General features: G+C 67.9%; 77 protein-coding genes, 1 tRNA gene and 2 pseudogenes (1 of these 80 only partly in view). 34 read left to right on the top strand and 46 right to left on the bottom strand.

The window, feature by feature from the left end; all coding sequences use genetic code 11:
* Both ACWDTS_RS01530 and ACWDTS_RS01535 read right to left on the bottom strand, forming a co-directional pair.
* On the bottom strand, nucleotides 1–582 hold the 5' portion of the coding sequence (locus ACWDTS_RS01530) for a glycosyltransferase family 2 protein (RefSeq protein WP_450117416.1). Its footprint begins 300 nt before the window's first position; only the first 582 of its 882 coding nucleotides appear in the window; it begins with the start codon at nucleotides 580–582; its stop codon lies off the left edge, out of view.
* 17 nt (nucleotides 583–599) lie between these two features.
* Nucleotides 600–2,048 (bottom strand): hypothetical protein, encoded by a 1,449-nt coding sequence (locus tag ACWDTS_RS01535; RefSeq protein ID WP_450117417.1) that lies wholly within the window; start codon nucleotides 2,046–2,048, stop codon nucleotides 600–602.
* 22 nt (nucleotides 2,049–2,070) lie between these two features.
* On the opposite strand from ACWDTS_RS01535, the gene ACWDTS_RS01540 reads away from it, so the two are divergent.
* The 6 genes from ACWDTS_RS01540 to ACWDTS_RS01565 are packed head-to-tail and all read left to right on the top strand — an operon-like array spanning nucleotide 2,071 to nucleotide 7,466.
* Nucleotides 2,071–2,481, top strand: coding sequence for a DapH/DapD/GlmU-related protein (locus ACWDTS_RS01540; protein ID WP_450117418.1), 411 nt, complete (start codon nucleotides 2,071–2,073; stop codon nucleotides 2,479–2,481).
* 6 nt (nucleotides 2,482–2,487) lie between these two features.
* Nucleotides 2,488–3,603 carry a glycosyltransferase gene (locus ACWDTS_RS01545; RefSeq protein ID WP_450117419.1) on the top strand — a complete coding sequence of 372 codons (1,116 nt, stop codon included), beginning with the start codon at nucleotides 2,488–2,490 and terminating at the stop codon, nucleotides 3,601–3,603.
* The gene (locus ACWDTS_RS01550; RefSeq protein WP_450117420.1) at nucleotides 3,600–4,262 is read left to right on the top strand and encodes an SGNH/GDSL hydrolase family protein; all 663 of its coding nucleotides are present in this window, start codon (nucleotides 3,600–3,602) and stop codon (nucleotides 4,260–4,262) included. Before ACWDTS_RS01545 ends, ACWDTS_RS01550 begins: the two co-directional genes overlap by 4 nt.
* A gap of 29 nt (nucleotides 4,263–4,291) precedes the next feature.
* Entirely contained in the window at nucleotides 4,292–5,011 is a 720-nt protein-coding gene (locus tag ACWDTS_RS01555; protein WP_450117421.1) for an SGNH/GDSL hydrolase family protein, read from the top strand.
* Nucleotides 5,008–6,150, top strand: coding sequence for a Wzz/FepE/Etk N-terminal domain-containing protein (locus ACWDTS_RS01560; protein WP_450117422.1), 1,143 nt, complete (start codon nucleotides 5,008–5,010; stop codon nucleotides 6,148–6,150). Before ACWDTS_RS01555 ends, ACWDTS_RS01560 begins: the two co-directional genes overlap by 4 nt.
* A complete protein-coding gene (locus ACWDTS_RS01565) occupies nucleotides 6,147–7,466 on the top strand; it encodes a hypothetical protein (RefSeq protein WP_450117423.1) in 1,320 nt (439 codons plus the stop codon). The genes ACWDTS_RS01560 and ACWDTS_RS01565 overlap by 4 nt, the downstream gene beginning before the upstream one ends.
* 27 nt (nucleotides 7,467–7,493) lie before the next feature.
* Here the strand turns inward: ACWDTS_RS01565 and ACWDTS_RS01570 are convergent, their stop codons facing one another.
* Genes ACWDTS_RS01570 through ACWDTS_RS01585 form a run of 4 tightly spaced genes read right to left on the bottom strand, consistent with a single transcriptional unit; the run spans nucleotide 7,494 to nucleotide 10,979 of the window.
* Nucleotides 7,494–8,462 (bottom strand): glycoside hydrolase family 16 protein, encoded by a 969-nt coding sequence (locus ACWDTS_RS01570; RefSeq protein ID WP_450117424.1) that lies wholly within the window; start codon nucleotides 8,460–8,462, stop codon nucleotides 7,494–7,496.
* A gap of 1 nt (nucleotide 8,463) precedes the next feature.
* Nucleotides 8,464–9,132, bottom strand: a complete 669-nt coding sequence (locus tag ACWDTS_RS01575) for a polysaccharide deacetylase family protein (protein WP_450117425.1) — start codon at nucleotides 9,130–9,132, stop codon at nucleotides 8,464–8,466.
* Nucleotides 9,125–9,997 (bottom strand): glycosyltransferase, encoded by an 873-nt coding sequence (locus ACWDTS_RS01580; protein WP_450117426.1) that lies wholly within the window; start codon nucleotides 9,995–9,997, stop codon nucleotides 9,125–9,127. The genes ACWDTS_RS01575 and ACWDTS_RS01580 overlap by 8 nt, the downstream gene beginning before the upstream one ends.
* A 40-nt stretch (nucleotides 9,998–10,037) precedes the next feature.
* Nucleotides 10,038–10,979 (bottom strand): glycosyltransferase, encoded by a 942-nt coding sequence (locus ACWDTS_RS01585; protein ID WP_450117427.1) that lies wholly within the window; start codon nucleotides 10,977–10,979, stop codon nucleotides 10,038–10,040.
* A gap of 197 nt (nucleotides 10,980–11,176) precedes the next feature.
* Between ACWDTS_RS01585 and ACWDTS_RS01590 the strand changes: the two genes are divergently transcribed.
* From ACWDTS_RS01590 to ACWDTS_RS01605, 4 genes are all read left to right on the top strand, one after another.
* Nucleotides 11,177–12,457, top strand: a complete 1,281-nt coding sequence (locus ACWDTS_RS01590; protein ID WP_450117428.1) for a glycosyltransferase family 4 protein — start codon at nucleotides 11,177–11,179, stop codon at nucleotides 12,455–12,457.
* Between the two features lie 110 nt (nucleotides 12,458–12,567).
* Nucleotides 12,568–13,929, top strand: coding sequence for a nucleotide sugar dehydrogenase (locus ACWDTS_RS01595; protein ID WP_450117429.1), 1,362 nt, complete (start codon nucleotides 12,568–12,570; stop codon nucleotides 13,927–13,929).
* A gap of 43 nt (nucleotides 13,930–13,972) precedes the next feature.
* A complete protein-coding gene (locus ACWDTS_RS01600) occupies nucleotides 13,973–15,091 on the top strand; it encodes a GNAT family N-acetyltransferase (protein WP_450117430.1) in 1,119 nt (372 codons plus the stop codon).
* A complete protein-coding gene (locus ACWDTS_RS01605) occupies nucleotides 15,070–15,984 on the top strand; it encodes a DUF6492 family protein (protein WP_450117431.1) in 915 nt (304 codons plus the stop codon). Before ACWDTS_RS01600 ends, ACWDTS_RS01605 begins: the two co-directional genes overlap by 22 nt.
* Before the next feature lie 8 nt (nucleotides 15,985–15,992).
* Here ACWDTS_RS01605 and ACWDTS_RS01610 read toward each other — a convergent pair whose 3' ends face one another.
* Both ACWDTS_RS01610 and ACWDTS_RS01615 read right to left on the bottom strand, forming a co-directional pair.
* Nucleotides 15,993–17,333, bottom strand: coding sequence for an O-antigen ligase family protein (locus ACWDTS_RS01610; RefSeq protein ID WP_450117432.1), 1,341 nt, complete (start codon nucleotides 17,331–17,333; stop codon nucleotides 15,993–15,995).
* Nucleotides 17,330–18,088, bottom strand: a complete 759-nt coding sequence (locus ACWDTS_RS01615) for a hypothetical protein (protein WP_450117433.1) — start codon at nucleotides 18,086–18,088, stop codon at nucleotides 17,330–17,332. The genes ACWDTS_RS01610 and ACWDTS_RS01615 overlap by 4 nt, the downstream gene beginning before the upstream one ends.
* A 288-nt stretch (nucleotides 18,089–18,376) precedes the next feature.
* Here ACWDTS_RS01615 and ACWDTS_RS01620 point away from each other — a divergent pair, with 288 nt between their 5' ends.
* Complete coding sequence (locus ACWDTS_RS01620; protein WP_450117434.1) at nucleotides 18,377–19,333, top strand: GDP-L-fucose synthase family protein; 957 nt, start codon at nucleotides 18,377–18,379, stop codon at nucleotides 19,331–19,333.
* On the opposite strand, the gene gmd is transcribed toward ACWDTS_RS01620, so the two are convergent.
* The 6 genes from gmd to ACWDTS_RS01650 form a co-directional block, all read right to left on the bottom strand.
* Nucleotides 19,321–20,364, bottom strand: coding sequence for a GDP-mannose 4,6-dehydratase (gene gmd / locus ACWDTS_RS01625; protein WP_450117435.1), 1,044 nt, complete (start codon nucleotides 20,362–20,364; stop codon nucleotides 19,321–19,323). The two genes, ACWDTS_RS01620 and gmd, sit on opposite strands and share 13 nt — an antisense overlap.
* On the bottom strand, nucleotides 20,361–21,611 hold the full coding sequence (locus tag ACWDTS_RS01630) for a glycosyltransferase (RefSeq protein ID WP_450117436.1): 1,251 nt from the start codon (nucleotides 21,609–21,611) through the stop codon (nucleotides 20,361–20,363). Before ACWDTS_RS01630 ends, gmd begins: the two co-directional genes overlap by 4 nt.
* A gap of 94 nt (nucleotides 21,612–21,705) precedes the next feature.
* On the bottom strand, nucleotides 21,706–22,212 hold the full coding sequence (locus ACWDTS_RS01635) for a YdcF family protein (RefSeq protein ID WP_450117437.1): 507 nt from the start codon (nucleotides 22,210–22,212) through the stop codon (nucleotides 21,706–21,708).
* Nucleotides 22,213–22,375: 163 nt separating this feature from the next.
* A complete protein-coding gene (locus ACWDTS_RS01640; protein ID WP_450117438.1) occupies nucleotides 22,376–23,272 on the bottom strand; it encodes a glycosyltransferase family 2 protein in 897 nt (298 codons plus the stop codon).
* Nucleotides 23,272–24,774, bottom strand: coding sequence for an oligosaccharide flippase family protein (locus ACWDTS_RS01645; protein ID WP_450117439.1), 1,503 nt, complete (start codon nucleotides 24,772–24,774; stop codon nucleotides 23,272–23,274). Before ACWDTS_RS01645 ends, ACWDTS_RS01640 begins: the two co-directional genes overlap by 1 nt.
* A gap of 2 nt (nucleotides 24,775–24,776) precedes the next feature.
* Nucleotides 24,777–25,826: a hypothetical protein gene (locus tag ACWDTS_RS01650; RefSeq protein ID WP_450117440.1), complete on the bottom strand. Its 1,050-nt coding sequence runs from the start codon at nucleotides 25,824–25,826 to the stop codon at nucleotides 24,777–24,779.
* A 332-nt stretch (nucleotides 25,827–26,158) separates the two neighbouring features.
* On the opposite strand from ACWDTS_RS01650, the gene ACWDTS_RS01655 reads away from it, so the two are divergent.
* Nucleotides 26,159–27,073, top strand: a complete 915-nt coding sequence (locus ACWDTS_RS01655; RefSeq protein WP_450117441.1) for an NAD-dependent epimerase/dehydratase family protein — start codon at nucleotides 26,159–26,161, stop codon at nucleotides 27,071–27,073.
* A 50-nt stretch (nucleotides 27,074–27,123) separates the two neighbouring features.
* On the opposite strand, the gene ACWDTS_RS01660 is transcribed toward ACWDTS_RS01655, so the two are convergent.
* The 8 genes from ACWDTS_RS01660 to ACWDTS_RS01695 all read right to left on the bottom strand — a co-directional run bounded on the left by ACWDTS_RS01660 (nucleotide 27,124) and on the right by ACWDTS_RS01695 (nucleotide 36,826).
* Nucleotides 27,124–28,008: a MazG family protein gene (locus tag ACWDTS_RS01660; RefSeq protein WP_450117442.1), complete on the bottom strand. Its 885-nt coding sequence runs from the start codon at nucleotides 28,006–28,008 to the stop codon at nucleotides 27,124–27,126.
* Nucleotides 28,005–31,655 carry a transcription-repair coupling factor gene (mfd, locus tag ACWDTS_RS01665; protein ID WP_450117443.1) on the bottom strand — a complete coding sequence of 1,217 codons (3,651 nt, stop codon included), beginning with the start codon at nucleotides 31,653–31,655 and terminating at the stop codon, nucleotides 28,005–28,007. Before mfd ends, ACWDTS_RS01660 begins: the two co-directional genes overlap by 4 nt.
* A gap of 64 nt (nucleotides 31,656–31,719) precedes the next feature.
* The gene (locus tag ACWDTS_RS01670; protein ID WP_450108270.1) at nucleotides 31,720–32,283 is read right to left on the bottom strand and encodes a PIN domain-containing protein; all 564 of its coding nucleotides are present in this window, start codon (nucleotides 32,281–32,283) and stop codon (nucleotides 31,720–31,722) included.
* 18 nt (nucleotides 32,284–32,301) lie between these two features.
* Complete coding sequence (locus ACWDTS_RS01675) at nucleotides 32,302–32,631, bottom strand: helix-turn-helix domain-containing protein (RefSeq protein ID WP_197253030.1); 330 nt, start codon at nucleotides 32,629–32,631, stop codon at nucleotides 32,302–32,304.
* 49 nt (nucleotides 32,632–32,680) lie between these two features.
* Complete coding sequence (locus tag ACWDTS_RS01680) at nucleotides 32,681–33,931, bottom strand: Tat pathway signal protein (RefSeq protein ID WP_450117444.1); 1,251 nt, start codon at nucleotides 33,929–33,931, stop codon at nucleotides 32,681–32,683.
* A complete protein-coding gene (locus ACWDTS_RS01685; RefSeq protein ID WP_450117445.1) occupies nucleotides 33,928–35,265 on the bottom strand; it encodes a lipase family protein in 1,338 nt (445 codons plus the stop codon). The genes ACWDTS_RS01680 and ACWDTS_RS01685 overlap by 4 nt, the downstream gene beginning before the upstream one ends.
* A 160-nt stretch (nucleotides 35,266–35,425) precedes the next feature.
* Nucleotides 35,426–36,061 carry a ScbR family autoregulator-binding transcription factor gene (locus ACWDTS_RS01690; protein WP_450117446.1) on the bottom strand — a complete coding sequence of 212 codons (636 nt, stop codon included), beginning with the start codon at nucleotides 36,059–36,061 and terminating at the stop codon, nucleotides 35,426–35,428.
* Between the two features lie 171 nt (nucleotides 36,062–36,232).
* A complete protein-coding gene (locus tag ACWDTS_RS01695; protein WP_197253033.1) occupies nucleotides 36,233–36,826 on the bottom strand; it encodes a TetR/AcrR family transcriptional regulator in 594 nt (197 codons plus the stop codon).
* A 218-nt stretch (nucleotides 36,827–37,044) separates the two neighbouring features.
* Here ACWDTS_RS01695 and ACWDTS_RS01700 point away from each other — a divergent pair.
* The 7 genes from ACWDTS_RS01700 (at nucleotide 37,045) to ACWDTS_RS01730 (ending at nucleotide 43,798) form a co-directional block, all read left to right on the top strand.
* Nucleotides 37,045–37,116, top strand: a tRNA-Gln gene (locus ACWDTS_RS01700).
* Nucleotides 37,117–37,187: 71 nt separating this feature from the next.
* On the top strand, nucleotides 37,188–38,666 hold the full coding sequence (glmU, locus tag ACWDTS_RS01705) for a bifunctional UDP-N-acetylglucosamine diphosphorylase/glucosamine-1-phosphate N-acetyltransferase GlmU (RefSeq protein WP_248674944.1): 1,479 nt from the start codon (nucleotides 37,188–37,190) through the stop codon (nucleotides 38,664–38,666).
* Nucleotides 38,663–39,640, top strand: coding sequence for a ribose-phosphate diphosphokinase (locus ACWDTS_RS01710; protein WP_197253035.1), 978 nt, complete (start codon nucleotides 38,663–38,665; stop codon nucleotides 39,638–39,640). The genes glmU and ACWDTS_RS01710 overlap by 4 nt, the downstream gene beginning before the upstream one ends.
* A gap of 28 nt (nucleotides 39,641–39,668) precedes the next feature.
* Nucleotides 39,669–40,298: a DUF2461 domain-containing protein gene (locus ACWDTS_RS01715; RefSeq protein ID WP_450117447.1), complete on the top strand. Its 630-nt coding sequence runs from the start codon at nucleotides 39,669–39,671 to the stop codon at nucleotides 40,296–40,298.
* Between the two features lie 170 nt (nucleotides 40,299–40,468).
* Complete coding sequence (locus ACWDTS_RS01720; RefSeq protein WP_450117448.1) at nucleotides 40,469–41,137, top strand: hypothetical protein; 669 nt, start codon at nucleotides 40,469–40,471, stop codon at nucleotides 41,135–41,137.
* Nucleotides 41,138–41,285: 148 nt separating this feature from the next.
* A complete protein-coding gene (locus ACWDTS_RS01725) occupies nucleotides 41,286–43,619 on the top strand; it encodes a carbon starvation CstA family protein (protein ID WP_450117449.1) in 2,334 nt (777 codons plus the stop codon).
* Nucleotides 43,616–43,798, top strand: coding sequence for a YbdD/YjiX family protein (locus tag ACWDTS_RS01730; protein ID WP_197253038.1), 183 nt, complete (start codon nucleotides 43,616–43,618; stop codon nucleotides 43,796–43,798). The genes ACWDTS_RS01725 and ACWDTS_RS01730 overlap by 4 nt, the downstream gene beginning before the upstream one ends.
* A 21-nt stretch (nucleotides 43,799–43,819) precedes the next feature.
* Here ACWDTS_RS01730 and ACWDTS_RS01735 read toward each other — a convergent pair whose 3' ends face one another.
* Nucleotides 43,820–44,512, bottom strand: a complete 693-nt coding sequence (locus tag ACWDTS_RS01735) for a ZIP family metal transporter (RefSeq protein ID WP_450117450.1) — start codon at nucleotides 44,510–44,512, stop codon at nucleotides 43,820–43,822.
* Nucleotides 44,513–44,552: 40 nt separating this feature from the next.
* Complete coding sequence (locus ACWDTS_RS01740) at nucleotides 44,553–45,653, bottom strand: LLM class flavin-dependent oxidoreductase (RefSeq protein ID WP_197253040.1); 1,101 nt, start codon at nucleotides 45,651–45,653, stop codon at nucleotides 44,553–44,555.
* Between the two features lie 283 nt (nucleotides 45,654–45,936).
* On the opposite strand from ACWDTS_RS01740, the gene ACWDTS_RS01745 reads away from it, so the two are divergent.
* Both ACWDTS_RS01745 and ACWDTS_RS01750 read left to right on the top strand, forming a co-directional pair.
* The gene (locus ACWDTS_RS01745) at nucleotides 45,937–48,516 is read left to right on the top strand and encodes a LuxR C-terminal-related transcriptional regulator (protein ID WP_197253041.1); all 2,580 of its coding nucleotides are present in this window, start codon (nucleotides 45,937–45,939) and stop codon (nucleotides 48,514–48,516) included.
* A 51-nt stretch (nucleotides 48,517–48,567) separates the two neighbouring features.
* Entirely contained in the window at nucleotides 48,568–49,674 is a 1,107-nt protein-coding gene (locus ACWDTS_RS01750) for an NAD-dependent epimerase/dehydratase family protein (RefSeq protein ID WP_450117451.1), read from the top strand.
* Nucleotides 49,675–49,683: 9 nt separating this feature from the next.
* Here ACWDTS_RS01750 and ACWDTS_RS01755 read toward each other — a convergent pair whose 3' ends face one another.
* A complete protein-coding gene (locus tag ACWDTS_RS01755; RefSeq protein WP_450117452.1) occupies nucleotides 49,684–50,907 on the bottom strand; it encodes an MFS transporter in 1,224 nt (407 codons plus the stop codon).
* Nucleotides 50,908–50,958: 51 nt separating this feature from the next.
* A complete protein-coding gene (locus tag ACWDTS_RS01760) occupies nucleotides 50,959–52,377 on the bottom strand; it encodes an aminotransferase-like domain-containing protein (RefSeq protein ID WP_450117453.1) in 1,419 nt (472 codons plus the stop codon).
* Between ACWDTS_RS01760 and ACWDTS_RS01765 the strand changes: the two are divergent.
* A pseudogene (locus ACWDTS_RS01765) lies at nucleotides 52,376–53,287 on the top strand (DMT family transporter); the annotation flags it as partial. The gene ACWDTS_RS01760 and the pseudogene ACWDTS_RS01765 sit on opposite strands and share 2 nt — an antisense overlap.
* Here ACWDTS_RS01765 and egtD read toward each other — a convergent pair.
* Genes egtD through egtA form a run of 4 tightly spaced genes read right to left on the bottom strand, consistent with a single transcriptional unit; the run spans nucleotide 53,288 to nucleotide 57,519 of the window.
* The gene (egtD, locus tag ACWDTS_RS01770) at nucleotides 53,288–54,244 is read right to left on the bottom strand and encodes an L-histidine N(alpha)-methyltransferase (protein ID WP_450117454.1); all 957 of its coding nucleotides are present in this window, start codon (nucleotides 54,242–54,244) and stop codon (nucleotides 53,288–53,290) included.
* A complete protein-coding gene (gene egtC / locus ACWDTS_RS01775; protein ID WP_197253045.1) occupies nucleotides 54,241–54,990 on the bottom strand; it encodes an ergothioneine biosynthesis protein EgtC in 750 nt (249 codons plus the stop codon). Before egtC ends, egtD begins: the two co-directional genes overlap by 4 nt.
* On the bottom strand, nucleotides 54,983–56,272 hold the full coding sequence (gene egtB, locus ACWDTS_RS01780; RefSeq protein WP_197253053.1) for an ergothioneine biosynthesis protein EgtB: 1,290 nt from the start codon (nucleotides 56,270–56,272) through the stop codon (nucleotides 54,983–54,985). The genes egtC and egtB overlap by 8 nt, the downstream gene beginning before the upstream one ends.
* 20 nt (nucleotides 56,273–56,292) lie before the next feature.
* Nucleotides 56,293–57,519 (bottom strand): ergothioneine biosynthesis glutamate--cysteine ligase EgtA, encoded by a 1,227-nt coding sequence (gene egtA, locus ACWDTS_RS01785; RefSeq protein ID WP_197253046.1) that lies wholly within the window; start codon nucleotides 57,517–57,519, stop codon nucleotides 56,293–56,295.
* A gap of 155 nt (nucleotides 57,520–57,674) precedes the next feature.
* Here egtA and ACWDTS_RS01790 point away from each other — a divergent pair, with 155 nt between their 5' ends.
* The 3 genes from ACWDTS_RS01790 (at nucleotide 57,675) to pth (ending at nucleotide 60,355) form a co-directional block, all read left to right on the top strand.
* A complete protein-coding gene (locus ACWDTS_RS01790) occupies nucleotides 57,675–58,844 on the top strand; it encodes an aminotransferase class V-fold PLP-dependent enzyme (RefSeq protein WP_248674935.1) in 1,170 nt (389 codons plus the stop codon).
* A gap of 212 nt (nucleotides 58,845–59,056) precedes the next feature.
* Nucleotides 59,057–59,668, top strand: a complete 612-nt coding sequence (locus ACWDTS_RS01795) for a 50S ribosomal protein L25/general stress protein Ctc (protein WP_197253047.1) — start codon at nucleotides 59,057–59,059, stop codon at nucleotides 59,666–59,668.
* Nucleotides 59,669–59,782: 114 nt separating this feature from the next.
* Nucleotides 59,783–60,355 carry an aminoacyl-tRNA hydrolase gene (pth, locus tag ACWDTS_RS01800; protein ID WP_420750809.1) on the top strand — a complete coding sequence of 191 codons (573 nt, stop codon included), beginning with the start codon at nucleotides 59,783–59,785 and terminating at the stop codon, nucleotides 60,353–60,355.
* Between the two features lie 55 nt (nucleotides 60,356–60,410).
* On the opposite strand, the gene ACWDTS_RS01805 is transcribed toward pth, so the two are convergent.
* The gene (locus ACWDTS_RS01805; protein WP_450117455.1) at nucleotides 60,411–62,045 is read right to left on the bottom strand and encodes a fatty acyl-AMP ligase; all 1,635 of its coding nucleotides are present in this window, start codon (nucleotides 62,043–62,045) and stop codon (nucleotides 60,411–60,413) included.
* Between the two features lie 224 nt (nucleotides 62,046–62,269).
* On the opposite strand from ACWDTS_RS01805, the gene ACWDTS_RS01810 reads away from it, so the two are divergent.
* Complete coding sequence (locus ACWDTS_RS01810) at nucleotides 62,270–63,919, top strand: peptide chain release factor 3 (protein WP_450117466.1); 1,650 nt, start codon at nucleotides 62,270–62,272, stop codon at nucleotides 63,917–63,919.
* Nucleotides 63,920–64,011: 92 nt separating this feature from the next.
* On the top strand, nucleotides 64,012–64,608 hold the full coding sequence (locus ACWDTS_RS01815; protein WP_248674931.1) for a hypothetical protein: 597 nt from the start codon (nucleotides 64,012–64,014) through the stop codon (nucleotides 64,606–64,608).
* Nucleotides 64,609–64,676: 68 nt separating this feature from the next.
* Here ACWDTS_RS01815 and ACWDTS_RS01820 read toward each other — a convergent pair whose 3' ends face one another.
* The 4 genes and pseudogenes from ACWDTS_RS01820 to ACWDTS_RS01835 form a co-directional block, all read right to left on the bottom strand.
* Nucleotides 64,677–65,717: an enoyl-CoA hydratase/isomerase family protein gene (locus ACWDTS_RS01820; protein WP_450117456.1), complete on the bottom strand. Its 1,041-nt coding sequence runs from the start codon at nucleotides 65,715–65,717 to the stop codon at nucleotides 64,677–64,679.
* Nucleotides 65,718–65,772: 55 nt separating this feature from the next.
* Nucleotides 65,773–66,204: pseudogene (locus ACWDTS_RS01825) on the bottom strand (VOC family protein).
* On the bottom strand, nucleotides 66,201–66,683 hold the full coding sequence (locus ACWDTS_RS01830; protein WP_197250956.1) for a nuclear transport factor 2 family protein: 483 nt from the start codon (nucleotides 66,681–66,683) through the stop codon (nucleotides 66,201–66,203). Before ACWDTS_RS01830 ends, ACWDTS_RS01825 begins: the two are co-directional and overlap by 4 nt.
* A gap of 166 nt (nucleotides 66,684–66,849) precedes the next feature.
* The gene (locus ACWDTS_RS01835) at nucleotides 66,850–67,464 is read right to left on the bottom strand and encodes a TetR/AcrR family transcriptional regulator (RefSeq protein WP_197250955.1); all 615 of its coding nucleotides are present in this window, start codon (nucleotides 67,462–67,464) and stop codon (nucleotides 66,850–66,852) included.
* 96 nt (nucleotides 67,465–67,560) lie between these two features.
* Between ACWDTS_RS01835 and ACWDTS_RS01840 the strand changes: the two genes are divergently transcribed.
* The 3 genes from ACWDTS_RS01840 to ACWDTS_RS01850 are packed head-to-tail and all read left to right on the top strand — an operon-like array spanning nucleotide 67,561 to nucleotide 71,032.
* Nucleotides 67,561–69,084 carry an acetyl-CoA acetyltransferase gene (locus ACWDTS_RS01840; protein WP_450117457.1) on the top strand — a complete coding sequence of 508 codons (1,524 nt, stop codon included), beginning with the start codon at nucleotides 67,561–67,563 and terminating at the stop codon, nucleotides 69,082–69,084.
* Nucleotides 69,081–69,875: an enoyl-CoA hydratase-related protein gene (locus ACWDTS_RS01845; RefSeq protein WP_450117458.1), complete on the top strand. Its 795-nt coding sequence runs from the start codon at nucleotides 69,081–69,083 to the stop codon at nucleotides 69,873–69,875. The genes ACWDTS_RS01840 and ACWDTS_RS01845 overlap by 4 nt, the downstream gene beginning before the upstream one ends.
* Nucleotides 69,872–71,032 carry an acyl-CoA dehydrogenase family protein gene (locus ACWDTS_RS01850; RefSeq protein ID WP_450117459.1) on the top strand — a complete coding sequence of 387 codons (1,161 nt, stop codon included), beginning with the start codon at nucleotides 69,872–69,874 and terminating at the stop codon, nucleotides 71,030–71,032. Before ACWDTS_RS01845 ends, ACWDTS_RS01850 begins: the two co-directional genes overlap by 4 nt.
* A 61-nt stretch (nucleotides 71,033–71,093) precedes the next feature.
* Here the strand turns inward: ACWDTS_RS01850 and ACWDTS_RS01855 are convergent, their stop codons facing one another.
* The 3 genes from ACWDTS_RS01855 to ACWDTS_RS01865 form a co-directional block, all read right to left on the bottom strand.
* Nucleotides 71,094–71,522, bottom strand: a complete 429-nt coding sequence (locus ACWDTS_RS01855; protein WP_450117460.1) for a DUF6069 family protein — start codon at nucleotides 71,520–71,522, stop codon at nucleotides 71,094–71,096.
* A 133-nt stretch (nucleotides 71,523–71,655) separates the two neighbouring features.
* Nucleotides 71,656–73,452, bottom strand: a complete 1,797-nt coding sequence (locus tag ACWDTS_RS01860) for an ABC-F family ATP-binding cassette domain-containing protein (protein WP_197250951.1) — start codon at nucleotides 73,450–73,452, stop codon at nucleotides 71,656–71,658.
* A gap of 38 nt (nucleotides 73,453–73,490) precedes the next feature.
* Nucleotides 73,491–74,417: a 4-(cytidine 5'-diphospho)-2-C-methyl-D-erythritol kinase gene (locus ACWDTS_RS01865; RefSeq protein WP_197250950.1), complete on the bottom strand. Its 927-nt coding sequence runs from the start codon at nucleotides 74,415–74,417 to the stop codon at nucleotides 73,491–73,493.
* A 96-nt stretch (nucleotides 74,418–74,513) separates the two neighbouring features.
* Here ACWDTS_RS01865 and ACWDTS_RS01870 point away from each other — a divergent pair, with 96 nt between their 5' ends.
* Entirely contained in the window at nucleotides 74,514–75,482 is a 969-nt protein-coding gene (locus ACWDTS_RS01870; RefSeq protein ID WP_450108313.1) for a helix-turn-helix transcriptional regulator, read from the top strand.
* Between the two features lie 86 nt (nucleotides 75,483–75,568).
* Here the strand turns inward: ACWDTS_RS01870 and ACWDTS_RS01875 are convergent, their stop codons facing one another.
* From ACWDTS_RS01875 to ACWDTS_RS01895, 5 genes are all read right to left on the bottom strand, one after another.
* Entirely contained in the window at nucleotides 75,569–75,775 is a 207-nt protein-coding gene (locus ACWDTS_RS01875; protein ID WP_068155724.1) for a cold-shock protein, read from the bottom strand.
* 243 nt (nucleotides 75,776–76,018) lie between these two features.
* Nucleotides 76,019–76,894 (bottom strand): 16S rRNA (adenine(1518)-N(6)/adenine(1519)-N(6))-dimethyltransferase RsmA, encoded by an 876-nt coding sequence (rsmA, locus tag ACWDTS_RS01880; RefSeq protein WP_248674926.1) that lies wholly within the window; start codon nucleotides 76,892–76,894, stop codon nucleotides 76,019–76,021.
* 9 nt (nucleotides 76,895–76,903) lie between these two features.
* Nucleotides 76,904–78,031, bottom strand: coding sequence for a transglycosylase family protein (locus ACWDTS_RS01885; RefSeq protein ID WP_450117461.1), 1,128 nt, complete (start codon nucleotides 78,029–78,031; stop codon nucleotides 76,904–76,906).
* A gap of 12 nt (nucleotides 78,032–78,043) precedes the next feature.
* On the bottom strand, nucleotides 78,044–79,171 hold the full coding sequence (locus ACWDTS_RS01890; RefSeq protein ID WP_197250947.1) for a transglycosylase family protein: 1,128 nt from the start codon (nucleotides 79,169–79,171) through the stop codon (nucleotides 78,044–78,046).
* Nucleotides 79,172–79,507: 336 nt separating this feature from the next.
* Complete coding sequence (locus tag ACWDTS_RS01895) at nucleotides 79,508–79,936, bottom strand: DoxX family protein (RefSeq protein WP_450117462.1); 429 nt, start codon at nucleotides 79,934–79,936, stop codon at nucleotides 79,508–79,510.
* A 152-nt stretch (nucleotides 79,937–80,088) separates the two neighbouring features.
* On the opposite strand from ACWDTS_RS01895, the gene ACWDTS_RS01900 reads away from it, so the two are divergent.
* On the top strand, nucleotides 80,089–80,595 hold the full coding sequence (locus tag ACWDTS_RS01900) for a VOC family protein (protein WP_197250945.1): 507 nt from the start codon (nucleotides 80,089–80,091) through the stop codon (nucleotides 80,593–80,595).
* A 3-nt stretch (nucleotides 80,596–80,598) separates the two neighbouring features.
* On the opposite strand, the gene ACWDTS_RS01905 is transcribed toward ACWDTS_RS01900, so the two are convergent.
* The gene (locus tag ACWDTS_RS01905; protein WP_450111725.1) at nucleotides 80,599–81,657 is read right to left on the bottom strand and encodes a maleylacetate reductase; all 1,059 of its coding nucleotides are present in this window, start codon (nucleotides 81,655–81,657) and stop codon (nucleotides 80,599–80,601) included.
* Nucleotides 81,658–81,704: 47 nt separating this feature from the next.
* Nucleotides 81,705–82,541 (bottom strand): TatD family hydrolase, encoded by an 837-nt coding sequence (locus ACWDTS_RS01910; protein ID WP_450111726.1) that lies wholly within the window; start codon nucleotides 82,539–82,541, stop codon nucleotides 81,705–81,707.
* Nucleotides 82,542–82,562: 21 nt separating this feature from the next.
* On the opposite strand from ACWDTS_RS01910, the gene metG reads away from it, so the two are divergent.
* Together metG and ACWDTS_RS01920 are read left to right on the top strand one after the other, a co-directional pair.
* Nucleotides 82,563–84,122: a methionine--tRNA ligase gene (metG, locus tag ACWDTS_RS01915; protein ID WP_450111727.1), complete on the top strand. Its 1,560-nt coding sequence runs from the start codon at nucleotides 82,563–82,565 to the stop codon at nucleotides 84,120–84,122.
* 45 nt (nucleotides 84,123–84,167) lie between these two features.
* On the top strand, nucleotides 84,168–85,322 hold the full coding sequence (locus ACWDTS_RS01920) for a DUF2786 domain-containing protein (RefSeq protein ID WP_450117463.1): 1,155 nt from the start codon (nucleotides 84,168–84,170) through the stop codon (nucleotides 85,320–85,322).
* 11 nt (nucleotides 85,323–85,333) lie between these two features.
* Here ACWDTS_RS01920 and ACWDTS_RS01925 read toward each other — a convergent pair.
* A partial coding sequence (locus ACWDTS_RS01925; RefSeq protein ID WP_450117464.1) for an Hsp70 family protein occupies nucleotides 85,334–86,994 on the bottom strand: 1,661 nt, incomplete at its 5' end.

Raw genomic sequence — 86,994 nt, forward strand, 5'->3', positions numbered from 1 at the left:
CGCAAGTTGAATCACCTCCACACGCGGAATCGCACGTTGGACACGGATCAACCAGTCCGGTTCCTCGTGTGGGGCGTCGCCATCGGCACACCACGGAACCGCACGCACGAGCTCGGCCGGAAAACAGAGTGTCGAGGTCTGCAGAACCGCGCCACCGGAAGTGAATCCGGTGAATCGGAACAAGTAGTCGGCAATCGACTCTCCGGGTTCGACGAGCCGACGCGGCCATGTTCGTCGTCGGGTACCCGGACCTATCACCGCCATGCGCGAAGAGGCGATCCAGCAATTCCCGGCCTCGACTCCGACGGCCGCCAATTGCCGCTGCAGCTTCGTCGGGTACCACTCGTCGTCGTCGTCCAGCAAAGCGATCACGGTGCCGTGTGCAGCCTCGATTCCTCGTTGCCTTCGGCGCGCAGGACCGAGGTCGACCTCCGCCCGGAGTACCAGAATTCGATCATCGACCGGAAGCGGCACGGGCACGTCCGGTGGAGCGATCACGATGATCTCCTCGACTCGGAACGTCTGGCCCAGAACGGACATTACGGCGCGACGCAGCGTCGGCCGGACGAGAGTGGGAATCACTACGCTGACACTCGGCATCATGGCGAATCGACCGCCTGCGTCCGGAAGTGCATCGCGCAGTACAGCAGGGCGATACATGCGAACTGAGGAATGCTGTTGTATGTCCACGCATCGTAGAGCAGATCCCAGATCCCTTGCAGAGAAGCTGTGACCGCTATCGGTGCCCACATTCCGTACCGCGTGAAGTTCCAGATCACGCCGAGGCACGCGACCAGCAGCCACAAGGGAAGAAGCATGGCAAGTAACCCACCCTCGGCCCACGATCCAAGCAGGATGGAGTGCATCGCCGAGAAGTCGCTCGGCGGAAGCCGCCAGTAGAGCTCGAACGGGAAGGTCGGATCGAAGCCCATCCGAATCGCCAGATGCTCCGCCTGGGTATATACATGTGCCGTCAGGTTCTCGGCGCTGCCCCAACCGAGAATCGGATGCTCGAGGATCGCTGTGATGGTCATCGGCGGTTCCGTGCGACCGGCCAACAGCAGTGGCAGTCCGGTCGCGTCCTGCTCGATCGTCTTCCTCTGGAGCGCCGGTCCGAACAGGCCCGCACGCGCCGCGATCGGCATCACGAACGCAAACACCAGCCCTGAACAGATCACGATCGAGAACTGCCATCCTCGGCCGATCCGTACACCCAGGCGCCGGGTTGCCAAGATCGCGGCAGCCACCAGACAGACGAGGGCATGCGAGCGAAAGTTGAGTCCCAGGCTTGCAAGTCCGAATATTGCAAGAACCAACGGGAAGACGGACCCTGGCACACGCATCTTCGTCAAGGCGAACAGCACCAGGATCGTCACGGAGAAGGCGATTCCGTACTTCCACAAGTCGAGGAAGTTACCGGTATGGGTCAGTTCGATGCCCTCGATGGCGTAGAAGCCGACAGTACCGGCGGCAATGCCTGCGATGATCGTGCCGATCCGTTCCACCGCGCGGCCCGTGAGCACGGTCAGACCGGCGAGATACAACGCAAATGCCGCCGGAGCAATTGCGTTCGGCCACAATGGATTAACATCGTTGACGATGCCGGAGGCGAGAAACGACATCCATCCGAGGACAGCCAGCGCGAGCGGCATCAGATCCACTCCCCGGTGCTCCATCAGGAACATGGCCGGCACCAGAAGCAGACAGACCACCGACAGTCCGGTGGCCGTCACGTTCGCGAGCTGGATACATGACGTGGCGCCTATGACGAACAGGGTTACCCGTGTGAGCGCAGCGCGATGGGCACGCTGCCGTTCTGCCACGGTTTGTGCAGGCACGAACGCCATTTCGGTCAACAAGCACCCCTCAGCACGATGGACGCTCATTGAAACGATAGCGGCCTCGAGTCCGGTCGATGCATACTTGTCGCAAATGCCTAGCACCGGATCGAATCGCTCACTGGCAGCAGCGCGCGGCCGCTCGTACGACAAGGGACGCGGGTTGGTTGCGCAGGTGCTCTGGGTAGCAGTGTCGAGACTGATCTTCACACAGGTGTGGTGTCCGAATCGGTTGCGATGCACCATTCTGCGCTGGTTCGGTGCCGAGGTCGGACAGGGCGTCCTGATCAAACACAACGTCACCATCCAGTGGCCGTGGAAGCTCGCGATCGGAGACGACTCGTGGATCGGAACGGGAGCAGAACTCTACGACATCGACAACATCGTCATCGGATCCGACGTGTGTATTTCGCAACGTGCATATCTGTGCACCGGCAGTCATGACCGCCGCTCACCCACGTTCGGATTCGACAACGCCCCGATTGTGGTCGAGGACGGTGTATGGGTGTGTGCCAGGGCCACTGTGCTGCGTGGCGTCACCCTCGGATCGAACTGCGTGGTCGGCGCCACCGCGCTGGTGACGGACGATGTGCCCCCGAACTACGTGGTCCGTCCTCCACGACCTGCCGTCACACCGAGATGATTCCCGATGCGAGTTCTGCAAGTGGTTACGATGCTCAGCCGGGATGGGGCGTACGGCGGTCCCGCCCGCGTCGCCTTGAACCAGAGCGCGGAACTGCTCGGCAGAGGCAACGACGTCACCGTCGTCGCGGCGACCCGGGACTATCCGCTCGGACCCAGCCGGATCGAGGAAGTGCCGGTCCGGCTGTTCAATGCACGGCAACTCGTGCCCGGATCCGGGTTCGCCGGGCTCGGAGCCCCGTCGATGACCCGATGGGTCAGCCGAAATCGAACATGCTTCGACGTCGTCCACATCCATTTCGGCCGTGATCTCGTGGTGCTCCCGGTAGCAGTGACCATGCGGCGATCGGGAATCCCCTATGTCCTGCAGACGCACGGCATGGTCGGCCCGTCCGACCACCCCCTGGCCGCGCCGCTCGACGCCGCTCTCACGCGGAGGATACTTCGGGGTGCCGGGGCGGTGTTCTACCTGAACGCTCCGGAACGCGAGCAAGTCGGTGCAGTCGCCGGATCCGACCTCCCTTTCGTCCATTTGCGCAACGGCGTACCGACCTATCGGAGTACCGCGGCGCGTCCCGGACCACCGGAGGTGCTCTTCGTCGCCCGCATGCATCCCCGCAAGAGACCGGTCGCGTTCGTCGAGATGGCAAAGGCACTGCTCGAGAAAGGTGTCGACGCGCGGTTCACACTTGTCGGTCCGGACGAGGGCGAGGGTCCCGCGATCCGCGCTGCGATAGGCGGCGATACCAGGATCTCGTGGGAAGGTGCACTCGCACCCGTCGCTGTTCCCCAGCGGATGGCGGCCGCCGGCATCTATGTTCTTCCGTCGGTGCGCGAACCCTTTCCGATGTCGGTGCTCGAAGCGATGTCGGTCGGTCTGCCGGTGGTCATCACCGACGACTGCGGTCTGGCCTCTGTTGTGGAACGAACGGGCAGCGGCATCGTCACCGACCCCGCCGTCCCGGCACTTGCCGCCGCCGTGGAGACCGTGCTCGCCGAACGCGAACTCGCCCGAGCGATGGGTGAACGAGGCCGGGCGGTCGCGCACGCCGACTTCGGAATGCAGCCGGTCGTCGAGCGCCTGCAGGATGTCTATTCACGCCTGCTCGGGAGCGGTCCATGAGGGTCGTCGGGAGCCCCCGCACGATGTGGGTGATCGTCTTCAATGTGGCACTCAGCGCGCTCGTCGCCACTTCGGTTCTCGCTGCGACGAGGCCGGAGGAGCCCGGACCCGACGTCCCACTGAGCATTGCCGTGGTAGGAGACCAGTATTCGGCCGGTGTGCAGAATCGCTCGGTGTGGCCGACGCTCATGGCGCAACGCACCGGATGGTCGGTGGCGAACTTCGCGCAGCCGAACGCAGGCTACGTCGCAGACGGCCAGGGCGGGCACGCGTTCACATACCAGGTCGATCGTGCGCAGGGCGCGAACACTCGGGTCGTCCTCATCGTCGGCGGTCTGAACGACACCGGACTGTCCTCGCCGGATCCGGTCGGCATCGGAGCGATCGACGCGATCAACAAGATCACTCTCGGTGGCAGACGCGCTCTCGTCGTCGGTCCGATGTGGTTCGAGCGGCCGATTCCGGAATCGGTCGTTCGCGTGGCAGACGCTGTCCGCCAGGTCGCCGAGGCCGCCGGCGTACCGTACCTCGACGCCCTCGAGCCACCGCTGCTGACGAGAACTCAGATGCAACCGGACCTCAGCGGCCCGACAGACGCCGGACAGTCCGCGCTCGCCGACCGGATCGCCGAATGGGTCCGCTCGGAGGTTTCGAGATGAACGGGACCCGATGGTTCGATTCGGTCGCGTTGGCACTCGCCATCGCAATCGTCGTCGTTCTGGCCTTCGTGTCCCAGCAACCCGACCTCCCACCTACACCGGAGCAGGCTCGGATCGCTCACACTCCGGAATCGGACGATGATCGCCCCTCTGCCCTGGTCCTCGGCGATTCGTACACCGCAGGAAACGGGTTGGCGGAGATGTCGTACGCATGCGTGGCAGCCATCCGGCTGGGCTGGCTGTGCGATCTTTCGGCGATTGCCGGTACCGGCTACATCAGTGGTGGTCCGGCCAACCGATTCGTCGTGGACCCATATGTCGGCGAGTCGACCTCGTTTGCCGAACGCATCCCCCACCTCGCCGCTGCCTATGCCCCCGACACCGTCGTTCTCGACGGTGGACGAAACGATCGGTTCCCGCCTCGTGAGGACGTCTTCAACGCAATGCGATCGACTATCGAAGACGTCCGCCGGACCTGGCCCACCGCCCGGGTCGTTTTCATCCGGCCGCGACTCCTCAACGATCCGCGCGACGAAATCCAGTTCGACGACGACTTCATGGCGCGGCTGCAGTCCGACCCGGCCGCCGACGGGGTGATTTTCGTGGACCCGATTGCGTCTCTCGCCGATACAGACACATCCGAGATGATGGCGGCCGACGGTACGCATCCGAATCAACACGGTGATCACGCCATCGCAGAGGCCCTTTTCGAGTCGCTGGCCGTCCGAGGCATGGCCGGTGAGCTATGACCAGCGTGATGGCCGAATATGGGAACGTGCTGCGCAAGCGGTGGCGATGGGTCGCGTGGGGAGTGCTTCTGGCAGTGGGCGCTACGACCGCCTTCCTGCTGCTGAGTCCCCCGCTCTATCGAACACAGGCAACCGTCTTCGTCCGTACACCGGGCGACGTCAGTCGAGTCGTCGACGGCGGTGACTCGTACGCACAGCGTCGCGCCGCGACGTACGCCGAACTCGCCGACAGCACCGATCTCGCAGCACGCGTGATCGACAATCTCGGGCTCGACCTGACTCCGGACGCGCTCGCGAATCGTATAGACGCGGCCGATCGTCCCGGTACCGCGCTCATCGACGTCTACGTTCGCGCTCCTTCCCCCGAAGAGGCAGTGCAGACAACGACCGTCCTGCTTACCGAGTTCGCGACGATGGTGCACGCCCTCGAGGAAGTTCCCGGTGCACTGGTCCCCCGGGCGGAACTCGCCGTCGTCGAACAGCCCGGCCGACCGACCCGAATCGTGGCCTGGAACGTGCCACTGCCGAGCGCGCTTCTGGCTGCGGTTCTTGCCGGGTTGTTTCTCGGGACGACCGCCGCGGTCGTCCGGTCGATCTTCGACCACTCGCTGCACGATCCCCGCGACGCCGCCCGGATATCCGGCAGCCCCCTCATCGGGTCGATCCGAGACGGGACGGCCGATCGGGTCACGTCGAACGAGCGCGGGCTTCGACTCCGACTACTCCCGCTTCTGGGGAATCCGTCCCGCGGAGTCATCACGGTCACCGATGGAAGTCGAGCGTCGACAACCGCCACCACGGCTCGCCACCTCGCGCGTGCTCTCGCCGTGCGGGACTCCTCGGCCGTCATCGCCGATCTCGACAGACAACGGGCGGACGTGATCGACTCGACCGAACTGCGAAGAAGAATCCGGAGGCTGCGTACCCGCTACGACTGGGTCATCCTTGCGTGCCCTTCGGCAACGAATGCTGCTGCGCTTGCCGATGTATCGGATGCAATCGTGCTGGCCGTCCAGCAAGGCGTGACGACCCACCAGCAACTGCGCGACACAGCGATGCTCCTACCGAAGTCCGTGGTGAGTGCCGTGGTCTTCGACCGTGGAGTCCACTCTCTCGGAGATGGGGAGGAGATCGAGTGAACCTGGCGACCTTCTTCGCGACGATCAAGCTGTACCGCAAGACCTTCGGCGCCGTTTGTGCAGTGGTGGTGATCGCAGGACTGAGCTGGATTGCGCTGAATCCTGCCCCGTACGTGTCCACCACCCAACTGATGGTGTCGATCGAGGGAACAACGACAGCAACCGCATACGAGAACGACGAGGTGGTGGCGGGGCGTGTCAATTCCTACGTTGCGCTGCTCACCAGCGATGTGGTGAGTCAGCGCGTGGTGGACGAGCTCGACCTGCCCGAAACTGCTCAGGAGCTCGCCGAGCAGGTCAGCGCAACTATCGTGCCGCCGAGAACTGCGATCATCGACGTCGCGGTGACAGACGAATCCCCTACTCGTGCACAGCTTCTCGCAGACACGTTCGCGCGCGAGTTCATCGAGTACGCCGATGCATCGGAAACTCCGACGGGAGCAGACGGACAGAAGGTGCATGCGCAGGTGATCACTGCCGCGACCGAACCCCACGAGCGACGTGTCGAACGGATCGGCCTCGCGGTCATCGCGGCGCTCGCCGGGCTGGTACTCGGTGCGATCGCGGTATGGGTTCGCGCACAGACTGATCGTGTTGTCCGAACTGCAGCTCGTGCAGCGCAGCTTTCGGCCGTGCCAGTGCTCGGATCCGTGCCCGAAGTAAGCAATGCCGAGGGGTCCGATTTCGAGAGGTACCGACGCCTGCGAGCTCAACTACGATCGACGATCGATCGACTGCACGGGTCCGACCGATCAGGCCTGGTGTGGATGATTGCAAGCGTCGCCGATGAAGCCGATTCCTCGGTACTGGCCGCGAATCTCGGGCGGGCCCTGGAACTCCGCGATGGACGAGTGACGGTGATCGATGCCGCCGAAGAAACTGCCGCGGGCCTCGGGGAGGAAGACTCTCGCGACTCGGAGGGCGTGGGGTCACCATCCCTGCGAACGAACGCCGACCAACCCGCCCCGATTGCTCCGACGAAATGGGGCTCGGATTCCGGCGACCTACCGACTGCCTTCGGAGAACTCACAGATCGCTTGCGGAAGCAATACGCGCATGTGGTCGTCGCCGCTCCGCCTGTACTGGCGACATGCACTGCATCGGTGATGAGCGACTATGCCGACGCAGTCCTCCTGGCAATCTCGTTCGATGTCACGCTGCGACGCGACCTCGTCGAGGCAACCGAACGTCTGCGCGACACCGGCGCTCCACTGCTCGGTACGGTTCAGGTCGACGCCGATACCGCGACTACCGCCCGCCGACCGGCCTACCCCATCGAACCCGTCGACAGCCGCGTGCAAGAACGAATTCGGTGATGGACGACTTGTCGGCGGGACCATCGGTCACTGCTGCTGGTACACCCGGATGTAGTCGACTTCGAGGCGGCCGACACGTGTCTGATCCGTCAGGAGCGAATCCGCATCGCGCTCCCAGTCGTTGTCGACCATCATGTGCAGAATGAGTTGCATCGGCTCGTTCTCTATCCGGCCGCTGTCGACGAATCGACCGCACTCGACTCCGTTGATGTACCAGGCAATATAGTCGGGCTGCCAGTCGACGCCGTATCGCACCCATTCGCCGGAATAGTCACGCACTCCGCATGCACCGTTGTCCTCCGGCCCGGCGTTGACCGAGTACGACTCGGTGCGGCCGTTGTAACTGTAGGTCATGTGAATTGTCTCGGGCTGACCTCCCAAGACCTCCATGATGTCGATCTCGCTCCGATAGTTGTACGAGGGATCTGCCGGCACCATCCAGAAGGCGGTGAAGAAACCCGGTTCACCGGGAAATTTCATACGCGATTCCACGTATCCGTACGTGAAAGAAAACAGGTATTGCCCCGATTCCGCGTCCGGTCGAGCAGTGGACAACAATCCGGCCTTGTAGGTACAGATGCCCTGGAAACATGCATCGTTGGGTTCGGGGGTCGCGAGCGGTTCGGCAGTCAGGATCGCAGTACCGTCGCTCACCTGTACCTGTTCCGGCCGGTAGGTCTCCTTGCCGTTGTTGAAACTGCTCGTGCATGCCCCGTCGTAGTTCCAATCGAAGCACGGTGTGAGCTTGCCGTGGTCGTAGTCGGCCCCCTCGAACTCTTCCGAGAATGCGACGCGCCAGGACCTGCCCAACGCTGCCGGATTCGGTGGCGTCGGGACACACTCGGGCGATGTGCCGTTACCGCACGGATCCGGCTCGCTGTCACAACCGGACAGCAGCGGAAGAGTGAGCACCGCGACCAACAATGTTCGGAGAGCAACCGACGAGACCGGAGCCAGCTCCGACACCGCTTCCCACGCCTTCTGTTTCCGATCCATGTCACCGCCACCGCTTGATGACACATTTGGCTGCCACGAAAGCCCTTCGCCCCATGGTGGATGCGCCGAGCGCTTCCGAACGAAGCGTCTCTGCAGTGTGGTCCGCCCGGACGCTGAAGCGCGGCTGCAACCATGCATCACGCCGGGCAGGACGGCGGTCGCTGGTGTGCACTGCTGCATAGCCGAGCCGCCGGAGATCGGCGAGTAGCTTGCTGTCGTATTGTCCCAGCGGCAACGCGGCCTCGTCGACGCGCACTCCGGCAACCTCGGAGATTCGCTGTCGCGCCTCGACGAGTTCACGATGACGCGTCACCTCGTCCATCCCGCGCCAGGATCGGTGATCCATGCCGTGCGTCCCGATTCCCATCCCGCGCCGGCGCAGTTCCGATACATCGCTCTCACTCAAACTTCCTGCCGCGCCGAGCCTTCCGGCCAACACGAAGAATGTGGCGGTGAGCCCTCGCTCGGACAACTCGTCGAGCGCGATCTCGATATCGGAACTGTTGCCGTCGTCGAAGCTCAGCCGGACATCGGGCCAGGTGACAACCTCGTCCAGAATTCGCCGGAACTCGTCGATTCCGATCCAGAATCGATCCTCACCGTATTCGAGTTCACGACGGGCAGTACCGATGCCGTGAAAGCTCACGTTCGCCGGACCGATCTCAGTCATCGGCTGTCGTCTCACGGCGCGTCGACTCGTCGCGACCCCACGCCTGCCCTTCGGTAGGTGTACGAAGCGCAAGGAGGGCGGCAAGACTCGTGATACCGGCATATACGACTCCTGCCGGGACCAGGCGCGGATTCGGGATGACGACATCGCGTAGCCAGGCAAATCGGTCGACCGGACGAACCTTCCCCGCGATCGTTCCGCTCCGGCCGGCCGCCCGCAACGAAGCGTTGCCACGACGCACCCGGACGAGCCGACGCACCAGATCCCGGGTGTGCAACGGCACTTCGACCACCGTCGACACTCCGTCGACCTCTCGCTTTTCCTGCGGCGTGAACTGTGAGTCGAGGAAGAGATCATCGGCGACCATGTCGGGAAACCGGTCGAAACGACGCCGTCCTTCAGCCGACAGCGCGATCAAACCCCGCCCGAACAGCCCCTCGTGGAAGACGGGAAGACGCGAATTGATCGCGAAGAACTGGCGGACCAGAAACGATCTTCCTGTCAATTCGAGGTCGCGGCGTGGAACCACAGCCAGCGGAACGGGCTGCGGCGCGTCCGCGGCGAGTGCGTCTCGCATGGCGCGTACGACATGCGTACCCGCAACGATGTCGGCATCAAGGTACACCCGGGGAAACCCGGCCGCGATGGTATCTCCGGCATTGAGCGCCTTCGGTTTGCTGGCCTCGGGGATTTCGACGACGCGCACCCCTGGGCTCCGCGCGGCCAGCGTCGCGGTGTCGTCGGTGCAACCGTTCGCGACAACGATCACATCGAACTCACCTGGAGTTGCGTCCGCCAGCAGCGAAGCGAGGCAACGCTCGATTACAGCGGCCTCGTTGTGTGCGGCGATGACTACACTCGTCATGAGATCCCTCAGATTTCACACGAAGGCATGGCGAATCTTATCAACTCTGTGTTGCGTGAGGAAGATCCCTCCATCGCTCCCGGTTGAGGACGACTTGGAGGGATGCCCGCGGTACAGGACGGTGCGCCCGTATCGCTTGGGTGAATGCGATCACTGCGCGGAAGGCGAGGGCGTACGGCCGGGAATGGCAATCCTCGATGTAGCGGACCCGGTTGACCGTTGCCAGCATCGAAAGAGCGGCGGATGTTCCCGAGCCGCCGCCGGCATGCTCGACGACGGCGGCCGGCTCGAACCAGACCAGTCTTCCCTGTTCGCGGATGCGACGGCAATAGTCGATCTCCTCCGAGTACAGAAAATAGTTCTCGTTCCAGTTCCCTACTGCCCGTTCGACGTCCGCACGGATCATCATGGCCGAGCCGGTAGCCCAGTCGACAGAATGTGCGAACGTGTAACACTCCGGGAGGAGCTCGGTCTCCGACAACCAGGATGGACGCCGAGGAAATCGGCGTCCACCGACAATCGCGTCGCCCAGGGCACGAGAGATGGACGGTTCGCGGCGCAGTGTCGGATCGATCTGTTTGCTGTGCTGAAAGATGTTCAGCGGCACCACAGCTCCGATGCCAGGCGTGCTCAGCGAGTCGAGAAGTCTGTCGATCGCATGCCTACGCAATCGAAGGTCCGGGTTGAGCACGAGCACGCCCGTGCACCTACCGATATGGCGCCGAGCCCGGTTGATTCCTCCCGCGTACCCCAGATTGCCCCCGGCACGGACGAGAATGACGTCGGTCTCGGCGGCGACGATGTCGGCGCTGTCGTCCGCCGACTCGTTGTCGACAACGATCACGCGAAGTGCCAGGTGCCGCGCGTCGCGCCGGAGATCCGACAGGAGATTCCGGATGTCCCGTGCACTGTTGTAGGTCACGACGACAACAGCGACGTCGGCCCACTCGTCGCCGGATACGAAACATCCCTCGTTGCCCACCGGACGCTCCGGTTCTCTCGATTCACCTGCGGTCCCGAGGACCAGGCGGTCGCGAAAAGGTCATGCGCATCAACGACCGTCTACTATTCTTGGTGGCAACGTCACTGTACCGGCAGCCTCGATGTCGTCACTCCGGAACCGCGGAGAACGTCGGGGCCACATCCGGGAGCCCAGGCTGATGAGGCGGTGACCCACGGATGAGCCATATCCTGATCCTCGTCGAGAACCTGTCGGTTCCGTTCGACCGTCGAGTGTGGCAGGAAAGCCGAACACTCGTCGCTGCCGGGTACACGGTCACGGTTATCTGCCCTATGGGAAGCGGACGGGACGACGAACCCGAGACAACCATCGAAGGCGTTCGCATCCTGCGATACCCGCTTCGGGCCGCCGAAGGCGGGCCCTCGGGATATCTACGCGAATATTCGCTCGCCCTCTGGCACACCTTCCGACTCGCGGTTCAGGTGCAAAGGAAGGAGCCCGTGCACGCGGTACACGCATGCAATCCTCCGGATCTCCTCTTCCTCGTGGGGTTGATGTTTCGCCTGACCGGAGCGCAGTTCGTATTCGATCATCACGACCTCGTGCCGGAACTGTTTCGGTCCCGTTTCGGCAACAGACATCGCATACTGTACTGGGGGACAAGAATTCTCGAGCGCCTCACCTTCGCGACTGCAGACGCGGTGATATCGACCAACGAGAGCTACCGGCGCGCAGCGATCGACCGCGGCGGCATGCGACCCGAGCATGTGACGGTGGTTCGGAGCGCCCCCGACCTCGACCGCTTCGTACGATGTGACCGCGATCCCGAACTGCTCCGCGGAAAACGCTTCCTTCTCGCGTATCTCGGCGTGATGGGACCGCAGGACGGCGTCGACTATGCACTTCATGCGCTCGCACACTTGAAGTACCAACTCGGCCGTCGTGATGCGCACTGCATTTTCATGGGCTCCGGCGACTCGTTCGATGCGATGGTCGCGCTCAGCGAGAAACTCGAACTCTCGGACACCGTCGAATTCACCGGCCGCGTTGCGGACGAGTTCGTCGAGCGATGCCTCTCCACCGCGGACGTGTGCCTGTCTCCGGACCCCCTCAACCCGTTGAACAATGTGTCGACGATGAACAAGGTTCTCGAGTACATGGCGATGGAGCGCCCGATCGTCTCGTTCGACCTGGCGGAAGCACGCGTTTCTGCCGGCGATTCCGCGCTCTACGTAGCGGCGAACGACACCGCAGCATTCGCGACCGCCATCGACGATCTGCTTCAGGATCCGGACCGGCGCAGGAAGATGGGCGAACTCGGTCGGGAGCGCGTGGAGAGCGAACTTTCGTGGAACGTCTCCAGCAACAACCTGGTCGACTTCTATGACCGACTGTTCCGGACCGGTGATCGTCGGCCGCGATGGTCTCCTCGAGGAACGAAACCGATTCGGCCGAGGGCACTGCTGGGGCTTCTGAACCGTGATACCTTGGATCGATAATCCGCCACCTGCGCGACCACCACAGGTAGCAATACACCGGGGCGCCGAGTCGAGAACAACTGCGTTGAGCGAGAGCTAATGCGTTCGCTCAATCGCAGTACGACGGAGCCGTGGAGACGCACAGCGAGGTCGACGTGACCGCTACAGAAAAACCCGTGTTGAGCGTGTTCGGACTCGGATACGTAGGCTGCGTTTCGGCCGCGTGTCTCGCTTCCCGAGGTCACCGAGTCATCGGAGTCGACGTCAACCCGGCCAAGACCGCAGCCCTCCGGGAGGGTAGGGCTCCCGTCATAGAGGAACGTATCGGCGAGCTCACTGCGGAGGTCGTAGCATCGGGCCTCCTGACGGTCAGCGACGATCCCGCAGACGCAGTGCGTGCTTCGGACATCACGATCGTTTGCGTCGGCACGCCCTCCACATCCGGAGGAGGTCTGTCCACCGCATATCTCGAGCGGGTCAGCAGCGCCATCGGCGCGGCCCTGGCGACCAAGGACGGCTGGCATGTGGTGTCCTACCGCAGCACGATGCTGCCCGGCACCTGCGAGAACCTTCTGATTCCACTTCTGGAACGCGCCTCCGGAAAACAGGCCGGGAAGGACTTCGGCGTCTGCGTCAACCCCGAGTTCCTCCGCGAAGGCAGCAGCGTGCGCGACTTCCTCGATCCGCCGAAGACAGTTGTGGGACAGAGTGACGACCGCAGCGGCAGCGAGGTCATGAGCATCTTCGATGGGCTGGGAGGACCGAGATTTCACGTCCCCATCCCCATCGCCGAGATGACCAAATTCGTGGACAACAGCTTTCATGCCCTGAAAGTGACCTTCGGGAACGAAATAGGTTCCCTGTGTGCGGCTCTCGGCCTCGACTCCTACGACCTCATGGAGATATTTCTCGCCGACTCGAAACTGAACATCAGTCCCGCCTATCTACGGCCGGCGTTCGCGTTCGGCGGCTCGTGCCTACCCAAGGACGTGCGCGCGCTCAACTATCTTGCGCGTCGACACGACGTCGAAGTCCCCGTCCTTGCAAACATATTGCCTTCCAACGAGAAACTGATCCGCCACGCGATCGACCTGGTGATCTCCCTGGGCCGTCGACGAGTGGGAATTTTCGGCCTCGCCTTCAAGTCCGGTACCGACGACCTACGGGAGAGCCCGATGGTCGAACTCGCCGAGCAATTGATCGGCAAGGGATACAACGTCCGCGTCTACGATTCGCAAGTTGCCGTGTCGCGGCTGATCGGTGCGAATCGGGCCTGCATCGAGGACCGTCTACCTCACCTCGAGAAGGTCCTCACCGACGATGTCGACGAGGTTCTCGATCATTGTGAGGTATTCATCGCTGGATCGAGCGACGCTTCTGTGGCAGCGGCTGCCGACCGTGTCGGTGACGAATGCGTGATAGTCGACCTGGTTCGCCTGCCAGGCGCCGAGGAACGTCGACAAGAGAAGTCCTATTTCGGCATCGGGTGGTGAACTTGGACAAGGCGGTGCCTTCCGGAACCGAGCGGCCAGATGGATGTCCCTCGACGCCGAGCTGGAAGCGGATGCTGTGATCACCGCGTACGCCTTCGATAAGCTGCCTCCCGACGTCCTCGCCGATTGGTGCCGACTTCGTGCAACCAGCCCCCTGTACGACAGCCCGTACTTCGACCCGCGGTTCGCAGCCGCTGTGCACTCGGTCCACGGCGATGTCACAGTACTGGCCGGCGCCGACGTCGTATTCGCGGTCCAATGTTCGGCGCGCACCGCCCGCCCGGTGGGCTGGCCCGGCGCCGACTTCCAGGGACCGATGGTCGGTCCGGGAGCTTTTTTCGATCCTCGGGCCGCGCTGAGCGCACTGGGAGTGCGTGCGCTCGCCTTCGACCACCTGGTCGACCCCGGTCTACATTTCACGCAGTATGTGGACGGTTTCCGTCGATCACCGTACGTGGAGGTCGACGGCGGTCTGGACGGATATCTTGCGCGCGCGTCCAAGTCGGGCCGGGCCAATCTCGCGCAAGCGCGGCGCCGTGCCCGCAAGTTGTCCAACGAATACGGTGAACTGAGGTTCGAACCGAACTCGACGGACAGGGACGTGCTGCTGCAGGTCATCGAGATGAAACGTGCGCAGTATCGGGCAAGCGGGGCACGGGATCACTTCACTGCACCGGGCAGACGCGAATTGCTGGAGGTCCTGCTCGGCGTCCGCGATCCGGACTTCTCGGGTGTCCTGTCCGGTGTCTTCGTCGGAGACCGAATCGTGGCCGGTCACTTCGGTATCCGGTCGGCATCGGTGCTTCACTGGTGGTTCCCTGTCTACGATCCCGAGTTCCGCGCGTACGCCCCCGGGTGGATTCTGATGCATGAGCTGATAGCCAACGCGGTAGCCACCGGGGTCTCTCGTATCGACCTCGGCCGCGGTGATGACGAGTACAAGCGACGGGTCATGACCGGGTATGTCGACGTCGCCTACGGTCTCGTAGCCGGCCCGGGCTTGCGCGGCATCCACAAGATGCAAGCGTCGGCACGGTCCGCACTCGAGTTCTCACCGCTGGGACCCTTTGCGCGAGCCGCAGTCCGCAGGCACCGCTCTCGCACGACCCGCTCGGGTCGACGAACCGAAAGGAGCGCGAAGTGGCCGTCCTCGCGATCTTGACGCCGAGCTATCTCCCGGACCTGCCGTACTTCACGGAACTGCATGCGTCGGTGTGCCGTTACACAGCCGACGACGTTGTTCATCACGTCCTCGTGCCGAACCGTGATTTCGCGGCGTTCTCGCAGATCGACTCTCCCAAACTCAGGGTCCATCCGGAGGACGAAAATCTACCGTCCACCTTCATATCGACATACGGCTTCGCCGGCCTGCTACGGCACATACCCCGAATGTCGAAACTCCCCAGAATCACGGCCGTCAACCTCGCCCGGCCATGGCCACCGGTACGCGGATGGATCCTCCAGCAAATCCTCAAGCTCGATGCGGCGAGCCGAATCGACGCCGATGTGGTCCTGATCATCGATTCCGACGTTGTCCTGATCCGTCCGATCGATGTATCCGACTTCCTCCGTGACGGCACGGTCAGGTTCTACCGATTGCCGGGCGGTATCGGTGCCGAAATGAGCGAGCATCACCTATGGCACCGCACAGCAACCCGACTTCTCGGGTTGGAGGCGCACGAGTCGGACTCGGTTACCGACTACATCACATCATTCGTTCCCTGGGATCCCCGGATCGTCAGGAAGGTACAACGGCGTGTCGAGGACACGACTACCGGCGACTGGCAGTCCGCGGTGGCCCGGGAGCTGCGATTCTCCGAGTACTTCTTGTACGGCGTGTTCGTCGACCATCTCGGCACCCCTGAAGAGCGATCGTTTACACGCTCCAGCACGCTGTGTCACAGCCATTGGGGTTCCGCTCCGCTCGACAAGACCGGCGCGGATCGGTTCCTGGAATCGATCGGGGCTGACGACGTCGCAATACACATTCAATCCCGTTCCAATACACCCACAGACATCCGCCGGTACATAGTGTCGGCTGCCGCCGACTCGTGATGTTCTTTCTAGCTGTCACGCGCGGGCTGGGGATTCGGGACCGAAGCGAAGGACCACAGCAGTCCATACAGGAGGAAGAAGACCAGCGTGATCTGCTGGAAGGAACGAAGATCGAAAGTGAAACTGGACGAAGCAATTCCGACGAGAGCCGCACCAAGTGCGTAAGCCATGTTGCGGTCCTTGGCGGAGGCGACACGACGCAGTGCCGCGGTCATCGCGACGGCAATACCCCCGAAGAGGAGCATGAGGGCCACCACCCCCACGAGCCCTCCTTGCACGATCGCCTGCAACCATTCGTTGTCGAGATACCGATACTCGGTCGGCGGGTAGCCGCCGAGTCCCAACCCGAACCATGGGGTCTCGCGAAACTGCTCACCCACAACCGCGTAATCCTCGGTACGGGTCGAGATACTGGTGTCGCGCTCCGCGTAGATGATCGAATACCAGAGGGCTTGTAGGTAGTTCGGCAACAGGAGCCGGTAGATACCCAGCATGACGAGTCCCACCAGCACAGCGTTCGCGATCGCCCGCAGATTCCACGCGAACATATACACCAGCAATGCCGCTGCGAGTGCGACGACTCCCGACCGCGAGATCGCGGTCGGGATCGCGACGACAGCCAAGACACACGCGATCACCGAAAGCTGTCGATGCAACGGTTTGATCGCGTACCGCGCGAGGTGCAGGCTCAAGACGACCCCTACCACCGCAAGGACCGACAACTCGATCGCGTGTTGGGAGGTTCCGAACACCCGACGGGATCCTTCGCGGCTGGAGAAATCGATCTCCTCCAAGGATTCGGTGAAGCCGGGGGGTACAAGCAGATCACGCAGATCGACTCCGCTGAACGCCTGGAACAGTGTGACGACACACGCATAACTCAGACTCGCGACGAGACACCCTACGACGATCGACCTTTGACGGGAAGTCCTGACGGACTTCATGACATACAACGCGACCCCGACGTGGGCGCACATCACGAGCATCGTGCGCGTCTTGCTCGCTTCGATGACGGCATTCTTCGGATCGAGCAGACCCGTTCCATATGTGAGAAACAGCAGGAGGAAGTACGCGACGATGATCATCGTGCCCGGATTGCGAGTCCGTTCGGCCGAGTTCCGGCGCGCGAGAACGAATCCGACGACAACGAGCGCAAGACAGAGATAGCCCAGCATCCGCGCCGGCGATCCATGGCCCCGCAGTGGCCCGGGGAAGACGGCCGGCGTCGGGATGAGCGGCACGATCAGGGCGCACGCCGCTGCGAGCCACGGTGTCTTCTCGCGTTCGGGCAGCGGCGGAGCCGATGGTGGGAGGTCCGGTACAAACGAGCGTTCCCCCGAGAACGTCACGGCCGTTCGCCCCCGGGCGAACCCTTACCTGCCGGAGAGCCGACGCGCGTCCACTCTCGATCGCTGTCCGTATCTCGGTCCTGACCGCCCTCCACGACGTCCGACACCCGATCCCGATCGTTGCGTTTCGTCTTTAGACGCACGACGAGAACATCGAACAGTACCGCGACGAATACCGACAACCCGGTGCCGACGAGCATCAGAGCAACAGTCGAGCGCGTTCGGCTGGGTGTGGCAGGTTGCGGGTCCACCGGCGGTACCACGGTATAAGAGATCAACATCCGGTCCGGCGGGACGTCGGCCGACCGTTGCACTCGCTCGAGCAACGGTCCGCTCTGAGCAGCAACCAACTCGACTGTCTTCTTGGATGTTTCCGGATCGGAGGCTGTTGCCTCGATCGTCACGAGAGGCAACTGGTTTCCCGGAAGCCCCGTTTCGAAAACGGTGGCAGTGTAGTCGGAGATGCCACCGGCTTCGGCTATCTGCTGAGTCACAGCAGGATCCTTGAGGCTCATCGCCAGCAAGTTGATGAGTAGAACCGCTCCACCTGCATCGACCAGTCCATTGCTGCGAACTTCATTGTCGGCGGGCACCACGGAAACGCTCGGATTCGCCAGCCCCAGCGTAGTGGTCGAGTAGTACACCGGCTCGACACCCGCGTACACGCGGTAACCGACCAACACGGTGACAACCATCAGCGGCAGGAACACGTACCAGCGGCGAGCGCAGGACTTTGCGACGTCGAATAGATCCATCGCCACTCCTCGGCGTCCCGGTCGTCGGCATCGGGTCGTTCAATCGTAACGGCTCGATCGTCACGCTCGTGCTGCTTCGTGCTGCTTCACCATTGCCGACGAGCGCCGGACGACCCCTTCTCCGCGAGACGGATGTCGCCGACGCGGGCGGAACGGGCCTGCCCGGATGTGGAAACAGGGGTGCACGAACTGCCGACGATTCGAGGATTCGCATACCGAAACGGACCAAGGTAGCAAAGACACCGATCCCGGACGCTCGATCCCGGAAGTCTGGAACAATCATCATCTGTGGTTGCCGGTCACTTGCCGTTCGATACCCGCATCTACATCGCGGGACACCGGGGCCTCGTGGGCTCGGCGCTCTGGCGGCACTTCAGCCGTGCCGGATATCGGCACTTGATCGGTCGCGACTCCGCAGAACTCGATCTCCGCGATCGGGACAAGACGCTCGATTTCCTGGAGGCCACCGGCCCGCAGGTCGTGATCGACGCGGCGGCGCGCACCGGCGGCATCGGGGCCAACATGCGCCGACCTGCGGATTTCATGTCGGACAATCTCAGGATTCAGGTCAATCTGCTCGACGCTGCCGCGGCGACCGGAGTCGAACGATTCCTCTTCCTCGGCTCGAGTTGCATCTACCCTAAGTTCGCCGCTCAGCCGATCTCCGAGGATGCGCTCCTCACCGGTCCGTTGGAGCCGACGAACGCAGCCTACGCAGTCGCAAAGATCGCCGGTATCGAGCACGTGAGGGCGATCAGGCAGCAGTACGGATTGCCGTACATCAGCGCGATGCCGACCAACATCTACGGTCCCCACGACAACTTCCATTCCGAGAACGGCCATGTGCTTCCGGCGATGATTCGGCGATTTCATCGCGCCGCAGCGGACGGTTCGAACTACGTTACGTGCTGGGGTACCGGCCGTCCGCGCCGCGAGTTCCTGCATGCCGACGACCTCGCCGGCGCGTGTCACTTCCTGCTCGAACACTACGACGACGATCAGCCCGTCAATGTCGGCACCGGGGTGGACCACAGTATCGCCGAGCTGGCGCAACTTGTCGCTGAAGTCAGTGGGTATCGCGGCGAGATTCGTTGGGACGATACGAAGCCGGACGGAACACCGCGAAAACTTTTGGATATCCGAAGGATGACGGAGATCGGGTGGACTGCCGGCATTCCGCTGCAGGACGGCATCAAGTCGACCTACCAGTGGTTTGTCGAACACCAGCAGGACTATCGAACGTAACCCTCGTTGTCCGGCCAGCGGGGTCGATCGATCCATCCGGAATCTCTACCGGCTTCCAACATCCGGATATCGGCGTCGACCATGATTCTCACCAGTTCCGGAAGCGTAACTTGCGGTTCCCACCCCAACTCGGAACGCGCCTTCGACGCGTCCCCGATGATCGAATCGACCTCCGCCGGGCGGAGGTAGCTTTCGTCGAATCGAACATGACGTTCCCAGTCGAGATCGGCGTACTCGAATGCCAGCGCCAGAAAGTCCCGAACCGAACTACCTGTTCCCGTTGCAAGCACATAGTCGTCAGGTTCATCCGCTCGGAGCATTCGCCACATTCCGTCCACATATTCGGGGGCATAGCCCCAATCGCGCACGGCATCGAGATTCCCGAGGTACAGGTACCGGTCCAATCCCGCCTTGATTCTCGCAACAGCTCGAGTGATCTTGCGGGTGACGAAAGTCGGTCCGCGTCTTGGTGATTCATGATTGAACAGGATGCCGTTCACCGTGAAGAGCTGGTACGCCTCACGATAGTTTCGAGCCACCCAGTAGGAATACGCCTTCGAAATCCCGTACGGCGATCGCGGGCTCAGCGGAGATCGCTCGTCTTGAGACTCCGGGGAACTTCCGAACATCTCCGAACTCGACGCCTGATAGAAGCGGCACTCCAGGCCGAGTTGCCGTATCGCCTCGAGGAGGCGGAGCGTGCCGAGTCCGGTCACCTCCGATGTGTACTCGGGTTCGTCGAAACTGAGACGGACGTGGGATTGCGCAGCGAGATTGTACACCTCGTCCGGCTGGATTCGATTGAGAAGTACCATAATTCGCGACACTTCGAGAAGGTCGCCGTGGTGCAGAAACAGTCGGACGTCCGGCTGGTGCGGGTCGGCGTAGAGATGGTCGATCCGGCTGGTGTTGAAGGTGGAACTTCGGCGGATGATGCCGTGCACCTCGTATCCCTTACCGAGTAGTAGCTCGGCAAGGTACGACCCGTCCTGACCTGTGATGCCGGTGATGAGGGCGCGTCGTGGCGTCAACGCTGCTCCTCGAGCCGACCGGCAGCAAGGCCTCTGATCCACTCTTCGTACCGGTCGAGAGCCGCAGATTCGGACAGCATCACGTCACAATAGCGGCGCCCGGCCTCACCGAGCCGGCGTGCGAGGTCACGATCCTGTCCAATTCGCATCGCTTCCTCGACCAGGATGTCCGCACGCCCGGCCGGAATGCACACCCCTGCCCCTGAAGCGGCAACCTCCCGCGCAGTGAAGCCTCCTTCACCGGTTGCCGCAAGGATCGGCCTGCCGGCAGCGAAGTACGAGGTCAACTTGCTCGGCATCGACATCCTGGCAACCCCTGGGCGTTCGTTCACCAGCAGCAGATCTGCTGCACCCAGCGCCGCCGGAAAGTCCTTCTCCGGTACGGGTTCGACCAGTTCGAGGCATGGAACGGAGGTGCTCATTCTCTGTAGGTACTGCCGCTGGTGGCCGTCTCCGAGCAATACGAATCGGAGGGGTAGACCCTGCGCAGCAGCGAACTGCGCCGCGGCGATCACGTTCTCGAGGCCCTGCTTGGTACCCATGTTCCCGGCATGCAGAACGACAGATTCGTTGTCGCTCCACCCGCGCCGGGCGCGGAACGCGGCACTGGCGGCGGGATCGGACGGGGTGATATGAGTCCAGTTGCGGCACTCTCGGACCCGACGCGAATCGACGTGATACCGGTCGATCATGTCGGCTGCGAATCCGCCGTGGATCACCGCGATTCCGTCGGCCGCGCGCATAGTCCACGATTCCAGCCCTTCGACAGCACGCTCGACAAACCCGCCACCCATGTCCATCTCAGCGAAGGCGCGAGTGTATACGTCGTGAACCACGATCCCGAGTGGTGGTCGATGACGTGTCAGCCGGATGCGGGCCGCGCACATGGCGGACGTCAGCAGCGGCGGACTGATGCACACCACAACGTCCGGCCGAAGGAGTTTCGCCGTACTCACCTGCAGTCCGAAGGTCAGTTCCATGATCAATCTCTTGATCGCCGTGGGGTGACGGGTGACGAAATGGCGGAATCGCCTCACGCGCACCCCTTCCAGCGATTCCTCCGATCGCATGGAACGGTAACCGTCCATCCGGGTCCACTGCGGGTAGTGCGGTTGACCGGTGAACACGTGGACACGATGCCCACGTCGAGCTAGTCCAACCGCCAGTCCTCTCGTGTAGGGAGCGATTCCGGTCGGCTCCGGCGCGTAGTTGATGCCGACGATCGCGACCGTGATGCCGGTGGACACACCCCGAGAGTAGCCGACATGCGCTGAATGAGCGGGGTGTTCGTGGACAGCATGATCGACTCTCGGCACCCCGCTGTCGGGGGACTTTCGTCTGTCAGCACCCGGACTGCAGTGCCGCTCGAATGTACCCGGCCGTCTGGTACGCATAGCCCCAAGCCCAATCCCAGGCGGACAGATCCTCCTGGCTGTCGACAACCATCAGGTCACCGTCGAAGCACCGCCCGAGAATGTAGCGTGCTCGCGTGATGTGGGGGGTCTGCGTCACCACGATGACGCTTTGCCACCCCTCCGATTGCGCGAAGCTGCGAAGCTCGCGCGCTTCCCCCCGTGTCGTAGGCGGATCGGGTTCGAAACACGAAACGGCGAAGTCGTACCGCTCGTGGGTACACAGGTCGGTGAGCCAAACACTTTCGGATCCGATCGGATTGGATATCACTACACGGGGGGCGTACCCGTCCAGCGCATACTCGAGTCCGACGGAGTACCGCGCGACGCCCGGACCGCCGAGCACAACGATCACGTCGGCCGGGTGCACCTCGTCTCGTGGCGGGCGCACGTAAACAAACCAGCCTGCCACCACGAGTGCCAGAACCACCACCATCCCCGCGAGGACCCAACGCCACCCTCGCCTCCTGGCTTCCAAGTGAACCACCACTCTCGTCTGCGCTCCACCCAAATGGCTGCGGTTCCCATCTTCCTGTGGGGTAGTGGGATTCGCCCCGATTGCCACGACGACACTCGCTCGGTGCCGGCTCGTTCGTGAATCAGTACGCAGTTGCCCGAACACGGATGCCGGCCATGCGCGCGAGTCTTCGCCCGCGCCGCGCCACAATGATCTTCTGGCGCCGTGCGTACATTCGCGCCACCTCGAGTTGCGCCCGCCTGCGTTCGGCGGGGCTGAGGTCACACCCCACAAGCCAGTGCAAGATCTCCCTGCACTGCAGCGTCGTCACGAACCACGCGTGCCATGGAGGCAAGTCCAGCTTCCGAACGAGAGCGGAGACGCTCTCCGCTTCCCAGTGACGCCGTCCGAGCACCTCGGGTACATGTCCCCACGGCCCGGCGAGCGCGAGCTTCGTGGCAAACACCTCGTCTTCGCGCATCATGTTGCGCCGGTCGATTTCAGCGACAACCGCGCGCCGGAAGAGCCCGTACAGGGGGTCGATCAACAAGTGACTTTCGTTGAGCAGGCGTAACATTTCGGCAAACCGCGTGACCGGATCCTCGGAAGCAAGTGAATCGCCGCGGAACTCGGCCGTTTGTACGGAGCCGTCGGAAGCCGCATATTCCAGCTGCGTCGTCACCAGAATCGACCGCTCGTCTGCCGCGAATGCCTCGAGGCTGCGGGACACATTGGTCGGTGCCAACCAGTCGTCGTCACCGACCCACCGGAAGAAGGTTCCTCTCGACAACCGCATGACACCGACGAAGTTGTTCAGCAAACCCGTGTTCACAGGATTGCGGTGATAGACGATTCGTTTGTCCTGCGCGGCGAGATCGCGGCACAACTCCTCGGTGCCATCGGTGGAGGCGTTGTCGCCGATCACCAGTTCCAGGTTTTCGTGATCTTGACCGAGCACGGACTCCACCACGTTCTGTATCCGGTCGGCTCCGTTGCGGACCGGAAGTCCCACCGAGACCAAGGTATCGGCGGTTGCCATCACCGACCTCCTCGACGACTCGCATTTCGGGCCCACAACCTCGACGGAAGGCGCCGGATCTCGTCGAAGGGGACCACGACAAGTACGAAAACGCAGCAACCTGCTCCCCCGGCAAGCGAAAGCTGCACGAACGATCCCGCATCGATCAACGGTTCGATCAGGAGGATCACCGTCGCCGACAGCACCGCGCCGACCGCGGGCCGAACGAGTCCGGGCAACGCGGGTACCAGGCTGATCCGGTGACGATGGAGAGCGAGGATCGCCAGGGGAAGCGCCACCATGATCGCGCAGATGCCGTGTGCCACCGCTGCCCCCTGGATTCCACCCCACCGGGTTCCGACCCAGAGTGCAGGAAGCAGGGCCACGGCCCAGCCGAGATTCACCCAAACCGTCGCCTTGGTGGCACCCAGCGAGGTCAGGATGTCGAATGCGAACGAGGTCAGCATGCGGACGATCATGAGGATGGTAAGGATGCGCAGCACCGCCGCGGACGGACCCCACTGATCGCCGTACAGAAAGTCGATCAACGGCGTCGCCAATGTCGCCATCACGACAGCGATCGGCAGAATTGCCGTCACGAGCAGTGGAACCGAGCGGCGCACGCCTTCCTCGAGCACATCCGCATCGCGCTCTGCCAGGCGCGAGAATCCGGCGATGGATACGACGCGGACAGCAGTCCCGATCAATCCGGGTACCCAGCTGGAAATGTTGAATGCCAGCAGGTAATAGCCGACAGCCGCAGGCCCAAGCGCGTTGCCGATGATGATGTAGTCGGCGTTCAGCAGTACGGATTCGACGCCGAGGCTGGCTGCCAGCGGAACACCGAACGTGAGCAGCTTCACCGCGATCGCTCTGTCGAAGGCGAACCTCACGGGGAGGTGTCCCGCCTTGAACACGACCACACCTGTAACAACGGCCCCGAACACCTGGCCACCGGCAAAGCTGTACGCTCCGGCTCCGGCGAAGGCGAGGGGCACAGCCAACGCCGCATTGGCCACCCAGCCGGCCATGATCGCGATCGTCAACCGATCCTGCTCGAACCGGCGCTGCAGAGCGGACACGCGCATCGCGGTGACGCCGTCGACGATGATGACGACCGCCAGCAGCCGCACCACCGGTGCAGCCTCGGGAGTGCTTGCAAGCGAGGCGAATGTCGGCGCCAGTATCCAGACCACGCCGTAGCCGAGGAGACTGAAGACGAGCGCGATCGCGGATCCGGTCGGCGCCATCTCTTCGAACCTGCCGCGCCACTGCACACCTGCCGCGATCATTCCGAAGTCGTTGACGTGCATGAGCAGCGCCGTGACCGCCAACGCCAGCGCATACACGCCGAAATCGTCCGGAGTCAGTAGTCGAGCCAGGATGAGGCCGATGCCGAACGAGCCCAGCTTGAGGAAGAAGTTGCCGAGCAGACTCCACTTGAGACCGCGGCCCGCCTTACGACCGATGCTTCCGACCTGGTCGGCAGTCGATCCTTCGGGCGCTACCTCCTCGTCAACCACGGTCAGACACGCTCGAGCCAGATCTCACGCCAGAACGGTACGAACTCACGTGGACAGTTGGCGTTGTACACCCCCGCGCAGACAATGTCTTCCAGCACGATACAAGGGTTCTTCATCGTCAACAGCTCGCCGGTTCTCTCGTCCAGGCACTTGGTGACGCGGGCTTTCACCCGGGCGGTGCGACCACAGTATCTGGCCATCTCCTCCTCGAATCCCATGCCCCGATTGAGCCGGCTCTCGTTGAGAGTGTCCTTGATCTGTTCCTTGGACTTGATCCGGACCAGTTCGCCCGGCTGCAGACCGAGATGCTCGGTCGGGGTCCGTGCACCTGCCCGGCCCTCGACGAACCCCCACGGCAGACCGCCACGGATCCACAGTTTCCGTGGCAGCACGCGCTTGCTGTACCCCTGCACTCGATTGAACAGAGCGATCAGGAATGCCCGCAACGATGCGAGTGCCCCGACGTTGCCGGTCCGTACGTCGGTCACGTACTGGCGAAGATCGCGGAACGGCAGACAACTCGGCGCGGCCCGCATCAGTTCGGTTGCCTGACAGGAGTAGCGGACCTCGCCGTTCGGACCCGGATCCTTGCGGGTGTTGATCTCCAACAGAGGAAGAGCGACGCGGCCATCGGACGCCGGTGGGGTCGTTCCGGGTTCGACACGTTTGAGCCAGGCCTCCTTCCAGTACAGTGAGCAGGCGGTTTGGCAGCCACCGTGGGAGGAGCCGTCACAACGCGCACCCGTCAGATGCACCGCATTCTCCATCCGATGAATGCCACTCCGGTTGATGGTGTCGCACAGTTTGTGTGCCACCTTGTGTACGGTCATCCGCCGGCCACAGAATTGGAGCATCTCCGGCATGAACGGCAGGTTCTCCGTCTCCCCGTGCTCGTCGAGTGTCTTCAGGATCTCTTCGGCGCTGCGAACCTCGACCACGTCTCCGACGCGCAACGGTCGGGCAGCGGCGCCCGTCTCGGAACAGGTCATCGTCGTCGCTCCTCCCCGATTGCGTACGCCATCGCAATCGCTGTTGCCGCGATTGCCGCACACCCAATCCGTGAGTTGTGCGGATCCACGCCCCCTGCGGCGCGTCCGGATCCACTGCGCAAACAAGCATCGCACCTGAAGCGTGGTTGCGACACCCATCATGCGAATCGCCGGTGCGGAAACATCCTTCGGTGACCGTCGCCGCCGAGCGTCGCTTCGTCGTCGCGGCAAACGACATCCGCGCCGCCGACTGCAGGGCCGACGGCGCTCTGACCACGCGGGAGAACTTCCTACGAATATTTCCATGTTCTTCCGCACCCCATGGTGATTCGCCCACACTTGGTTCTATTGCGTTCGAGGTTCGATTGCATTCGAGCGGGAGGTTGCACCGACCGATGGGTGTGAACCGGGTACTGGTCACCGGTGGATCGGGATTCATCGGTTCCCACCTGTGCCGGAGGCTCGCAGATTCCGGCCCGGAGGTTCATGCCGTCTCGCGGACACGCCGGAACGCGACGGACGGTGTCCGCTGGTGGACGACCGATCTGACGGATCACGAGGCGACGCGGCAACTCCTGCGCACCGTCCGGCCCGAGATGGTGTTCCACCTGGCTAGCTACGTGACCGGGAGCCGCGATTTGGGTGCGGTCCTGCCGACCTTCCGGGCCAATCTGCTGACGACGGTCAATCTGCTCACTGCCGCATGCGAGGTGGATCGTCCTCTTGTGGTGCTGGCCGGTTCCGCCGAAGAGCCCCCACCCCGTGACCCCGATCCTGTACCTGCATCCCCCTATGCTGCCGCGAAGGTAGCCGCATCCACCTACGCGCGTACCTTCAGCGCGCGGTTCGGTCTCCCGACGTTCACCTTTCGCATCTCCATGGTCTACGGGCCCGGGCAGCAGGACGGGACCAAGCTCGTGCCCTACGTGACTCAGTCCCTGCTGCGCGGCGAATCCCCCGCTCTGAGCAGTGGCGGCCGGGAGGTCGATTGGGTCTACGTCGACGACGTGGTCGACGCCTTCGTCATGTTCGCCGACTCGTCCGAGACCGCCCACTCGTCCGAGACGGTCGGCGAATCCCTCGACATCGGATCCGGACAACTTGTATCCGTGCGCAGCGTCGTCGAGCGAATCGCGCAGATGATCGATGGGCCGGCTGCACCACGCTTCGGGGTCCTGGACGACAGACCGTTCGAACGCACACTGCTTGCCGACGTGGCCCGCACCCGCGCCGCAATCGGATGGGAGCCGCGGACCGGTCTCGAGATCGGCCTGACGAAGACCGTGGAGTGGTTTCGCCAGGACTGCTGATCATGGCATGGCGACGAGAAGACAGCCGTCCAGGCGGATCGGTGTCGACTCTAGAGCCAGTAATCCCGCCATTCCTGTGTAGACATGGGGCCCCTGCCCCCACGATCCCGTGCAGCCGCGCTCTCGACGGCGCGTATGCGGTCAGCGAACGCCAGCACCGCGCTGCGCAGTCTCTGCTCGGCGCCGCCTGCACTGTCCAGATGCACGAGCGTCACCTCTGCAGGTACCAGATCCTTCGGTACTCCAGCCGCGTATGCCCGTTCGATCACCTTCTCCGCCAGCGCCAGCGCCGGCTGCGCCATCGCGATGCCGTCGAGGCACGACTCCCGGGCCTTCTCCGCCGCCTTGGCCGCCTGCCACGCCGCTTCCTGCTCGGCGACGTCGAGCGGGCCGGTGTGACCGTTGGTCAGGTGCGGGCTCCGCTGCGACAGCTTGGTGACGAGGGTGCCGGCGACGTCGTCGACGTCGAACGGGTCGGTCGGCGACTCCTGGGCGATCCGCGAGTGGAACAGCACCTGCAGCAGCAGGTCGCCGAGTTCCTCCCGCAGCCCGGCCCGGTCGTCCTCGTCGATGGCGTCGAGAAGCTCGTAGGTTTCCTCGAGCAGGTAGCGCCGCAGCGAGTCGTGGGTCTGGGTGACCTCCCAGCCGCCGAACCCCCACAGCCGGTCCATGACGTCGACCGCCTCGAGCAACCGGTCGCCGGGCACCGGGTCCGCCGCGACCACGGTCTCCCCGCGCGCGGTCCGTGCCGCCACGGCGTCGCTGCCGGCGTCGAGGGCCACGAGTACGTCGGCTCCCGGTTCGTGGTCGAGACCGAGCGCAGCGCGCATCTCGTCGGGGACCTCGTCGCCGTACTCGACCGGCCCGCGCAGCAGGCTCACCGCGGCCGCGGGCACGACCCCGGGCCGGCGCGGGTCGAGGAGGACGACGCTCACGCGTTCGCCCCCGCCGCGACCCGCACGTCCACCGACCCCTGCGCCTTGCCGTCCATGGCCAGCAGGAAGTCCGCGATGTACTGGAGCAGCTCGACGTCGCGGACCCGGTCGGAGCCGACCCCGCCGGTGCGCGGCAGCGGCAGTTGCACGATGCCGCTGGTCGCGCGGTACTGGGCGGCCGGGAAGATCCGCTTGAGCCGCATCTGCTTCGAGTCGGGGAGTTCCATCGGGGAGATCTTGAGCTGGGTGCCGACGACCGCGACCTCCTCGAGCCCGTATTCGCGGCACAGCAGCCGCAGCTTCGCGACGGACACGAGCCGGCCGACCTCTTCGGGCAGCGGGCCGTACCGGTCGACGAGTTCCTCGACGACGGCGGCGATCGCCGCGTCGTCCTGTGCGGCGGCGAGCTTGCGGTAGGCCTCGAGGCGCAGCCGGTCGGAGGTGACGTAGTCGGCGGGGATGTGCGCGTCGACGGGCAGGTCGACCCGTACCTCCTTGGGCGCCTCCTCGGTGGTGATGGGGGTGCCGTCGGCCGCCGCGCGGTACGCCTCGACGGCCTCGCCGACCAGGCGCACGTACAGGTCGAAGCCGACGCCGGCGACGTGACCGGACTGTTCGGCTCCGAGAACGTTTCCGGCGCCGCGGATTTCGAGGTCCTTCATGGCGACGGCCATGCCGGCGCCGAGGTCGGAGTTCTGCGAGATGGTTGCGAGCCGGTCGTACGCGGTTTCGGTGAGCGGCTTCTCCGGCGGGTACAGGAAGTACGCGTAGCCGCGTTCGCGGGACCGGCCGACGCGACCGCGCAGCTGATGCAGCTGCGACAGACCGAGCGAGTCGGCCCGTTCGACGATGAGCGTATTGGCGTTGGAGATGTCCAGGCCGGTCTCGACGATCGTGGTGCACACCAGCACGTCGAATTCGCGTTCCCAGAAGCCCTGCACGGTCTTCTCGAGGGTGTCCTCGTTCATCTGGCCGTGCGCGACGACCACCCGGGCCTCGGGGACGAGGTCACGAATCTTCTTGGCGGCCTTGTCGATCGAGCTGACCCGGTTGTGGACGTAGAACACCTGGCCGTCGCGCAGCAGCTCGCGACGGATCGCGGCGGCGACCTGCTTGTCCGAGTACGCGCCCACGTAGGTGAGGATCGGGTGCCGCTCCTCGGGCGGGGTGAGGATCGTCGACATCTCGCGGATGCCGGCCATGCTCATCTCCAGGGTGCGCGGGATCGGGGTCGCCGACATGGTCAGTACGTCGACGTGCGTGCGCAGCGCCTTGATGTGTTCCTTGTGTTCGACACCGAAGCGCTGTTCCTCGTCGACGATCACGAGACCGAGGTCCTTCCAACGGATTCCCGTCTGCAGCAGCCGATGGGTGCCGACCACGATGTCGACCTCGCCGTCGGCCATGCCCGCGACGATCTCGCGGGACTCGGCCGGATCGGTGAATCGGCTCAGGCCCTTGACGGTGACGGGGAACGCGGCCATCCGCTCGGTGAAGGTCTGCAGGTGCTGCTGCGCGAGCAGGGTCGTGGGCACCAGCACCGCGACCTGCTTGCCGTCCTGCACGGCCTTGAACGCGGCGCGCACCGCGATCTCGGTCTTGCCGTAGCCGACGTCGCCGATGACGACGCGGTCCATCGGCACCGGCTTCTCCATGTCGGCCTTCACCTCGGAGATGACGGTGAGCTGGTCCTGGGTCTCGGTGAAGGGGAACGCGTCCTCCATCTCCTTCTGCCACGGGGTGTCCGGGCCGAAGGCGTGACCGGGCGACGCCTGCCGCGCCGCGTACAGGCGCACCAGCTCCCCCGCGATCTCGCGAACCGCCTTGCGCGCCTTGCGTTTCGTGTTGGCCCAGTCGGAGCCGCCGAGCTTGCTGATCGCGGGCAGTTCACCGCCGACGTACCGGGAGAGCTGATCGAGCGACTCCATCGGCACGAACAACCGGTCGCCGGGCTGGCCACGCTTGCTCGCCGCGTACTCGATGACGAGGTACTCGCGGCGCGCACCGCCCACGGTCCGTTCGACCATCTCGACGAACCGGCCGATGCCGTGCTGGTCGTGCACCACGTAGTCGCCGGCGGTCAACGCCAGCGGATCGACCTGGTTGCGCCGCTTGACCGGCGTCTTGCGACCTTCGGCGGTGGTGACCCGGTTGCCGGTCAGGTCCGCCTCGGTGACGACGACGAGCCCCGGCACCTGGTTGTCGCCGTTGCCGGCCAGCACGAGGCCCTCGTGCAACGCGCCCTTGATCACGCCGACCTGGCCGCGGACCGGTTCGGCGCCCGGCTCGAGCTTCGCGGCGGGAACCTCGTTGTCCTTCAACCGTTCGAGCACGCGCAGCCCGGTACCGGTACCGGCGACCACGATCACCGCGCGGCCACCGGTGGTGACGTGCGCGCGCAGGTTCACGAACAGCATCGACAGCAGTTCCTCGGAACCGCGCACCTCCGGCGCGGGCTGCACCTCGAGAACCACCTCGGTGTCGGCGCCGGAGGCGAGCGGGCTCAGCGTCCACCACGGCACGCCCTGCGCTTCGGCGGCCTCCCGGACCTGCCGCAGCGACCGGTACGCCGAGGCCGCGAGATCCATCTTCCGGCCGTCGGCGCCGGTCAGGTTCGCGGTGTCCAGCGGCGCGGCACCACCGATCGACGCGGCCGTCCACGACGCCTCCAGGAACTCCTGGCCGGTGCGCACGAGGTCGGTGGCGCGGGTGCGGACCTTCTCCGGGTCGCAGAGCAGGACGTGGGTGCCGGCGGGCAGCACCTCGGTGAGCAGCTGCAGCTCACCGGACTGCAGCACGGGCAGCAGCGCCTCCATGCCCTCGACCGGAACACCGCCGGCCATCTTGTCGAGCATCTCGACGAGCGCCGCGTCGGCCGGGTTGTCCTTCGCGAGCTGCGCCGCGCGTTCCTTGACCTCCTCGGTCAGCAGCAGTTCGCGGCAGGGCGGCGCGATGAGCGTGGCGACCTCGACGTCGGGGATCGAGCGCTGGTCGGCGACGGAGAACGGGCGGAGCTCGGTGACCTCGTCGCCCCAGAACTCGACGCGCACCGGGTGGTCGGCGGTCGGCGGGAACACGTCCAGGATGCCGCCGCGCACCGCGAACTCGCCGCGCTTGCCGACCATGTCGACGCGCGTGTAGGCCAGTTCGACGAGGCGTTCGACGAGTTCGTCGAAGTCGTGTTCGGAACCGACCCGCAGGGTGATCGGATCGATCTCGCCGAGCCCCGGCGCCATCGGCTGCACCAGCGACCGCACGGTCGCGACGATGACGCGCAGTTCGGGGCCGTAGTCGCGGTCGTCGGGCCGGGCGAGGCGGCGCAGCACCTGCAGCCGCCGGCCGACGGTGTCCGCGCTCGGCGACAGCCGCTCGTGCGGCAGCGTCTCCCACGACGGGAACTGCGCGACGGCTGCGCCGAGGATCTCGGTGAGTTCGGCGGTCAGGTCGTCGGCTTCGCGACCGGTGGCGGTGACCACCAGCAGCGGCGCCTTCTCCGCGAGCGCGGCGGCGACGAAGGGGCGGGCCGCGGGCGGGGCGACCAGGGCCTGCTCGGCGGTGCCGGCGAGCGAGGCGACCCGCTGCAATTGGTCGTCGGCCAGCGCGATCCGCGCCAGTCCGGACAGAGGGGTGGCGGGCACAGCAGACACGTGACAGTCGCTCCTGGGTGTACGACGAGAACTTTTCGATTCTATGCGTCGCGGACAGGGTGCCTCAGTCCGCGGACGCGAGCAGGTCGGCGCTGCTGTCCCCCAGCGCACGGCGCGCCCAGGTCACCAGGCGCGACAGCAGTGCGTCGTCGGTCTCGTCGGCGCCGGGGAGCCAGCGTCTGCGCACCATCCGCAGCAGCGTGGCCCGCGCGCGGCCGGGGTCGGCGTCGACGACGAACGTGACGAACGCGTCGGGGGTCCAGGGTTCGATTCCGGAGCGTTCGAGCGCGGCGGCGATCGCCGGGTCGGTGGTGACGACGGCGTCGGCGTGGGCGATCAGCGCGACCGCCGTCAGGTGGGTGTCGCGCGGGTCGACGACGTACGGCACCTCCCGCAGCACCGTCGTCGGCCACGTCACGCGGGCGCCCGGGAACGCCCGGTCCAGTTCGGCGAACAGGTAGTCGCGGGCCGGTCGCGGCAGTTCCGCCGGCAGCCGGCGATCCACTTCGGCGATGACACCGTCGCTCCAATACGGTTGGTACAGACCGTCTTCCGCGAATGCGAGCACGACGTCCCGTATCCGCGCGTCGGCGAGCACCGACGCACCGAGCACCACCCGTACGGGCATCTTCCCCCTGCTTTCCGATCAGAATTCGTCGTACAGGCCGTCGCGGCGGGCCAGGTCGGCGAGGTTGTCGAGGACCTGGGTGCGGATCGTCGCGCGACGCTGCGCCAGTGCGACGACGTCGGCGCGGTCCACCCGCCGGTGCAGGCCGTGGAACTCGGCGGGCAGCGCCCCGCTGTCGACGAGGCGCGCCACCTCGGCGCGGGAGGCACCCAGCACGTCCGCCGCCTGGGTGACGGTCAGCAGCGGCGGCACGGCGGTGATCGTGACCGCTGCGTCCGCACCGAGGTCGTCGAGGACGCGGGCGAGCGCGGCGGGGGCATGCTCGGCATCGAACGGTCCGAAGGTCACGGCGGCGATGCTGTCAGGCCGCGCCGCCGATTGCAACGAGCGAGCGCGTTCAGTAGTACTGCACCTGCGTCGTGCGGGCCGCCGACCGCAGGATGGGCACCAGCCGATTCAGTGCCCGCTGTTCCAGGAACTGCTGATCCATCGGCTTGCTCAGGGCGACCGCGAGTTCGGCCGGCCGATCCTGGGCGAGCGACCGGTACTTCGGCAGCATGTGGGTGGTGATGTACTCCCAGCGGGCGTCGCGGTCCGACCAGTTGAACGCGGGCAGCGGTGTCTGCAGGCGCCACTGCGGGCCGACGGCGGGATCGCCCGCGGTCAGCGTCAGCGGGAACGCCTCCCGGGGCGGTAGCACGCCCGGGATCGCGGGGTCGGCGCCGAACGTCGACAGGTAGGTCAGCGCCCGGCCGACGGGACCGCGGGCCTCGCGGGTGGCGTCCCACTGGTCGGCGATCGACTGGTACTGCTCGCGGTGCAGCAGTTCGGCGTTGCCGCGCACCACCAGCTCCGGGTCCCCGGTCGCGAGATCGCGCCAGGCCCGGACGGCGCGGTCGTCGATGATGCCCGCCCGGCGGAACTCGTCGATCGCGTCGAGACCACCGGCCAGGTATGCCTCGTGCTGCGGCAGCAGGTCGGTGAAGATGTGCTTGCTCATCGCGATGACCCGGACCTGGAAGTCCGCGATGTCCTCGGGGGTGATGGTGTGCCCGACGGCGAGTACCGCCCGCAGGTCCTCGGGCAGCTCCGCCGCCGCGGGGGCTGCGGCGTCGTCGAGCGTGCGGGTGACCTGGGCGAGGGCGTCACGCAGCTCCCGGACGCCGATGACCACCCCGACCAGGTCGACGTCCATGACGCCGGCACCGAAGGACGGTCCGGCCAGGCCCCCCTGTCCGGTCCACAGGAAGTCGGGATGCTCGCGCTGCAGCTTCTGGTAGTAGGCGAAGGTGTTCTTCAGATTCTGCTCGTTGGCCGCCAACCCGAGCTGCGGATCCCACCGATTCAGGTCGATCCCGGCATTGCGGGCGGCCATGGCGAGCCAGTACTGGTGCAGCAGGGCCGCGTAGCGTTCCGGGTCGACCCCGGTGGCGCGGGCCCGGTCGAGCAGCGGCCGCAGCACCTCGGGGTCGGCCGACAGATCGGTCGCGACTCCCCCGCCGTGCTCGGAGTCGAGGTTGTTGCGGGGAACGTCGAGGACGGTGTCGAGATCGAGGACAGCGTCGAGATCGGGTGCGGCAGTGGCTGTTCCGGAGGCCCCGACGGCGAGGGTCACGGCGGTCAGAGCGGTGGCGAGCAGACGTCTCATCGGCCGGCCTCCCCGAAGCGCCGATCGAACCAGTCGACGTTCTGCATGCCGAGCAACTCGACGCCCACCCGGACCGGGTCGGTCAGCACGTCGCCGATCCCGCACACCGACGGATCGAATTCGACATCGGCGCCGTGCGCGCGCCAGAAGTTGCCGAGGTTCTCCACGTCCTCGTAAGGGACGAGGAAGTCGTCGCGGCACGAGGTGACGAGCACCGGCGCAGTCGGGATCTCGTTCGGTCGGGTGCCGAGCGCGTTCTCGGCGTAGGCCCGCGCGAACGCCGGGTTGTCGGCGGGCCGCCCGTGCGTGAACAGCGCGGACAGCGGCACGAACGGGAACATCAGATACAGCCCCTGGCAGGTGCTGTGGAACAGGTCGGCGGCGGCCCGGCCGAGCGGGGTGAGTTCGGCGTCGAGGTCGATCTCCGGGTACTTCGCCGCGAAGCCGAGCGAGTTGGCGAACACGAATCCCGAACCGATACCGCCGTCCGCGGTGCGTTCGAAGGTCGCGCTGTCGACGACCATGGCCTGCAGCACGGTGCCGACGAGATTGAGTTCCGGCGCGTAGGTGCCCGCCATCTCCGCGGCGAACCCGGCGGCCACCCCACCCCCGGCGATCCCGAAGATCCCGACCGGGACGTCCGGCGCGAACCCGGCGTCGGGCAGCGCGATGGCTGCGCGCAGCCCGTCGAGGGTCGCGGGTCCGCTGAACCGGCCGATGGAGAAGCCGTTGGGTGCGGTGTCGCCGTCGTTGGCGGTGTCGCTCATCATCACGGCCCAGCCGCGGCCGAACATCTGCGCGACGGGTCCGAGCGCGGAGAACAGCGACGGATCGGTCTGGTTGCCACCGGTCCACTGGGTGCTCGGCATGCAGTTCGGGCCGAGGCTGTCGTTGGCCTCGGAATAGCCGATGAGTCTGCGGTCCTGCGGCGGCGTGCCGTCCTCGGGGAGCATGAGGATGCCGGTGGCGACGGTGCGCGAGCCGTCGAAATCGGTGGTGACGTACATCAGCTGATGAGCGGTGACGTGGCCCGGCTGTACCCCGTACACCTGCACCGTGACCGGGCGGTGCCGCAGCAGGGTGCCGGGGACGTCCCCGTCGCCGAGGGCGGGCGGGTCGAACCACGGGTCGGTGGAGGCCGGGCGCGGCGTCCACTGCGCCGGATGCGCGATCTGCCCGTCGCGGAAGGTGCTCACCACGAACGGGTTGAAGACGTCGTCGACCTGGACGGGCTCGGCGCCGGCGGTGGTCGCCGTGGTCAGGGCAGCCGTGGTGAGGGTAAGGGCCAGCGCGGCAGCAGCGCCGGTCGCCACGAGTTGTCGCAAGACTCGCATCGATACGTTCCTGTCACTGTGTGGTGAACTGCGCGCTGCCCCCGGCGCAGCGCGCAGTTCACGGCACAGTAACAGTCCGTTACCGACGGATACAGATAACCCGCCGGGGCGTCGTCAGACGCGCAGCCGCGGGCGGCTCAGACGCGCAGCCGCGGGCGGCTCAGACGCGCAGGCGTCGCGCGGCGAACTGCCGGAAGTATTCGACCTTCGTCGCCGGAACCAGCGACGGCAGCAGGTTCGTCCACATCAGCTCGATGTGTTCGATCGACCGGTCGCGGCGACCGAGACCGGCGGCGACGGTGCGCGCCCCGACGACCATCTGCAGCACCATCAGACCGGCCGCATCGGGATCGAAATCCGGGGACAGGTCGCCTTCCTCCTGCGCCCGGCGCGCCAGCTGCTGCAACGTGGCCAGCCACATCTCGAACAGGTTGTCGCCGGAGCCGCGATAGTCGCCGATCTCGAGAACGAGCCGGAACATCGCACGGACCACCGGGTCGGAGACCGACAGGTCGACGGACAGGACCGACAGCTCGATCATCGTCTCCAGCGCCGGCGTGCGTTCGTCGATCTTGGCGAGACCGGCCTCCGCCGAGCGGGCGAAACCGGCGTCGATGACGCCGCGGGCAAGCTCCTCCTTGGAGCCGAAGTGGAAGTACAGCGCGCCCTTGGTCACGCCCGATTCGTCGATGATCTCGTTGAGGCTGGCGTTCGCGTATCCCAGCCGCACGAAGACCTCGGCGGCGCCGCGCAGCACCGATTCCCGGGTGGCCTCGGCGCGAACCTGACGTGCCATCTCAGCGCCCCCGGCGAACGGGAACAGGGCGCTCGGCCCGGACACGCTCGGCACAGGCAATCGACGTGCGGGAAACCACTGTCACCTCAATCCCGTCGCTTCTACGAATCGGCCGGGCAACGGTACCACCGCGGTGTCGTCTACCTCGGTATTCGCGGACTTTCGACTGTATCAATCGGCGCCGAGCGTCGGATCGGCTTCGAGCCGGGTCAGGCCGTTCCAGCACAGGTTCACCAGGTGCGCCGCGACGACCTCCTTCGACGGGCTGCGTTCGTCGAGCCACCAGGTCGCGGTGGTCGCGACCATGCCGACGAGGGCCTGCGCATAGAGCGGCGCAAGGTCCGGGTCCAGGCCGCGGCGGGCGAAGTCGCCGGCGAGCAGGGTGCCGACCTGACGCATCGCCTCGTTGAGCAGGCTCGAGTAGGTGCCTTCCTCGGCGGCGACCGGGGAGTCGCGCACCAGGATGCGGAAACCGTCGGTGCGTTCCTCGATGTAGGTGAGCAGCGCGAGCGCGGCCCGTTCGACGCGGACGCGGGACCGGTTCCGCGTCAGGCTCTCGGTGACCATCGACATGAGGATGGTCATCTCGCGGTCCACGACCACGGCGTAGAGCCCTTCCTTCCCGCCGAAGTGTTCGTAGACGACGGGCTTGGACACGGCGGCGCGCTGCGCGATCTCCTCGATGGACGTGCCCTCGTAACCGCGCTCGGCGAACAGGGCCCGGCCGATCTCGATCAACTGCTCGCGGCGTTGCGTTCCGGTCATGCGGATACGCGGGGTCCGCTCCGATTGATGTTGCGGTGTTCGCGACACGACGGTTTCCTTTCCGGCGCCACACCTGCTTGCACGCTGGGCCCCGGAGCCGAGCCTAATCTGCGGGCCGTGCGGACCGCCTCGTCTCCGCCCCGCGTTCGACGCCGACCGTATCGGCATGCGAGGATCACACCGCACGCCCCGGGGTTCACTTCGCGGACGTGCGGCGATCCGCCGTGGTGTAATCGGCAGCACCTCTGATTTTGGTTCAGATAGTTCAGGTTCGAGTCCTGGCGGCGGAGCAAGGCGAACGGGGGCCGACCCGGCCCTCACACGCTCGTCCATGACGCATGTCGAACGTCGAGGGAGCTTCATGCAAGTGCAGACCGCAATAGTCGTCCTGGCCGCCGGAGCGGGTACGAGGATGCGGTCCAAGACCCCCAAGGTGCTGCATTCGCTCGGCGGCCGCACCATGCTCGAGCATTCCGTGCGCGCGGCGGCGGCGCTCGACCCGGATCACCTGGTCGTGGTCGTCGGTCACGACCGTGAACGCATCTCCACCGCCGTCACCGATCTCGCAGCCCACCTCGACGGAGACGTTCGCGTCGCCGTGCAGGACGAGCAGCTCGGCACGGGCCACGCCGTCGAGTGCGCACTGACCACCCTTCCCGACGACTTCGCCGGCACCGTCGTCGTCACGGCCGCGGACGTCCCGCTGCTCGACAGCGACACGCTGCGCGCCCTGCTGGAGACGCACGCCGAACCCGAAGCTGCGGCCGTCACCGTGCTCACCACGACCGCGGCCGACCCCACCGGCTACGGCCGGATCCTCCGCACCACCGACGGCGACGTCACCGCGATCATCGAGCACAAGGAAGCGACCCCGACCCAGCTGGCGATCACCGAGGTGAACGCCGGGGTGTACGCGTTCGACGTCGCCGCGCTGCGCTCGGCGCTCGGCAAGCTCAGCGCCGACAATGCGCAAGGCGAGCTGTACCTGACCGACGTCGTGTCGATCGCCCGCGGCGAGGGGCTGACCGTGCGCGCCCACTACACCGACGACGCGGTGAGCGTCGCCGGAGCCAACGACCGCGTGCAGCTCGCGGCGCTCGCGGCCGAACTGAACCGCCGCACCCTCGAGTACTGGATGCGCGAGGGTGTGACGGTGATCGACCCGGCGACCACGTGGGTCGACGTCGACGTCACCCTCGCACCGGACGTGACACTGCACCCGGGTGTGCAACTGCACGGGCGCACGTCGATCGGTGAGGACGCGGTGATCGGACCGGACACCACCCTGACCGATGTGCAGGTCGGTGCCGGAGCGTCGGTGGTGCGGACCCACGGATCGGATTCGGTGATCGGCGCGGACGCGTCCGTCGGCCCCTTCGCGTACCTTCGACCGGGCAGCGAACTCGGCGCCGAAGGCAAGATCGGCACGTTCGTCGAAACGAAGAACGCGCAGATCGGAGCGCATTCGAAGGTGCCGCACCTGACCTATGTCGGGGACGCGACGATCGGTGAGCATTCCAACATCGGCGCGTCGAGCGTGTTCGTGAACTACGACGGGGTCAAGAAGTACCGGACCGTCGTCGGATCGCACGTGCGGACCGGTTCCGACACCATGTTCGTGGCCCCCCTGACGGTGGGCGACGGCGCGTACACGGGCGCCGGGACGGTGCTCCGGCGGAACGTTCCACCGGGGGCGCTGGCAGTGTCGGGTGCGCCACAGCGCAATATTGAAGGATGGGTCCAGCGAAATCGAGCCGGGACCCCCGCCGCTGAGGCAGCATCGTTGGCGTCGCAGCAGCAGCAAGAGAACGAACCGCAAAAGGACGGCCTGGACCAGTGACCAATTGGATCGACAATCAGAAGAACCTGATGCTCTTCGCCGGCCGGGCACACCCCGAGCTGGCGGAGCAGGTCTCGAAGGAACTGGGCATCCAGGTCACGCCGCAGACCGCGCGTGACTTCGCCAATGGCGAGACCTTCGTGCGGTTCGAGGAGTCGGTGCGTGGCTCCGACGCCTTCGTGCTGCAGAGCCATCCGTTCCCGCTGAACCAGTGGGTGATGGAGCAGCTCATCATGATCGACGCGCTCAAGCGTGGTTCGGCCAAGCGCATCACCGCGATCCTGCCGTTCTACCCCTACGCCCGTCAGGACAAGAAGCACCGCGGCCGCGAGCCCATCTCGGCTCGCCTGATCGCCGACCTGCTCAAGACCGCCGGTGCCGACCGCATCATCACTGTCGACCTGCACACCGACCAGATCCAGGGCTTCTTCGACGGCCCGGTCGACCACATGCACGCGCAGGGTCAGCTCGCGGAGTACATCCGCGGCCACTACGGCGTCGACAACATCGCCGTGGTCTCCCCCGACTCGGGTCGCGTCCGCGTCGCCGAGAAGTGGGCCGACACCCTCGGTGGTGCCCCGCTGGCGTTCATCCACAAGACCCGCGATCCGCTGGTGCCGAACCAGGTCAAGTCCAATCGCGTGGTCGGTGAGGTCGAGGGCCGCACCTGCATCCTGATCGACGACATGATCGACACCGGCGGCACCATCGCCGGCGCGGTGCGGGTCCTCAAGGAGGCCGGCGCCGGTGACGTCATCATCGCCGCGACGCACGGTGTGCTGTCCGACCCGGCCGCCGAGCGCCTCGCCGCGTGCGGTGCCAAGGAGGTCATCGTCACCAACACGCTGCCGATCCCGCCGGAGAAGCAGTTCGAGACCCTCACCGTGCTGTCGATCGCTCCGCTCCTGGCGCAGACGATCCGCGAGGTGTTCGAGAACGGCTCGGTGACGTCGCTGTTCAACGGCGTGGCCTGAAACCCGTTCCACAGGGCACACTGTCGGGGTGTTCACTGGATTCCCCGTCGCCGCACTCGACTTCTACGAGGATCTCGAAGCCGACAACAGCAAGGCATTCTGGGCCGCGCACAAGGCCGTATACGACGACTGCGTGCGCGGCCCGATGCTTGCGCTGCTCGCCGAACTGGAGCCGGAATTCGGTGCCGGCAAGGTCTTTCGGCCCTATCGCGATGTCCGGTTCAGCAAGGACAAGACGCCGTACAAGACGCACCAGGGCGGCTTCGTGCAGACCGCCCCGGGCGTCGGCTACTACGTGCAGGTCGACGCGGCGGGTCTGGTCGTCGCCGGCGGCTTCTACGCCGGATCCGGTGCGCAGATCGAGGCGTACCGCGCGGCCGTCGACGACGAACGGCGCGGCACCCAGCTCGAGAAACTGGTCCGGAAACTTCGCCGCGACGGTTTCGAAATCGGTGGCGCACAACTGAAGACGCGTCCGCGCGGGGTCGACCCGGAGCATCCGCGGCTCGACCTGATGCGCCACAAGGCGCTCACCGCGGGACGCACCGAACAGTCGCCCCCGTGGCTCGACAGCGGCCGCACGCTCGACGAGGTCCGTGACGCCTGGCGCCGTTTCCGTCCGCTCGTGGAATGGCTCACCGCGGCGACCGCGACCTGACCCCCGACGGAAGCCAGCAGACCGTCCGGTACGGAAAGTGCTGTGCCGCAACACTTTGCCTTCCGGCGTCGCCCCGCTAGCATGATCTTCGTCACTTTCCCGTCCGTCCCCGCAGGTCACGTCCGTCCCACGCGCCGTGGCCGCCCGATTTTCACTTAAGGTGGCTCCTCGTGATCGACGCGCAGACTCTCGAGGCCCCCACCGAATCCGCGACAATCCGGACAGCACGACGGTGGACACCCGGTGCCTGCGTATGGTGCGGCGACGTCGAGGCCGTCGAGGAGTACCGCAACGAGCCGCGCTGCGCGACCTGCCGCAAGCACGAGGACATCATCGAGGAAGCGCGCAAGTTCGTCGGCATGTACGGCCTGCGCCCGATCGGCGGAACCCTCCAGTCCGACGACGAGGAAGAGTACGAGCACCGCCTCGCCGCGCGCGATGCCCGCCGCGCCCTCAACGACATTCGGCTCGCCGAGCAGCCCGATCCGGCGCTCGTGCGCAAGGCCCTCCGTCCGCGCGCCGCCGCCGTGGTCGCCGAGAACGCCCCGGCCCGCGCCTCGAAGCCGCGCACCTCGTCGCCGCGCCCCTCGTCGTCCCGCAGCTCCTCCGAGCCCGCTCCCGCACCCGTGCGCACCGACGCCGTCGACGTCGACGAGATCCAGGCTCGCGCCCTCGCGCTGCTCGACCAGCTCTCCGCGATCGACGCGCAGCTCGCGCTCGTCGCCGAGCAGACCGGCCTGGCGGCGCGCGCCCGCCGCAGCGACCTCGAGAAGCAGAAGGCCACCATCATGCGCACGCTCGGCGCGCTGGAGAAGGCACGGCTCAGCGCCCTGTCCTGATCCACTGCCGCCGGAGCGGCATCCCCGGTTTTTCCCGTTCCCGCCCGCCGCCAGACGGTAGCGTGACGGCTGTCACATCACGTGCAGCCGACGAGGTTCGTCCCGCCGATCGGACCACCGACCCGGGTCGACCCGGGGAGGAGCCGACATGGCAGTCGAACCGGCAGGAACACGCGGGGACATCGAGCATCTGCGGACCGATCCCGACCTCCCTCCGGTCGGGGTCGTGGACCGGACGCCGATCTCCCCCACCGCCCGCGTCGTCTTCCTCGTCCTGGCGATTCTCGGTGCGATCGCGTGGGCGATGATCGCCCTGGTGCGCGGCGAGAACATCAACGCGGTGTGGTTCGTGATCGCTGCGGTGTGCAGCTATCTGATCGCGTTCCGCTTCTATGCGCGGTTCATCGAACGCAAGATCGTGCAGCCGCGCGACGACCGGGCGACACCGGCCGAGGAGTTGGAGAACGGCAAGGACTACATGCCGACCGACCGCCGGGTGCTGTTCGGTCATCACTTCGCGGCGATCGCCGGGGCCGGTCCCCTCGTCGGCCCGGTCCTGGCCGCGCAGATGGGCTACCTGCCGGGAACCCTCTGGATCATCGTCGGTGTCGTGTTCGCCGGGGCCGTCCAGGACTTCCTGGTGCTGTGGATCTCGTCGCGGCGGCGCGGCCGCAGCCTCGGCCAGATGGCCCGTGACGAGCTCGGCCCGATCGGCGGCGTCGCCGCACTGATCGCCGTGTTCGTCATCATGATCATTCTCATCGCGGTGCTCGCGCTGGTCGTCGTCAACGCGCTCGCCGAGAGCCCGTGGGGCCTGTTCTCCATCGCCATGACCATCCCGATCGCGCTGTTCATGGGCGTGTACCTGCGGTACCTGCGACCCGGGAAGGTCGCGGAGGTCTCGGCCATCGGCGTGGTCCTGCTGCTGCTGGCGATCATCGGCGGCGGCTGGGTCGCCGAAACCGAGTGGGGCGCGGACTGGTTCACGCTGTCGAAGGTGACGATCGCGTGGCTGCTCATCGCCTACGGCTTCGCCGCGGCGGTGCTGCCCGTGTGGCTGCTGCTGGCCCCGCGCGACTACCTGTCGACGTTCATGAAGGTCGGCACGATCGCGCTGCTCGCCATCGGTATCCTCATCGCCCGCCCGGCGTTGGAGATGCCCGACATCACCCCGTTCGCGATCGCCGGCAACGGACCCGCGTTCGCCGGATCGCTGTTCCCGTTCCTGTTCATCACCATCGCGTGCGGCGCGCTGTCCGGTTTCCATGCGCTGATCGCGTCGGGCACGACCCCGAAGCTGCTCGAGAAGGAGAAGCAGATCCGGCTGATCGGCTACGGCGGCATGCTGACCGAGTCGTTCGTCGCCATCATGGCGCTGGTCACCGCGTGCATCATCGATCAGCACCTGTACTTCGCGCTCAACGCCCCCGAGGCCCTGACCGGGGGTACCCCGGAGACCGCCGCGGCCTACGTCAACGGCCTCGGTCTCGGCGGCCCGGACATCACGCCGGAGCAACTCGCGGTCGCCGCCGAAGCGGTCGGCGAGGAGTCGATCATCTCCCGCACCGGCGGGGCGCCGACCCTCGCGTTCGGTATGTCGCAGGTGCTCAGCGACCTGTTCGGGGGCGACAGCCTCAAGTCGTTCTGGTACCACTTCGCGATCATGTTCGAGGCGCTGTTCATCCTCACCACCGTCGACGCCGGCACCCGCGTGGCCCGGTTCATGCTGTCGGATTCGCTCGGCAACTTCGGTGGGCCCGCCCGCCGGTTCAAGGATCCGTCCTGGCGTCCCGGCGCCTGGTTCTGCACGCTGGTCGTCGTCGGGCTGTGGGGTGCGATCCTGCTGATGGGCGTCACCGATCCGCTCGGCGGCATCAACACGCTGTTCCCGCTGTTCGGTATCGCCAACCAGTTGCTCGCCGCGATCGCGCTGACCGTGGTGCTGACCATCGTCGTGAAGAAGGGCCTGGTCAAGTGGGCGTGGATTCCGGGGGTGCCGCTCGTGTGGGATCTCGTGGTGACGATGACCGCGTCGTGGCAGAAGATCTTCTCGTCCGATCGGGCGGTCGGCTACTGGGCGCAGCACCGCGCGTTCGTCGACGCGAAGAACTCGGGCGCCACCAGCTTCGGATCGGCGCGCACCCCGGAGGCGATCAACGCGGTCATCCGCAACACGTTCATCCAGGGCACCCTGTCGATCGTGTTCGCGGGGCTGGTGCTCATCGTCGTCGCCGCCGGGGTGGTGGTGTGCGTGCGTGCGGTGCGGGCCGGTGGCCTGCCCACGACCGAAACCCCCGACGTCCCGTCGAAGATCTTCGCGCCCGCCGGATTCGTGCCCACCCCTGCCGAACGGGACCTGCAGAAACAGTGGGACGAGCTGATCCATGCGGGGAAGGTCCGGGTGCCCGGTGCGGCGCACGTGCACCCCGATCATGCACACCGGGAGCATACGCACCCGCACAGCGAGGACGGTGCGTCGTGACCGCCGTGCTGCGCCGCGTCTGGTGGTGGGTCGGCGCGCTGATGGGCGACCACGACTACGCGCGGTACGTCGAACTGCACCGGCGGCTCCACCCGGGCGAACCGGTGCCGACCGAACGCGAGTACTGGCGGGACCGACACGCGGCGACCGATTCGAATCCCGGCGCCCGCTGCTGCTGAGCGTTCGGTGGACGCCGGCCGTCAGCCACCGAGCGCGAAGGCGACCAGGAAGCCCGCCGCGGTCGACAACCCGACCCACCAGCCACCCTCCCGGTACGCCTCGGGCATCAGCGAATCCGCGAGCACGGCGATCGTCGCGCCACCGGCGAACGCCTGGATCACCGCGATCGACTGCGCCGAGATCGAGTCCGCCGCGGCATTCGCAGCGACCACCACCAGCACGAGCACGATTGCGGTCGCCGTCCACAGCAGACCTGCCCGGCTGCGGTCGAAGTTCGGGCGCCCGCGCATGGACGCCGCACCCGCGACCGCTTCGGGCACGTTGCCCACCGCGATCGCCACCAGCAGGACGAGACCGCCGCCCTCGGCGCCGAGCGAGACACCGAGGGCCGTGTTCTCCGGGATCCCGTCGAGAAGTGCGCCGAGCATCAGGGCGAAACCGAGCGCCGCAGATCCGAGTCGGTTCTCGATGAGGTGGTCGGCAACCACATAGACCAGGGCACCGAGCATCAGGGCGATCCCGGCGACGACGACCCCTTCCGACTCGAACGCCGGCTGGAACAGCTCGGTCGACACCGCCGCGACCATCGCTCCGGCACCGAAGGCCATCAGTCCGGCCAGCAGTGGCCTCGGTAGGTCGTAGCGCAGGCCGATAACGGCACCGACGAGCATCGGAAGCGCAGTACCGAGACCGTAGTAGAGGGCGGTCGCCATCTCGTGATGGTATTGCCGGCCGTCGACTCGCGCGGGTTCGTCAGGCCACGACGAAGCCCTTCGCACGGTCGGGGTCCGCGTCGGACCACAACGTGGTCGGGGGCAGTTCGGCGCGCACCAGCGGGATCACCTCCTCCGCGAAGCGGCGCAGGGTGTCCTTCTGCTGCTCGAAATCCAGCACGTGGTTGATGGACACCGACTGCAGGACGTGCCCGAAACTCGCGTGGTAGTCGAGGATCTTCTCGGCGACCCGTTCCGGGGAACCGACCAGCGCCGGCCCCCGTTCGACCGCGTCCTCGATGGTGCGGAAGCTGGTGACCTTCCCGACCGCCGCCGGATCGTGCTTGCGCTGATCGGCCTGGCGGACGATCCCTTCGTAGATCGGCCGGTACTCGTCGATCGCCTGCTCGGTGGTGTCCGCGAGGAACAATCCGCCCGAACCCGAACCGACGTACGCCTTCTCGGGGTCGTGCCCGTACGCGGCGTACTGCTCGCGATAGCGGTCGATGAGCACCTTGTAGTTCTCCCGCGGCTGCAGCGCGTTCGCGGTCACGATCGGATCGCCCCACTTCGCGGCGAGGTCGACGGCGTGCGCGGACGTCGCCGAGCCGTGCCAGATGCGGAAGGGTCCGTCGAACGGTCGCGGCAGGGTCGTCACGTCGGTGAGCGGCGGCCGGTGGTCCCCGGTCCAGTCGACGTGCTCCTCGCGCAGCAAGGTGCGCAGCAGTTCGTAGTTCTCCGTCAGGTATTCGTACTGCCTGCCGATGTCCAGCCCGAACAGCGGATACTGCAGTACCTCGTTGCCCTTGCCGATCACGATCTCGAGGCGACCGCGGCTGAGCTGGTCGACGGTGCTCAGATCCTCGGCGACCCGGACCGGATCGAGAACGGACAGGACCGTGACGCCGGTGGACAGCAGAATCCGGTCGGTGGCCTGCGCAATCGCGCCGAGCACGACCGTCGGGCTCGACGACAGCACGTCGCCCGCGTGCCGTTCCCCCACCGAATAGCTGTCGATGCCGAGCTGCTCGGCCAGCACCGCCATCTCGACGACCCGTTCGAGCCGGTCGGCAGGCGGGACGACCCGGCCGGTGACCGGATGCGGCGGATTGAAGATGATGTCGAGGATCTGGAAGCGCACCTCACGGAGTCTTGCGCCCGCCGGTCACGAAGCCCAGGGATGTTCTCGCCGTGACCAAAACTCCCGAGTTCGTGTCGACAGCGTTCCCGAAGGCCGGGTTTGCATATGGGCCGTTGCAAAAGTCGCTGCCCACCACCACCATCATGGGGTGAGACGACATCGGGGGCAGATTGTCCGATTCGTCATGCTGTTGGATACGCTGAGCTGACGACGGCCCGGAGGGGACGCCCCCGATCGGGAGCGGTGGCCTTCGTTCAGCTCGTGCTTTGTCGAAGGAGTCCGCGTGAGCGTTCCGACCCCCGGTCGCGCCGGGGTGCCGTCGTGGCGGGCGCTGCGCAGTGCGCTGCCACGACCCCGACTGTCCGCCCTGCTCGACCGTGAGTCGGCGCTGACGATGGTCTTCGCGCCGGCCGGTTTCGGCAAACGCACGCTGGTCGCGTCGTGGCTGCATGCAGGCGGCGCCCCCGACCGTTCCGTGCTGTGGGTGCCACCGCTGCCGGACGATGCCACCGAGGACGAGGTCTGGGCCGTGGTCCTGGACTGTTGCCGGAGCGCCGGGCTCGCCGTGCCGGAAGCCACCACGGGTCCGCGCGATCTTCTCGTCCGGGTCCTGGACTCGTCGGAGACACCGATCGTGCTGGTCCTGTCCGGGGTACCCGTCACGACCGGACGGACCCTCATCGCCCCGCTGCTCGATCTGCTCGACGAGTCCCACACCGTCGACGTGATCGCGTGCATGCAGGGCAGCACCTCCGCGCTGCTGAGCATCACCGCCCGCGGCATCGACTCCACGTTCGTCTCCGCCGACGACCTGGCGTTCACCCGGGAGGAAACCACCGAACTGTTCCACCGGCACGGGGTCACCCTGCACGATGCGGCGCTCGGCGACCTGCACAACGCGCTCGGCGGGGTGCCGGCGCTGGTGTCCGCCGCGGCCGCGGTCGTGCGCAACCGCCCGACCAGCCGTACCGGTCAGCACGGTCTGCCCGATCCGGGTGTGGCCGCGCTCCTCGACAAGTACGTCGACGAGCGTCTCGCGCGCCTCGGCCCCGAACATCGGGCGTTCGCGCTGTCGATCGCCGCCGCGAGCCGCATCACCCCGGAGGACGCCGTCACCCTGACCGGGCGCCCGGACGCGGGCCGGCTCATGGTGCACCTCGAGACGGTCGGCCTGATGGTCGGCTCGTTCGGTGTCGACGCCCCCACCTGGTGGTGGCCGCCGGCCCTCCGTGAGCGGGTGATGGCCGTGTCCCGCCGGGAGAACCCCGGCCGTCTCGACGAGTTGCTGGCCCGGCTCGCCCGGTCCGAGATGGATGCGGACAGGCCCTCGGCGGCGGCGCTCTATGCAGCCGAATCCGGGAACTGGGCTCTCGCAGCGGAAATCGTCCGGCGTTCCTGGGTGGACATGGCCTCGAACCGGTTCGGTGAGCTCGTCCGGGTGATGCGGGCGCTGCCCGACGACGTGCTCGTCGACAATCCCGAGCTGCGGGCCGGGCGGGCCCTGGTCACCTCGATGATCGACGACCATCCGATCCTGGGGGAGCAACTCGTCGACGACCCCGCGACCCTCACGGATCCGGCCCGCCACACCGAAGCCGTCAACCACCTGTACGTGGCGACCGCGCAGACGATCGCGCTGCGCCGGGGCGGCCGCATCGCGGAGGCCGCGACGCGCACCCTGCAGTTCGAACCGCTCGTGTCGAGCATCACGGCTCGCCGGCCCGCCGCCTTCGGTGAACAGCTGCCGCTGTTGCGGATGCAGTGGGCCCTGACCTTGCAGCTCGCCGGGCACCTGCCCGAGGCGACGACCATCTTTCGGCGCGCCTACCAGAGTGGCGTGTCGTACGAACTGGGTTTCGTGGCACACCAATCCGCCGGGGGCTCGGCGCTGGGCTGGGCGCTGGCCGGCGACAACACCCGGGTCCGCGAATGGCTCGACCGGGCCCGCCGCTACGACAACGCCGGGTCGTGGTCCGGCACAGCCAAGGTTTCCGGCCGGACGGCGGCGGTCCTGCAGCATCTCGATGTGCTCGACCTCGCCCCCGCGAAGGAAACGCTCGAACTCCTCGGCCGGCCGAATGTGCGCGAAGAGCTGTGGGCGTTCGTCGCCTACGCCCACTCGCAGTACGCGCTGGCCACCCACGACGCCTACTCGGGTCTGACCTGGTTGCACCAGGCCATCGCTGCGCACAGTGACAAGCACTCGGCCGGTGCGTTCTCCCGGGTACTGCTCACCGCCGTCGAGGTGGACCTGCAACTCGCGCTCGGCAACGGCAATCTGGCTCGTGCGACGGTCGACGAGGAGCCGTCCAACCACCCGTTCCTGGTGGTGGCGGCCGCGCGCGTCGAACTGCTCACCGGTCACCCGGAGGTCGCGTCGAAACTGCTCAAACGAGTCTCCTGGACGGACTGCGGTTATCCGCGCGCCCACCTCGAGGCCCTGTTGCTCGAGGCTGCGGCCCAGGTCGATCGGGACGGGCACGACGACGCCGTGCGTGCCTGGAACCGCGCGTGCATGCTCTCCGTCCGGCTCGGCAATCGCCGCGCATTCACGACGTTGCCCCCGCGCTACGTCGAGACGCTGGTCGCGTGGAGCGGCACGGCGGTGCCGGGTGGACCGGTCGAGTCGATATTCGTCGACACCATCGCCCGGGTCGAGTTGTCGCCGCGGGAAGCGGGAGTGCTGGCGCTGCTCGCGCGCGGATCGACGCTCGGGGAGATCGCCAAGGAACTGTTCGTCTCCCCGAACACGGTGAAGACCCAGCTGCGCAGCATCTACCGCAAACTCGGTGTGCACACGCGCTACGAAGCGGTGGGCCGCGCGCGGGAGCTGCGGCTGCTTCCCACGACCGACCTGACCTGACCGTCGCGGCGCGCCGATTGGCCGCGTCGGGCTGCGGGTATGCCCCGGTCCATGACCGAGGAGACACAGCGCGAGGAGACACAGCGCGAGGAGACACAGGCGGCACCGTCCGGACTCCACGTGGTGGTGACCGGTGCGACGGGTAACGTGGGCACCGCCGTGGTACGGGCGCTCGGCGAGCAGGACGCCGTGAAATCGATACTCGGCGTTGCGCGCCGCGCCACCGAATGGACCGCTCCGAAGGCCCGGTTCGAGGCGGTCGACGTCGCGACCGCGGAGCTGGACTCCACGATGCGCGGCGCCGGCGCGCTGATCCATCTCGCGTGGCTGTTCCATCCCACGCACAAACCCGAGAAGACGTGGGAGAACAATGTCCTCGGCACGATCCGGACGCTCACCGCGGCGGCGGACGCGCAGGTTCCGGTGATCGTGGTCGCGTCGTCGGTGGGCGCCTATTCGCCGGGCCCGGAGGACGGGCACGCCGTCGACGAGTCGTGGCCGACCCACGGCTGGCCGGGCGCGGCGTATCCGCGGGAGAAGGCTTATCTCGAACGGTGGCTCGACGTGTTCGAACGCGACCACCCGCAGATCCGGGTCGTGCGGATGCGTCCCGGTTTCATCTTCCAGCGCGGCTCGGCGTCGGCGCAGCGCCGAATTTTCGGAGGCCCGTTCGTCCCCGGCTCGCTGGTGCGCGCGATCCCCGTGGTCCCCGACATGCCCGGTCTCAGCATGCAGATTCTGCACGCCGACGACGTCGCCGACGCCTACGTCCGGGCCGTGCTGCGACCGGTGCGCGGTCCCTTCAACCTCGCCGCCGAACCCCCGGTCGACGCCCACACCCTCGGTGATCTGCTCGGTGCCCGGGTCGTCCCGGTGCGCAGCGGTCTCGTCCGGTCCGCGGCGGCCGCCGCGTGGCACACCCACCTCGCCCCAGCCGAGCCCGGGCTGTTCGACACCGTGCTGCGGCTGCCGCTGATGGACTGTGCCCGGGCACGATCCGAGCTGAGCTGGTCGCCGACCCACTCCCCCGCCGAGGTTCTCCGGGAGTTCGTCGACGGACTGCGCTCCGGCGCCGGCCTGCCGACCCCGCCGCTGGCGCCGGACAGTGTGCGCGGCCGGATACAGGAACTGGCCACCGGTGTGGGAGCGCGGCCCTGATCGTCGGGGCTACCTCCGGCCGGCGGTGACGGTGTCTTGCGGCGGTGTCGTGGCCGCGAGGCGCTCGGCACGCAGATCCAGTGCCCACACGCCGACCGCGGTGACCGCCAGGGCAACTCCGGCGATGCACGCCCCGGACCATCCGGCCGTCGTCCACGCGACGGTCCCCAGCGCCGAACCGGAGGCCCCACCGACGAAGTACGCCACCATGTACACGGAGTTCATGCGGGCCCGCGCCGCCGGCTCCAGCGCGAAGACGACATTCTGGTTGGTGATGTGCACGCCCTGCACCGCGAGGTCGACGGCGACGAACCCGATCAGGAACCACGCGAGGCTGTGGCCACCGGCGGCGAGCGCAGCCCACGACGCGACGAGCAGGACCACGGAGATCCCGGTCGTGAGCCGGGCGTATCCGCGATCCGCGGCCCTTCCCACGACGCTCGCGGCGAGCGCACCGGCCGCCCCGGCGAGACCGACCAGGCCGATCTGCGCGTCGCCGAAACCGTAAGGTTCGCCGGCCAGCAGGAACGTCATCGTCGAGAACAGGGCCGCCAGCGATCCGAACGACACCGCGCCGAGCAGCGCGCGGGTGCGCAGCCGCCGATGTGTGCGCGCGAGCGTGCCGAGCGACCGCAGCGTCGCCGCGTAACCGGTCGAGGCGGTGGGCCGCGAGCTCGGCAGCTTCCGCCACAGCGCGACCGCGACGACGATCAGCGCGACCGCCCCGGCCCGGTACACGGTGGTCCAGCCGCCGAGTTCGGCGAGCAACCCGGCGACGCTGCGCGCCGACAGGATCCCCAGCAGCAACCCGCTCATCACGGTGCCGATCGCCCGGCCGCTCCGTTCCGGTTCGGCGAGGGTCGCGGCGAACGGCACCAGCACCTGCGCGGCGACGGAGAACAGGCCGGTGACGGCGATACCGGCGGTGAGGACCCCGATGTTCGGGGCGAATCCGCTGGCCACCTGCCCGGCGGCCGCGAGGATCATCAGGCCGACGGCGAGTCGTCGCTTGTCGAGCATGTCCCCGAGTGGGACGAGGAACAGCAGGCCGAGCGCATAGGACACCTGGGCGACGGTGACGGTGAACGCGGCTGCCGAGTGCGAGGTGCCGAGAGCCGTGGCGATGGTGTCGAGCAGGGGCTGGTTGACGTAGTTCGCGCCCACACACAATCCGGTCGCCAGCGCCATGAGCAGCAGGACCGGGGTCGTCAGTGCGGGTCGCGGTGAAGCCATACCGACCAGGCTTCCGTGCCCCACCCGTGTCTGTCCAACCGGCCCGTCTGTTCAGTCCTTCCGCTGACGTTCGAGGACCTCACCGATGATCCGGGCCGCGTCGGGAAACGCCCCGGGGTCGGGACCGGAGAAGTTCATCCGCAGGTGCGGGCCCGTGGGTTCGGCGGGAAACCATTCGTCGCCCGCGGTCACGACGACCCCCGCGGCCTCGCAGTCGCGGACGAGCGCGGTGACGTCGGTGTGCTCGGGCAGCCGCGCCCACAGGTTCAGCCCGCCCGCGGGCAGCGCGTCGAGGTGCAGCCCGGGTGCGTGCTCGCGCAGGGACCGGGCGAGCAGATCCCGGCGGGCGGCGAGTTGCGGCCGCAGGCCGCGCAGGTGGGTGCGCCACCCGGGTTGCGTGACGACGTCGACGGCGACCGCTTGGAGGACCCCGCTGACGTACATCGACTGGGCCTGCACTTCGGCGAGGATGCGGTCGCGGGCGGGCCCCCGCGCGACGATCCCGGCGACCCGCACGGCCGGGGACACGCTCTTGGTCAGCGACCGGACGTAGACGACGTGCCCGTTGTCGTCACGCGTCGCGAGCGGCACCGGATCGGCGGTGATCCCGAAGTCGTGTGCCCAGTCGTCCTCGACGAGGAAGGCCCCGGCGTCACGGACGAGGCGGAGGACGTCGTCGGCCAGGTCCGGCGACCACTGCGCGCCGGTGGGATTCGCGAAGTTCGGTTGCGCGTAGAAGGCGCGGGCTCCGGTGCGGTCGAACGCGCGGGCGAGTTCCCCGAGGTCCGGGCCGCCGGCGCTGCTGGGGACGGGCACGACCTGCACGCCGGCCTGCGCGGCCGCGACCATCGCGCCCCAGTAGGTGGGTGATTCCACGAGCAGCGGGTTGCCGGCTCCGACCAGCGCGTGGAATGCGGCGCTGAGCCCGCTCTGGCTGCCGGGGACGACGACGGTGTCGCTCGGCGTCGGGGGTGCCACACCGAGCGGGGTCGCGGCCCCGAGTTCGGTCGCGAACCATGCCTGGAGTTCGGGGAGACCCGCGGTCGGTGGGCGCCCGACGACGGCGTCGCTGCGGGCGACGCGACCGAAGGCACTTCGCACCAGCCGCTCCGGTAGTAGTTCGCGGTCGGGGTAGCCGGAGTGCAGCGCGATCACATCGTTCGGGAGGGTGCGGAGCGAGGCGGGCAGCCGCGGTACACGGCGGTCCGGCGAACCGAGCGCCGCGGTCTGCCACCCGTAGTCCCTGGGTCCCGCCACCCGGACGGCGCGGACGAAAGTGCCTACCCCGGGGCGGCTTTCCACCGATCCCTGCGCTTGGAGCGTCCGCAGCGCGGCCTGCACGGTGACCGGGCTGGCGCCGTACTTCGCGACGAGGGCGCGCGTCGACGGGAGTTTCGCGCCCGGCGGTGCGGTCGCGATCCAGCGCCGAAGATCGGACACGATCCGGGCACTACTGCTATCGTCGGACATGAGAGCCAATAGTAGCGCTACTACCGCGCACAGCCAGGTGCTATCGACCCCGAGAAGCGGTCTGGGATGGGGTCTGGCGGGTGTGGCCGCGTTCTCCCTCACCCTGCCGCTGACCCGGATCGCGGTGCACGACGGCGCGATGTCCGCGATCTTCGTCGGAATCGGGCGGGCGGTCGTCGCGGCCCTGCTCGCGGCCGCCGCACTGGCCCTCACTCGGCAGCGACGTCCCCGCGGCGCGCAGTGGATGCGGCTCGCGGTGGTCGCCGGCGGGGTCGTGGTCGGGTTCCCCGTCCTCACCGCATACGCGCTGACCGCGACGTCCGCGACCCACGGTGCGGTGGTGGTCGCGCTGCTCCCCGCGGCGACCGCGGTCGCCGCCGTGGTTCGGGGCCGGGAGCGGCCGGCGCCGTCGTTCTGGGTCACCGCCGCCGTTTCCGCGACCGCCGCGGTGGCATTCGGCATGCTGCAGTCGGGTGAGTTCGGCGGATTGCACCCGGCCGACCTGCTGCTGCTCGGCGCCGTCGTCGCCGCCGCGATCGGTTACGCCGAAGGTGGCCTGCTGGCGCGCGAACTCGGTTCCTGGCAGACCATTTCGTGGGCGCTCGTGTTCAGCGCACCGGTCACCCTCGCCGTGACCGTGCTCGCCGTCGCCGACCACCGGCCCACCGGCACGGCCACCGAGTGGACGGCGTTCGCCTATCTGGCGGTGGTGAGCATGTTCCTGGGCTTCTTCGCCTGGTACCGGGGTCTGGCGATCGGCCCGATGACGCGGGTGAGCCAGATCCAGCTCACCCAGCCGGTGATGACGATCTGCTGGGCCGCGGTGCTTCTCGGCGAACCGCCGACGGTGCCCGTCCTCGTCGGGGGCACCGCCGTGATCCTGTGCGCGGCAACCACAGTCCGCAACCGGTCAGCGACGCGACGCCCCGATCAGTGCGAACCGGTCGTCGGGGTCGACCCATTCGTGGCGGACGACGAACCCGGCGTCGGTGAGTTCGCGGGCGATGCCGTCGAGCCGGAACTTCGCGGAGATCTCCGTGCGTAGCTGCTCACCCTCGTCGAAGGACACCTCGAGGTCCAGGCCGGGAATCTGCACCGTCATCGCCGCGGTGGCCTCGAGCCGCATCTCGATCCACTCGTTGTCCGCGTCCCACAGCGCCACGTGCCGGAAACGATCCGGTTCGAAGTTCGCCCCGAGCCGGTGATTGAGCACATGCAGCACGTTGCGGTCGAATTCGGCGGTGACGCCGGCCGCGTCGTCGTACGCGGGGACGACGATCTCCGGGTCGACGACGAGACCGACGCCGAGCAGCAGCCACTCCCCCTTGTCGAGGGTCGCGGCGAGTTCGGCCAGGAACTCCGCCCGCTCGGCCGGGACCAGGTTGCCGATGGTGCCCCCGAGAAACGCGATCATCCGCCGGCCCCCGTCGGGCAGATGGCTCAGCGAACCGGTGAAGTCCCCGACCACCCCGCGCACCGTGAGGTCGGGGTAGTCGGCGGACAGGCGGGCGACCGCGCCCTGCAGGGCGGACTCGGACACGTCCTGCGGGACGTAGGTGTGCAGGTAGGGGGCGGGCGCGTCGAGCAGCAACCGGGTCTTCTCCGACGATCCGGACCCCAGTTCGACGAGCAGCTCGGGCCGCATCGTGTCCGCGATGTCCGCCGAGAACGCTTTCAGCAGAGCACGTTCGGTGCGGGTCGGATAGTACTCGGGCAGCCGGGTGATCTGTTCGAACAGGTCCCCGCCGCGCTCGTCGTACAGCCAGGTCGGCGACAGCCACTTCGGGGTCGCGGTCAGGCCGCGGCGCGCGTCGGCCCGCAACGCCTCGTCGAGTTCGGCCGGGGTCAGATAGACGTCGACGGTCATACGCTCGGGACCTCCATGGGGGACACGATCAGGTGTCCCGGTCGGGCGCTGACCAGATGCCGGTCCGGCACCTGCTTCCAGCGCGGATCATCGTCGTACGGTTCCGAGGACACCACCGCGATGCGCTCGTCGACGAGCACCCACAGCGAGTGGTACCACGCGGTCGCCCACAGCCCGGAGCCGTTGCCCAGCAACAGGTTCAGACGAGAGTGCGGCGAAAGGTCGATCACGTCACGGACGAGCCGCATGAGCGCGGCCTCGGGCCTGTCGGTGCGCAGGCGCGATCGCAGCAGCATCCACAAAGTCGCGGCGTCGGTGGGCGATTCGAGCCGCAGCAGCTCCGATACCGGGAGCCGCTCCGCGAGCGACACGAGCGTCCCGGGCCACCCGACGACCCGCCCGTTGTGGCTGAACGCCCACCGGCCGTCCGTGAAGGGGGCGGCCGCCGACCGCTCCACCGGCATACCCTCGGTCGCGGATCGGAGCGCGGCGACCATCGCCCCGGTCCGGATCGAGGACAAGCCTTCGGTGACAAAGGGATCCGACCAGATCGGTTTCTCGCTCCGGTACCGGCCGGGGATGCCGTCGGCGGTCCACCAGGCCACTCCGAACCCGTCGGCGTTGACGGTGCCGCCGCCGCGCATGTCCTTCGGCGCCCACGACTGGCGGAACAGCGAGTGCGGACCGTAGGTGATCAGCGACCGGGCCGTGCGCACCGGGCCGAGGTAGCCCAGATGCCTACACATCCGCGACGTCCGGAGTGTCGGGAACATCTCGGGCACAACGGAATCCGGAGAAGATCTGGCGACGGATCGGATGGTCCCAGTTGCGGAAGGTCCCGCGGCACGCGACCGCGTCCGTACCGAACGAACCACCGCGCAGAACCCGGTAGTCGCCGCCGAAGAACACCTCGGAGTACTCGCGGTACGGGAACGCCACGAACCCCGGATAGGGTTCGAAACCCGACGACGTCCACTCCCACACGTCACCGATCAGTTGCTGCACCCCGAGCGGCGACGCCCCCGCCGGATACGCGCCGACGACCGCGGGCCCGAGGTGACGCTGCCCGAGGTTCGCATGCTCGGGGCCGGGATCGACGTCGCCCCACGGGTATCGGGTGCTGCGCTGCTCCACAGGGTTCCATCGCGCGGCCGTCTCCCACTCCACCTCCGTGGGCAGCCGCTTCCCGGCCCACCGTGCGTAGGCGTCGGCCTCGTGGAAACACACGTGGACGACCGGTTCGTCGGGATGCACCGGCACCATGACCCCGAATCGGCGGCGCCACCACGTGCCGTCGTGCTGCCGCGTCCAGAACTGCGGGGCCTCGAGACCCGCGCGGAGCCGGTGCTCCCAGCCGGTTTCGCTCCACAGCTCCGGGCGGTCGTATCCGCCGTCGGCCATGAACTCGAGATAGCGGCCGTTGGTGACGGGGAAGGTGTCGATGCGGAACGCAGGCACGTGCACGCGGTGCGCGGGCCGTTCGTTGTCGAGTGCTGCCGGATCGATGGACGTCCCGATCTCGACTTCGCAAGCCGGGACCGTGATCTCGTCCGCCTCGACCGGATGTCCGGTGCGCGGCGCCTCCGGGGCGAACAACACCGGTGGGCCCGAACGCAACTGGTGGGTCGCGAGCATCGTCTCGTCGTGCTGCTGTTCGTGCTGCGCGATCATCGAGTAGACGAATCCGTCGCGGGTGAGGTCGGTGTCGAATTCACACTTCTCCAACGATTCCGTCACCCGCGCCCGCACGTCGTCGGCGTACCGGCGGGCCTGTGCGGGATCGAGCAGCGGTAGACCGTTCCGGGTTGCCCGCGGATGACGGAACGCGTCGTACAGGTCGTCGATGTCGGGACGCTCGGCCTCCAGTCCGGCGGCCTCGCGCAGCAGCCAGCGTTCCTCCTGGTTCGCGATGTGCGCGAGGTCCCAGACGAGCGGGCTCATCAGCGGCGAATGCTGCGCCGTCAGTTCCGCGTCGTCGAGGTCGGTCAGCGCAGCCGTGCGGACACGGGCGCGGGCGAGATCCCTCATCACCTGTGCCCGCAGCGCGCTCACCGGCTCTGATCCTCCGGTCCGCGACCGCGGCAGCACCGGACCGCCGCGGCATCGAGCGCCGCCGTGAATCTCATGTCCGGCGACGCCTCCGCCGCTAGCGCCAGCAAACCGACTGCCGCAGCACGTATTTCGAGACTGGCGAGGCCATGCTGTGCGGCTTCCTCCCACCGGTCCGCGACCGGGGCCGCGATCGCCTCCGCCTCGTCCATCACCGCCCGGGATCTCAGCAGCGCCTCGATCGCCGCGACCGGGACCTGCCACAGATCCCCCGGTTGGGCATCGAGATAACGCACCTCGAAGTGCCCGCACGGCCGCACCGGCGGAAACAGCGTGGTGAGGTGATAGTCCAGGTCGTCGACGGTGGGGCGGCGACCCAGATCCCCGTCCAGGGAGCCGTCCAGCCAGTCCGCGAACGACGCGTCCGGTGGCGCATTCCAGTCGGGGCCGGACGATCGGACGCACAGCAGCGGCGCGTCGAGCGCCCACGCCGGATAGTCGGCGGGGTCGGACACCGGGGTGGTGCGTCCGGGGTCCAGGTTCAGCCACGTCCGCATGCGCTGCGACACCCAGCTGCCGTCCGGAACACCGTTGAGCGCAGGCGAACACGCGAACGCGGCGATCATTGCCGGCCCGATCGCGTGCAGGAGGTGCCAGCGGCGGCGCACTTCGTCGTCGTCCGCGCCGGCGTCGACACTGACCTGCACTGCGGCGGTGCTGTTCATCATCAGCCGCCCCATCGGTCCGATCCGGTCGAACCGCAGTTCCATCGCGCTGTAGCGCGGAGTGCGCAGCAACCGGTGCGGCGGCCGCACGCCGTCACCGGCGGAATCGAGCATGAGCAGCGACCGCCGGGCCAGCAGCGAGCGCAGCATCCGGGCATCCGCGACGAGACGGTCGCACACCTGCCGCGCCGACGCGCACGGCACGCTGGACAGTTCGACCTGGCCACCGGGTTCGAGGGTGACCACACTGCCCGACGGCAACGGTCGCGCCGACGACGTCGGAGCCACCGTCCGCGGGGCATGCGAACCGAGCGAATCGACGATCGACCGGAGTTCGGGACGGGCCGCCGTGCCGTCCGCACGGGCGGTGAGCCATTCCAGCTCCACCCCGATCAACCGCGGCGGCCCGAACCGGAAACTGCTGCGGCGAACGTGCGCCACCGCCTCGGCCCGCGACGTGAGGGCAGCGCGCGAGTACGCCGTGTTGATCGCAGTCGCCACTCGATCACCCTCTCTCGCCGCCGAGCCAGGACTGGGACGAGCCTAACGCGCCCGTTGCCGCAGCGCCGTGAGAACACCGGCCGCGACACGCGGTCCGGGGTTACATTCCAGGCGTACGGGCTGTCCGTACGGGACGCGGAAGAGGTGGTCGCACCGTGCTCGATCTCCAACGGGTTCGCCGGGACACCCCGGGCTGCTTCGACCGCGTATTCCTCGACAGCGCCGGTTCGTCGCTGCCCCCGACGCCCGTGCTCGACACCGTCGTCGCGCATCTGCGCCGCGAAGCCGAGGTCGGCGGCTACGTCGCCGCGAACGAGCGGCTCGACGCGCTGGACGCGGTGAAGACGTCGATCGGCCGGCTGCTCGACGTCGATCCCACGTCCGTCGCGCTCACCGACAGCGCGTCCCGCTCGTGGACGTCGTTCTTCTACGCGGTGCCGCTGCAGCCCGGCGACCGCATCCTGATCTCCCGCGTCGAATACGCCGCCAACGCGGTCGCCGCCCTGCAGCGCGCCCGCGCCACCGGCGCGACCGTCGAGCAGATCCCGTCCGGCCCCGACGGGCGCATCGACGTCGACGCACTCACCGCGATGCTCGACGAGCGCGTGAAGCTGGTGTCGCTCGTGCACGCCCCCACCAACGGCGGCCTGATCAACCCGGTGCGGGAGGTCGCGGACGCGGCGCACAAGGTCGGGGCGCTCGTGCTGCTCGACGCGTGCCAGTCCGTCGGGCAACTCCCGGTGAACGTGCCCGAACTCGACGTGGATGCACTGTCCGCGACCGGGCGCAAGTGGCTGCGCGGCCCGCGCGGCACCGGATTCCTCTACGTGCGGCCGCGGCTGATCGGTGAACTCGAGCCCGCCGTGCTGGACCTGCACAGCGCGCGGTGGTCGGGAGCCGACGAATACGAGATCGCACCCGACGCCACCCGCTTCGAACTGTGGGAGGCCGACGTCGCCGCGCGCCTGGGTCTCGGGGCTGCGGTCGACTACCTGCTCGACCTCGGGATCGACGCGGTCACCGAGGCCATCGCCTACCGCTCCGAACACCTGCGCGACGGCCTCGGCCGCATCCCCGGGGTCGAGGTCCGCGACCTCGGTGACCCGCGCAGCGGCATCGTCTCGTTCACCGTGGACGGTCGCGAACCCACGGCGGTCCGCGACGCGCTCGCCGAGCAGTCGATGACGGTGACCGTCAGTCATCGCAGCTCGACGCTGCTGGACATGACCGCGCGGACACTCGACGCGGTGGTGCGCGCGTCACCGCACTACTTCGTCTCCCCCGCCGACGTCGACCGATTCCTCGCCGCGGTACGCAGCCTGTGACGGGATGGGGGCCGTTCGCTTTACCCCCGGCGATCCGGTAAAGTACTTCGAGTTGTCTCGGCGAGGGTGAACCGCGAAATCGCTGGCTCACCGTGATCGACGCGGCTGCGGCTCCGCTCGAGCGTTCCACGCTCCCGGCCCGCGCGCGTCCGGTCCCGCATCGTCGAGAAGACCGACCCAGTGAGAGCCACAAGCGTAGGAGCCGTTACATCATGTCCGACGAGAACCGTCTCGTAGCCGCCGTCCGCACCGAGTTCGGCAAGGGCGCTGCCCGCCGTGCCCGCCGTGACGGACAGGTCCCCGCCGTGCTGTACGGCCACGGCACCGAGCCCAAGCACCTCGCCCTCCCGGCCCGCGAGTTCGCGGCCGTGCTGCGCGCCCACGGCACCAACGCCGTGCTCACCCTCGAGGTCGACGGTTCCGAGGAGCTGGCGCTGACCAAGTCGGTCGTCGTGCACCCGATCCGCAACTACATCGAGCACGCCGACCTGCTGGTCGTCCAGAAGGGCGAGAAGGTCGTCGTCGAGGTGCCGCTGGTCATCACCGGTGAGGCCGCTTCCGGCACCCTCGTCGTCAACGAGGTCACCACCATCAAGCTCGAGGCCGAGGCCCTGCACATCCCCGAGCAGGTCGAGGTCTCCATCGAGGGCGCCGAGGCCGGCACCCAGATCCTCGCCGGTGGCGTCGAGCTGCCCAAGGGCGCGTCGCTGCAGGACGAGGCCGATCTGCTGCTCGTGAACATCGTCGTGGCTCCGTCCGCCGAGGCCCTCGAGGGCGAAGCGGCCGAGGGCGCCGAGGCCGAGGCTCCGGCCGAGGAGGCCTGAGCCACCCACGGCTCCACATGATTCGTTGCGGCGCGTCATCCCCCGCGGGATGGCGCGCCGCGCGCGTGTGACCGGTCGCCGCAACCGCCACCGGTCGGGAAGGAACACACGAACGTGAGCGAGGACACCGCGCTCGTCGTCGGGCTCGGCAATCCCGGGCCGAAGTACGAGAAGACCCGTCACAACATCGGTTTCATGGTGGCCGACGTGCTCGCCGGGCGCGTGGGCGGTTCGTTCGGCGCGCACAAGCGCAGCAACTCGGACATCGTGCAGGCCCGCCTCGACGGCAGGCAGGTGATCATCGCGAAACCGCGCACCTACATGAACCTGTCGGGTGGCCCGGTCGCGGGACTGGCGAAGTTCTTCTCGGTCGACCCGGCGAACATCGTGGTGATCCACGACGAGCTGGATCTGGATTTCGGCACCATCCGGCTCAAGCTGGGCGGCGGCGAGAACGGGCACAACGGGTTGCGGTCGACGTCGAGTTCGCTGGGTACGAAGGACTATCTGCGGGTGCGGATGGGCATCGGCCGTCCCCCGGGCCGGCAGGATCCGGCCGATTTCGTGCTCAAGCCGTTCTCGACGACCGAGCGCAAGGAACTCGACGTGTTCTGCGAGGAGGGGGCGGACGCCGTCGAGCTGCTGCTGCGCCTGGGCCTCGAGGGCGCGCAGAACCGCATCCACTGACCGCTGCCCCTCGTGCGCGTTTCCGGTAGCGGGTGCTACCGGAAACGCGCACGGGTCAGCGGGCCAGGAGGGCGGCCGAGCTGCCGCGCCGCAGCTTGCCGGACGAGGTCTTCGGGATGCTGCCGGGGCCGAGCACCGCGACCGTCCGGGGCCGCACCCCGACCTCGGCGACGACGGCGTGCACCACCTCGTGTTCGATGCGGCGAATCTCGGCGGGGTCGTCGATCCGGTTGGTTTCGACTGCGACCGCGAAGGATTCGCGTTTGTCGCCGGCGTCGAGACGGATCGCGACAGCGTTCCCGGGCCGCACCCCGTCGACACTGCACGCGGCGCGTTCGATGTCGGTCGGATACACGTTGCGGCCGCCCATGATGATGACGTCCTTGACCCGGCCGCACACCACCACGCGGCCTTCCTCGGTGAAGTAGCCGACGTCGCCGGTGTCGAACCAGCCGTCGGCGTCCTGCGCCGGGACCGGCCCGTCCACGGTGAGATAACCCGAGGTCACGGCCTTGCCGCGCAGCTGGATGATGCCGACACCGCGCGGGGGGAGCACCTGCCCGTCGCGCCCGACGACCCGCCCCTCGAGCCCGGGGACGAGATGACCGAGCGTGGCCAGCCGCCGCCCGTTCGGCCGGGTGGTGGGCACGGCGATGCCGCCGGCTTCGAGCAGATCCGGGTCGACGATGTCGAGGACCTGCCCGTGCCCCGGGTCCGGGACCGACACCGCCAGGGTCGTCTCGGCCATGCCGTAGACGGGGGCCAGGGCCATCGGGTCCAGGCCGAAACGCGCACCGGCCTCGGCCAGCGCGATCATGGTGTCGGGGTCGACGGGTTCGGCGCCGTTCCACATCCACCGCATCGACGACAGGTCGACGGCGCCGTCCGGTGCCTGCGCGAGTTTGCGGGCGAGCAGTGAGTACGCGAAATTCGGTGCGGCCGTGACTGTTCCGTGGTACTTGCCGATCAGCTGCGCCCACAGCAGCGGGGCCTTGAGGAACTCCAGCGGTGTCACCGACACGACCTCCGCGCCGACCTGCATGGGCACGCTGAGGAACCCGACCATGCCCATGTCGTGGAACAGCGGCAGCCAGCTGATCATCACGTCGTCGTCGAGGGAGTACTTGATGCGGTCGATCATCGCGTAGGCGTTGACATAGAAGTTCTCGTGCGAGATCAGCACGGCCTTCGGCGATCCGGTCGATCCGGACGTCAACTGCTGCAACGCGATATCCGATTCGGCGGTGTCGACCGGGTCGATCGGCGAACCCGCCCGCATCTGCGCGACCGTCACGACGCGGATGCCGCGTTCACGCAGCACGGGTTCGGCCGCGTCGAACGGCGCCCCGAGCACCACCACCTGCGCGTCGATCATGTGGACGACAGTTTCGGTGTCACGCGCCCACGCGGCCAGGTCGGTGCGCGGCGTCGGCTGGTGCAGCATGGTGACGCTGCCGCCCCGCATCCAGACGGCCTGACACACCGGGGCGATGTCGACGGGATTGCCTGCCAGCACACCGACGGCGGCACCGTGCCCGATACCGGCCGCGGCCAGCGCCCCGGCCATGCAGCGGGCCTGCCGGTGGATCTCGCCCCAGGTCTGCCGCAGCGGCTCGTCCGGCTCCCCGGTGATCAGCCCACGGCGTGCGCTCTCCGCCGTCGCGTACATCTCGTCGGTGAATCTGCTCACGGGCACTCCTCGATCCGGTGGCTCTGCGGTCCAGAGTCCCCGCGCCGGGACCGATGGGGAAAGGCATCCCGGCAAACGTGACCGAATCTCACGGAAATCGACATCGAATCGCCGAGTAACATGGAGAAGTTGCCTGCGATACCCGCACCCCACCCCCGTTTCGAGAGGTCAGTTCCGCGTTGAGTACCCCGCCCGCCTCGGCCACCGGCGATACCGGCACCGCCATCAGCGACTCCGGCACAGCCGCCCTGTCCAAGGAAGTGCGCGCGGAGGCCGCTCGGCGCCGCACGTTCGCCGTCATCTCCCATCCGGACGCCGGTAAGTCCACGCTCACCGAGGCGCTGGCACTGCACGCGAAGGTGATCTCCGAGGCCGGCGCCGTGCACGGCAAGGCCGGCCGCAAGTCGACCGTCTCGGACTGGATGGAGATGGAGAAGGCCCGCGGCATCTCGGTCAGCTCCACCGCACTGCAGTTCAACTACCGCTCGAGCGAGTCCACCGCCGACGAGGACGACCCGGGCAACGTCATCAACCTCGTCGACACCCCCGGCCACTCGGATTTCTCCGAGGACACCTACCGCGTGCTCACCGCCGTCGACGCCGCGGTCATGCTCATCGACGCCGCAAAGGGCCTCGAGCCACAGACGCTGAAGCTGTTCCAGGTGTGCCGCCACCGCGGCATCCCGGTGATCACCGTGATCAACAAGTGGGACCGTCCCGGTCGCGCACCGCTCGAACTGCTCGACGAGATCGACGAGCGGATCGGCCTGACGCCGACCCCGCTGTTCTGGCCCGTCGGCATCGCCGGCGACTTCCGCGGCCTGCTGCGGCGCGGTGAGGACGGCGCGGCCGAGGAGTACATCAAGTTCACCCGCACCGCGGGCGGCGCGAAGATCGCCCCCGAGGAGCATCTGGACCCCGACGCCGCGCTGGAGCGCGAAGGCGACGCGTGGGCCGAGGCCGCGGAGGAATCGGAACTGCTGTCGGCGAGCGGCCAGGACCACGACCAGGAACTGTTCCTCGCCGGCCAGACGTCGCCGGTGATCTTCGCGTCGGCGATGCTGAACTTCGGCGTGCGGCAGATCCTCGACACCCTCGTCGCGCTGGCGCCGCCGCCGCGCGCCCGCCTCGACATCGACGACAATCCCCGTGACGTCGACGACCCGTTCAGCGCGGTCGTGTTCAAGGTGCAGGCCGGCATGGACACCGCGCACCGCGACCGCCTCGCGTTCATGCGCGTGGTCTCCGGGGTGTTCGAGCGCGGCATGGTCGTCACCCACGCCCAGACCGGCAAGCCGTTCACCACCAAGTACGCGTTGACGGTGTTCGGCCGCGAACGGTCCACGGTCGAGGCCGCCTATCCGGGCGACGTGGTGGGTCTGGTCAACGCGACCGCCCTGGCGCCCGGACACACTCTGTTCGTGGACCGGAAGGTCGAGTTCCCGCCGATCCCGTCGTTCGCGCCGGAGCACTTCGCGGTCCTGCGGGTCGACGCCGCGTCGAAGTACAAGCAGTTCCGCAAGGCCGTCGACCAGCTCGACTCCGAAGGCGTCGTGCAGATCCTGCGCAACGACGTGCGCGGAGACGCCTCGCCGGTGATGGCGGCCGTCGGCCCCATGCAGTTCGAGGTCGTCTCGGCGCGGATGAAAGCCGAGTACAACGTCGAACCGCGGATCGAACCGCTCGGCTACGCGCTGGCCCGCCGCACCGACGCCGCCTCGCGGGACGAACTGAACCGGCAGCGCGGCGTCGAGGTGTTCACCCGGTCCGACGGGGTGCTGCTTGCGCTGGTCAGCGACAAGTGGCGGCTGCAGTACATCCGGAAGGAACTGCCGGATCTGACGCTGGAGCCGCTGGTCGCCACCACCGACTGAGGTTGTTGCAGCGGTAGTGCATGTGACTCCGATTACTGGTATTTTCCTGCCGTCGAGCTGACGCTGGCTCGGGGGATTTTCAGGAGCTGTGGATGAACGACGACACCTCGGCCGTCGGGCCGGGCGGGAGACCCGCGCGCGCCCGCACCGGTTCCGTCAAGCGGAACGATTCGCCGAAGCGCTCGGGGACCTTCATCTATCCGCTGCCCAGCACGCCGCTCCCGAGCAGCACCCCGATGACGAGCAGCCCCGGCCCGCACGCCGAGGTCAGTCATGCATCCGATCGCAACCCGGCCGGCGGGGTGGGCGCCGGCACCACTACGGAAGGGACATCCCCGGTGAGCAGCACCAGCACGAACGGCACGAGCAGCAACGGCATCGGCGCAACGCCGGCCACCACGACCGAACTCGGCAGCCTGCCGACGGGCGGGCCGGCGGTCGGCCCGGCACGCCGCAACTCGATGGGGCAGGCGTCGGTACGGATCGCCGCGCGGCTCGCGCACGGCGAGCTGGCCACCCGGACCCACCGCAGTCACGCCTCGGACCCGACCGTCGACAACGACGAACTGCTGAGCCTGCTCGGTGAGTACCTGCTCGCCGGTGGTCTCGAGAAGCCGGAGATCCATGCCACCCTCGGCGGGCAGCCGATCGTCGTGGACCTGCAGGCACCGCAGCGCCCCACGCGCTGAACGAACTCCCGCCTCCGGGTGGCTGAATCGACTCCTGCCTCCGGGTGACGGAGGCAGTCACCCGGGGGTCAGTCCTCGAAGAGCGCGGCGATCCTCGCGGGGTCGATGTCTTCGATGGTCTTCGGCGACCACGACGGGTTGCGGTCCTTGTCGACGAGCACGGCCCGCACCCCCTCCGCGAAGTCCGGTTCGCCGCAGATCCGGACGGCGACGTCGAGCTCCCGCGCGAAGCATTCGCTCAGGGTGCTCTCGGCGCCGCGGCGCAGAAGTTCGGCGGTTGCGTACAGGCTCGTCGGCGACAGCGCCCGCAGCGCGTCGCGGGTCTGCGTGGCCCAGGCGGGGTCACCGAGCGTGTCGTCGTCGAGTCGCGTGACGATGTCGGCGACGGTGCCGTCACCGAAGACCTGCTCGATGTCGGTGAACCGGTCGGCGAGCTCCGACTCGGGGGCCGGCTCGGCGAACTCGTCGAGGGCGTCCTGCCATTCGCCCGCGCGGATGCGGTCGGCGAGCGCACCGATGCGGTCGCTGGGCACGAAGTGCGTGGCCAACCCGACTGCGAGGGCGTCTCCGGCGGACACGCGGGCGCCGCTCAATCCCAGGTACATGCCGACGGCGTCGCAGCGTGCCGTGGTTCCGCGCAGCCGCGGAAGGAAGTGGCTCGCGCCGACGTCGGGGATGAATCCGATCGCGGTCTCGGGCATCGCGAGCATCGCGTTCTCCGACACCACCCGCACCGCGCCGTGGACGGAGATGCCCAGCCCGCCGCCCATGGTGACGCCGTCGAGCAGCGCCAGGTACGGCTTGGGGTAGGTGGCGACGAGCTCGTCCAGCCGGTACTCCTCGGCGAAGTACGCCCGGACCCGATCGGTGTCGCCGGCCAGCGCCGCGTCCCGCACCGACTTGATGTCCCCACCCGCACAGAACGCGCGGTCGGAGGCGCTGGTCACCAGTACCGCCGTGACCTGCGGGTCGTCGCGCCACTCCGACAGCGGCGCGTACAGGTCACGGATCATCGAACTGTCCAGGGCGTTGAGCGCCGAGGGCCGATCGAGCACCACCTCGCCGACGCCGTTGGCGACGCGGGCACGAATGAAGGACGACTCTGTCACGGGCGGGAGCCTACCGGGCGAGGTCGTCACCGGCCGGACACACGGCGTTCGCGCGCTACGGGGTGTCGCCGGTGGGGTTGCCCGTGACCGGACCGACGAGCAGCCAGCGGTGCCCGAACGGGTCGAGCAGCGTCGCGTTGCGGTTGCCGTGGCTTTCGGTGATCCAGCGTTCGACGGTGCCGCCGGCGCCGCGGGCACGGGCCAGGACGGCATCGGTGTCGTCGACCGGCAGCATCAGGCTCACCGACGTCGAACCCGCCTCGGCGGCGGTCAGCCCCATCTCCGGGAACTCCTCGGCGACATACACCATGCCGGTGGGGAAGATCAGTTCCGCATGACCGATCCGGCCGTCGTCCATCACGACCGGGTCACCTGCGAGCTGCGCATCGAAAACCTTTGTGTACCAGTCGATTGCCGTGCGAGCCTAGGAGACCGTGAGATACGGCAACGCTCCCGGTCTCGGGAAGTCGATCCCGTCGAACGTCATGATGCGCGCGGAACCTCCAGCAGATCCCAGCGGTTGGAGGTGAGCCGGAAACTCGGCAGGTCGTCGAGGGAAACGACTGTCTCCCAGTTCCGTTCGTAGGAGGTGTGCGAGATGCGCCATTTCCCGTCGTCGCACAGCGCGTACCGGTCGTGGTAGTACGCGGAACCGCGCAGCAGCATCCCGTCCTCGGGCACGACGACGGTGTCCGCGAGCAGCCACACCCCGGTGGCGGTCTTCCCGTCGGGGGCGACGTCGATCTCGGGGTGGCTGCAGTGGTGCTCGGTGACGACGTGGGCGCCGAGCGTGTTCGCGAGAAAACCCACGAACGCGTCCCGGGATTCGAAACTGAGATGCTCGCCGTAGACGGCGGTGGCCTCCGGAGTCAGTGTGTCCGCGAACTCGACCCATTCCTTGGTGTCGAGCGCGCGAGCATAGCGGTACTTGACCCGCTCGATCGCACTGACGGCCTCCCGATCCATCGCCGACCTCCCGAGCCCGTACGACCTTTTGGTACCTGACAGCCAGGCTATCCCGGATTCCGGTCGGGGGGTATCGGTTTCGGAGGCTCGCCGGGCAATTCGATTGCAGTTCGGTTACGTCGCCGTCGTTGTCGCCCGTTCACCGCGTCCGGTCCGTGTCGCCGTGCTATCGGTCCGGCCGCGGCGGGGCCAGTGCCCGGATGGTCGCGTCGACGATGGTCTCCGCGTACGCCTCGTCCTCGGCGGGGGTGGCCGGGGTCCCGAGGGCGAACAGCACGTGACTGAGCACCGCCCCGGTGACCATCTCGAGCAGCAGGGTCACGGACGTGTCGGCGCGCAGTTCACCGCGGGCGACCGCGCGGTGCACGATGGTGCGCGCCGCGAGCACCCGGCTGCGGTTGAGCGTGTCGGTGAGCCGGGCGAGCAGCTCCGGATGGGCGCGCGCGTCGAGCGCGACACGCAGGCTCACCAGCCCGGAGGTGGTGCGGTAACCACGGAGCAGCTGACCGGCGAGCTCGACCAGGTCCGCGCGCAGGCTGCCGGTGTCGATCGGGTCCGGCAGCGGGCTGCGGGCCTCGAGGGCCTGCACGAGCAGATCGTCCTTCGAATCCCATCGCCGGTACAGGGCGGCGCGGCCGACGCGGGCCCGGCGGCCCACGGCGTCGAGGGTGAAGCCGCGCCAGCTCGTCTCGGAGTAGACCTCGAGCACGGCGTCGAACACGCGGTCCTCGAGGTCGGCGTCGCGCGGCCGGCCACGGCGTCGGGGTGATGCTTCGGTCACACCGGCAGTGTGCCAGACCTCGGAATTATTTACAGACTGGATCAGTCCGTATTACTCTTCGGTCAGTTCAACACCGCGTCTTCCCTAAGGACAGTGATGGCAGACCCCACCCGTGTACCGGTCGTGATCGGTGTCGGCGACCTCCGATCCGGTCGTGCCGGCTCCCCCGCCGACCCCCGCGAACCGCTCGACCTGATCCACGAGGCCACCACCGCGGCCCTCGCCGACACCGGCGTCGCCGACTCCGCGGCCCTCGCCGCCCGGGTCGACACGATCCGCGCCGTCAGGACCGCGAGCTGGGCGTACGACGACCTGCCGGGCCTGCTCGCCGACCGCCTGGGAGCAAACCCCGACCGCACCTCGACCACGCCGATCGGTGGGCACTGGCCCGCGGCGCTGCTCGACCGGATCGCCCACGACATCGCCGCAGGCACGAGCTCGATCGCGCTGCTCGTCGGCGGTGAAGCGCAGGCGTCGGTCACCGGTGCGGCCAAGTCCGGCACCGACCCCGCCGCACTCGGCTGGACCACCGCGCCCGGCGGCCCGCCCGCGTTCGACCCGGACGACCTGGGCAGCCTCGCCATGCAGCGCGCCGCGATGATCGCCCCGACCCGGGTCTATCCCCTGTTCGAGAACCGGCTCAGCTTCGAGGCCGGGCACGGGCACGACGAATCCGTCGCCTGGTCCGCCCGGCTGTACGCGGCGTTCTCCGAGATCGCCGCCACCAACCCGGCCGCGTGGAACCCGGACCTGCGCACCGCCGAGGACATCGCCACCCCCGGTCCCCGCAACCGGATGGTGACCGATCCGTACCCGCTGCTGATGAACGCGATGCCGTTCGTCGACCAGGCCGCCGCGGTCGTGGTCACGTCCCTCGCCGCCGCCCGTGACCTCGGCATCGACGAGGACAGGATCGTGTACGTGTGGGGCGGCGCCGGCGCCACCGAACCCGCCGACGTGCTCGCCCGCGCCGAGTTCGGCCGCTCGGCCGCGCTCGCCGACGCCCTGGCCCGCACCCTGTCCCGCGCCGACATCAAGGCCCGCGACCTCGACATCGTCGACGCCTACAGCTGCTTCCCGGTGGTACCGAAGCTGCTCGTCGAACACCTCGGGCTGCCGCGCGAGACCGTGCCCAGCGTCACCGGCGGGCACTCGTTCTTCGGCGGACCGCTCAACAGCTACACGCTGCACTCGATCGTCGCGGTCGCGCGACGGCTGCGCGCCGACGGCGAGCTCGCCCTCGTCCACGGCAACGGCGGGTACCTGACGTACCAGCACACCGTCATCCTCGCCGCGGCGCCGCACACCGACGGCTACATCGGCGATCCGGAACCGGTGCTGCTGCCGGCGACCGCACCCGAAGCCGCCCTCGACTACGAGGGTGAGGTCGAAGTCGTCACCACCACAGCCGAATACGGACGTGACGGCAATCCGGCCACCGGCTTCCTCATCGGCCTCACCCCCGACGGCCGCCGCGTCGCCGGGCACACCGACGCCGCAGGCGCCGCGATCCTCGCGGCCGGCCCCGCCCTCATCGGGCAGACCCTCCGCGTCGCCGACGCCGGCGGCGCGCTCACCATCACTCTCGTCGATCAACCCTCCGAGGAGTCCGCATCGTGACCGAACCGGTCGTTCTCGTCGAGCAGCGGGATCACACCCTGCTCGTCACCATCAACCGTCCCCGCGCCGCCAACAGCATCAACGCGGAGGTGCACCAGGGACTCGGCGAGGCGTGGGAGCGCGCCGACGACGACAACAGCGTGCGGGTGGTCGTGCTCACCGGTGCCGGCGACAGCGTGTTCTGCGGCGGCGCCGACCTCAAGGCCCTCGGCACCTCCGGACCCGACGGCGTCACCCCGCCCGAGACCGCGCACTGGGGCTTCGCCGGTGTGGTCAAGCACCACATCCGCAAGCCGGTGATCGCCGCGGTGAACGGCACCGCGCTCGGTGGCGGCACCGAACTCGCGCTCGCGAGCGATCTCGTCGTCGCCGCGGACAGCGCCGAATTCGGTCTGCCCGAGGTGCATCGCGGGCTCATCGCCGGGGCCGGCGGCGTGTTCCGCATCGGTCAGGCCATCCCGCGCGCGGTCGCGATGGAGCTGATCCTCACGGGCAAGCCGATGTCCGCGCAGGACGCGCTGCGGTGGGGTCTGGTCAACCGCGTGGTGCCGCAGACGGACGTGCTGTCCACCGCCCTGGCCCTGGCCGAGGACGTCGCGGCCGGTGCTCCCCTGGCCGTGCAGGCCAGCAAGACCGTCGCCCGCGGCATCGTCGACGGCAACATCACCGCCGAGGATCAGTCCTGGGAACTCACCGACAAGGCGCTCGCGCGTCTCACCACCAGTGCCGACACCCTCGAAGGCGTCATGGCCTTCATGCAGAAGCGCGCACCCGTCTGGAAGGGCGAATGACCGTGACCACCACCGAAATCCTGCGCTGGGACACCGACGAGCGGAAGGCGCTGCGGCAGCTCGCCGCCGACTTCACGCGCAAGGAGATCGTCCCCCACATCGACACCTGGGAACGTGAGGGCGCGATTCCGCGGGAGCTGCACCGCAAGGCCGCCGACGCGGGCCTGCTGGGCGCGTCCGTCGCCGAGGAGCACGGCGGCTCCGGCGGCAACCCGCTCGACATGCTCGCGATCCTCGAGGAGATCATCCTCGCGGGCGGCTCGTCCGGATTGATCTCGGCCCTGTTCAGCCACGGCATCGCGACTCCGCACATCGTCGCGTCGGGCAACACCGATCTCATCGACCGGTTCGCCCGTCCTGCGCTCGAGGGCCGGCTCATCGGATCGCTCGCGATCACCGAGCCCAGCGGCGGCTCCGACGTGGCGAACATCAGTACCACCGCGCGCCGCGACGGCGACGAGTACGTGATCAACGGCGCGAAGCTGTACATCACCTCCGGTACCCGCGCCGACTTCGTCACCACCGCGGTGCGCACCGGCGACGCCGGCGCCGGCGGCATTTCGCTGATCGTCGTGCCCACGGACACACCGGGATTCACGGTGTCCCGCAAGCTCGACAAGATGGGCTGGCTGTGCTCGGACACCGCCGAGCTGTTCTACGACGACGTGCGCGTGCCCGTGGAAAACCTTGTCGGTGCCGAGAACTCGGCGTTCGGCCAGATCGCGCAGCAGTTCCAGGGTGAGCGGCTGTCGCTCGCGTTCCAGGCGGTCGCGACCGCTCAGCGCTGCTTCGACCTGACGGTCGAGTGGGTCAAGTCCCGCGAGACGATGGGCCGCCCGCTGTCCAAGCGTCAGGTGGTGCGTCACCGCCTGGCCGATCTGGCCACCGAAATCACTGCGGCGCATACGTTCTGCCGTTCCGTCGCGGAGCGCTGGGTCAACGGCGAGGGCATGCTGCTCGAAACGTCGATGGCGAAGAACAACGCAGTGAAGGTCTGCGACAAGACCGTGATGGAGGCCGTTCAGCTCGCCGGCGGTATCGGTCTGATGCGCGAGAGCGAGGTCGAGCGGCACTTCCGCGACGCCCGCGTCCTCGGTATCGGTGGCGGCACCACCGAGATCATGAACGAGATCATCAGCAAGCTGCTGGGGCTGTAAGCAGTCGGGCGCCGAGTGCGTCCTTCGGGCCGATGGGGGCTCGAAGGACGCACTCGGCGTTTCAGCGCACTTTTTCGAGCGCGACGACGGCGACGACGGCGATCACCACGTGCATAAGGGTGAGCGTCACGGTGCTGGCCGTGTCGAAGTCCGCCGAGAGCGTGCCCGCGATCGTGGCGAGCGGCAGCAACGCGCCCACCACTTGGGCGATCCGCAGGAATCCTCGCCACCACAGACCGAGCAGGACCGCGACCGCGAGTCCGATGCCCAGGGGCACCACGGTCATGAGTACGACGCCGCCGGGTGCGGCACTGACGGTCGCGCCGGCGTCGGTGTGCTCGAACGAACCACCCGCAGCCAGGCCGATCAGCCACAGGACGAGGTTGAGCACGAGCGCTCCCGCGACCGCGGCGACCACGACGACAGGCCGCCCGGTCGTCCACGATCGGCGCAGAACTGTTGAGGAACTGGATGTTTCGGTTGTGGACATCGATCCTCCTGATGAGTGTTGTCTGCTGACACGACTCATCGTGCGACCTCGAGTCGACTCGAGGTCAAGAGGCGGCTGCGCCGCCCGTGTGCCTTTGTGGCGGCTCCCACCGCCACAAAGGCACACCGGGGCGTCAGCCCAGCTCTTCGGCGAGCTCCATCCACTGCTCCTCGGCGGCTTCCTTCTCCGCGACCACCTGGCGCAGTTCGGCGTCGAGCTTCTGGAGGCGATCGGGATCGGTTGCCGCCTCGGCGAGCTGGTGGTGCAGCTTCTCCTCGCGTTCGGCGAACTTCGCGACCGCCCGTTCCAGCCGGGCGAGTTCCTTGCGGGCCGCGCGCTCGGCGGCGCCGTCGCGCTTGGGAGCCGTCGTCGCACCCGCCGTGCCGGACTGCTTGACCGTCGACGCGACGGACGGCGCGCCGCCGGTGCCGAGTTCCGCACGCCGGCGCAGGTATTCGTCGATGCCGCCGGGCAGGTTGGTGAGCTTGCCGTCGCCGAACAGCGCCCACGTCGAATCACAGATGCGTTCGATCAGGTACCGGTCGTGACTGATGACGACCAGCGTCCCGGCCCATCCGTCGAGCAGATCCTCGAGCTGCTGCAGGGTGTCGATGTCGAGGTCGTTGGTGGGTTCGTCGAGCAGCAGCACATTCGGCTCCGCCATGAGAACCCGGGTCAGCTGCAGGCGGCGACGCTCACCACCGGACAGATCGCCGACGGGGGTGCGCTGCTTGGCGGGCGTGAAGCCGAGCCGCTCCGCGAGCTGGCCGGCGGAGATCTCCTTGTCGCCCAGGGTGATTCGCTCGGCCACGTCCTTGACCGCCTCGAGCACGCGCATGTCGGCGGGCAGGTCGTCGAGTTCCTGCCGCAGCCAGCCGATCTCGACGGTCTGACCCTGTACCCGGCGACCCGACGCCGGTTCGAGTTCCCCGGCGAGGGTGCGCAGCAGGGTCGTCTTGCCGGAGCCGTTGACCCCGACCAGACCGATCCGCTCCCCCGGCCCGAGACGCCACGTCAGGTCGCGCACCAGCTCGCGCCCGTCGGGGGTGGTCAGAGTCGCGTCCTCGAGTTCGATCACGATGCGGCCGAGCCGGCGCTTGGCGAACGACGCCAGCGCCACCGAGTCGCGCGGCGGCGGCACGTTCGCGATCAGCGCCTCGGCGGCCTCGATCCGGTACTTCGGCTTGGAGGTGCGCGCCGGGGCACCGCGGCGCAGCCACGCCAGTTCCTTGCGGGCGAGGTTGCGGCGCCGCTCCTCCATGGCGTCGGCCTGGCGGGCCCGTTCGGCCCGCGCGAAGATCCAGTCGTTGTAGCCGCCGTCGTAGCTTTCGACCTTGCCGCCGACGACCTCCCACGTGCGGGTCGCGACGGTGTCGAGGAACCAGCGGTCGTGGGTGACCACGACGAGTGCGCTGCGCCGCGACAGCAGATGCTCGGCCAGCCACTGCACTCCCTCGACGTCGAGGTGGTTGGTCGGCTCGTCGAGCACCAGCAGGTCGAGCTCCTGCACGAGCGCGGCGGCGAGCGCGACCCGGCGGCGTTCACCGCCGGACAGCCCGTCGACGACCGCGTCGAGGCCGAGATTGTCGATGCCGATGCCCGCGAGCACCGAGCGGATGCGGGCATCGCCCGCCCATTCGTGTTCGGCGACGCCGAGCGGCCCGAGCACCACCTCGCCGACGGTGGAACCGGCCGGCAGCACGCCACGCTGGGTGACCACGGCCATGCGCAGGCCGCCGACGCGGCTGACGCGCCCGGAGTCCGGTTCCTCGAGCCCGGCCAGCACCTCGAGCATCGTCGTCTTGCCGCCGCCGTTGAGGCCGACGACACCGATGCGCTCGCCTTCCTCCACGCCGAGGGACACCGAGTCCAGCAACGGCTTGATGCCGAAGGACTTCGAGACCTGTTCGAGATTGATCAGATTCGCCACGCGGAGCAGTGCCTTCCGGTTTTCGGGGTTCGAGAGGGTCAGGGGGTGGAGGTGCCGACGACGCGGGCGCCGTGCACCGGACCGGACGCGACGCGCACCGTGCGGCACACGCCCGCACCGGCGAGCTCGGCGCTCACGGTGACCGCGGCGCGCTCGTCGGCGCACAGGAACGCGCAGGTCGGGCCGGAGCCGGACACGATTCCGGCCAGTGCGCCGGCCTCGACACCGGCACGCAGGGTGCGACGCAGCGCCGGGTTCAGCGACAGTGCCGCCGCCTGCAGGTCGTTGCCGAGCAGCGGGGCGAGCACGTGCGGATCGCCGCCGGCGAGCGCATGCAGCAGCTCGTCGGTGCCGCCGACGCGGCGCGGGTCTCCCTCGGCGCGGAGCCGGTCGAGTTCGCGGAACACCACCGGCGTGGACAGTCCCTCCTTGGCGAGCGCGAGGACCCAGTGGAAGGTGTGCCGGGACAGTACGGGCACGAGGTGCTCGCCGCGTCCGGTGCCGATGGCGATGCCGCCGTGCAGGCAGAACGGCACGTCGCTGCCGAGTTCGGCGGCGAGTGCGTGGAGTTCCTCCCGCCCGAGCCCCAGGCTCCACAGCGCGTCGAGCGCCACGAGCGTGGCGGCGGCGTCGGCACTGCCGCCGGCCATGCCGCCCGCGACGGGAATGCCCTTGTCGATCGTGATCGCGACCTCGGGCCGGCGGCCGGCCCGCGCGGCGACAAGTTCAGCGGCCCGCCACGCCAGGTTGGTGGAGTCGGCGGGCACCAGCGCGGCGTCGGCGCCGCGCACCCGCACGCCGAGACCGTCGGCCGGCACCACCGAGACCTCGTCGCTCAGCGACAGGGCCATGAACACGGTGCGCAGCTCGTGATAGCCGTCCTCGCGCAGGTCACCGACCGCAAGATGCAGGTTGACCTTGGACGGGGCCCGCACCGTGACGGGCGACGGAACGACGGAAAGCACGAGAACAGAGCTTACCCGGACGGTGCCGACCCCAAGGTCCGGCGGCCGTCGCCGATCAGGACCGAACTCGTCCGCAATCCGTGGGATCGTCGTCGCATGCGCGAAACCTCCGCCCGCCTGCTGCGGCTGCTGGCCCTGCTGCAAACCCGCCGGGACTGGTCCGGCGCCGAACTCGCCGAGCGGTTGTCGATCACCACCCGGACGGTCCGGCGCGATGTCGACAAACTGCGGGACCTCGGATATCCGGTGGACGCGACCGTCGGGGTCGGCGGCGGCTACCGGCTCGGGGCGGGCGCCGAGATGCCGCCGCTGCTGCTCGACGACGAGGAGGTCGTCGCCGTCGCGTTCGCGCTGCAGGCCGGTGCGAACGACTCGGTCACCGGGATCGGTGAGGCCGCGACCCGGGCCCTGGCCAAGCTGCGGCAGGTGATGCCGTCGCGGTTGCGGCACCGGCTCGAGGCGCTGGAGGTGGATGTGGTGGACCGGCGGCCGGCGGCGTCGGCGGTGGACGCGGCGCTGCTGAGCACGGTCGCTGCGGTGTGTCACGCCCACGAGCGGCTGCGCTTCGACTATCGCACGCACGACGGGGAATCCGCGCGGCGCGAGGTCGAGCCGTACCGCCTGGTGCGGTCGCGGTTGCGGTGGTATCTCGTGGCCTGGGACGTCGGCAGGGAGGACTGGCGCACGTTCCGCGTCGACCGGATGGAACCGAAGATCCCCACGGGTCCGCGGTTCACGCCCCGGGAACTGCCGCCGGGCGGTGCGGCCGAGTTCGTGGCGCGCGGGATCCGGCGCGGCGCCGCACAGGCGCAGGCCCGGGTACTGCTGCACGCGCCCTTCGACGAGATCGCGCCGAAGGTCGACGACGACTGGGGCAGTGTCGAACTCGTCGACGACAGCAGTTGCGCGGTGGTACTCGAGGGCCGGTCGCTCGAGTCGATCGCGGGCTGGCTGCACGCGTTCGACGTCGATTTCACGGTGCTGGATCCGCCCGAACTGCGCGACGCGTGCCGGGACCTGGCCGAGCGGCACACGCTGCTCGCCGCCCGGTACGGGCGCGCCTGACGCGAAAAGCGGGACACCGCAACGGTTTGCAGCACGAAACCCCGGAACTCGTTGTGAGTTCCGGGGTTTCGTGGAGGTATCGGGTATCAGCCGATGACGGTGACGCCGGTGGCCTGCGGGCCCTTCTGGCCCTGGCCGATCTCGAAGCTCACGCGCTGGTTCTCCTCGAGGGTGCGGAAGCCGCGGCCCTGGATCTCGGAGAAGTGCACGAAGACGTCAGCCGAACCGTCGGCCGGAGCGATGAAGCCGAAGCCCTTTTCGCCGTTGAACCACTTCACGGTACCTTCAGCCATGTTGTTTCCTAACTGCTGTGGGGTGGCGGTCGCCTCCCCGTCGTCGGACGGCTGAACACCGTCCGGGTCTGTCACTCGACGGCTGAAACGATTTCCGTGGTGGCTATCGCATCCGCTCGCAACCAGAAATGTGCGAGGGTTAACCACAAACACACTACCTAACGACCGTGGACAAGTAGATCACACACTTCGCGAGTCCGCAACTGTTGAGCGAATCGCCTTGGCAGGCAACGGCGCCGGCGGTCACTCGACGTTTGCGAGCCGCACGAACGCTGCGGCATCGAGCTTTTCACCACGCATCGACGGGTCGATACCCGCCGCGACCAGGCGTCGTTCCGCTTCGGCCGGCGAACCCGCCCAGCCGCTCAGCGCCGCGCGCAGCGTCTTGCGGCGTTGCGCGAACGCGGCATCCACGACCGCGAAGACACGGCGGCGGAACTCCGCATCCATGGGCCACGGCGGTTCGGTGTAGCGATCGACGCGCACGAGACCGGATTCGACCTGCGGCACGGGCCAGAACACCGCGCGCCCGACCGCACCCGCGCGACGCACCTCCCCGAAGAAGCAGGCCTTCACGCTGGGCACCCCGTACACCTTGCTGCCCGGCTGCGCGGCGAGCCGGTCGGCGACCTCGGACTGGACCATCACCAACGCGGTGCGCAGCGAGGGGAACTCGGCGAACAGGTGCAGCAGCACCGGCACCGCGACGTTGTAGGGCAGGTTCGCGACGAGCGCGGTCGGGGTGACCGGCAACTCGTCCGGCATCACCTTCATCGCGTCCTGCAGCACGACGTCGAGGTTTCCGGCGAGCTCGGGTGCTCGCTGCCCGACGGTTTCGGGCAGCCGCGCGGCGAGCTTCGGATCGATCTCGACCGCGACCACCCGGTCCACGACGTCGAGCAGAGCGAGGGTCAGCGATCCGAGACCGGGGCCGACCTCGAGCACCACGTCGTCGCGGCCCACGCCGGCGACCGACACGATGCGGCGCACGGTGTTGGCGTCGTGCACGAAGTTCTGGCCGAGTTGCTTGGTCGGGCGAACGCCGAACTCCTCGGCGAGCGTCCGGACCTCGGCAGGTCCGAGCAGTGCCGCCTGGCCGCGGGGAGAGTCGTCTGACACGTCCTGAACCTAGCGCACACCCAGGCTGCCGGAGCACGACGGCCACGCACCCCAGCCCTGCGCCTGCTGGGTGAGGCCGGCGATCGCGATCTGCTCCTCGCGGGTCGCGAGGTCGGGGCGCGGTGCGTAACGGAGCCCGCCCTGCCGTTCCCAGGTGCTCAGGTCGAACTGCACGCCGCCGTAGTAGCCGTTGCCGGTGTTGATCGCCCAGTTGCCGCCGGCCTCGCACTCGGCCAGCGCGTCCCAGATGTCGCCGTCCTCGACAGGCGGGACCTCGGTGCCCGGTTTGGCGCCGACCCGCACGATCGACGGCCGAGCCTCGGTGACGACGACCGTGCCGGTGGCTTCGCGGCCGGTCTCGACCCCGTCGACGGTGCCGACGGCGAACGTCACTTCCTGCACTCCGGGGGTGCCCGGGTCCTCGACGACGGTGCGGCTCATGTTCATCGTCTCGTCCTCGATGCGCCGGACGGGTGGTTCGAGCGGCAGCGTCTCGGTGACTTCGCGGACCCGCTTGCGGGTGACGCCGATTTCGAGACCGTCCGTGAGCGGGGTGTCGGCCGGCGGGTTCACCTCGTCGGCCTGCTCGAGCGGGACGCCGTGCGCGGCGAGGAATTCACCGACCGTGGGGGCGGCGAGCCGGACCGGGACGGAGGGGGCACTGCCGTCGGCGAGCCGCACGTTGCGCGGGGTCACGACGTCCAGGTCGAGGCCTTCGATCGGCAGCCGGTGCGAGCGCGACGCCGACACGTACACGTCCGAGGCCAGATCGAGCTGGGCGAGCGCTTCCTCGACCGTCAGCGCGGTGGTCCAGATGCTGCGCTCGGTGCCGTCGATGGTCAGCTGGACCTCGCGGGCCCGGCGCAGCACCACGGTGTCGCCGTCGGAGACGGACGCGTCGGCATCCGGTGCCACGACGTCGTGCTGTCCGATGCCGTATCCGGCATCGGACAGCACGCCGCGCACGTCGGTGCGCATGGTGGCGAGTGCGACGAGCTCGCCGTCGACGTTCACCGTGATCGTCTTGTGCCGCGCCACCGCGGTCGCTGCCCCGGCGATCAACGTCAGCAACAGGGCTCCCACCACCGCATACAGCAGCGTGGACCGGGAACTGTTGATCTTCGACAGCGCAGACACAAGTTCCAGTTCTTACCTCAGGCCGAGCTTGCTGGTGCATGCAGGCCAGGCACCCCAGCCCTGTGCCGCCTGCACCTTCTCGGCGACCGCGATCTGCTGCTCGCGGGTGGCCAGATCGGCGCGCGGGGCGTACTGAGTGCCACCGAAGGCGGCCCACGTCTGCTGGGTGAACTGCAGGCCGCCGTAGAAGCCGTTGCCGGTGTTGATGGCCCAGTTGCCGGTGGCCTCGCACTGTGCGATCGAATCCCAGGTGGATGCGCGACCGGAGGCGGGCACGGCGGGCTTCGGCTTGGTTCCGACGCGGACGGTCGTGGCGACGGGCTCGGTGATCACGGTCGATGCCTTCTCGGTGCGGCCGACCTCGACGCCGTTGACGGTGTGCACGTCGAAGGTGACGGAGCGCTCACCCGGGACACCCGGGTTGTCGACGGCGGTCTCACCCTCGGTCATGTTCGGGTCGTCGACGCGGTGCTCGGCCGGCGGGACGGGCAGGTTCTCGACGCGGGACTCGATGCGGTCGCGGGTGACGACGATGTTCAGGCCCTCGGTAAGCGGAGCGTCGGCGGCGGGCGTCACGGAGTCGCCCTGCTCGAGCTTCGTGCCGTTGGCGGCGAGGAACTCACCGACCGTGGGGGCGGCGATCCGGACCGGGACCGCGGGCGCGGCGCCGTCGGTGAACTGGACGTTGCGCGGGTTCACGACGTCCAGGTCGATGCCTTCGAGCGGCAGGCGGTGCGACCGCGAGGCCGAGACGTGGACGTCGGAGGAGAGCTGGAACTGGGCCAGCGCCTCGTCGACGGTGAGCGCGGTGGTCCACACCGAGCGCTGCTCGCCGTCGACGGTCAGGTTGACCTCGCGGGCGCGGCGCAGGACGACGGTGTCGCCGTCGGAGACGGTCGCGTCGGCGGCCGGAGCGACGACGTCGTGCTCGCCGATTTCGTATCCGGCGTCGGCCAGGATGTCGCTCACGGTGGAGCTCATGGTGCCGAAGGCACGCTGCTCACCGTCGACGTCGAGGGTCAGTTCCTTGTGCTTGACGAGGGCGAAGATTCCGCCGGTGATGAGCGTCACGAAAAGGGCCGCGACGACCGAGTACAGCACGGGGGATTTGGCTCGATTGAGCTTGGCAAAAGGTGACACAACAATTCCAAACGGACGACAACTGTGATCACAGCACGGTAACGAACCGGCTTTGATACGGCAACTGCACCCGTCTGAACTGCGGATTCAATTGTAAATGCTTGGTGACATTTCGTGATTTTCGATCACTTCTCCGAGACCCGGGGAAAGTGGTACGGACGTGCGATTCTCACCCCGAATTACGAGCATGTGATTCCGGACGAAACGCCGTTCGAAAGGATGGTCGAAAGAAGGCGGAAATTCACGGCCCGACCCGGCCGTTCGCACACACGAGAACCCGGGCGCGCGGTGTGCCTTTCCGGCGGTTCCAGCCGCCACAAAGGCACACGGGCGGCGTCAGCCGCCGGCCATGAAGGGCACCTTCGGCGCGATGAAGCGGTCGAGGCTGTACGCCCCCGCCCCGACCGCGGCGAGCAGCAGCGACCCGAGGCCGAGCGCGCCGACGAGTTCCCACCCGCCGTCGTTGACGTAGACGCCGTTACCCATGTGGACGAACAGGTAGGCGCCGAGCATGTCCAGGAACAACAACACCCCGAACACGGGGACGAGCAGACCCAGGATCAGGGAGATGCCGCCGAGGATCTCCACCCACGTGGCGATGAACGCGCTGACCGGCGGCGCGGGGACCTCCATGCTCTCGAAGCCGGCCTTGGTGCCGGAGTAGCCGTTGACGGTGAGCTTCTGCAACCCGTGCACCAGGAAGATGACGCCGATACCCAGTCGAGCCAGCAGAATCGCGATGTCGCGGAAGAACGTGCTGTTCATGGGGAACCTCTCATCGACGAAACGGAAGGTTCACGCACATCGGTGATGCACGTCACACTCAATGTATCGCACCGCGGGAAATTGGTTGACTGCGCAACGATATGGTTTACGCTCAGGTAGTTGAACACGCAACGAACTGTGAGGAGCGAATCGTGAGCACCACCACCGACCGGGAACCCGACCGGTTCGAAGCCCAGCGCGAACGTCTCCGCACGCAGTACCTGCTGCCCGCCGACCGGCGGCCCGCCTCCACCGCCCGCGGGCTCCACCACACCGCGCTGCTCAGCAGCGACGTGGAGACGACGATCCGCTTCTACCAGGACCTCCTCGGATTCCCACTCACCGAACTGATCGAGAACCGCGACTACCCGGGCTCGACGCACTTCTTCTTCGACATCGGCAACGGAAACCTGCTGGCATTCTTCGACTTCCCCGGGCTCGACGTCGGCCCCTACCGGGAGGTCCTGGGCGGACTGCACCACATCGCGATCAGCGTCGCCCCCGACCACTGGGAACGGTTGCGGTCGGCACTCGCCGACGCCGGTGTCGCCACCGAGGAACACAGCGGGACGTCGCTGTACTTCCGCGACCCCGACGGCGCCCGCGTCGAACTCATCGCCGATCCGCTCGGCGAGATGTACGGGAACCAGGTGCTCTGACGGTCAGACCGGCCGCACGCCCTCGAACGCCTCGCCGAGCACCCGGCGCACCCCGACCCGCGTGATCTCCCGCGGGTTCGGGTACCTCCGCTCCGTCGCCAGGTGCGCGGCCTCGTCGAGGTCGCCCTCGCGCATCCCCAACTCGGCGAGGGTGGTCGGCCCACCCGCGGCGGCGACCAGGTCGAACACGCCCGCGGGCGCGGACTCGGTGCCGAGCACGTCCGCGATACGGGCCATCACGCCGGGCACCGCCTCCGCGTTGTACGCCATGACGTGCGGCAACATCACCGCGTGCGTCGCCGCGTGCGGCAGTTCGAACGAGCCGCCGAGCACGTGGCACAGCTTGTGGTGCAGGCCCATGCCGACGGCACCGAGGCACGTTCCCGCCAGCCACGCCGCGAGCAGCAACTCCGATCTGCCTCCGTGGTCGACGGCGTCGGCGCCGATCGCCGGCAGTCCCCGGCCGATCGCGGCGATGGCCTGCAGCGCCAGCGCATCGACGATCGGATTGGCCTGCTCGGCGTACAGGGCCTCGACGGCATGCGCCATCGCGTTCAACGCGCTGTTCACGGCCATGGGTACCGGCATCGACAGCGTGAACTCGACGTCGTAGATCACCGTCTCCGGCAGGATCTCCGGCGAGGATCGCGTCGTCTTGACCCCGTCCGCGGTCTCCCCCAGCACCGGGGTCACCTCGGACCCGGCGTAGGTCGTCGGCACGATCACCTGGTCGATCCCGGTGCGCACGGCCAGCGCCTTCGCCAGACCGGTCGTCGAACCACCGCCGACCGCGACGACCGCGTCGACGTCGTGCTCCTTGACGACCTGCAGCACCCGTTCCGTGACGGCGACCGGGGTGTGCATGACGGCACCGTCGAACCGGGCGACCCGCAGGCCGCCCAGGACGTCCTCGACGAAACCCGCCTGCTTGCGCACGTGATCGCCGCCGAGCAGCAACACTCGCGAGCGGCCGAGCTTCTCGACCTCGTCGGCCACGCGCGCGGCCGTTCCCGCTCCGAACACCACCCGGGCCGGCTGTGCCGTGTAGACGAAGTTGTACATGCCTCCGATTGTTGCGGTTCCGGCGCGCGTACCCGGGCGGTTCGGGATCAGATCGCCGGGAAGCCGTAGACCCGTTCGGCGTTCGCGGTGGTCGCGGCCGCAAGTTCGAGCGGATCCTCCCCGCGCACCTCGGCGAGCGCCCGCAGCGTGTACGGCAGGCAGTACGACTCGTTGGGGGCGCCCCGGAACGGATGCGGGGTCAGGAACGGCGCGTCCGTCTCCACCAGCACCTGCTCGCGCGGCACCAGCGGCGCCGCTTCGCGCAGCGCCTTCGCGTTCCTGAAGCTGACGGTCCCGGAGAAGCTCAGCACGTAGCCGGCGTCGACGCAGGCCCGCGCCATGTCCGCGTCCGACGAGAAGCAGTGGAAGATCACCGTCCCGGGAGCGCCTTCGTCGTGCAGGACCCGCAGCAGCTCGGCGTCCGCGTCGCGGTTGTGGATCATCAGCGTCTTGCCGAGGCGCTTGGCGAGGTCGATGTGCCAGCGGAAACCGTCCTCCTGCTCGACGGGGTCGGCACAGCCGTCGAGTTTGCCCGGCCAGTACAGGTCCAGGCCGGTCTCCCCCACCGCGACGCACCGCGGGTCCGCGGCGAGGCGTTCGACCTCCGCGCGGGTCTGCTCGTCGAGGACGTTCGCGCGGGTCGGGTGGATCGCGACGGCCGCGTAGACACGGTCGTCCCAGTGCGCCGCCTGCACCGCGAACCGTGCCGCGTCGAGATCGTCGGCGACCGTGACGACCCGGCCCACACCGACCGCGGCGGCCCGATCGACGATCGCCGCAACCGATTCGGGATCCTCCGCGCCGCACGCGTCGAGATGCGTGTGGGCGTCGACGAGGGGTGCGAGGGGTTCGGGGGGCTCGGGCGCGGGACGGGCTTTGCTCACGGGTTATACAGTAGGGCCACCATGACTGCGCCCATTTCCGCCCGCCCGCCGTTCTATCTGACCACCGCGATCGCCTACCCGAACGGTGCCCCGCACATCGGGCACGCCTACGAGTACATCTCGTCGGACGCGATCGCACGGTTCAAGCGTCTCGACGGCTTCGACGTGTTCTTCATGACCGGCACCGACGAGCACGGCCTCAAGATGCAGCAGACGGCCGTCAAGGAAGGGCTGCCGGTCGAGGAGCTCGCCGCGCGCAACTCGAGCGTGTTCGAGGCCATGGACAAGGCCCTGAACATCTCGTACGACCGGTTCATCCGCACCACCGACGCGGACCACATCGAGGCCAGCAAAGCCATCTGGCAGCGCATGGTCGATTCCGGCGACATCTACCTCGACACCTACTCGGGCTGGTACTCGGTGCGCGACGAGGCGTTCTACGCCGAGGCCGAGACGACGCTGCAGGAGGACGGCTCCCGGATCTCCACCGAGACGGGGACCCCGGTGGAGTGGACCGAGGAGTCCACCTACTTCTTCCGGTTGTCCGCCTACCAGGACAAGCTGCTCGCGCTGTACGAGGAGCAGCCGGACTTCATCGCCCCCGCGACCCGCCGCAACGAGATCGTCAGCTTCGTCTCCGGTGGCCTGAAGGACCTGTCGATCTCGCGCACCACGTTCGACTGGGGTGTTCCGGTGCCGGAGCATCCCGACCACGTGATGTACGTGTGGGTGGACGCGCTCACGAACTACCTCACCGGTGTCGGATTCCCGGACACCGAGTCCGACGCGTTCCGGAAGTTCTGGCCCGCGAACCTGCACATCATCGGCAAGGACATCACCCGTTTCCACACGGTGTACTGGCCGGCGTTCCTGATGTCGGCGGGCATCGAACTGCCCCGGCGGGTGTTCGTGCACGGCTTCCTCTTCAACAAGGGCGAGAAGATGTCGAAGTCGGTGGGCAACGTCGTCGACCCGCTCGAGATGGTCGAGAAGTACGGTCTGGACCAACTGCGGTTCTTCCTGCTGCGCGAGATCTCCTACGGGCAGGACGGCAGCTACAGCCACGAGGCGATCACCACCCGGATCAACGCGGATCTGGCGAACGAACTGGGCAACCTGGCGCAGCGGTCGCTGACGATGGTCGCGAAGAATCTCGACGGGCTCGCGCCGACGCCGGGCGAGTTCACCGAGGACGACCTGGCGCTGCTGGCGCAGGCCGACGGCCTGCTCGAGAAGGTGCGCGCCGAGTTCGACGTGCAGGCCCTGCACCTGGCGCTCGAGGCGATCTGGCACGTGCTCGGCGAGACGAACCGGTACTTCTCCGCGCAGGAACCGTGGGTGCTGCGCAAGACCGATCCGGCGCGCATGGCAACGGTCCTGTACGTGACGCTCGAGGTCGTGCGCATCGTCGGCATCCTCGTCCAGCCGGTGATGCCGGATTCGGGGACCAAGATCCTCGACCTGCTCGGCCAGGACACGGATGCCCGCACGTTCGCGGACCTCGCGACGCGTCTGGTGCCGGGCACCGCGCTGCCGGCACCGTCGCCGGTGTTCCCGCGGTTCGTCGACGACGCCGAATAGTCGGCATCCCGGGTTCGTGTCGGTGCCTTCCGTCACACTGCCCGCATGGGGAGCACTAGAACATACATTCGAGAAGAAGATCTGGGCGCCCAGGCGCTGCTCGACGAGCTGACCTGGGCGTACGAGCGGGGGTGGCAACCCGCGGACGTGCTGCACGTGACGGCGCGTTCCGGCGACCTCTCGGACGTGCCGCTCGGCGCGGCCGCGGTGCTGTTCGACGCGCACCGCAGCCGCGCCGAGGACCGGGCCCCGGAAGGCTGGCTCCGGCAGATCCGCACCGTCGCGGACCACCATCCGCATCTCGCCGCACTCGCGACGCGGATCCCGCCCGGCGATCGGGGTCCGCTGTTCGGCGCCGCCCTGCAGCGCGCGCTGCCGGACGTCACGCGGTTCCAGGTGACCGGCCTCGCGTTCACCTGGAAGTACCTGCCGCGCTTCACCGTTCTGGCCCCGCCGCCGTCGCAGTGGCCGCCGCTGCGCACCGCCGCCGCGGCGGATGCGGTCCCGGATCCGCGGATCCTCGACCGGATCCGCGGGCTGCTGTCGAAAGCGGAGTCCACCGACTTCCCCGAGGAAGCAGAGGCGCTGACCGCGAAGGCCCAGGAACTCGTGACCCGCTACGCGGTGAGCGCGGCCCTGCTCGCCGGGGAGGACGAATCGTCCGGCATCCGCGGGATGCGGGTGCACCTGGACAATCCGTACGCCAAGGAGAAGGTGCTGCTGCTCACCGCGATCGGGAGCGCGAACCGGGCGCGCACGGTGTGGTTCGCGAAGGTCGGTATCGCCACTGTCGTCGGCGGTGACGTCGAACTGCGCCAGATCGAGGTGCTGTTCGGGTCGCTGCTCGTGCAGGCGACCCGCGCGATGGCCGCGGCCGGAACCGGCGGCCGGGTCGGCGGCGGGGCCACCGCGTTCCGGCGCGCGTTCCTCGCCGGTTACGCCGGGCGGATCGGGGAACGGTTGCGGGAGGCCGATGCTCGTGCCACGGTCGACGCCGCCGCGGACGCGCAGGTGCCGATGACGACGCTCGCGCCGATTCTGGCACGCCGCTCCGAGGCGGTCGACGAGGAATTCCGCCGCCTGTTCCCCGCGACCCGGTCGTCGCGTACCCGCACCGTCGACGCCGAGGGCTGGCACGCCGGACGGGAAGCCGCCGAGAACGCCTGCCTCACCTCACCGTCGACGTCCGGCCCGCAGTGACGGGCCGCGAATCACGAGTCGGCGAAGCCGAGTTCGGTCGCCAGGGTCAGGCCCTGCTCGACGGTGTCGACGCTGTACGTCAGGATCAGACCCGTCTTCCGGTCGATCGTTTCGAATCCGGAACTGTACGTGTCGTCCGTGGCGTAGTTGACGATGCGATCACCCGAGGAGTGCACGCGACTGGCGTATCCGGACAGGGTTCGGTCCCGGTACCGGATGAAATTCGACCGGGCGTACTGGTCGTCGCGCCAGGCGGTGACCCACTGGTCGTCGTCCTCCGCCAACCGCATCGCCTTCCCGACACTCGAATCGGCGGTCACCACACACCGCAGCTGCAACGCACCCTCGTAACTGAATCCGGACTTGTCGCACGAGGACGACGAGGTGATCAGCTTGCTGGGCAGCAACGGCAGAACGTCCTCGGACACCTCACTGATGTATGCCGAGTCCGAGGTCGCAGGGGGTGCGCCGGCCGGGGCGGCGGCGTCGATGGTGGATGCCGCGGCGGTCGCGGGGGTCTCGCCACCGTCGACGGCGAAGTAGACGCCTGCCGCGGCGAGCACCGTGGCGAGCGCAGCCCCGGCGATCACGAACGGTGTGCGCGACCGCCCGGACACCGGAGCCGGTTCCGGTACGGGAACACCGGTGAAACTCGGCGCGGGAATGGGCGTGCGCGGCGGCTGCGCGGGCTCGCGGCGGACAGGCTCGGTCGCGCGCCATGGGGCAGGGTCGGTGGCGCGTCCGCCGGCGACGAACCCGGCCGCGCCCTTGGCGACGACGGTTTTCGGGTCGTCGAGGGTGGCGATCGGGCCGAGCTCGGCCAGGCGCCGGTGCACATACGGGATCCGGGAGGAGCCGCCCGTCAGATACAGCGCCTGCAACCGGCCGCGGTCGATCCCGGCCTCGCGCAGCACCGTCGCGGCCAGCTGCACCCCGCGGCCGATCTGCGGTTCGATCAGCTGCTCGAACTCCTCCCGGGTCAGGGTCAGGGTCAGGTCGGCGCCGTGGCCGGCCACCCGGATCGTCGCCGACGGGGCGTCGGAGAGCAGTTCCTTGGCGCGGCGGATCTGATCGTCGAGGGTGCGGCGGGCATCGAGCCCGGCGGGGCTGCGCAGCCACGCCACCAGCTGCGGGTTCTCGTCGGCCAGGTGCTGCTCGACCCAGCGCGAGATGGTGGCGTCGAGGTTCTTACCGCCCAGGGCGGTGTCGCCGCCGGCGCGCAGCACCTCGAAGGTCCACTCGTCGGTGGCGGTGAGCACCGCCACGTCGCAGGTGCCGCCGCCGAAGTCGAACACCGCGATGGTCGAGCCCTTGACGATCTTGGCGTCGTGCCGGCGGGAGTAGTAGAACGCCGCGGCGCGGGGTTCGGAGATCAGCGACACGTGCCCGCCGAGGCCGGCGGCGGTGGCGGCCTCGCGCAGCACCGCCAGTTCGCGGCCGGACCAGGCCTCGGGGTGGGTGAGCACCACCTCGCCGGGTGGCTGGTTGTTGTGGGCGGTCAGGGCGCGGGTGTGCACGGTGCGCAGCACCGCGGCGATGGTCGCGGCGACCGGCAGGTGGTGGCCGCGTACCAGCATCGACCGGTCGGACACGTGGGCCTTGGGGGCGGCGACGAAGCCGGCGGGGTCGACGGTGGCCTGGTTGACGGCGACCTCGCCGGTGGCGATGCCGC

This window comes from Rhodococcus sp. NPDC003383 (genome assembly GCF_053589115.1).

What these genes read in the sequence shown, in the direction of transcription:
- ACWDTS_RS01755 (WP_450117452.1), bottom strand. Translation starts at nt 50,907, where the DNA reads ATGGCTTCACCGCGACCCGCACTGACGACCCCGGTCCTGCTGCTCATG.
- ACWDTS_RS01735 (WP_450117450.1), bottom strand. Translation starts at nt 44,512, where the DNA reads ATGGCGACCGCCCTCTACTACGGTCTCGGTACTGCGCTTCCGATGCTC.
- ACWDTS_RS01750 (WP_450117451.1), top strand. Translation starts at nt 48,568, where the DNA reads ATGACCGAGGAGACACAGCGCGAGGAGACACAGCGCGAGGAGACACAG.
- ACWDTS_RS01580 (WP_450117426.1), bottom strand. Translation starts at nt 9,997, where the DNA reads ATGACGAGTGTAGTCATCGCCGCACACAACGAGGCCGCTGTAATCGAG.
- glmU (WP_248674944.1), top strand. Translation starts at nt 37,188, where the DNA reads ATGCAAGTGCAGACCGCAATAGTCGTCCTGGCCGCCGGAGCGGGTACG.
- ACWDTS_RS01855 (WP_450117460.1), bottom strand. Translation starts at nt 71,522, where the DNA reads ATGTCCACAACCGAAACATCCAGTTCCTCAACAGTTCTGCGCCGATCG.
- ACWDTS_RS01560 (WP_450117422.1), top strand. Translation starts at nt 5,008, where the DNA reads ATGACCAGCGTGATGGCCGAATATGGGAACGTGCTGCGCAAGCGGTGG.
- ACWDTS_RS01550 (WP_450117420.1), top strand. Translation starts at nt 3,600, where the DNA reads ATGAGGGTCGTCGGGAGCCCCCGCACGATGTGGGTGATCGTCTTCAAT.
- ACWDTS_RS01870 (WP_450108313.1), top strand. Translation starts at nt 74,514, where the DNA reads ATGCGCGAAACCTCCGCCCGCCTGCTGCGGCTGCTGGCCCTGCTGCAA.
- ACWDTS_RS01840 (WP_450117457.1), top strand. Translation starts at nt 67,561, where the DNA reads ATGGCAGACCCCACCCGTGTACCGGTCGTGATCGGTGTCGGCGACCTC.
- ACWDTS_RS01600 (WP_450117430.1), top strand. Translation starts at nt 13,973, where the DNA reads ATGTCCCTCGACGCCGAGCTGGAAGCGGATGCTGTGATCACCGCGTAC.
- egtD (WP_450117454.1), bottom strand. Translation starts at nt 54,244, where the DNA reads ATGACCGTCGACGTCTATCTGACCCCGGCCGAACTCGACGAGGCGTTG.
- egtC (WP_197253045.1), bottom strand. Translation starts at nt 54,990, where the DNA reads ATGTGTAGGCATCTGGGCTACCTCGGCCCGGTGCGCACGGCCCGGTCG.
- ACWDTS_RS01795 (WP_197253047.1), top strand. Translation starts at nt 59,057, where the DNA reads ATGTCCGACGAGAACCGTCTCGTAGCCGCCGTCCGCACCGAGTTCGGC.
- ACWDTS_RS01570 (WP_450117424.1), bottom strand. Translation starts at nt 8,462, where the DNA reads ATGGATCGGAAACAGAAGGCGTGGGAAGCGGTGTCGGAGCTGGCTCCG.
- ACWDTS_RS01905 (WP_450111725.1), bottom strand. Translation starts at nt 81,657, where the DNA reads ATGTACAACTTCGTCTACACGGCACAGCCGGCCCGGGTGGTGTTCGGA.
- egtB (WP_197253053.1), bottom strand. Translation starts at nt 56,272, where the DNA reads ATGAGGGATCTCGCCCGCGCCCGTGTCCGCACGGCTGCGCTGACCGAC.
- ACWDTS_RS01895 (WP_450117462.1), bottom strand. Translation starts at nt 79,936, where the DNA reads ATGAACAGCACGTTCTTCCGCGACATCGCGATTCTGCTGGCTCGACTG.
- ACWDTS_RS01685 (WP_450117445.1), bottom strand. Translation starts at nt 35,265, where the DNA reads ATGCGAGTCTTGCGACAACTCGTGGCGACCGGCGCTGCTGCCGCGCTG.
- ACWDTS_RS01850 (WP_450117459.1), top strand. Translation starts at nt 69,872, where the DNA reads ATGACCGTGACCACCACCGAAATCCTGCGCTGGGACACCGACGAGCGG.
- ACWDTS_RS01920 (WP_450117463.1), top strand. Translation starts at nt 84,168, where the DNA reads ATGGGGAGCACTAGAACATACATTCGAGAAGAAGATCTGGGCGCCCAG.
- ACWDTS_RS01680 (WP_450117444.1), bottom strand. Translation starts at nt 33,931, where the DNA reads ATGAGACGTCTGCTCGCCACCGCTCTGACCGCCGTGACCCTCGCCGTC.
- ACWDTS_RS01545 (WP_450117419.1), top strand. Translation starts at nt 2,488, where the DNA reads ATGCGAGTTCTGCAAGTGGTTACGATGCTCAGCCGGGATGGGGCGTAC.
- ACWDTS_RS01690 (WP_450117446.1), bottom strand. Translation starts at nt 36,061, where the DNA reads ATGGCACGTCAGGTTCGCGCCGAGGCCACCCGGGAATCGGTGCTGCGC.
- ACWDTS_RS01760 (WP_450117453.1), bottom strand. Translation starts at nt 52,377, where the DNA reads ATGTCCGACGATAGCAGTAGTGCCCGGATCGTGTCCGATCTTCGGCGC.
- ACWDTS_RS01695 (WP_197253033.1), bottom strand. Translation starts at nt 36,826, where the DNA reads ATGACCGGAACGCAACGCCGCGAGCAGTTGATCGAGATCGGCCGGGCC.
- ACWDTS_RS01615 (WP_450117433.1), bottom strand. Translation starts at nt 18,088, where the DNA reads ATGGATCTATTCGACGTCGCAAAGTCCTGCGCTCGCCGCTGGTACGTG.
- metG (WP_450111727.1), top strand. Translation starts at nt 82,563, where the DNA reads ATGACTGCGCCCATTTCCGCCCGCCCGCCGTTCTATCTGACCACCGCG.
- ACWDTS_RS01635 (WP_450117437.1), bottom strand. Translation starts at nt 22,212, where the DNA reads ATGGTGGTGGTTCTGGCACTCGTGGTGGCAGGCTGGTTTGTTTACGTG.
- ACWDTS_RS01815 (WP_248674931.1), top strand. Translation starts at nt 64,012, where the DNA reads ATGAACGACGACACCTCGGCCGTCGGGCCGGGCGGGAGACCCGCGCGC.
- ACWDTS_RS01655 (WP_450117441.1), top strand. Translation starts at nt 26,159, where the DNA reads ATGGGTGTGAACCGGGTACTGGTCACCGGTGGATCGGGATTCATCGGT.
- ACWDTS_RS01640 (WP_450117438.1), bottom strand. Translation starts at nt 23,272, where the DNA reads ATGGCAACCGCCGATACCTTGGTCTCGGTGGGACTTCCGGTCCGCAAC.
- ACWDTS_RS01875 (WP_068155724.1), bottom strand. Translation starts at nt 75,775, where the DNA reads ATGGCTGAAGGTACCGTGAAGTGGTTCAACGGCGAAAAGGGCTTCGGC.
- ACWDTS_RS01590 (WP_450117428.1), top strand. Translation starts at nt 11,177, where the DNA reads ATGAGCCATATCCTGATCCTCGTCGAGAACCTGTCGGTTCCGTTCGAC.
- ACWDTS_RS01830 (WP_197250956.1), bottom strand. Translation starts at nt 66,683, where the DNA reads ATGGATCGGGAGGCCGTCAGTGCGATCGAGCGGGTCAAGTACCGCTAT.
- ACWDTS_RS01575 (WP_450117425.1), bottom strand. Translation starts at nt 9,132, where the DNA reads ATGACTGAGATCGGTCCGGCGAACGTGAGCTTTCACGGCATCGGTACT.
- ACWDTS_RS01725 (WP_450117449.1), top strand. Translation starts at nt 41,286, where the DNA reads ATGGCAGTCGAACCGGCAGGAACACGCGGGGACATCGAGCATCTGCGG.
- ACWDTS_RS01670 (WP_450108270.1), bottom strand. Translation starts at nt 32,283, where the DNA reads ATGCCCGTACGGGTGGTGCTCGGTGCGTCGGTGCTCGCCGACGCGCGG.